This window comes from Allobosea sp. FW305-C-101 (assembly GCF_058783685.1).
Genome location: NZ_JBYSYT010000003.1, coordinates 1 through 115,343, shown reverse-complemented (window position 1 = coordinate 115,343; position 115,343 = coordinate 1). Strand labels below are relative to the sequence as shown.

Here is a 115,343-nt window from a genome sequence, read left to right as displayed (position 1 = left end):
TCGAGCCATTCCTTCTTGCCCCAGAGGATGCCGGAGCCGGTCGGCCCATAGGTCTTGTGGCCGGTGAAGGCGTAGAAATCGCAGCCCAGCGCCTGCACGTCGACCGGCAGGTGCACGGCGCCCTGGCTGCCGTCGACCACCAGCGGAATGCCGTAGGAGCGGCAGATCGTGGCGACCTCGGCGATCGGGATGATCGTGCCGATCGCGTTCGACATCTGGGTCAGCGACACCACCTTGGTGCGCGGCGAGATCAGCTTCTCGAATTCCTCGATGAGGAAATTGCCATCCTCGTCGATCGGCGCCCATTTGATCACGGCGCCATGGCGCTCGCGCCAGTAGTGCCAGGGCACGATGTTGGAATGGTGCTCCAGGATCGAGAGGATGATCTCGTCGCCTTCCTGGATCTGCAGATGGCGCCCGAGCGACGAAGCGACGGTGTTGAGCGCGCCGGTGGAGGAGCGCGTGAACACGATCTCCTCCAGATGCGCGGCGTTCAGGAAGCGGCGCGCGCTTTCGCGAGCCGCCTCATAGGCTTCCGTCGAAGCGTTGGCGAGATAGTGCAGGCCGCGATGGACATTGGCGTAATCCTCCCGCATCAGCCGCGTCATCGCCTCGATCACCGCTTCCGGCTTCTGGGCCGAGGCAGCGTTGTCGAGATAGACCAGCGGCTTGCCATAGACCTCCCGGCTCAGGATCGTGAAATCCTTGCGGATGGCCTGGACGTCATAGGGCTTCGCCAGCGCGTTCATCGGTTCAGGCCTTTCCGGGCGCGACTGGCGCCTTGTCGGCGACGAGTTCGCCGCCATGGCCCCAATCCTCGCGCTCGATCTCCTGGATCACGATATGGGTGTTCTGCGGGTTCTTGCCGAGCACCTTGACCAGCGTTTCCGTGAATTCCTTCACGATCTGCGCCTTCTGCTGGCGCGAGGCGCCCTTGGTGATCTGGAGATTGATGTAGGGCATCAGACGGTGCTCACCTCGGAAGCGGCCTCGCGGGCCTTCAGCCACGACTCGACCTCGCCGATCACGAGATCGCGCACATCCTCATCAGTGATGAACTCGACCGCCTCGCCGGCGAAAGCCTGCAGCACCAGCGCCTCGGCCTGCGGCCGCGGCAGCCCGCGCGCCATCAAATACAAGAGCTGGTCGCCATCGATCTGCGCGACCGTCGCGCCATGGCCGCAGACCACGTCGTCGGCGAAGATCTCCAACTCGGGCTTGTTGTACATGGTCGCGCCGTCGTTCAGGAGCAGCGCGTTACTCTTCATGCTGCCATCGGTCTTCTGCGCGTATTTCCGCACGATGACCTTGCCCTGGAACACGCCGGTGGCCTCGCCGCCCGCGATCGTCTTGAACAGCTCGCGGCTGGTGCCGTGCGGCACCTCGTGGTCGACGATCAGCGTGACGTCAGAATGCTGCGCCTTGTTGATCAGGTTGACGCCACGCAGGCCGACTTCGGTATGCTCGCCGGCATAGCGGACGAAATGTTGCTGGCGCACCGTGCCGGCATTGCAGATCAGCGCGAAGGAATCGAACTTCGCCTGCGCCCCGACCGTCGCGAGCAGACTCTGCACCTCGACCGTCGCCGCCTGCTGGCGGGTTACGATGCGGACATGCTGGATCTCGCTCTCGTCGCCGGTCTCGAAGACGATCGCGCCGTTGATCTGCTGCGCGGCCTTGCCTGCGGCTTCGCTGACCTCGACGATCGTGCCCTTGACGCCCTTGCCGGCAAGCACGACCGAGCGATGGAACACCGCACGCTCTTCCTCGCCCGAGGCGAGCGCAACGATCACGATGCGCTGCTCCAGCTCGACGCCCTCAGTGATCTCGACGAAGACGCCGTCGCGCATCAGCGCCGTGTTGAGCGCGAGGCCCATATCGTCATGGCCGACCGAAGGACCGGCGAGGATGCGAGTCAGGTCCTCGCGCGGCGAGACCAGCGCATCGGCGAGAGACTGCACCGAGACACCCTCCGGGATCGCGTCGAGCGTCGAGAGTTCCGGCGCGAAAACGCCGTCGACCAGCACGAGGCGCAGGCCGTCGAGCTTCAGCGCGGCCAAGCGAGCCTTGACCGCCGCCGTGACGGCAGAACCGCCAGCCAACGGGCGCGCCTCGCGCAGCAGCGTGCGCAGGTCGGTATAGCGCCAGGATTCGAGCCGGCGATGCGGCAGGCCCTTGGCCTCGAAGCCGACGAAGGCATCCTCGCGCAGCTTGCGCACGGCCGGGCCGCCCGGCAGCTCGGCCTTGCTGTCGGCATATTGCTGGACGAGCTGCTGTTCGGCAGCCGTCTTCAGCGGGGTGACGATGGCCATCAGGCGGCCTCCCCATAGGCCGCATAGCCCGACTTCTCGAGTTCCAGCGCCAGCTCCTTGCCGCCGGTCTTCACGATCTTGCCCTTCGACATGACGTGGACGGTATCCGGCACGATATGGTCGAGCAGGCGCTGATAGTGGGTGATGACGAGGAAGCCGCGGTTCTTGTCGCGGAGCGCGTTCACGCCCTCGGCGACGATGCGCAGCGCGTCGATGTCGAGGCCGGAATCGGTTTCGTCGAGGATGCACATGGACGGCGAAAGCAGAGCCATCTGAAGGATTTCCATGCGCTTCTTCTCACCGCCGGAGAAGCCGACATTGAGCGGACGGCGCAGCATGTCCTTGGCGATGCCGAGCTTGTCGGCGGCAGCATTGACCTGCTTGATGAAGTCCGGCGTCAGCAGTTCGTCCTGCCCGCGCGCCTTGCGCTGCGCGTTCATGGCGGCCTTCAGGAAGGTCATGGTGGCGACGCCGGGGATTTCCAGCGGATACTGGAAGGCGAGGAAGATGCCGGCGGCGGCACGGGCATCGGCCTCCATCTCCAGCACGTTCTCACCGTTGAGCAGGATCTCGCCGTCGAGGACCTCATAGTCCTCCTTGCCGGCGATGACGTAGGACAGCGTCGACTTGCCGGAGCCGTTCGGCCCCATGATGGCGGCGACCTCGCCATCGTTCACGGTGAGGTTCAGGCCGTTGAGGATCTGCTTGTCCTCGTCGGCGATCTTGACGACCAGATTGCGAATTTCGAGCATGTTCAAAGTTCCATTCTGCAAGAGATGGTCGGGTCAAGCCCGACCATGACGCGCTTGGTCTTGGCGTCATGCCCGGGCTTGACCCGGGCACCTCGGAAACGATCGGGCGTCAGCCCACGGAGCCTTCAAGGGAAATGGTGATCAGCTTCTGTGCCTCGACGGCGAATTCCATCGGGAGCTGCTGCAGCACCTCCTTGACGAAGCCGTTGACGATCAGCGCCACCGCCTCCTCTTCGGAGAGGCCGCGCTGCTGGCAGTAGAACATCTGGTCCTCGCCGATCTTCGACGTGGTCGCCTCATGCTCGAAGATCGCGGTCGCGGTCTTGGCCTCGATATAGGGGATGGTGTGTGCGCCGCACTGGTCGCCGATCAGCAGCGAGTCGCAATTGGTGAAGTTGCGCGCGCCGGTCGCCTTGCGATGGGCCGAGACGATGCCGCGATAGGTCGAGTCCGACTTGCCGGCCGCGATACCCTTGGCGATGATTTTCGAGGTCGTGTTCTTGCCGAGATGCAGCATCTTGGTGCCGCTATCGACCTGCTGCATGCCGTTCGACACCGCGATCGAGTAGAACTCGCCGCGCGAGCCGTCGCCGCGCAGGATGCAGGACGGGTATTTCCAGGTGATCGCCGAGCCGGTCTCGACCTGCGTCCACGAGATCTTCGAGTTCTTGCCACGGCAATCGCCACGCTTGGTCACGAAGTTGTAGATGCCGCCCTTGCCCTCGGCGTCGCCGGGGAACCAGTTCTGCACGGTCGAGTACTTGATCTCGGCATCGTCGAGCGCGATCAGCTCGACCACCGCGGCGTGGAGCTGGTTCTCGTCGCGCTTCGGCGCCGTGCAGCCTTCGAGATAGCTGACATAGGCGCCCTCGTCGGCGATGATCAGCGTGCGCTCGAACTGGCCGGTATTCTGCTCGTTGATGCGGAAATAGGTCGACAGTTCCATCGGGCAGCGCACGCCCTTGGGGATGTAGACGAAGGAGCCGTCGGTGAAGACCGCGCTGTTCAGCGTCGCGAAATAGTTGTCCGTCACCGGAACGACCGTCGCGAGATATTTCTTCACCAGCTCCGGGTGTTCCTGGATCGCTTCCGAGATCGAGCAGAAGATCACGCCGGCCTGTGCCAGCTCCTTCTTGAAGGTCGTGACCACCGAGACCGAGTCGAACACGGCATCGACCGCGACGCGGTTCTCCGGCGCGACGCCGGCCAGAATCTCCTGCTCACGCAGCGGGATACCGAGCTTCTTGTAGGTCTCGAGAATGGCCGGATCGACATCGTCGAGCGATTGCGGCGAGGCGCCCTTCTTCGGCGCCGCGTAATAATAGAGGTCCTGGTAGTCGATCGGCGGATAGTTCACACGCGACCAGGTCGGCTCGGTCATGGTCTTCCAGCGGCGGAAGGCGTCGAGGCGCCATTCCAGCATCCATTCCGGCTCATTCTTGCGCGCCGAGATATAGCGGACCGTGTCCTCGGTGAGGCCCTTGGCCGGTTTCTCGACCTCCAGCTCCGTGACGAAGCCGTATTTGTACTCGGTCACGTCGATCGACTTGACCTGATCGATGGTCTCCTGGACCGCTGCCATTTCTCAGTCTCCAGTGCGGGTTCAAGGCCCGCCGGTTTGGTCTTCGTGTTGCGGAACGCGTCAGGCGGCAGCCTTGGCGCTCCGATCGGCTTGCGCGGCCACGAGCTTTTCGTAGGCCGCGAGAAAGAGATCGATATCCGCCCCGGAGGTGGTCCATCCGAGCGAGGCCCGCAAGGCCCCTCCACTCATGGCGGGGTCTATTTTCATCGCATCGAGCACATGCGAGCGCTTGACCTTGCCGGACGAGCAGGCCGAACCGGACGACAACGCGGCACCGGCGAGGTCGAGCTTGATCAGCACGGTCTCGGCCTTGAGGCCCGGCGTCGCGAAGGCGCTGGTATTGGGCAGGCGCGGTGCGGCCTGAGCGAAGATCGCCGTCTCCGGCGAGAGCGCTGCAAGCCCCGCCTCCAGGCGGTCACGCAAATCGGAAAGTCGCCCGGCTTCATCAGCCAGAACCTTGCTGGCGATCTCAGCCGCCGCGCCGAAGCCGATGATTCCCGGCAGATTTTCGGTTCCGGCGCGCCAGCCACGCTCCTGCCCGCCGCCGCGCATCGGCTTGTCGGCGAGTTCGAGCGCTCCGGTACGGAAGACAATGGCCCCGATGCCCTTCGGCCCGCCGATCTTGTGGGCAGATAGCGTCAGCACATCAGCGCCGAGGGCCATGATGTCGATGGCGATCTTGCCGGCCGCCTGCACGGCGTCGCTATGCATAAGGCCGCCATGGCTATGGACGATGTCGGCCGCCTCGGCGATAGGCTGGATCACGCCAGTCTCGTTATTGGCGAGATGAATCGACACCAGCGCGCGAGCGCCTGGGTTGTCAGAGACGAAACGCGTCAGCCGTGCATCCAGCCAGACGATGTCGACCAAGCCGTTTGCATCGACCGGGATCGTCTCGACTGCGCCAACCGGGAAACGATGCCCGTCGCGTACGCAGGCATGTTCGGTCGCACTATGCAGGAGAAGCGTTGCGGGCGTCCGCACGCAGTCGCGCCCGCCATCGCAATCCATCAGGCCGGGCGAGAGCACCGCGACATTCGCTTCGGTGCCGCCGCTGGTGAAGACGACGTTCGAGGCCTTGGCGCCGACGAGCCTGGCAACCTGCTCGCGCGCCCGCTCCATGGCGGCCCGCGCGGCGCGTCCCTCACCATGGACGGAGGACGGATTGCCGGGCATCGTCAGCGCATGCGCGACCGCTTCCACCACCTCCGGCCGCACCGGGGTCGTGGCATTATGGTCGAGATAGGCGCGTCCCGCCGTCACGATCCTGCCTGCTCCATCCTCGTCATTGCCGGTCACTGATACGAAATGCTTGAAATCGCACCTGTGCGCCGTGCTATAGCCGCCCATCCGAACCGGCCGGAACGGTCGAAACGCGGTTCGCTCTTGCGATCCACCGTTTTGTTCTCGACTTGTTCACGGCTGTTAGAACTATTCTAAGCGCTCTTCATCTAGGGCGCGCATGGTGGCGCCGTCAAGGGTGGCCGGGTTTCGAGCAGGCATGCGCCCGCTTTCTGCCCGCCCGCGCCGGCACTGCCGCAAGAAGCGGTGAGACGATGCCAGAGGTTATCTTCAACGGGCCCGCAGGCCGGATCGAGGGTCGCTACCAGCCCGCCAAGAAGCGGGGTGCGCCGCTCGCGATCATCCTGCACCCGCACCCGCAATTCGGCGGGACGATGAACAACCAGATCGTCTACAACCTGTTCTACACGTTCGTGAACCGCGGCTTCTCGGCGTTGCGCTTCAATTTCCGCGGCGTCGGCCGCAGCCAGGGCCATTTCGACCACGGCGCGGGCGAACTCTCGGACGCGGCCGCCGCGCTCGACTGGATGCAGGCACTCAACCCCGAGGCCAAGAGCTGCTGGATTTCCGGCGTCTCCTTCGGCGCCTGGATCGGCATGCAGCTCCTGATGCGCCGCCCGGAGATCGAGGGCTTCCTCTCGATCGCGGCGATGGCCAACCGCTATGACTTCTCGTTCCTGGCGCCCTGCCCGTCCTCGGGCCTGTTCGTCCACGGCTCGGAGGATCGCGTCGCCCCGGTCAAGGAGGTGATGGCGGTGATCGAGAAGGTGAAGACCCAGAAGGGCATCCAGATCGAGCATACGGTCGTGGACGGCGCCAACCACTTCTTCGACGGCAAGGTCGATGTGCTGATGAGCCAGGTCGGCGCCTATCTCGACGCCAAGGTCGGCCCCGAAATCCTCAAGACCGAGCAGGAACAGGCCTGAGCCTTCGGCTCGACGCCATGACGGGCAGCGTCATCTTCGCTGCCCGCGCCTCCGCCATGATCCAGTCGCGGAACAGCCTGATCTTGCGCTCGCGCTGGCGCTCCGTCGGATAGACGATCCAATAGGCCCATTCGTCGGGCACAGCGTGCTCGACGGCGAAGACGAGCCGCCCGGCCGCGATGTCATAGGCGAAGAGCTCGGGCACGGCCATCGCCACGCCATGCCCGCGCATCGCCGCCTGCACACTCATCGCCTGCATCTCCAGCGACATCGAGCGCCCGCCCTGCCGGGGCATGTCGAGGCCGAGATCGGCGAACCAGTCCTTCCACGCTTCCTCATCCGCGCTCAGCAGCGGCGCCCGCAGCAGGTCGGCCGGCTCGCGCAATTGCAGTCGCTCGCGCAGCTCCGGCGAGCAGAGCGGCGCGTAGTGGCAATCGAACAGCTTCTCCGCCGTGACGCCCGGCCATGAGCCCGGTCCGTAGCGCACGGCGAGATCGACGGCCTCGGTGGTGAAGTCGACGAGATGCTGCGAGGTCCTGACCCTCACGGCGAATTGCGGGTTCTCGATCTGGAACTGCGCCAATCGTGGCGAGAGCCAGGTGATCGCCATCGTCTGGAGCGAAGAGATCGTCAGGGCCGTCTGGTTCTCCTCGCAGATGTCGCGGAACACCGTCCCGATATCGTTTAGCGCCTTGCCGACCGGCCCGGCGAGCCGCTGGCCGATCGGCGTCAGCACGACCTGACGCGGCTGGCGCACGAAGAGCGGCGCCCCGACACGGTCCTCCAGCAAACGGATCTGATAGCTGACGGCAGCCTGCGTCATGCCGAGCTCCTCGGCGGCGCGGGTAAAATTCTGGTGGCGCGCCGCAGCCTCGAAGACGCGGACCGCTGCGAGGGGCGGAAGCTTGGGTGGCGGCGGATGCGAGGGCATGCCGAAGCATAAGTCAGATTTATGGCAGGTGACAATCTTCCGCTTTGTGCTCGCGCGCCGTCTGGCCCAGATTCATCCTCACAAAGCAGGCGGTAGCGCCTGCGCCCCAGAGGATCACATCATGACCTGCGCTTCCCATGCGGGGCGGCTGGACACGTCCGGCAGCTCATCCCTTCTGCACGGCCTGTTCACCGCCTGTCAGCGCCATGCGGTCACCCTCCGCATGCAGCATCGTCTCGCGCTGCTGGACGATCGCGCGCTCTGCGATCTCGGCCTATCGCGCGATGTCGTGGAGCCGCCGCGCCCGCGCGACAATCCCGATCTGTGGCTCAACCGCCTTTCCGCGGGAGGTTGAGAGCGCCCTGGCCGCAAAAGCGATTTCCCCTTTTCGGCCCGATGCTCTAGACGACGGCGGAACGACATCCAGCAGATCGCAAGCCGCCATGACCACCTACAAGTCCGATTTCCTGCGCGTCCTCGACGAGCGCGGCCTCATCCATCAGGTCTCCGATGCGGAGGGCCTCGACGCTCTGTGCCGGCAGGGAACCCAGACGGCCTATGTCGGCTATGACGCGACGGCGACCTCGATCCATATCGGCAACCTGATCTCGTTGACGATGCTCTACTGGTTCCAGGAGACCGGCCACCGCCCGATCACGCTGATGGGCGGCGGCACCTCCATGGTCGGCGATCCCTCGTTCCGCGACGACCAGCGCAAGCTGCTCACGGTCGAGGAGATCGCGACCAATATCGAGAGCATCAAACGGGTCTTCGGCCGCATCCTGCGCTATGGCGACGGGCCGACCGACGCCATGATGGCCAACAATGCCGATTGGCTGCTGAAGCTGAACTATGTCGAGTTCCTGCGCGATGTCGGCCGGCATTTCTCGGTCAACCGCATGCTCTCCTTCGATTCGGTGAAGCTCAGGCTCGACCGCGAGCAGTCGCTGTCCTTCCTCGAATTCAACTACATGATCATGCAGGGCTACGACTTCACGGAGCTCAACCGGCGCCATGGCTGCCGCCTGCAGATGGGCGGCTCCGACCAGTGGGGCAACATCATCAACGGCGTCGACCTCTCGCACCGGATGGGCGGCCCGCAGCTCTACTGCCTGACGACGCCACTGCTGACGACCTCGTCGGGCGCCAAGATGGGCAAGACCGCCAATGGTGCGGTCTGGCTCAACGCCGACGTCTTCAGCCCCTATGATTTCTGGCAGTATTTCCGCAACACCGAGGACGCCGATGTCGGCCGCTTCCTCAAGGTGTTCACGCGCCTGCCGCTGGGCGAGATCGCCCGGCTCGCCGCGCTCGGCGGCGCCGAGCTGAACGAGGCGAAGAAGATCCTCGCAACCGAGATCACGGCGATCGTGCATGGCCGCGAGGCGGCCGAGGCCGCTGCCGAGACCGCGCGCAAGACGTTCGAGGAAGGCGGGCTTGCCGCCGACCTGCCGAGCGTCGCGATCGCGCGCGCCGAGATCGAGCCGGGCGTCGGCCTGCTCACCGCCTTCGTCAAGGCGGGGCTGGTGCCCTCGACCGGCGAGGCGCGTCGGCAGGTCAAGGCCGGTGGCCTGCGCGTCAACGACGTGGTCGTGACGGACGAGCGCGCCTCGCTCGGCCTCGGCGACCTCACCTCGGAAGGCGTGATCAAGCTCTCCTTCGGCAAGAAGAAGCACATCCTGCTGCGCCCGGAGTAAGGGCGCGGCAGCGACAGCGCTGCCGCTCTATAGGGCGCGTGTCTTCCCGCACGCGCTGCGGCATGCAATGCCGCTGCGCAGATGCGGGACCGTTCTCAGGAAAAGGCGCGATCTCGTCATACGGTCTCGTGTCTGCGGCGCACCGCTGCGCGCTGCACCGCGCACGGGATGACAGCGTGCTCCCAGGAACAGGTGTCTCAGCGCGGCTGCGCGGGCCGCGACTGCACCGGCTTCTGGGCCGGGGCGCCGCCGAGCGGATCGACGAAGCGGCGCAGTATGCCGGGCGCCAGCGCCGAAAGCGGGTTGATCGACATGGTCGGCGCGCTGGCAGCACCCGAAATCCGGAAATTCACCGCGAAGAGCCCGCCATACTGGCTGCCGCCGCCGAGCAGCGCACCGACCACCGGCACCTGCGCGAAGGCGTTGTTGAAGGCGTAGCCCGGCACGAAGGTGCCGCCGATATCGACGCGGTCGCGGCCATAATCGACATGGCCCTGCAGCGTGAAGCCGACCTGCTGGCCCCAGATCACCATGTCCGAGACGTCGAGCCGGCTGGCGGAGCGGGTGAACTCCGCCTTGAGCTTGGTGAAGGCGACCTCGGTTACGTCGATACGCTGCTCGGCCGCGCCGTCGCCTGTAAAGGCGCTCGCCGGTTGCGAACCGACCACGCGGCGTAGCGCCGGCTCGTCACGGACCATGAAGTTGCGGAACAACAGGTCGCCGCTCTGGTTCTCGCCCGGTCCGAGCGTCAGTAGCAGGTCGCCGCCATGGGCCCGGTTGTAGAGATCGAGGAAGCGCAGCAGCGAGCCGCCGTTCTCCGATTGGATGACGAGTTGCCCGCCCTCGCCCCGGCCGCCTTGCCGGGCGGAGACATCGGCCCGGCCGATCCGTCCCTGGAAATTGGCTGAGCGGATTTCGCCGCCACGCTTGGCGAATTTCAGCGTGCCGTTGGTGATCGCCTCGTTGTTGAAGCCGGTCAGGATCGGCACGTCGAGATCGACGTCGTAATCGCCACCCTTCCCACCGGACTTGTCGCCCTTGCCCGATGAACCCGGGCTTTGCAGGTCCTTGATGAAGGGGCGCAGGTCCGCGACCGCACCGCGCACCGTCAGCTTGACGATATTGCCGTCCCGCCTGGCATCGATCTTGAGGTTGTCGCCGGGCGAGAGGCGGAATTGCGAGAAGCTCGCGCTGTCCAGCCCGTTCTGCTTGTTCAGCTCGATACGCCCCTTGATCAGGGCCGAGCCGGCCTCGAGCGAGAAATCCTCGAGATCTGGCCCTTCGGGATCGGCCACATAGGCAAAGCTGATCTTGCCGGGCCGCCCAGCCGGTTTGCTCAGGCCGGGAAGAACGCCGTCAAGCGCGACCTTGGCAAGGTCGATCTCGACACGAGGCGGTTGCTCCGGGCCCTTGCCGAGAGGCTTGACCACCCTCACCGGCAATGTCCCGGAAATGCCGCTATCGGCGCCAAAGCCGCGACGCTGTCTTGCGGCCGCATCAAGCGCGAGCTGCAGGGTCGCCTCGCCCTGCCCCTTGCCGCTCTGCTTGAGCTCGACCTGCGCCTTGTCGCCGCCGACCCGCGCATCGCCGCGCAGCAGCAGGCCGGCGCGGTCGACATTGACGGCGAACATGCCGGCTTCGAGCTTTTCCGTGCCGAGAAGCGTGTCGGAGGCCACATTCGCCAGGTTGCCCGCGCCGGTCACGACGACTTCGTCCGGCTTCAGGTCGTCGGCGAGCGGCAGCGTGATGCCGACCTTGAGATCGCTCGTGCCCTTGATCGCGGCCGGGTCGATCCTGCCGGGGCTGAAATCCTTGAGTGACGGAAACGCGAATAGCGCCGCCAGCGCATCCATCGAGCCGAGCGAACGGAAGCCGATCCGGGCCTGTGCGCGGTGCGTGTGGTAGTCCGGCATGGCGAAGCTGCCTTCGCTCAGCTGGAGCTGGCGGCCGCCGCCGAGCTCCGCTGTCGCCTTGCCGATGGCGAGCTGGACGGTGCGCCCGCCGACACGCCCCGTCACGGTCGCATCGACCAGCGGCGGGAGGCCGGGATCGGGGAGATAGCGGACGCGGTCGGCATCGATCATCACGGAAAGTGCGGCATCGGGCATGCCTTCGCCCTTGACCAGGCGAGCATGGTCCTCGGGCGCCAGATCGAGATCGACGGAGAGCGATTTGAGGCGCCCCGCGGCAAGCTGCCGTCGCAACGTGCCGTGTACGTCCGGCGAGGTGAAGCTCGGCCAGATCGCGAGCAGCGCACGCGCATCGGAGTTCGTCGACTTGATCGCGAAGCGCTGGAGCGGCGAGCTGTTGACCCGCTGGACCATTGCCGACAGGTCGACGGAGGCCAGCGGCCCGCGCAGCGAGGCCGAATCGATGTTGACCGCATTGTTGGCCGGGTCGAGCTTCAGCGCGGCTTTCAAGCTGTCGATCTGGACCGGCGGATCGTTATCGATCCCGGCCAGCTGGCCGCTGGCATCGAGCGCGATGCGCCAGCCACCATTGTCCTCGCGCAACGAGCCCGTCGCCGTGAAACGCGTCGGGCCTGCCTTGATCTCGCCGCGGGTGATGTTGAGCTCGGAGAGGTCAGCGCCGCTCGCCAGTTCGAGTTCGGCCGAATCCACGGCGAAGGACGAGATCGGGGCGTCGGGAAAGCGCAGCGTGCCGGAGCGGACGCCGATCCGTGCGGTGATCGACTTCTTGCCGTCCGGGGATTGCCGCAACGTCGCGCGGCCCTGCAGCGGCAAGCCTTCGACCAGGACGCCACCTGTCCCGAAAGCGAGCGCGACCGCCTCGGCAGGCTCGAAGCGCAGGATATCGATATCGGCGCGCTGGGTGCCGTCGGCCTCGGTCGACATATCGACCGCCAGTTCCTTCCAGCGCTGTCCCGTTCGCCCCTTCATCGTCATCCGCGTGCCGCGCTCGGCGATGCGCGTCAGCTTGATCTCGACATCCTCCAGCCCGGCCTTCTGGCGCCCGTCGGGATCGACCAGCGAGAGCCGCGCGCCGTTCATGCCGGCTTCCTCGAGCGCGCCCAGAAAGCCGTCGCCGCGCGCCAACGTCGAGATCGCGCCCATGATGCCGGTGAAGGCGTTCCATTGCGCCGCGTCGGGCAGGGTCGGCTGCGGTGGCGTCTCGGCCGGCGCCGAATCGGCATTGACCATCAGCGCGCCGTCCTTGGTGACGCCGAGGCGGACGTTCACGCCGCGCAGATCGACCGAAACCAGCTTGATATCGCCACGCAGCAGCGCCATCGGCGCGTAGCCGAGGACCGCCTCGGGCGCCCGGATCACGGCGCCGCTGGCATGCTGGAACGAGACCTGCCGGACCCTGAGCTGCGAATGCCCATCGATGCGGCCGAGTTCGGCGGCGGCCGCGGTGACCTTCCAGTCCGGCCCGAGCCGCTCCTCGATGGCGGCGGTGATGCGGCCTTCCAGGCCGGAAAGCGGGACGATGCCCGTGACCAGAAGCGTCGCCGCCGCACCGGCCAGCACCAGCACGGCAACGGTGACCGCGACGCAGATCGTGACGAGGCCCGCCTTGGCGCGCCGCTTCACGATCTCGACATCGCAGGCCTCGTCCGCGGGCAACGCCTTCGCGTGCCCGGCTGCCGCAGCCTTTGCTTCCTGATCCGACAAGATCCGCGTGGTCCTTTTCTGCGCCTGCATCGGTTCGCATCAAGGTGCGGCCGATCGCCCCTTGCCGCAATCCCGGAAGGCAGCATGCATGTCGATGCGGTCAGGCGAAGCGATTCGGCAATCCGGAAACGGAAACGTCCGACGATTCGCCGGCCCTGCCGTGAGCCGGCTCGCCACGCCGGTCGCGGGCTCCATGCAGCGAGAAGGCGACGAAAGGAAGGCAGCGGCCATGGCTTTGCAGGAAGGCGACCCGGCACCCGGGTTCACATTGCCCCGCGATGGCGGCAGCGAGGTCAGCCTCTCGGCGCTGCGCGGCCGCAAGATCGTGCTCTATGCCTACCCGAAGGACAACACCCCGGCCTGCACCGAGGAGGCGATCGCTTTCAACCGACTGCGCCAGGAATTCGCGGCCTGCGGTACCGAAATCATCGGCGTTTCGCCGGATTCGGCCAAGAAGCACGGCAATTTCAAGAAGAAGTACGAGCTCGACTTCCCCTTGCTGGCCGATGAGACGCAGGCGCTGGCGAACGCCTATGGCATCTGGGTCGAGAAGAGCATGTATGGCCGCTCCTATATGGGCGTCGAGCGCTCGACCTTCCTGATCGATGCCAACGGGCGCCTTGCGAGGATCTGGCGCAAGGTGAAGGTTGCCGGCCATGCCGAGGAGGTTCTGGCGGCGGCGCAGGCGCTCTGACGCTTTCAAGCATTGCGCGGACGTTGCGCGCGCGGGGCGGGATTTGCGAAAGATTAACCCTAACAATGTCTGATGACGGTATCGGCAGCGTGATTACCGGTACTGCGTATGCATCATCAGTCCCAGACAGCCCCCGCCCTCTCGACCGTCGGCCTGGTCTCCCACAAGACCTATACGGTGCGCCGCTCCACCATTCTCGCAGGGCTCGCCTGGCTGGCCCTGAGTACGGCCTGCAGCGGCGGCGCCGGCTGGTACATCCTCAGCAGCGACGACCTCGCCGCGCGGATGATCGCCCGCGAGACGTCCCGCCAATATGCCTATGAGGACCGGATCTCGGCGCTGCGGGCCGATATCGACCGCTATGCCAGCCGCGCCTTGCTCGACCAGGACGGCGTCGAATCCCGCGTCGACGAGCTCGCCAGCCGCCAGGCAGAGCTCGAATCGCGCCAGTCTCTGGTCGCCGCCCTCACCGATACGTTGCAGTCCAGCGGCCTGATCCCGGCCACGAAGCTGCCTTTGCGCTCGCAGGTGATCAAGCCCGGCGAACCGATCCGCGCCTCCGGCGTGACCAGCTTTGCGCCGATCCTGCCGGGCAAGCCGACACCCGCACCCGATACGCCGCCACTGCGCGGCGCCGATGGCGGCGGCTGGCAGTCGGGCGAGGCGCCGGCCGAACCTCCAGCCAAGCGGGTCGATGCCGCGCTGATCAGGCTGGACGGCGCCATGACGCGCAGTTCCGATGCCCAGCTCGCGGCCCTCAAGGATATGGACGAGACTCTCGCGGCAACGCAGAAGCGCCTCCGCAGCGCGCTCTCCGAAACCGGGCTCGATGCCGAGAAGCTTTCCGCGCCGGCCGCCCCCACCGGCGGCATGGGCGGGCCTTTCGTGCCTGTGAAGCTCGACTCGTCGGCCGGACCATTCGAGGCGACGTTGAACGCGCTTCAGCCGCGCGTCGCCTCGGTGATGCGCCTGCGTGGTGTGATCGAGCAATTGCCCCTCGCCCGGCCGATGGCCGGCGACCACGACTTCACCTCGAACTATGGCTATCGCACCGATCCGTTCACGCGCGGCCTCGCCATGCATACCGGCGTCGATTTCAGGGCCGAGACCGGTTCCTCGATCCTGGCGACCGCGCCGGGCAAGGTCGTCATCGCCGAGTACAATGGCGGCTACGGCAACATGGTCGAGGTCGAGCATGCCAATGGGCTGACGACCCGCTACGCGCATATGTCGGCGATCTCGGTCACGGCCGGGCAGATGGTCAAGACCGGCACCGTGGTGGGCCGCGTCGGCTCGACAGGCCGCTCGACCGGCCCACATCTGCACTACGAGACCCGCATCAACGACGAGCCGGTCGACCCGACCCGTTTCCTGCGCGCCGGCGGCAAGCTCCTCGCCAACGCACTCTGAGAGAACTCCCCGAAACAAAAAGGCCGCGCTTCGAGCGCGGCCTTTTTGTTGACGATCCGACTTGGAGCCCGAAATCAGTCGATGTCGTCGACCTCGACCTCGGTGCCGTAGACGCGCTGTGCCAGCGACGCCTCCATGAAGGCGTCGAGATCGCCGTCAAGCACCTCGGACGGTGCCGTCGAGCTGACGCCCGTGCGCAGGTCCTTCACCAGCTGGTAGGGCTGCAGCACATAGGAGCGAATCTGGTGGCCCCAGCCGATATCGGTCTTGGAGGCCTGCTCGGCATTGGCCTTCTCTTCGCGCTTCTTCAGCTCGACCTCATAGAGGCGGGCGCGCAGCATGTCCCAGGCCTTGGCCCGGTTCTTGTGCTGGGAACGCTCCTGCTGGCAGGACACCGCGATGCCGGTCGGGATATGCGTGATGCGCACCGCCGAATCCGTCGTGTTGATGTGCTGTCCGCCTGCTCCCTGCGCGCGATAGGTGTCGATGCGGCAGTCCGACTCGTTGATGTCGATGACGATACGATCGTCGACGACGGGATAGACCCAGATCGAGGCGAAGGAGGTCTGCCGCCTGGCATTCGAATCGAAGGGCGAAATGCGCACCAGACGGTGCACGCCCGATTCGGTCTTCAGCCAGCCATAGGCATTATGGCCCTTGAACTGCAGCGTCGCCGACTTGATGCCGGCGGTATCGCCGTCCTGGTATTCGAGCGTCTCGACCTTGAACTTCCGCCGCTCGCCCCAGCGCCGGTACATGCGCAGCAGCATCTCGGCCCAGTCCTGGCTTTCGGTGCCGCCCGCGCCGGGATGGATCTCGACATAGGTGTCGAGCATGTCGGCCTCGCCGGAGAGCAAGGTCTCGACCTGGAGGCGCGCTGCCTCGTCCTGCACGGCCTTGATCGCCTGCTCGCCCTCGGTGACGGTGGCGTCATCGCCCTCCATCTCGCCGAGCTCGATCAGCGTCAGCGCGTCGTCGAGCTCGCGCTCGAGCTTGCCGATGCCCTCGATCTGGGTCTCCAGCGAGGTGCGCTCGCGCATCAGCTTCTGCGCGGCTTCGGCATCGTTCCAGAAATCGGGTCCCTCGGAGAGGGCGTTGAGTTCCGCTAGGCGGCGCTGGGCTTGATCCCAGTCAAAGATGCCTCCTCAGCAGTCCAATCGACTGCTTGGCGTTATCGAGCTGCGTCTGGATTTCGGGGCGCATGATTCCGTCTGGACGTCCTTGTGAGCAAAACGTGAGGGTTGAGATAGGGGCGAAAGGCTCGGCTGTAAACGCCGGAGGCGATATCGCCTCCCCATCGAGGCGGCCATGGATTGGCCAGCCTGAAAAAGGCAACGCCCGGAGTGACCTCCGGGCGCCGCGAAATCACCGGCTGTCGGCTCAGTAAAGCCCGCCGGTCCCGGAACCGACCGCCCTGCCGCCGCCACCGGGGCCTGCGCCGAGGGGCATGCTGCCGTCGCCGGCCGCGCCGATCACCGAATAGCTGTCCGGCGGCGCCGTGCCCGGCTTGAAGGCCTCGAGGATGCCGCCTTCGCCGCCGGCGCGCATGCCGCTCTTCGGGTCGACGCGGATCAGCTTGATACCAGCCGGAACGCGGAACGGCGTCGCCGGCTTCTCCTTCAGCGCGACGCTCATGAAGTCGCGGAAGATCGGCGCGGCGTACTGGCCGGCGGTCGCCGAGGTGCCCAACGACTTCGGCTTGTCGAAGCCCATATAGACGCCGACAGCAAGGTCCGGCGAGAAGCCGACGAACCAGACGTCCTTGGCGTCGTTGGTCGTGCCGGTCTTGCCGGCAAGCGGCTTGCCGACCGACTTGACCACCGTCGCGGTGCCGGCATTGACCACGCCTTCGAGGATCGAGACCATCTGGTAGGCGGTCAGCGGGTCGAGCACCTGCTCGCGGTTGTCGATCAGGCGCGGTTCCGACTGGTTCGCCCATTTCTCGGCGTTGCAGCCTTCGCAGACGCGCTGGTCATGCCGGAAGATCGTCGAGCCCGAGCGATCCTGGATGCGGTCGATCAGGGTCGGCCGGATACGCTTGCCGCCATTGACCAGCATCGAATAGGCCGCGGTCATGCGCATCACCGTCGTCTCGCCCGCGCCGAGCGACATCGACAGCACCGGCTGGAGATCGTCATAGATACCGAAGCGGCGCGAATACTCGGCGATCAGCGGCATGCCGACATCCTTGGCGAGCCGGACCGTCATCAGGTTCTTAGAGAACTGGATGCCGTAGCGCAGCGTGCGCGGGCCGGTCGACTTGCCGTCATAGTTCTCCGGCCGCCACATGCCGAGGCCCGGGCCCTGGTCTATCTCGATCGGGGCGTCGAGAACGATGCTCGACGGCGTGTAGCCGTTGTCGAGCGCGGTCGCGTAGACGAAGGGCTTGAACGAGGAGCCGGGCTGGCGCAGCGCCTGCGTCGCGCGGTTGAACTCCGACTGGTCATGGCTGAAGCCGCCGACCATGGCGAGCACGCGGCCCGAGAACGGGTCCATCGCGACGATGGCGCCATTGACCTCCGGCAGCTGGCGCAGGCGCGCGAAGCCGGGCCGGCTGTCCATCGGCTCGACATAGACGACGTCGCCGACCGAGACGGCCTGCGAGACGCGGGCGCGGCGGGTCCATTTGATGCCATCGGCGGCGAGCGTCAGGATCTGGCGCTCCTTGTTGAGATGGCCGGCATTGTCGCGCAGCGGGTGCAGGCCGAGCCTGGCGCTGTCGCCATTGACCTCCAGCACGACCGCGAGCCGCCATGGCGCGACATCGCCGAGCACCGGCAGTTCGCCGACGACGGTGCCCCATTCCTTGCCGCCGATATCGAGCTTCTGGATGGCGCCGCGCCAGCCGCGGGCCTCGTCGAAGCGCACGAGCCCATCGACCAGCGCCTTGCGCGCCATCAGCTGGGTCTTGGGATCGACGGTCGAGCGAACCGAGAGGCCGCCTTCAAGCAGCTTCTTCTCGCCGTAGCGATCCTGCAATTCGCGGCGAATCTCCTCGGCGAAATAACCGGCCGCGATCTGGTTCGGCGAGACCGTACGCGGGTTGACGCCGAGCGGCTGCTTCTTGGCGCTCTCGCCCGCCTCGCGCTTGACGTACCCGTTCTCGACCATGCGATCGATGACGTAGTTGCGACGCTCGATCGCGCGGTCGCGATTGCGGAAGGGATGAAGGTCGGTCGGCGCCTTCGGCAGGGCTGCAAGGTAGGCAGCTTCCTGCAGGTTCAGCTCATGCACTGACTTGCCGAAATAGTTCAGCGCCGCGGCGGCGATGCCGTAGCTGCCCTGCCCCGGCGCCGGCGCGCCGAGATAGATCTCGTTCAGGTACAGCTCGAGGATCTTGTCCTTCGAATAGGTCGATTCGAGCTTCAGCGCGACGAGCGCCTCGCGAATCTTGCGCTCGATCGACTGCTCGGGGCTCAGGAAGAAGTTCTTCGCGACCTGCTGGGTGATGGTCGAGGCGCCCTGCGGCCGGCGATTGGCGGCACGATTGCGGAAGTTCGAGATCGCGGCGCGGACGAGGCCTTCGGGATCGACGCCGACATGCTTGTAGAAGTTCTTGTCCTCGGCCGAGAGATAGGCATCGACAACAAGCTTCGGCACGGCCTGGATCGGCAGGTAGAGGCGCCGCTCGCGCGCATATTCGGCGATCAGGCTGCCGTCGCCCGCGTGGACGCGCGTCATCACCGGCGGCTCGTAGTTGCGGAGCTGAGCATAGTCCGGGAGGTCGCGCGAGTAGTGCCAGATCAATCCGCCCGCGATGGCGGCGCCGATCACGAAAGCGATCGCACCGGCGGCGAACAACCATCCGAAGATTCGCAGAATGAACCGCATCTCAGGCCCTGGACCCCGTAACTGCCATCGGCTGGCGCCAAATCAGGGCGCTTCGCAAATCATAGCTATAACATGACGGAGATGGCGGAACCGTGGCCTTGCAACCACATTCCGCATCATCTCACACCGTCCGGCGAGGCCGCGCTGACATCCCGTGCGCGCTGCGGCATGAAATGCCGCTGCGCAGACACGGGACCGCGTGACGCTTCGTGTTCCACCCTCCTCGCCGCCCGAAAAGGCGCCCCTTCCGGTTGACGGTCCCGTGTCTGCGCAGCGGCGCTATGCGCCGCAGCGCGCACGGGATGACAGCATGTCAGCACGTCCTAGTTCCGGCTTTCCGCCGCCTTGCCCACGGAGGCGCGCTCGCGGGCGAAATAATCGTCGATCGCAACTGATACGGCCGTCACGGCCTTGCCGCGCCATTCCGGCGAGTTCAGCAATTCGGCGTCCTTGGGGCTCGACATGTAGCCGAGCTCGATCAGCACGGAGGGCACGTCCGGCGCGCTCAGCACCCAGAAACGCGCGGAACGCAGCGGAATCTTGTGCATCTTGATCGAGCCGCCGAGCTTCTCGACGAGATTACGCGCGAAAACGCCGGTGAAGGTCCGCGTCTCGCGCCGGGCGAGGTCCATGAGGATGCCGGCGACGTCCTGCACCTCCTCGCTGGTCTCAAGGCCGGCGACGGCATCGGCCTCGTTCTCCTTGGCCGCGAGCCGAGCGGCCTCGGCGTCGGTCGCGCGCTCGGAGCGGGTATAGACGGTCGCGCCGCGAACCTCCTGCGCCTGGGTCAGCGAATCGGCGTGGATCGAGATGAACAGGTCGGCCTGCTCGCTGCGGCCGAGCTGAACGCGATCGCCGAGCGAGACGAAGCGGTCGTCATCGCGGGTCATGACGATGCGATAGCGGCCATTGGCTTCGAGCTGCTCCTTCAGCGCCTTGCCGAAAGCGAGGACGACGGCCTTCTCGGCGATGGAGGCGACCGTTGCTCCGGGGTCGATGCCGCCATGGCCGGGGTCGATGACGATGGTGCGGCGGGTTTCGCCAGCACTTTTGGCCGGTGCGGGAGCGGCAATGGCGGGCGCAGGCTTGAGCACCTTGCCGGCCTCGGCCAGGAAATCCGCCCGCGCCGTCTTCTTCAATTCGATCGTCAGCTCGCCGAAGCCGCCGCGCACCGTCTTCACCTCCGCCTTGGCGATGGTGGCGGGCTGGGCGAGGTCGATGATGATTCGGGCCTTGTCGGCTGTGAACAGGCCGAAACGATAGCCGCTGACGAAACCGGCACTGCGCTTGGCCGAGGCTTGAATCTGGAAATTGGTCGAGGGCAGTTCGACGATGACCCGGTCCGGAGCGGCCTGCACCCAGGCATCGACCGCAACAGACGAGGACAGCATCATCGTGAGGCGCACCGTCTCGCCGCTCTGCTCGATGCGGGCGTCGGTCGCGACCGGGTATTCGTTCTGCGATCGCGACTCGGCCTTCGGCTGCGCCCCTGCTGGCGTCAAGCCAGCCAGGGGGACGCTCGCCAGCAGGCAGGCGGCAGCCAGCGCGCACCGCAGCGCCCGGAAACGCCGCAGCGCATCACGACGGCTCCAATCGGCACGGCGGATGCACGAGAACAGTTGAAGAATCCCGGTATTTATTACGAGGGTTTAACCATAACGGGGCTGAAATCCTAACAGCCCGTTACCATCTCTTCCCGAGACCGTGAACCGCCCTGCCGGAGGCGGGGGGAGATGCGTCCGTCATGTGACTTGCAAATCACCATCACCTGTCTGTAATGGAACAGGTTGCTTGTCAGCCTGCCTGAGAGACACATCCGGATCGTGCGATCCGTCGGCGTCCGAAGCAGACTGGGCTGCCGCTCCTCACCGGAGTGGCGGCAACAAGACGACCGCAACGGATCGTCCGCAGACGGTTGGCATCGGGATTGCGTGTTTTCTGCGCCCTGCCCTGTCTTGCGAGCGTGCAAACGCGATGCGCCTGGCTGCCTGGCCGGAGCATCGCAGGTCAGGACAGATGACGGGGCATAAGACGCCGCTAGCACCATCGGTGAACCGTCCGAACCTGCGGAACCGCGCCGGGCTATGCGCCCGAGTGGCTGTTCCGAGCCGCCTTCCTGTCTCGACCGCTTCCTCCTCCCTCCTGCAACATGCCGGCTCACTCCGGCCTTTTCGCGGCGCCCCTGCCCGCGGCAGCGGATTCGCATCCGTAGCCGCGCGGCCCCGGTCGGCGGCCGCGCCAATGGAAATTTCTTATGGCCAACAAGATGCTTATCGATGCCACCCACCCGGAGGAGACCCGGGTCGTGGTGGTCCGCGGATCCCGCGTCGAAGAGTTTGATTTCGAATCCGCCAGCCGAAAGCCGCTCCGCGGCAATATCTACCTTGCCAAGGTGACCCGTGTGGAGCCCTCGCTCCAGGCGGCCTTCGTCGAGTATGGCGGCAACCGCCACGGCTTCCTCGCCTTCTCCGAGATCCATCCCGACTATTACCAGATCCCGGTTGCCGACCGGCAGGCGCTGCTCGAGGACGAGGCCCGCGCCGAGCGTGACGAAGAGCGCGACGAGGAGCGCCGAGAGAAGCGCGGCCGCCGCGATCGTGGCCGCCGCGGCGATCGCGACAACCGCGCCAAGAAGGCTGCCGCCGACGAGACCGTTTCGGCCGAGGTCGAGCAGAACGGCGAGGAGCGTGTCGAGACCGACGGCAAGGAAGCCGCGATGGTCAACGAGGGTGGCCCCGCCTTCGGTGAGTTCTTTGCGCCTGACGTCGCCGAATCGACCACCGAGGACTCCGCCCCGAACGCGGCTCCGCTGACCTTCGAGACCGTCGAGGCGAGCGTCTCGGTCGAGGAGACCGTTATCTCGGCTGAAGCGCCGGAGAGCGCCGAGAGCGAAGCTCGCAAGCCGTCCGAGGACGATGGCGATGACGAGAACGGCGACGAGGAGGCCGAGGAGGCTCCCGAGCAGCTCGGTGGCGGCGACGCCCTCGACGACATGCCGGAGCGCCGCCAGCGCAGCCATCGCCGCCAGTACAAGATCCAGGAGGTGATCAAGCGCCGCCAGATCATCCTGGTCCAGGTCGTCAAGGAAGAGCGCGGCAACAAGGGCGCGGCGCTCACCACCTATCTCTCGCTCGCCGGCCGCTATTCGGTGCTGATGCCGAACACCGGCAAGGGCGGCGGCATCTCGCGCAAGATCACCAATGCCGAGGACCGCAAGCGCCTCAAGGAAATCGCGACCGAGCTCGAGGTTCCCGAGGGGATGGGCCTGATCCTGCGCACGGCCGGTGCCTCGCGCACCAAGGTCGAGATCCGGCGCGACTACGAATATCTCATGCGCATGTGGGAAAGCGTGCGCGAGCTGACGCTCGCCTCGGTCGCGCCTGCGCTGGTCTATGAGGAGGGCAACCTCGTCAAGCGCTCGATCCGCGACCTCTACAACAAGGATATCGACGAGGTTCACGTCGCCGGCGAGAGCGCCTATCGCGAGGCCAAGGACTTCATGCGCATGCTCATGCCGAGCCATGCCAAGAGCGTGAAGCCCTATCGCGAGCAGACCCCGCTCTTCGCGAGCTTCGGCGTCGAGAGCCAGCTCGACGCGATGTTCTCGAACACGGTGACGCTGAAGTCCGGCGGCTATCTCGTCATCAACCAGACGGAAGCGCTGGTCGCGATCGACATCAACTCGGGCCGCTCGACCCGCGAACACAATATCGAGGACACCGCCCTCAAGACCAATCTCGAAGCGGCGGAGGAGATTTCCCGCCAGCTGCGCCTGCGTGACCTTGCCGGCCTCATCGTGATCGATTTCATCGACATGGAGGAGAACCGGAACAACCGCGCCGTCGAGAAGAAGCTGAAGGAGTGCCTGAAGGACGACCGCGCCCGCATCCAGGTCGGCCGCATCTCGGCCTTCGGCCTCTTGGAGATGTCGCGCCAGCGCATCCGCACCGGCGTGCTCGAATCGTCCTCGGTGCCCTGCCCGCACTGCGCCGGCGCCGGCATGATCCGCTCGACCCCGTCGGTCGCGCTGCAGATCCTGCGTGCGCTGGAAGAGACACTGATCAAGAGCGCCTCGCATAACCTCACCGTCCGCACCCGGCCGGAGGTCGCGCTCTACGTCCTCAACCAGAAGCGCGCGCATCTCGCCGATCTCGAGGCCCGCTTCGCCATCGCGATCACGATCTCGACCGACGCCAACCTGCTGGGCACGCGCTATTTCGAGGTCGAACGCGGCGAGTTCGTCGGCAATGAGGGCCGGGTCATCCCGACCAGCTTCAAGGCCGAGGCGATCGCTTCCGACGTTGACGACGAGGCGCTCGACGCCGCCGCGGAAGCGGCCGCCCTCGACGCCGAGACCGGCGGCAATGAGACGACCGCCGAAGAGGCACAAGGCCAGTCCGAGCGTGGCGAGGGCGAAAACGGCCGTCGCCGTCGTCGGCGTCGCCGCCGTCGGCGTGGTGGCGAGCGTGACGAGCAGGGCCAGCAGCTCGATGGCGCGCAGGGCGATGACGACGCCGAGGGCGACGAGGGCGAGGACGACGGCGATGAGGCCGTGACTCCGGCCGCTGCCGAGCCGGTCACTGAGGCTGTGGCCGAAATCGCTCCGGAGCTGGCAGCCGAGGAGCCTGCGGCCAAGCCGAAGCGCAGCCGCGCCCGCAAGCCGAAGGCCGAGGCCGCCAAGGAGACCGACGCCAAGGCCGAGATCGTCGCGACTGAGGCTGCTCCCGCCGAGGCCGAGAAGCCCAAGCGCAGCCGCTCGCGCAAGAAGGTCGTGCCGATCACCGAGGGCGGCGAGGCCGTCGCGGAAGCCGCTCCGGCTCCTGTCGAGGCGAAGGTCGAGGCTCCGGCTGCCGCAGCCCCGGCCGAGCCGGCTCCTGCGCCCGAGCCCACCCCGGTCAAGGCCCCGGCGGAGGAGCCTGTCGCGGTCGTGCTGACCGAGCCGGATCCGAACCGGCCCAAGCGCGGCGGCTGGTGGAACAGGCTCGCCGGCCGCTCCTGATCGCGCCATCCCAGCCCGATGAATGAAGAAGCCCGCTGCACCCCGCAGCGGGCTTTCTCTTTTCGCGGGCCGGCAAACCGGTCAGGATCACTGTCCGGAGAGCGTTCACCCAAGGCAGGAGCCGATGCCGCCGCCACGCAATCGCGAGCGCATGGTCATGATCGCGCTGGTCGCTATCAGCCTGCTCGGCCTCGCCTATCTCGCCTGGGATGCAATCGGTTGGTTCGGCGTGGGCATGCTCGGGCTGCTTGTCCTGTTCGTCGCGCTCAGGGTCGAGCTTGAGGGCGACCGTCCCGTCGGCACGCAAACGACGCCCACGCTCTACGCCAATCATTTCCACGCCGAGCGCGCGCAGAATCCCGCCGAACGTGCCGGCAGGCGTGCGGAGGTCGCATCCTTCACCGCCTCGGCGCGCCTGTTCGCCTATGCCGGCGCCCTGCTCGCCGTCATCGGCTTTGGATTGCTGTTTTTCGGGCCGGTGCGCTCCGACCCCACGGGGTTGTTGAATCTGCTGGGTAGCTTGATCTGGGACACCTTCCGTAAGGGCAAGCCATGGTGAGGCAGGCCAGACCGGATTGATCCGACGCCTTGCGGAGATCGTTTCGCCTCAGCCCGGAGTCGGCGCCAGCGGGGTCGGCGGCGGCACGGTCGATATCGCGGCGGCGGCATGGCTGTGCTGCGAGCCGCCCTCGCCGCCGCGCACCGTGACGGCGTTCGAGGCGAAGGGGACATGCGCGTCGTTCAGCGCCCTGTAGACGCGCTTCAGCGATTCGCGTTGCAGCATCGAGGACTGGTTCGGCTTGGCCGTGAACTTCAGCCGGATGACGATGGCGCTATCGGTGATGTCGGCGACGCCCTGCATCTTGAGTGGAGCGATGAAATGCGGCCCGTATTCGGGGTCCTCCATCAGCGCGATGCCGGTCTTCTTGATCGCCTTGCGCGCCTGCTCGATATCGGCGGCATGGTCGAGGCGGACGTTGAACTTGATGGTCGCCCAGTCACGGCTGGCATTGGTCAATGACTGGACCTGGCCGAAGGGCACGGTGTGGATCTGGCCGCTCTGGTGGCGCAATTGCATCGAGCGCAGCGAGATCTTCTCGACCGTGCCCTTGAGCCGGCCGGTATCGACATATTCGCCGACCCGGAAAGCGTCCTCCAGCATGAAGAACACGCCGGAGACGATATCGCGCACCAATGCTTGCGAGCCGAAGGAGAGAGCGAGACCGAGGATGCCGAAACCGGCAAGCAGCGGCCCGATATCGACGCCCAACCGCGACAGAACGATGAGGATGGTGAGGCCGAGCACGGTGCCCAGGACGACGCCGCGCAGCACCGGCAGCACCGTCGCCAGCCGGCTCGGTACACCTTCCTCGTGCGCAACGTCCTCGTCGCCAGGGCCGACGACGTGCCGCCGCGGCGTATAGGCTTCGAAGAAGGCATGCAGGAAGACGAGCGCCACCCAGCCGACGAAGGCGAAGATCGCGACACCGGCCGTCTGGCGCATCACGGCGGCGAACTGCGCCGAACTCACGCCGAGCAGCAATCCGGCCCAGAGGCGCGACAGGACGAAGAAGCCGGCCGCCCATAGCAAGCCGACAGCCGCCGCACGCAAGGCGGCGCTGCCGGCGCGCCGCATCGGGGTCGAACCATGTTCCTCCTCGTGCCGCATGGCATGGCAGCGCAGCAGGCTGGCAATGCCGACGGCGAGGATCGGAATCAGGACGATCGCCACCTGCGTCAGCGCAGCGGCCTCGGCCCAGCGCCCGCCATTCGACATCATCGCGGCGGCACTGCTGACCATCCATAACAGGACCGTCGTGCCGATGTAGAACCAGGCCGTTCCGGTCGCGAGCAGCCGCCGGATCGGGCCGGGTTCGGAGGAGCCTGACAGGACCAGCGCCTCCAGATCGTGCCGTCCGTCATGGAACCACCAGACCTTGAACAGCGTGATGAGGATTCCGGTGAGCGCGATCAGCCCCGTCACCGGCCGTGGGCCGGCGCTGACATGATGGGCGAGCAGGATGCTGGTCACGATCAACGGCGCAAGTAGCCCGTAGGCGACCAGCCTGCGGAAATGCACCTCCGCACGCGGCAGCGGCATGATCCGCCGGTCCGGCGCGTTTGGTGAGACGAGGAAGCGCCCCACGGCAATGTAGAGCGCGCCGATCGCCGCGCCATTGGCGCCCGTCGTCAGGGCGATATGGGCGAGATCGTGCTCCGGCAGCCAGGCGTTACGCGCGACCCTCGCGACGGCCAGGGCCAGCAGGACCGTCGCGACATCCTGGAGCAGTCCCCAGGACGAGGCGATGAGACGCGGCGTGAATTCCGGCCCCGCAGGCTGCATCTTGCGCGCGAACCAACGGGCGGAGGCGAGCCGGAAGGCGAAAGCGGCGACGAGCGCCAGGCCGATGATCCCCAGGATACGCCAGCCGGCGGACGCCCCTTCGCGGCCATTGAGGTTGCGCAGCCAGGCACGCCCCCAGTTGTCCGGCAGTTCGCTGATCGCGGGGATCGAGGTGCCGCCATACTCGACACCGTCGACGAAGCGGTCGACGAGCGCGTTGACCTCGGCCTGGAAGCCGTCCTCGTCCGCCATGGACGGAGCTGGGGCGGGTTGAGCGGCGGCGGGCTTGGCCTTGCCGGCAGGCTCCGCTGGCGCTGCAGCGACGGGCGCGGCCGGCGCACCACCGACCCTGATCTCGACCTGCCGTCCCGGTGTTGACAGGGCATCGACCATCTTGCGGATCGTCTCGGGCGTCTCGTCGCCGCGCAGGTTCAGAACGATCGGCGCCTGAGTTTCGGCACGCGCCGATCCCGCCAAGCCGAAGGCGTAGAGGAGAGCGGTTGAAACGAATGCCAAGATCAGGAATGTGGAAAGCGGCGCCGCAACGCGCCTTCCGCAAGCCCCGCCTGCTGTAACGACGTCCATGGCCTGCTTCCCCCTTGCTGGCGCAGAATGCGGAGCTTCCATGGTTTCTGGCAAGTGCGGCGCGGCCCGATACCTCAGCGCTTCTTCATCCAGGCGCCGATCCGCGTCACCGCCTCCTCGCATTCGCCGAGCGAGCCGGCGAAGGAGAGCCTGATCGTGCGCGCTCCCCGCGCCTCGTCGAAGTCGAGGCCGGGCGTGATCGCGACGCCGGCCTCCTCGAGCACGCTGCGGCAGAAAGCCATGGAATCGTTCGAGTACCGGCCGATGTCGAGATAGATGTAGAAGGCGCCGTCCACGGGCAGGAAATCGCCGAGCCCGATCTCCGGCAGGGCCTTGAGCAGAAAGGCGCGGTTTTCGGCATAGCCCGCCTTGATCGCCTCGCATTCCGCCGTCGCGTCGAAGGCCGCCTCGCCCGCCACCTGGCTGAGATAGGGCACGGAGATCGAGAAATTCTGCTGCAACCGCTCGATCGTGCGCACTAGCCGTTGCGGCACCACGAGCCAGCCGACGCGCCAGCCGGTCATGCAATAGTACTTGGAGAAGGAGTTGACGATGATCGCGTCGGGATCGGCGGCGAGCGCCGTCGTCGCCGGGGTCTCGTAGGTCAGGCCGTGATAGATCTCGTCGGAGATGTACCAGAGCCCGAGCCTGCGGCAGCAGGCAGCGACATCGGCAATGGCCTCCGGCGTCATCACCACGCCGGTCGGGTTGGCCGGGCTCATGGTCAGCACGCCGGCGAGCGGCTTCTCGCGATGGGCGCGCTCGATCAGGTCGGGCGTCAGCGCGAAACGGGTTTCGGGGCCGACCTCGATCGCCACTGGCTCCAGTCCGAGCGCGATCAAGATGTTGCGATAGGCCGGATAGCCCGGCGCCGTGATCGCGATCCGCGAACCCGGCTGGAAACAGGCGAGGAAGGCGAGGATGAAGCCGCCCGACGAGCCCGTGGTCACGACCACGCGCTCGGCCGCCACCTGGACGCCATAAGCATCCTGATAATGGCGGGCGATGCGATCCCTCAGCGAATCCGTGCCGAGCGCCTGCGTATATCCGATCCGGCCGTGCTCCAGCGCGCGGGCTGCGGCTGCGCGGATCGAGGCCGGCGTCGGCGCCGAGGGTTGGCCGACCTCCATATGCACGACCGAGCCGCCGCGGCGTTCGATGGCCGCCGCCTGGTTCATCACGTCCATGACGATGAAGGGCGCGACGCGCTCGGCTCGCTCGGCCAGAGCGGGCAAGGCGGCGGGCGCAATCAGGGGCTTCTGCATCGGCTTGTCCGGTTTCGCGAAGAGGCCTGCCCGCGTAGCCGAGCCTGTAACGGCCTGCAACCATCGGCCGCATCCGGTGGCAGAGCTGTGATTTGACCTCCGCACTCCGAACACCCACAAGCTCGCGGCTGGAAGCGCTGCTTCGGTCGCGGTTTACCCGCCCGGCGGTTTTGAAAAGGATGACGAGATGGCTTTCCCGACCCTCACCAGCCTGGCGCGTGCCTGCCTGCGGCCTGCCGCCGTCGCGCTGAGCCTCTGGCTCGCGGCCTCCGCCGCGCCGGCCATGGCGCAGGGCCAGCCGTTCTCGCCCGAGCAGCGCAAGGCGGTGACCGATCTGATCCGCGAGACGATCCTGAAGAACCCCGAGATCATCCAGGACGCCCTGATCGAGCTGGAGCGCCGCAACACCGTCGCTCAGGCCGATGCCCAGCGCAACGCGGTCGCGGCCGAGAAGGCCCGCATCACCGATCCGGCGACCTCGGTCATCATCGGCAACCCCGATGGCGACATCACCCTCGTCGAGTTCATGGATTACAATTGCGGCTACTGCAAAAGGGCGATGGAGGACGTGACCGCGCTCTCCAAGGCCGATCCGAAGCTGCGCGTCGTGCTCAAGGACTTCCCGATCCTCGGGCCTGATTCGGTCGAGGCCAGCCGCGTCGCCATCGCCGCCAAGAACCAGCTCCAGGGCCCGAAATATTTCGAGTTCCACAACAAGCTGATGGCCGTGAAGGGCAAGATCAACGCCGCCAAGGCGCTCGAGATCGCCAAGGAAGCCGGCGCCGATGTCGCGCAGCTGAAGAAGGACATGGAGGCGCCCGCCACCAAGGCCGCGATCGAGGACACCGTCGCGCTCGGCGACCGTCTCGGTCTCACCGGCACGCCCGCCTTCATCATCGGCGACGAAATCGTCTTCGGCGCGGTCGGCCAGGCCGCCCTCAAGGCAAAGATCGATTCGGTGCGCCGCTGCGGCAAGACCGACTGCGCCGGCTGAACGGCCGCCGCCAACTCACCTCGATGGGCCGGCAGGGTGCTTCAGGCTTCCCCTGCCGGCCTTCAACGTTTATGAGGGCGGCTCCTGCCGCCTGCGCGCGGTGCCGGAATCAACGCCTTCGATGGTCGCCGTCCACGTCCTGAACGGACCCAATCTCAACCTGCTCGGAACCCGCGAGCCCGGAACCTATGGCGCGGTCACGCTGGCCGGCGTCGAGGAGCGCCTGTGCCGCAAGGCTGAAGCCGCGGGCGTCGATCTCACCTTCCGCCAGACCAATTTCGAAGGCGAGCTCGTCACCTTCATCCAGCAGGCGGGCTTGGCCGGCGCCGGCGTCATCATCAACGCGGGCGCCTATACCCATACCTCGGTGGCTTTGCGCGACGCGATCAAGGGCGTCGATGCGCTGGCGATCGAGGTCCATATCTCCAACGTGCATGCGCGCGAGGAATTCCGGCACCATTCCTATATGGCGCCGGTCTGCGTGGGCGTGATCTGCGGCTTCGGCGTCGCGAGCTACGACCTGGCTTTCGACGCGATCGTGCCGCTGCTGGAAAAGCGGGCGGCGAAGGCCGCCTGAACCTGTTTGAACGGGAGCGCGGCTGAGATCGTCGCCTCCATCCGAATATCCGAAGAAGACGGTGATACCCGCCATGGCGACCAAGAGCCCGATCGACCCCGAACTTGTCCGCGAGCTCGCAGAGCTCCTGAACCAGACCGATCTCACCGAGATCGAGGTCGAGAAGGGCGATCTGCGCGTCCGCGTCGCCCGCAACATCTCGACGACCGTGCAGGTTCCCGCCGCCGCCCCGATGATGGCGATGCCGGCTCCGGTTGCCGCGGTTGCCGCTCCGGTCGAGGCCAAGCCGACCGCCGCCCATCCCGGCGCCGTGCCCTCCCCGATGGTCGGCACCGCCTATCGCCGCCCCTCGCCCGATGCCAAGCCCTTCGTCGAGATCGGCAGCGTCGTGAAGCAGGGTGAGCGCATCCTGCTCGTCGAGGCGATGAAGACCTTCAACGACATCGTCGCGCCCCGCGCCGGCAAGGTCACGGCCATCATGGTCGAGGACGGCCAGCCGGTTGAGTACGGCGAGCCGCTGCTGGTGATCGAGTGAGCGTGGCGCCGCGCGCCGCCGGGTCCGATTTGGGTTTCAAGATGTTCGACAAGATCCTGATCGCCAATCGTGGAGAGATCGCGCTGCGCGTGCTGCGCGCCGCGAAGGAGCTCGGCATCGCGACCGTCGCGGTGCATTCCACGGCCGACGCCAACGCCATGCATGTGCGCCTCGCCGATGAGAGCGTCTGCATCGGCCCGCCGCCGGCCCGCGAAAGCTATCTCAACATCCCCGCCCTGATCGCGGCTTGCGAGATCACAGGCGCCGATGCGGTCCATCCCGGCTACGGCTTCCTCTCCGAGAACGCCCGCTTCGCCGACATCCTGGACCGGCACAACATCACCTTCATCGGCCCCAAGGCCGAGCATATCCGCAGCATGGGCGACAAGATCGAGGCCAAGCGCACTGCCAAGCGCCTCGGCATCCCGTGCGTGCCCGGCTCTGAGGGCGGCGTCGCCGACGAGGCCGAGGCGCTGCGCATCATCCGCGAGATCGGCCTGCCCGTGATCATCAAGGCCGCCTCCGGCGGCGGCGGCAAAGGCATGAAGGTGGTTCGCAACGAGGACGAGATCGCGGTCCTGCTCGCCACATCCCGCAGCGAGGCCAAGGCCAATTTCGGCGATGACGCAGTCTATATCGAGAAGTACCTCGAGAAGCCGCGCCATATCGAGATCCAGGTGCTCGGCGACGGCCGCGGCAATGCCATCCATCTCGGCGAGCGCGACTGCTCGCTGCAGCGTCGCCACCAGAAGGTCTGGGAGGAAGGCCCCTCGCCCGCCCTCAACGCCGGCGAGCGCGACCGGATCGGCGAAATCTGCGCCAAGGCGATGCGCGAGCTGCAATATCGCGGCGCCGGCACGATCGAGTTCCTCTACGAGGATGGCGAGTTCTACTTCATCGAGATGAACACCCGCATCCAGGTCGAGCATCCCGTGACCGAGATGATCACCGGGATCGATCTGGTCAACGAGCAGATCCGCATCGCCGCGGGCGCGCCGCTCTCGCTCAAGCAGTCCGAAATCGTCATCGAGGGCCATGCCATCGAGTGCCGGGTCAATGCCGAGCATCACGCGACCTTCCGCCCCTCGCCCGGCAAGATCGCCTCGTTCCATACACCGGGCGGCCTCGGCGTTCGCGTCGATTCCGCAGCCTATCAGGGCTACACGATCCCGCCGCATTACGACTCGCTCGTCGGCAAGCTGATCGTCCATGGCCGCAACCGCGACGAATGCCTGATGCGCCTGCGCCGCTCGCTCGACGAGTTCGTCGTCGACGGCGTCGACACGACGCTGCCGCTGTTCCGCACGCTGGTGCGCAACCCGGACATTCTCAACGGCGACTATAACATCCACTGGCTCGAGAAATTCCTCGCCGCCGGCGGCATGGGCGAGCCGGAAGCCTGAGGCTTCGGCAGCTCCCGAAACGAAAAAGCCCCTCGCATCGCGAGGGGCTTTTTTCTGGCCTGCTGTTCGAAGCGAGCAGGTCAGCCTTAGATCGTCTCCAGCAGCCCCTTCATCAGTGCCTGACGCGGCGCGATCGAGGAGATCAGCCCGTATTCCTGCAGGGTATGCGCGCCGTCGCCATCGATACCGAGCCCGTCTAGGGTGGGCACGCCGAGCGCGGCCGTAAAATTGCCGTCCGATCCGCCGCCGGTCATCGGGCAATCCTGCAGGTCGAAGCCGACATCGGCCGCGACCTTGCGCGCCAGCTCGAACAAGGCGGCGACCTCCGCCGACTTCTCATAGGGCGGCCGGTTCATGCCGCCGGTGATGCGCAAGGCGACATCGGGATCATGCGGCTTCAGGCTGAGGATGCGGTTCTCCATCATCGTGCCATCGGCGAGCGTGGTAACGCGGCAATCGACGCTGAACCAGGCATGCTGCGGGATGACATTCGCCGCCGTGCCGCCACCGACCAGCGCGACGCTCGTGGTGATGCCGCGCGCATAGTCGGTCATGCTCTCGATCGCGAGAATCTGGTGCGCCGCCTCGCGGATGGCGCTGCGCCCATCGGCATGCTTCGAGCCGGCATGGGCCGGGCGGCCTTCCAGCCTGACATCGAAGCGGCCGACGCCCTTGCGGGCCGTGACGATCTTGCCGCCCTGCCGCGCCGGCTCGGTGACGAGCACGGCCTTCGATCCCTTGCCGATCTCCTCGATCAGTGCGCGGCTCGTCGGCGAGCCGATCTCCTCGTCGGGTGTGAACAGGAAGACCATCGGCCGCTTGGCCGAGCCTGCGGCCGCGACCTGCTTGAAGGCCTGCAGGGCAAGCCAGGCGCCGCCCTTCATGTCGTAGACGCCGGGGCCGTAAAGCCGGTCGCCCTCGATCCTGACAGGCAGCTCCTTGGAACTGGTGCCGACCGGATGCACGGTGTCGAGATGCGACATCACGGCGACGCCCGGCTGGCCGTTGTCGAGCCCGGCGCGCAGCATGACCATGTCGCCGAGCCCGTCGCGGCCGGGAATGCGCTCGACCGCGATCGGCAGCCCCGCGACCTCCTTCTGGACGAGGTCCATCATGCCATTGAGCCCGGCGGCATGGCTGGTGGGACTTTCGAGCGCAACCCAGACGGAGAGCGCGGCGGCGGCTTCTTGCTGATTCATGGCGCGATGTTCTCCGAAGAAGGCGGTGCCGTGCAAGGGAACCTGCATGTGCTCTGCGCAGAGCCGCCGCGCAACCGTCATTCAAGGCACGGACAAGCGGGCACGGACGGCGTCGGAAGCGAAGGATGACAACGTTTCTGTGAAGCGTTTCGCAGCGGCGGTGAATTCTGCTCTTGCCAAGCCGGATCGCATTGATTAGACCCCGGCTCACCAACGCGGCGCGGCACCAAGCGCCCTGTCGTTGGGGGATCGTCTAACGGTAGGACCCCAGACTCTGACTCTGGTTGTCTAGGTTCGAATCCTAGTCCCCCAGCCACTTTTCCCGAAGTAGCTGATTTTAAAGCGGTTCTTCTGCCCTCTCCGGGCCGGCAAAGCGATTTGCCCACTCGGTTGCTACAAAGGGCACCGCTTTGGCGCGTCATCTCCGCAATGTCGTCCAGCGCAATCGGATCTTCCATTTCCGCCGTGTGATCCCGCTTGAGCTGCGCTCGCGTTTCCGGCGCCGAGAGATCACCTGCTCGCTGAGAACCTCCTAATTGCACCTCGCCGGGATCAGGGCGCGGGAGTTATATCTGGCGGCAGAATCGCTCTTCGATGAAAGCCGCCGCGATCCCATGCTCTCGGACGACCAGCTCGCGGCCATCGTGCAGGACTTCTACGGCTACGTCCTCAACCAGGAGAACAAGCTGCGGCTCCGGCTCGGGCGCATCCCGGAAGAGGTCAGGGTCAAGCGCGCCGAGCACTTCCGGGGCGTTGCCCAACAAGCGCGGGCCGATCTCGGGGCCAATAAGTTTGGAAGCGTCGCCTTCATCAGCGAGGCCATCCTGCGCAAACATAAGCTCGCCGGCCAGCTCGACGAGACGGGGCGGAACCAGCTCTCGCAGGCCCTGATGCGTGGCGGCATCGAGCTCGCCGAGGCCGTCCGCGCGCGCTACGAGGGCGACTTCACCTTCGAGCCGCGCGACAAGCTCCTTGCTCGCAAGGTCGAGACCCTGTTCGCGCAGCCTGCCGCCGCCCAGCCTCAAGCACCTCCGCAACAGTGCCCAACCGCGCCTCCCGAGCCACCGAAAGACGCGGCGCAGGCGAAAGGCGGGGCGCTGTTCGCCGAGACAGCGGAGCGTTTCGTTGCCAAGCAGAAGCAACTGCGGCGCTGGGAAAAGCAGACGGCCGCGCAGAACGAGAAAAGCTACGAGCTCTTCGAGGCCATTTGCGGCAATAAGCCATTGCGCTCCTACACCCGCAGAGACGCCGCAGCCTTCAAGGACGTACTCGAGCGGCTACCGGCTGACTACGGCAAGGCCTCGCGATACGCGGGCAAGACGCCTGACGAGATCCTGGCCTTGGACACCGAGAGCGGCAGCAAGGGCGCGCGCCTCTCGATCAAGACCGTCAAGCGCCACCTCTCTGCATTGTCGGCGCTTTGGGACGAGTCGATTCCGCTCGGCGATGCCGCCGACAAGATCTTCTCTGGCTTCAAGTTCCCGCTGCAGCAGCGCGCGCAGGACCAGCGGCCGATGTGGACGCGCGCCGATCTAGCGCGGCTGTTCAAAACGCCGCTCTGGGCAGGCTGTAAGTCGGAAGGCCGGCGCAGCACGCCCGGTACCCAGATCATCCGAGACGAAAAGTTCTGGCTGCCGCTCATCGCCATTTTCTCCGGTGCGCGCCAGGAAGAGATCTGCCAACTCCATGCCGAGGACATCCGCGAGGAGGAAGGTGTCTGGGTGTTCGACATCAACGCCCGGGAGCCCCGAAAGCTGAAAAACCGCTCAGCCGTCCGGTTGGTGCCAATCCATGACGAGCTGATCCGTCTCGGCTTCCTGCGCTACGTCGATGAACAGCGGAATGCCGGCAATGCTCGCATCTTCCCAGGCCTACATGGCGGCGGGGCGGATGGTCGCCTCGGCCACGGGTTCTCGAAGTGGTTCACGCGCTATCGCAGCGACGTCGAGCTCTACGAAAAAGGGAAGGACTTTCACGCCTTCCGCCACAGCGCCACGACCTTCCTCCATCAGGGCGGTGTTTCCGATTCTATCGTCGACCGCCTCACCGGCCACACCACGCCTGGCGAAACGGCGCGCTACACGAAGAGCACGAACATAGCCCAGCTCAAGACCGCCATTGAAGCGATCGACGTGGGCGTGGATTTTTCGAGCCTCTATCGGGACTGAACGGGGGCCTGCGCAAACGCTCCAGGACTGGCGCGTGATCACCGTGCCGGATGCTGTGAAATGCCTGCATTCGGCTCGATATGCCCTATACCCCCTGCACCTGCATAGACCTGCCGTGCCTGCCTCCGGCAGTGCCCAGCACTGCCCAACCACACTCTCCGACAAGACAGCTGCCGCCGATAGCCCCTGCCACCGGTAACACCACCTACCAAGCACAGCTGCTATTGCACCTTGCCTTCAGCTCGAACAAGCAATCGCGGTTCAGCACTCCCCATAACCGACATAGGTCGGACAGGGAGTAGCCGGGACAAGAACTTCTCCCTTTGTCCGGTCGAGCCGGACCGGCGCTTTATAGCCAGACGTCCAGGCGTATCCGGCCGCGCGGCCGTCCCCAGATCGGCTCCCGCTGACGCAGCTCGCAGTGACCTTGATGTCGTGCAGCCCGTACGACCTACACAGTAAGGCTCTGGGGTTGAGTACGTGTCCTAAAGTTGCCACACCGAGTCGTCGGCAGATTCTATCGGGGGCGTGACGAAGTGAAGTGGATTACCGCCCAAGACCTTGAGCAATGGGCCGATCGCATTCCCGCACGCGTGACGTTTCCGGCGATGATCGCGGACCTGATCAGCGCCTCCGCCAGGGACATCAGCGACATACGTTTCCCCAGCGGTGACAAAGGGCAGGTGCGTGGCTTCGATGGTTGGCTCGAGGCCGCCGGCGCACCACCCCATGTGCCTGCGGGAAGGTCGATCTGGGAATTTGGCGTGAGCGACGGACCGGCGGCGAAGTTCAAGAAGGATTACGAGAAGCGCATCCGGGAGCTCTCAGCCGCGGATCGCGCAGACCTGACCTTCGTCTTCGCATCCCCGCGCACGTGGGACAACCCGCAGAACAAGTTGCCTGACTTCCTAGCCGAGTACCAAAAGAAAGGTGATTTTCGGTCGGTCCAGTACATTGATGGTGCCATGCTCGAGCGCTGGCTAGAGAGGTGCTGTGCCGTCGGAGCACGCCATGCCAGAGAGGTCCTCGGCCGCGTTCCCAAGACGGGAGCTCGTAGCACAGACGAGTTCTGGGACGAGTATGCTCGTCGCTACCAGCCCCAGATTACTGAGGACGTCGTCCTTTGCGCACGCAACACCCAAGCGAGCCAAGTCGTGACCCACCTTATGGGCAGGCCAGGTTCCCTTCTCTATCTCGCTGACGGACCTGACGAGGTGACCGCGTTTACTGTAGCCGCGATTCGCAAGGCGGCCCCACAAGATCGCGCCTTTCTCGAAGCGCGAACGCTTGTCGTCGAGACCGAAGACGCCGGTCGTCAACTCGCCGTTCCAGATAGGTTTGGCTTTGTGCTCGCCCCGACGGTAACCCAAGTCGCCGGGCACCTCGCAACTATCGGCCCCACGGTCGCAAGCCTCGGTTTTAACCGCCCGGGACGGAGCATAGCCCGCCTTTCCCGCCCCTCGACGCGGGAGATGGCGGAGGCTCTTAAGACAACGGGGCTTGACGAGAAAGAGGCCCGCCAGCTCGCCGCAAAATGTGGCCGGAGCCTTACGATCCTGGCTCGCCATGCCCCGGCTGCGGGCTACGAACCGCCGGCATGGGCGAGTGCTGGCCGGAAATTGCTTCCGGCGCTGCTCGCGGGCGGCTGGGATCCGCGCCACGACGGAGACAAGGCCATTCTCAGCGAGCTAGCTGGCTCTGGCGACTACTTCGCATACGAGGCAGAGCTACGCGGCTTTCTGCGGGCGCATGATTCACCCCTCGATCTGGAAGGAGGTGTCTGGAAGCTTCGTGCACCGGTCGACGCGTTCACACACCTATCCTATTTGCTCACCGGTCAGCACCTCGATCAACTCGGCGCCGCATGCATCAAGATCTTTTCAGCTCTTCCCCCCGAAGAGGATGACGAAAGCTTCGGCGCAGCAAAGCAGCTATACAGCCCGTTCCTTCGCGAGGGCATCGCCACAACCTTGCTGGTGATAGCAGCCCTGCACGCCGAGCTAGCGCTCGAGGTCGGCCGGGATCCTCAGCGCTTCGTCGAGACAACGATTGCGAACCTGCCGGGGCTGAGCAGCGATCCCCGCGTCATCCTCGCGATCGAGGATGAACTGCCGATCTTGATGGAGGCCGCCCCCGACCCTTTGCTCTCAGCCCTCGAGCTAATGCTTGAGGGCGAAGCGGATCAAGCCAAGGCCCTCTTCGTCGAGGTGAGCCGGTACGGATTTCCGCGCAGTAACCTCCCAAGCATAATGGCCGCGCTGGAGGTCGCAGCTTGGGACGCGAGCCTGCTACCGCGAGTTGCTCTCCTGCTCGCACGGCTAGCCGAGATCGACCCCGGCGGTCGCATCGGCAACCGTCCGGGAGCAAGTTTGCGAGACATCTTCGTCGCCTGGAATCCCGCTACAAATGCGCCGCTGACGACGCGCTTAGCGGTCCTCGACGCGCTCGTCGACGCTTGTCCACGTGCGGGATGGAATCTGCTCGCCGCGTTGCTCCCGAAGACGCACGATTCGAAGAGTCCCACTCAGCAGCCGCGCTTCCGGGACGCTGGGGCATCGGACCGTGAGAAGCTCACGCGCGGACTTGTGTCGATGACCTACGACGAGGTGACCGACCGCGTTTTGTCGATGCTACGAACAGATGTCGATCGCTGGCTCATGGTACTGGATTCGTTCGCCAACTTCTCTCCGGACCGGCGCGTGCAACTCCTCGACGCGCTCGATGACCTCGCCAAGAACCTCAACGGCGAGCCGCGCGTCGCGCTGCGCCGCAAGGCACGCTCGATTGCCGATCGGCACACCCGGTTCCGTAACGCGCCGTGGGCCCTACCCGACGGCGACCTCCAGCGGCTCACCCGAGTTGTGTCCGAACTCGAAACCAGCGATCCGATAGATCGTGCGCGTGCGCTATTTGATGAGTGGTCGCCCGGGCTCGCCGATAACTATAGGGAGGCCGAACATCTTATCGCTGAGAGACGGAGGGCCGCGGTGGCGGTGGTCGTAGCAGACGGCGGCGCCGATGCACTTCTGGCTCTCAGCCGGCTCGTGCGGACGCCGCAGTTGGTCGCTGAAACGGCGGCTCAAACTGTCGACGACACCGCGACGCTGTTCGAGGCTCTCGACAGGGCCGAAGTTAGCGGGGCCGACCGAGCTTTCGCGATCGCCCTCGCAGGGGCATTGCGGTGGAAGAGCGAGGTCGACTTCAATGCCTGGTTCCTGACTGAAGCCCTCGGCCGCAATTGGGACGACAAGCGCGTTGCGACACTCCTGCTGGGCTGGCCTGAGTTGCCGGAGACTTGGGCGCTCGTCGAAACTCTTAGCGAAGAGGCCCGAGCTGAGTTCTGGCGGCACAGAGAGCCAAGAAGGTTCGACGGCTCCAGTGAGGAGCTGCGTGTACTCGTCGGTCACTTTTTGACAGCTGGTCGCGCTGGGACGGCGCTTGCGGTGATTCACGGCCGCGAGGGTGAACTCGATTGGTCCTTGATTGCCACGATTCTCGGCATGCGGGTTGAGGAGATCAACAGGCGTGAGAGCGTCGGCGCCCTTGACGACTATTACATCGAGGAGCTGTTCAAGAAGCTCAGGGCGCGGACCGACATCCCGAAGGCGGATCTCGCGAATTGGGAATTTGCCTACTTCCCTATGCTCGAGATGAGCGAGCAGGACCTAAGCCTCTTCGAGCTGATGGCGAGCGATCCCGATTTCTTCATGGCACTGCTGACTAAGGTGTTTGTTGCGGACGACGTCGCGCCCGACACGGTCACGATCAGCGAGACCGACAGCAAACTTGCCACCTCGGCTTTCCGCATTCTCATTCGCTTTAACCGTGCTCCCGGTGAGAGCAATGGTGTCGTCGACGCCGAGGCGCTCCACCTTTGGGTCGACGGTATGATAGCGGCGGCTGAGCGAGAGAAACGCATGCGCGTTGTCTACAGCTACATCGGGCGGGCACTTGCGCACTCGAGCGATCGAGACGGCTGTTGGCCCCAGCGGCCGGTGGTCAACGTCATCGAGCGTCTGAAATCACCGGAACTACAAAGCGGCCTGAGGACCGAACGCTTCAACATGCGCGGCGTCTATACCAAGGCGGTTTTGGAGGGGGGCGAGCAGGAACGCGATCTCGCCAAGCAATATCGTGACTGGGCGTCCAAACTGCCCGGAGCTGCATTGCGTACCAAGGCAACGCTCGAGGAAATCGCAAAAGGATGGGACGCCCAAGCTTCAGAAGCGGACGCGTCTGCTGCCCGCGATCGGCTGCGATTCGAGTGATCGACAATGGAACCGAATTCGGCGAGCTGGCGGCCATGCCCTCGGAATTCAAGGGCTTCGAGCGCCAATTGGATGCAGCGCACGATGCATTGCCAAGCCGACGGTGGGCAAGTACAAGCGCTCACCAATTGAGTGGGAGCTTTATGAGATCGGGCAATCAAAAAAGGCGTCGACATCGCCGACTTTGTCGATCGATGCTAGACGCGTTCATGGCGGAGGGCCTTCACTCATTAGCCGTCTTCGAGCATCAGTCCGCCTGATCAGATCGTCGTTAATCAGACCAAGAAGACGGCTGTTGAAGCCGAGCCGCCTCAGGCGTGAGCCTTGTCGTTTCCGGCGCAGGATGTTTGCGACCGGCTCGAGCCGGCCGATCACATCGTCGACGAGCTTCGGTCCGACTTGCAGTCGGCATCACTCGATCATAGGTCAGTCCGAGAGATGATCAGAAGGCCGTTTCCACGAGATCCTTGGAAGCGCCGGCAATAAAGTCGCCTTGGGCGCCGCTTTCTCGATTGATCGAGGCTACCTGATCAGCCGTGAGCGACACAGTTTGATTTTTCCCGCCGAAAGCCAATCTCACCGCCACGTCGGAAGCGATGGGTAGCCACATCTCGGATTTGCTACTCTCTGCCAATTGGAGCCCCGCCCGAACGCCCGAAATCGGGTGGCTGCTGATGACAAACAAGGCGCCAGTTGGAGCGACCGCAACTTCGACGTTCGCCGCTCCGAGCAGAATGCGAACCAATGGAGAATCGGTCGATAGCGCTTTGACGGTCGCGTTCTGTTTAAGTCTCGCCAAGCCGTCCGGCGAGCGAAGTTCCGCCAAGGTGTCCTCATCTATTGCCGAGCCGCGCTCTCTGAGAGTCTCAATCGCTGTTTCCAGCCTTTCGTTCCAACCCTTCTTTCTCTCCAGCGCACCAATTGCAGCGGGCACGCGCCTCATTTGATGAAATAGAAACGCGTCCCAGACGGTCTTCTCAGCGGTTGTAACCAAAGGCGGCTGCCCCGACCGACCAGCCAGTAGAAGCTTATCGACGATGGGCTTTGTTTGGCCCTCGAGCACAGAATACACCCTTTCGAGCTCGGGATCGCGGTTACCTGCCGGATCGACCGAGCTGTAGCGATGGCGTTCCACATAGACGTCTTCGGGGTTCGCCGACCAAACCGAGCCGCCATCGACGCGCCGCACCCACAACTTGCCGGCGCGATCGACGAAATTCGCAAGAATGAAGCGGGGCACGTAGTGGTGCCTCTTGGGGATGCTCATCGCGCGCTTCGACCTCCGCGTTGTTCGATCTGCCCTAGAGACGACCAAAGTGACAAGGCCGAACCGGGAACTACGGACGACGACACTTGGCCGAGCGTGAGTCCGCATGGGGCCACTTCCATCAGATGGGAATCTGGCGAGGATGTCATTCCCACGTCTGGACGACATCGCCAGCCCCCTATGGGCTCCGGTCCGTGACGCTAGCCAGGCGGAAACAGGGAACAGCCGGACATCCGCCGAAGGGCATCGGTAAAAAAAGCGACTTGGGCGATCAAGTCGTAGGAGGGAGCATCCGGGTTGCCCCGACTCCCAGACGATCGAGCCGTCAATGGATGGTGCGGCCCGATCCGTCCGCGCCAGATTAGAAGACGCGTGTAAAGGCCGACCGCCTGACCCCGGCCTACCCGTAGCAGGGTTACGTGACCATCCAGCGGCTTGCCGACGGCATGGCTCCGAGGTTCGGAACCGGGATCGGTCAGTCGAGGCTTCGCCGCCGCCAGGCGAAGCCTTGCCTTCGGCAAGGGCAGCCCACCTCAAGCAATCACCAAGGTTGGGGGGCAAGAGGAATATCCAATCCTCTCCCTGGAGCAGGCAGGCCAATATAATCTGAAAGCCAATGGAAGCGGTGACTTACTAAATAGTCCCGAACCACGTCACCCCTGCCGCGGTTCATCAACGGCTCGGATCAGATCGGTCGCTCCTGAGGCAGCCACCACCCCCGCCATGACCGTGGCCGCTGGCGCGGATCCTCCGGCCAGGAGGACTGAAGGCGTTCGAGTTCTGCCTCCCGAATTTCATCGTGAAGAGGGTCGCGACCTTCCGGCCAATGCGCCATGATCACGGCGCGCTTCTGGTCACGTTCATCAAGCTCGCGGCGACGTTCATCATATTCGGCGAGTTCCCATCCCGTCGTCAGCGTCGACCAGGCCTGATCCCGGAAGGCCGAGAGGCACGCTAGGCGCTCGAGGCGCGCACGAGCCTGGGCACTGGCGCCAATCGTCTCGGAGATCCGGTAGCGCTGCGCGAGCGACAGCGCCTGGCCCGGGCGACGCAGAGCGGGCGGAACACCAAGCAGATCGACAAGCCGCCGCCTCCTGCCTTCATGGACGATTTCAAGAGTCGGATCGAGAGCACCGGCAAGGCCGCGGACGAGGCGCCAATGCCGGCTGGCCTGGCCTTTCGTGTCGGGATGTTCTGTCATGCGGATATGAACGGCACGGCGGTCGCGCCGCGTGCCGAAGCGCCGTTCGATGAACCCGTCGATCCAGTCTCGCATGGCATCCGCCCACAGTGGCGGAATGTGGCAGATGATCGCCGTCGTGAATCCATCGCGGTCGGTCTTGCGGTGCCGATAGATGGAATGCAGCCGCGCTTGCACACCGGCAAGACGCCGAAACTGTTGAGCCGCTTCATGGATGAGATCTGACGCCTCAACGGCCCCGTGCGCTTCGTCGCGACCTAGCAGATCGTGGCGCAGGACGATGAGCACGTTGAAGTGGACGCCAAAGAGTTGCGGAAGGGCGCTAGCGGCGTCGAACAGTGCCGCCGCCGTCTCCCGCGACCAATAGTCCGAGCTGTTCCCACCCCTCTTCGTCGTCCGTAGCTTGCGAAGACGCGCTCGGCGTTTCTGAGGCTGGCTTGCTGGCGCCTTGATCGCTGGAGCAGAGACGTTCGGCGCGTTGTTCAGGAGGTCAGCAAACTTGATCGTGTCGGCGACGAGCGATGCCGGCGTCACGATCGCAGTCGGAGCCCAGAAATCGATGGCGGCCTGCCAGAGCTGGTTTTCGGAGAGCCCGGCAGCGCATGCGCGCGCCCTCATGCCCTTGACGATGGCGGCCCGCTCCTCCGCCTTCATCCCACGGAAGATCGCGCTCATGAGCGAAGCTTGAGCACATCGCGACGATAGAGGTCGACGATGCCGGCATGGATGAACTCTCGCTTCTGGGCGGCTGTATCCTGCCAGGCGTCCAGCACGGCGATCGCGTCGCCGGCCCCGTTGTCGAGCTCGGCTTGCAGGAAGGCCGTGAGCCGATCGCAGAAATCCAGACCGAAGCGACGGCGAACGCCATCGGCCGTCACCGCACTGTTCTCGGTGGCGTCTTCGAGGAGCTTCACCAACTCTCTCACATGGCCGCCGGCAAGCTCGGCGATCAGATCAAGTGCTTCGGGTTCGGCCTGCATATGTTCTTGGGTGCAGATGTCGGCGAGATGTCCGACTGCCGTCGCCGGATTGATCAGGTCGAGTTGATGGTCGGAGCAGCGATCCCGGATCGTCAGCGGAATCTTGGCGATCTCGGTCGTCAGGAAGATGAAGACGTTCCGCCGCGGCCGTTCCAGAACCGTCAGAAGGCTCTCAAATCCTTTTCTGGGCAATCCGTGCGCTTCGTCAAACAGGAAGACACGGTGATCAGCCCCCATTGGGTTTGATCGCGACAACTCGACAAAGCTGGCAACCGCTGCGACGTCCAACGTTGGGGAGTTCAGCGAAACGCAGTTCAGCGGATTGCCGGCTGCGAAATCCTGGCAGGCACTACACCGCCAACACGGTGAGCGTGACGCAGGCCGATTCTCGCAGAGCAGCGCAGCCGCGTAGAGCCGTGCGAGGGTCGTTTTTCCGGTTCCCTTCGGCCCATGCATCACGACGCTACCGGCGGCTGGCTTGCCGAGTTGAGCCAAGCACCAGCTCACGGTCTTGGCCTGGCCGAGAACGGCTTCGAATGTCGTCGGCCTGTACTTCTCGGACAGTGTCAATTCAAGCTTCCCTTGCAAGCAGGCGATTGATTGATATGTATGGCTACAATCAATTAAGGCAATTACGATGCAGAAATTGCAGCAGCGGGCCGAGCGCATGGCGCGCTCCAATGCCAATCGGGCTGAGGTTTATCAATTCCTGCGCGAGCGTGGCCGGCCCCTGCTCATCGACGCGGCCGAAGACGGCCGTGTCCCTGCCGCCGCCGTCAGCAGCGCCCTGATCGACCTGTTTGGCAAATCGGCCATGACAGCGCCGATGATGCGCCAATTCTGCGGTCTCGCTTGCGCGGCGATCCTCTCGGAAGAGGGCTTCGATGTCGATCAGACCGGCGTTCGTGTGGCCAAGGACCCGCTGTTCTCGTTCGGAGCGACCTATCGCCGTCGTTTAGCAACCGCGACAGAGACGTCTTCTCTCATCACCCGGATCATCGACACGCTGAACGAAGTCGAGCTGCGCGAGGCCGAAGCGTTGATCCGGGCCCGTCTCCAGGCGCTCCACTGAAGCGCTGATAAACCCCACCATTACATAGAGGAGGTCAATCTTGAGGCCGAGATACAGGAGCGATTTTGACGCGGACGAGCATGTGAAGCCGGAATTCTGGCTCGCAAATGGCGAGCCTTCGACCGAGATGACCGGCAGCGGCGATCTTGCCATCTTCAAGATGCCCGGCAGCCTGCTCCGCAATGTGCTGAGCGAGGCCCGGCTTTGTGGAGAGGTCGACCTGGATTCGGATCAGCGCGCGATCTTCGCCATCTCGCAAGATGGCTTTTCGGTCTCGATGCGTCGGCGCTCGGTGTTCGCGCGTGCCCGCGTTCCGTTGGTCGACGCGGCAGCCATCATTCCCACGAGCGAGATCTCTTTTGAGTATCCGCTAGCTCTCGTCGACAGCTTGGTGGAGAACACGACCGTCATCGCCCAGCGCATCGAGACGCATACCCAGAGCTGGGGCGTCCGCGTGCTCCCCGGCCATGCCAACATCAGCCTTACGTTGAGTGAGCCCGATCCCGGCGACATCAAGCCGTGGCGCATTGCCGACCGCCGTCTTGTCGCCAAGGTCGATCCAAAAGTGCTTCGCGAGGCTTTGACCTTTGCCGCCTTGGGGGCGAACAAGGGCGGCGCCGGACAATTCTCCAGCGTTGAGATCAAGGACGGTGTCGCGCGGGGTTGCTCGCTCAATGCGATCGCTTGCGCGTCCGGCGAGGCTCTGGTCGGGGTTGATCTCTCGCTGGCGGCGAATGATGTCCCGCATGCCTGCCGGATCCTCAAGCGTATGAATCCGCAGGACACGCAGCTCTGGGAGGCCGGCGAGTTCCGGTTCATCACGAGCGGCAATCTCGAACTCGCAGTAATGATCCCGAAGGTCAGCCAACCTACGATTCCTGCCTCCCTTACATCACCGTTCGACGACGCGATCGAGCTGAAGCACGATCCGTTGCTGCTTGGCTTGGGGATCGCGGGGCCTCTCGGAGGTAGGGGGGTCAAGGTCGAGCTCGATTTCGAGCGTCAAGACGAGCGCATTCTGTGGAGGGCACAGAACGCACGCGGTCGATTCAGCCACGGCGCGCCCATCCTCTTGGTGGACGAGGCCGACGGGTTGTCCGGGCAGGATGGAGAGCGAGCTGGTGCTCGGCCGGAGTGCGTTCAGCCTTTAGCAGGACGCGTCGACCATCAAGCCATCGAGAGGGTACTGGCCGCCATGAAGTTCCCAGAGAAGGTGAAGCTCAAGGCCACCCGGAACATGCTGATGCTGGCAGGCGCCCATGAGGGGCTGCAGTTGCGCGCCGCGCTCTCGACCCTCGGGGGTGACGACGACGATATTTCGAACAATGAGTGAGACGAACCGATAGGTGAACTATTTCGAACTAAATATGAGGCTTATGCCGCTCTCCAAAATGAGCAATAATCGATCTATCTTTTTGAAAATAAAGACAAATTTATGAGTTTGATCCAAAGCATCAGCTTTTCCATCCGCCTGCCGGGAGACCGTCCGGCAGGCGGGCTGCTTCACGCAAGAGGAGCGCCTTTCCGGCGTCAGTGTCAATTTCCAAACGGCGTCCTTGAACCTCTGCCACACCGCAACAGGCAGGAGGCCTCATGGCGCCCGACGTTCTCGAACCGCTTCCGTTCGTTCCGCTGCTGCCGAAGGAACTGCTCCGCAGGCACCATGTCCATGAGCCCATGGACCACCGCTTCCGCTCGGCCGCGCGCCTGCTCCAGGCGATGTGGCGCGAGGATCGCGAGCTGCCGATCGGCCACTATCGGATCGACGGCAAGCGCAAGAAGCTCGGCTCGCGCATCAGCAACGTCGCCGCGCGTGCAGGCGCCAACTTCATGGCCCCGGCTATCACCGCGCTGGTGCGGCGCGAGTTGGCATATCGCGAGCCCGCCGCGATGATCGACGAGGCCCGGCTCTACGGCAATCTGCTGAGCTCGATGCCGCTGGCCTTCAACGTCTTCGGCCTGCTCAAGCTCGACCTCGCCTTCGCCTCGCGTGTCCTCGGCGAACTCTTTCCCGATTTGGCCGGCGCCCAGGTCCGGGCGGTGCTGTTCGAACACTCGCCCGGCCGCGGCAATCCGGCGCTCACCGGCGACCATTCCGCCTTCGACGTGTTCCTCCGCTACGAAAAGTCGAACGGAACCAGAGGCTTCGTCGCGATTGAGGTGAAGTATTCCGAGTCCTGCCAGGAGCCGGTCCCGGCGATCCGGCAGCGTTATGACGACCTGGCCGAGGTCTCCGGCCTGTTCATCGAGCCCCACAAGCCGGCGCTGAAGGCCAATCCCTACCAGCAGCTGTACCGAGAGCATCTGCTCGCGCAGGCGATGTTGATGCGCGGCGACACTGACGAGGGCAGGTTCATCGTCGTCGCGCCGCAGCTCAACACGTTGGTCGCGAGCGCTGTCGCCGGCTACCAAGCCGAACTCAAGCCGGCCGGCGAGGATCAGGTCGGCTTCGCCGGCATCACCCTGGAAGACACCATCGTCGCCCTCGCCATGGCCGGCGAGGAACAGTATGCGGCCAGATTGTATCGCCGGTATTGCGACTTCCAACTCGTCGACGGGGAACTCACGCTGTTCTGGGCGGGCGACGGCCCGATCGGGGCGGCCAGCGAACCCGCCGCCGTGACCACTGCCGGCCCGCTCAAGCTTCTGCCGGGAGGACGCGCATGAGCGCGCCCTTCATCATCCCACAGGCCGAGCGCGAGTGCCTGCTCGCCAACGGCCGGCTCAGCGCCGCAGGCGAAGAGCTCGATCCGCTCCCCGTCGTGAAGCTCTTCACGCCCGACGCTAACGCGACCTGGCTCCTGACAGAGCTCGATCCGGACGATCCAGGCATCGCCTTCGGCCTCTGCGATCTCGGCCTTGGCGAGCCAGAGCTGGGCTTCGTCTCACTGGCCGAGCTCGCTAGCGTCCGCGGACGCCTCGGCTTGCCGATCGAATGGGACGAACACTTCCGCCCGGATCGGCCGCTCTCCGCCTATGCCGCGGAAGCCCGCGCCCAGGGAAGGATCATCGTGTGAGCAACGACGCAGGCAACGAGACCGCTTGGCTCGACCGGGTTCGTGCCGGCGACTTCTCCGCCATGCCGGAGGCTTTCACCTGGGAAGCTTCCAGCGCCTTTGCCCATCTCCTGCACGGCTACGATGTGTCGTCGGCGCTCGGTCTCGGCGAGTTCGCCTTCTGGGCGAATGAGCGCGCCGACGAAGCCGCCATGGCAGGTTCGTGGCGGGGCACCGTCATCGAGCTCTGGCTCTGCCTGTTCTACGAGCATCGCCGCTTTCGGCATTTCGGCTTCGAGCCGGCCGGTGCCGACCGCGACCTGATCGCTCGCCTCTGGCAGCAACTTCGCGACCAGCTCCAAGTCATCGGCGACAAGGAGCGCATCACCATCCTGGTGCAGATCGCCGCCAGCGCTTCCAAGATGCGATAGGAACCACCATGCTCGGCAACATCATCGACCACCGCACCGACCGGCTCAATCCGCACGTCGATGCTGTGTTCGAGCCCTCCGTTCATGACGACCAGCGCAGCCGCGGCGAGCCCTTCTTCGATTGGGACGAGACGGCCAACAGCGGCGCCTACTTTGCCGTGACCTGGCAGTACGGCACTACCCTTCGTGAGGCCATCCTGCGGGCGGAACGAGACTGGCCGTTCCCGGTCACCGCCTACCTCTACGATTTCGGCTCGGCGCCGGCTGGGTAGGGTCTGAGCCCCGGCCGGGACCTGACCAGACGGTGCCGAGCCGCCCGTACAGGGATAACTCCTCTGTCTTCGACAAGCCGTTGAGGTCGTTGGGCCTCAGTTGGGGCTGCCAGCTTGATTTTTCAGAATCGTCCGCTTGGCCTTCTAGAATCGTATTATGGAAGCCCGCCGAGAATGGGACCAGCAAGGCGGCTCAGTTTCAAACCCAGGTGTCAATCGGGTGAAGAAGAGTCGCAGCTCAGCGCCCACGACATTTGACAGGTTGAAGGCAGCCCGCGACGTTTGGTTCACAGAATCTTGGGGGACGAAGAGGTGTCACGCTTTAATCCGCACCATCCGAGCGCCGAAGCGGTATTCGACGCGGCGCGGCAGTGGCGCGACCGATGCCTACTGAAAGACGGTTCGGTGTTCTCCGACGAGGCTCTTTGGACCACCGTCTATATCCAGGAACTGATCGAAAACTTCATCGCGCGGCCGGACGAGGGGGACGGCCCCTTTATGGATAAGCTGCGGGCTCAAATGGAACCGGCATCGCCAGAGGCCAAGAGGCTGATGGCCGAATTGTTGTGGGTGCTGAACCTGTTCCCGAGCAGCCTAAAGCCGCGCGCCAAGCGTAACCTGATCCTGCCGGCTTGGAGTTGGTCGGGAACAGCCTTGGATGAGAATGCGCCTCTCCTAACGGACACGGTTTTGAGCGGACTGGGCTCCGGCGGAACGGGATTTAACAATCACCGCTGGCGGGAGTTGCGCTTCCTGATCTACCTCGTAGAGCGGGCAAAGACCCTACCAGAGCTAGAACGGAGCCACATTTTCGAAGATCCGTGGAAGTTCAACGACTGGGTTGACGCCGTGCCTGACGACGGCAACCGACAGCTCAAGCTGATGCTTCCGCACCTGGTGTTTCCGGATACGTTCGAACGGATCGCCTCGGTCGGTGCTGTACGGGCAGTCCTTCGCCGCCTGGGTGGCGTCGACGGCCGCCGCTTTCAGTCGATGAGCAAGCGGGATCGCGACGAGGCCCTCCTGCAGATCCGCCAGGACAAGGAGGCGACCGCCGGCGAACCCATCGACTTCTACTGGGAACCGTTGAAATCCCAGTGGGCAGCGGATGAGGCGCGAGAATCCGAAGAAATCTCGCCGGTCGTCGCCGGCGCGGACGATGACGCGCCGCCGTTGAACCAGATACTTTACGGTCCGCCCGGCACCGGCAAGACATACCGGACCGTCGACCGGGCCGTGCGCATCGTCGATCCCGAGTTCCACGCCGACAATGCGGGAGAAAGGGCAGCGTTGAAGGCACGCTTCGACGAACTGGTCAAGCGAGGTGTGATCGCGCTGGTCACCTTTCACCAGAGCCTGAGCTACGAGGATTTCGTCGAAGGCCTGAAGGCAGACGTCGACGACCAAGGCCGCCTTCGTTACGTAGTCGAAGATGGGATCCTGAAGCGGCTCTGCGCGCCTTCGGCGAGGGGCGGTGGTTTCGAGCCCGGTCGCGTGTTCTCCGGCGACTACAGGGTTCTACGATCGACGCCGGAAATACTGTGGCTGCGAAAGCCCAACGGCTTAGAGCTGCCCCTACCTTGGGCGATGCTAAACGAGATCGCTGCGCTCATTCGGGACCAAAAAGCCACGCTGGACGACGTGCGGGCGGGCGCGCTCTTCGATAAGGTGCCGACGGTCCGGCTCGAGAAATTCATCGTCAACGGCTACAGGAACATACTTCCAGAGATAGTCGAGCAGCTCCTGGCTTCAACGCCCGTCGAAGCTGCCGGGTCGAGGACCAGAACGCCCCGCGTTCTGATCATCGATGAGATCAATCGCGGCAACGTCTCCCGGATCTTTGGCGAGCTCATCACGCTGATCGAGCCGGACAAGCGATTGGGCGAGCTGGAGCAGTTGACCGTGACGCTTCCCTATTCGAAACAGACCTTCGGCCTGCCGAACGACTTATACCTGATCGGCACAATGAACACCGCAGATCGGTCGCTGGCCTCTATGGACATCGCCCTTCGTCGACGCTTCGAATTCGAGGAGATCGAGCCTGATCCTTCGATCCTGGACGGTGTAGAGGTTGCCGGTGTCGACCTGGCGCAGCTGCTTGCCGGGCTGAACGCCCGCATCGAAATTTTGCTCGACCGGGACCATCGTTTGGGCCATGCCTATTTCAACGGTTTGGCCGGCGCGACGTCGCTCGCCCCGCTCGCGAGGGTGTTCCGCCAGAAGATCTTGCCGTTGCTGCAGGAGTACTTCTTCGACGACTGGAGCCGTATCGCCCTCGTGCTCAACGACCCTCGGAAGGCACCCGAGGACCGGATCGTGGTGGAGAAGGATCGCGACGCGGTGGGCCTGTTCGGCGACGAGTGGGCGGTACCTGACCGCAGCGCTTGGACCGTGAACTTGTCCGCGCTGGAGCGGCCGGGTGCATACGAAGGCATTCTACTGCTTTGACCCTCCTGATCGTCCGGGAGTTCGCCACCCTCACGACGGCGGTGGGGCCGTCGAGCCTGGATCGAGCCACGATCCTGCCGGTCGACTTTGCATGGCTCGCGGGCTTGACGGCCGCCGATGGGTCGCAGTCGCGCCTGGTTCGAATGGAGGGCCCCCGCACCCTTAAGGTCCAGAATCATGTCGGCGTTCTCCGTACGCCTAGCGGCCTGGACATCGAGATCCTTCCCAAGCTAAGCGATGACGCTAAGGACGCGCGCGCGCTCCGGCGACTACTCTTGCGAATGATCGCGGCCTCGCATGCGATCCCACCTCAAATCGCGGAAGTCGCCGATCTCGAAGTGCTCGACCACCCCTTCACGGAATGGATGGCGCTAACCTTCGTGCGATTGACCGCCGACCTCGTAAGGCGGGGTCTGAAGCGCGACTACCTGCGGGTGGAGGGGCGGGAACGATACATGCGCGGGCAGCTCGATCTGGCTTGCCAGTTGCGCGCGGGGCCGGCGGCGGGGCTCGACTTTCATGTCAAGCATGACGTTTTCAGTCTGGATCGGCCGGAGAACCGTCTAATCCGCGCGGCCGTGGACCTCGTCGTGCGCGGAACTCGTGTGTCATCGAGTTGGCGGCTCGGCCGGGAGTTAGCGATCCTTTTGGCCGAGATCCCGCCGAGCCGATCGATTCAAGCCGATTTCGACCAGTGGCGGGATGATCGGCTTATGGCTCATTACGCCCCGCTGCGGGGGCTCTGCGAGCTCATCCTGACTGGGCAGACTCCATTCGCGGTGAGCGGTGCCCAAGCGGCACAGTCCATGCTGTTTCCTATGGAGCGGTTGTTCGAGGATTTCGTCGCGCGCGCTATCCAGGCGCGCCTGCCTACCAACTATAAGCTTCGGCGAGCACCAAGGTCCCATGCGCTCTGCCGATACGGCGAGCGGTATTGGTTCGACCTCAGGCCGGATTTCGTTGTGCGTGCCGAGGGACGCGCCTGGGTCCTGGACGCGAAGTGGAAGCGGCTGAACCGCGACGCTACGGCGCGCTTTGGGTTGAGTCAGCCGGACCTTTATCAACTCAACGCCTATGGGCAGACCTATCTTGAAGGACGCGGTGATCTATTCCTGATCTATCCCCGAACTCGGGAGTTTCCGTTAATCGAAGGGGTGATTGCCATGAGCCCGGGTCTCAGGCTCCATGTCCTATCGGTGGATTTGGAGAGTGGTGAGATGGACTTAAGCGCGATGGGCGGCGTAGACGCATAACAATGAAGCCTGCTTCGGCGTCACCTGGCAACGCGGTAGCACCCTTCATGAGGCTGTCCTGGGTCTTTCTATAGTGGGGAATTCGCTCTTGGCGGGCGTACGCCGGTAACGTCTTGCGATGTTATCCAGCAAAATCGCCAATGCCGATACCGATCGGAATGGAGGGGTGCAGTTTGTCCTACCAGTATTCAGCACAAAATCATGATTGGGATCTGACGCTGCACGCAGCTGCCGAACTCATCAAGACGGGCGTCGTCATGGACAGGCGGCAGCGAACCGGCAATTTATCGATGGGCTTCTCCTTCTTCACCGGAGGTATGGTCCTTTCATTCGCGGAAATCGAAAGCTTTTCGGCTTCGGTGGCATTCTCGATGCAGTCGGATGAGCGTTTTCGCGGCTTCGACTTCCAGCGTTACCGTACCGCTCGGCGGTTCTGGGATAAGATGGAGCTGTTGATGACTGCCGCGGGCATCGAGATCAATAGGGGCAAGGGGCTATTTCAGCATATTGGACAGATGCAGGAATGGCGCAACTTGGTCACGCATGCTTCGCCCTACGAGATTGAGGTTACTGAAATAGAGAATACGATACAGGCTCCACGAAAACTGCACGACAAGGTTCGACATCTAGATTATGCGCGAATGGCCGATCCCGACAATGCAAAGAAGTTCTACAAGGCCGCTATTACGTACATCGACCTAGTAACAGAGCGAACTGGCCTCGATCCGCGCGCATCGGCTACCTACAAGATAATGGGATAATGGCGCATTTCGTTAAAATCCGCGATGGCCTGGCTCTGTTAGCTCCGTGATGCGATATCCGCGCGGGCGGCTCGGCGCTAACGGATCAGCTTAGAGGCGTCGTTCGCTTTTCAGGCGCAGCCACTCAGCCTCGATTAACCCCACACGTGAGAATGCAGCGCCGACATCCTGGGCGATCCTTTGCGCATGGCTCGGTTTCAGCTGCGCGACCCATTCAAGCTCTCCGGCCAACCCTGTGAAATAGGATCGGCCTCCATCAATCCTTGCTTCTACGGTGCCTCTGCCACTAGCAGCAAAGCGCCCTAGCCAGAACCGGTCACGCGGTTTGCCGTAGGCAAACAGTTCGACGTGGCCCCCTTCTGGAACTTCTACGACAGCGCCTCTGGCCTGTGGACTGCCATTCGCCAAAGCGAAAGTCCAAAACGGGAAATCATAGGTAATCCCCTCAGTGGCCGGCAATCGTACACTGTCGCAGATTGGCATAAGGCATACAGAATATTCGAAACCGCCGCCGACCGCTTTCCTCACTACGGTACCGAAGGTCAGATCACGACGCCCCGCATATTTCGTGCGGATATTGTAAAGTGCGGCGAGTCGTTTCTCGGCGTTTGTCGCGTCCGTACCCATCGCCGTATGCAGGGAGACCAACCAGTTCTTCTGTTTATCGCCCTTGAAATCTTCCTTTACGCTCTCGCGTCCGCCCTTTAGAAGGCCAACAGCGATCTGGCCAGGCTGTGCTGCCGGCCGGCCTTCCTTGGCATTCCACTCGAGTTTGATGTCTTTTGCATCGATCGCTTCTCGCGACATGCGTTCCGTCAGCTCTGAGGGGACTGCGTGGTCGGCCATCACCGCAAGCGCTTCTTCTGCCAACAGCTCGGGTAGCTGTTCGTAGGCATCATCTGCAGGAAGCAGCAGGCTCCGGTGCACTAGGAAAGCTCCGTCCAGATCTGCACCGAATTTGTCCAGAATTTTCTTCGCGCTGGTCCTGACCGCAGCCATGCCGTGGAGCGCCATCGACGGCAGGATGCCCTCGTGCATGGCGGCGAATTCCTGGATGATCCGCGCCGCGAGGTCTGTTTCTGCGACCTCAGCCATCTGGACCTGATCGGCGGGGCGGCCCACCGTTGGCTTCCCCAAAACTACAACGCGGGACGAGCCCGCGTTCAGTTTCGTCGGGGTAAGGGCGTCGATCTTCAGCTGGGCTTTCTCAAGATGTTCAAGGATCTGGCCGGTCACTTTGATAAGGTCCGGCGTTGTTGTGTAGATCGCGCAGAGACGCACGTGATGAGGAACAGTCGTCTGGCTTTGGGAAACCAGAGTGGATAGCAGCGGCAGTATGTTGCGCCCGCCCTCCTTGTAGAGATCCCAATCGAGTATGACGACATCTGCCCGCTCGCAAAGTCGGAAAATTTCTGACTCCGCGTCAGTGGTGAAGCCTTTCGGCGGCTCATACAGCGCGCAGACCATACGCTCGCGAGCGAAGCTCTCGACGAGTTGCTTTGGGTGATAGTGGGGTTTTTCCGGCTCGTCAGCCTCTTGGCCGCCCTCCGGCTTAGCAGATTTCCCTGCGGCGGCTCCCCGGTTGTCTCGGAACACGGTCATTTTATCAGGAAGGTCGGTGACAGGCGCGACTTTGCCGGGCAGCCCGACATAAATTTCGTCGTCCACGAACACTACGCTCTGCAGGTAACGGCGAGCCGATTCGAGGGCGAACTCGCGAATGGCTTTCACGCTGCAGTCTCCGTCATTTTGGCCCCGATCCGGAACGTGACCGTTTGATCCGGTTTGGCGTCCACTAGCGTTAGCGACATGCCTTCCGCCCCAAGCGCTTTTGCGGAAATGAAAAGACCAAGCCCACGGCCTCCGACTTTTCGGCTGAAGCCACGTTCGAATATCCTTCGGAAATCACGCTCTTCGACGGCTGGCCCATTGTTAGAAATGTAAATGCCATCCGCATCAGCATCGAAAGAGACTATCCGGGGCGCCGGAACCTCGTTTAGCCAATGTATAGCATTGTCCACGATGTTAATCACGGCTGGATAAAGAGTGGAAGGGTAGCATTCTACCGCACGTGCGAGGAATGCGTCCGAGACGATCAGCTCAACCTTGTGCCTATCGAGTCTAGCCGAGAAGAGATCATCTACGTAGTTTCGGATACTTTTGCCTTCGATAACTTGTGGAGTCCGATGCAGGCGCCGCTGGAGAGGGGTGAATAGATTGAGGTGGCCGTCCAGGTGCTCGAAGTTGGAGCGGATTGACTCGTACAGGGGTCTTAGCCCGTCGCTGCGGCGCGAGATCTGCCCCAATTCCTGGACGCTCCTTCGTACCCGTTTGATCGAGGCGGCGAATTCGTGGTTGATGATTGCAACCGCCAACCCCAACTGCACCATCTCGAAGTCCTCGTCGGCTTGCTCCTCTAGCGCCAGCATCCGTTCTTCCATCGCCTGCATGATCTGCGCAGGCTCCTCGCCATCGGAACTTCGGAGGTTTTCGGCAAGCGAAGCGAGCATGTCACGCGCGGCCATCAGGGCATCGCGGTGCCGGCTTTCGATTTCCGTAAGCCTCTCTTCCCAGCGGCGGCGCATCTCGTCCAACCTCTCGGGATCCATTGCTCGTAGATCCGTCCGGTTTAGATCGGCCTGGATCGAGCGGATGGTGTCGTCCAGCGCAATGCGCGCTTTTTCAGTAATATTGAATACGGTTTGCCGCGTGTCGGAAGCGGTTGCATTCGCCTGCCGTGACGCCTCTGCGAGGTCTCGCCGCCGCTCGGCCGCCAAGGATTTGATCCGCTCTTCGAGCCGCTTGCGCTGATCGACATATACACGGGCCTGCTCCGCAACAGCGCCTAGGGTGCGGCCGACCTCTTGCTCGAACGGCGCGAACACCGCTTCTTCGAGTCTAGCCCTCTCGACAACATACCCTTCCCAATCGCGTTGAATCTCTTTGCCCAGAGCAACGCCGGTCGGCCGCTTGCGTGTATATTTATCCCGGATCGCAGCTAGAGAGGTGATGGCTTCCTGCTCCGCGCGGATCAACGCGGCGGCAGCCTTGTCCTGATCAGCGATTCGCGAAGCGGCGTCCATTCTTGATCGCGTGAGTTGTCTTAACGCTCCGAGCTCGGAAGCAGGGAGCCCCGCTTCGACGTCTCCAGCGAACGCCGCCAGCCCTTCCGCAAACTTCTTCCGTTTCGCGGTGGACCGCTTAAACTGTCGTTCGAGTGCTTCTGACCGCTTTCGCATCTCGGCCTGAGTGGTCTCGAAAAGATCACTGTTGGTACCGTCCTTTCGAAAGAACTCAGCTACCAAGTACAGTAGAAGATTTATGACAATGTCGCGTAGTTGGCGGTACGCTTCGTTCTGTTGGAAACCTTCCCGGCCGGCCTTCTCCTGAAGTTCCGAATTCTCCGTTCGAGTGAGTAGAACTGCGCCGAACATTCGGCGAAATGAGAAAAAATAGTAAGCCGCACCCTTGTTGCGGCGTTTTTCAACGTCCAACCAATCAAAGGAATAGTCACCGTAGGGAAGGATCCTGATTCCGTCCCGATAGATGTACATGCCGCCAACGTGGTTGAGCTTCTCGTTGAGGGCAGTCCATTGCTCCGGTCCAAGACGGCTCTCGGATCCACGGCCCATCAGATAGCCGAAACTGATCGAGAATGGGCCACATAGTATCGGCCGTCCTCTGCTTCCGTTCCAAGGTATCGTGAGGTTGTCATACACGGTATCGTAAACGCGCAGCGATCCTGCAAACTGACCGTACTTGTCGATCTGACCCGTAAAGAGGTGGTCGGATTGCTCCAGCAGCTCGGCCCGCGTGACGAAGGTCGCCGGATCGAGGAGCTCGTCCCCGACCAAATCGCCTTGCCGCCAACGCTGGAAGGACGTCACAATCCGCGCTGGCTCGTCGCCTTTGAACACTTGGTCAGCGAATCCCAGCAGATGCTTGCGAAAGCCGTAATCTTGCTCGCGCTCCTCGGCCTCCAGTTCAAGGCTGATGACGGGGTTGCTGGGCGCAATTAGGAAGTGAGTTCCACAGGCCTGCCCCTCAAGGCTGAGGTGAACCGCTTCTCGCGCTTTCATATATCCGTAGATGCTGGCCAAGTCGGGTTGGAAGCCGTCAATCTCGTCTATGATGCGTTCAAAGTCAGCCTCGTCGTGGCTCGACGCGATGTGTTTTGCGCAATCGATGAGCTGGTTACGGAGCGAAGCGAGCAGCGCCCCGTCAGGAAGGCTTCCGTTAGGAACGATGGCAACCGGAATCTCGATCTCTTCAAGATTCAGGCCGGGTATTTCAAACAGGCCCCAGTGCACGAGCGCGGCTACGAGATCGTGCACGCCGTCGGCTCTTTTTGCCCTTGTCAGAATGAGGGTCTGTGCTCCGAGCAGCGCAATCGCCAGCCGTCCGATGCCCTTCTCGCCGGTAATTGGGCGCTTTGATTTACCTACAGGCCGATATGGAGGCTCCGCTCTCGTGGTCTTGCTCTCAGTGCCGAGCACCAGCCACTTGTTGACGAAATCGTCGTGAGTCATCCCTGCGCCGTCGTCGCGGATGATCAGAAAACCTCGCCCTTCGACACCGAAATCTTCGAAGAAATCCACGCTAACGTGGTCGGCATACGCATCGTGCGCATTTTTGAACAGCTCGCTGAGTGCGTTTTGGATCCCAGCGATCTGCTGCCGTCCGAGCATATCAACGGCGCGAGCGCGCGTCTGGATTTTAGCCATTTCGCACGCCGATGAGGTGCTCGCCGATCCGCCGCGCAAGCTCTGGAGGGACAGCGTTTCCGATCTGGCGGGCCACCGTCGCTAGAGCGGTAGCGTGAAAGGCGTACGTCTTCGGAAAGGTCTGAAGCGTCGCTCCTTCCCGCAGGGAGATCGCCCGGTCTTCGTCGGGATGGCCGAAACGCCCATTCGATAGACTGAGGAATTTAGTTGTGATGGTCGGAGCCGGCTTGTCCCACGACATGCGGCCGTATACATCCCTGAAGATCCTGTCCTTCTTCCTGTAGGCATCGATCTGCAAATCGGGCTCGCCTGACCATGCGCTACGGTCGCCACCGGACCGCGGTGTGAGCGATATTCTGCGGACATTCTTGTCAGACAACGCCATGGTGCTATGCAGGAAAGTCGTATCGTCGCGGTGGCCCGGCCCAATCGGAGCGAAGCCGTTCGCTTTCCCCAGAAAGTCGCTCACCTTAAACTGCGCGTCGGTCGTGGGTTCAGGTAGTCCCGTGACGGTCGACACTCGTGAGGCGATGAGCAGATAGCGCATCCGATTTTGTGGCACCCCGTAGTGGCTGGCATTGATCACGCCGTCCTTGCAGTTGTAGCCGGCCGCTTCAAGAAAGCAGATGAAATCCGCCAAGATCGTATGATCTTTGTTTCGGAAGAGACCTGGAACGTTCTCGACGACAACGAAACCTGGCCGGAAATGACGGATGAACTTCTGAAATTGCTTGAGAAGGAAGGCAGTTCTCGCGGACTTGGTTTTGTCAGTCCTGATCTTGCTCCAGAACTGGCAGGGACTGCAGCCACAAAAAACAAGATCCGGGTCGTCTGGGAGGATACCAAGCCTACGGCCTAGCTCCAGAGCTGAAAGGCGGGTGATATTATGTCGGATGTACTTCGCCTGTGGCACATTGGCCAAATACGTCGCCCTGCAGTCTACGGAATTGTCGATTCCTCCGAGGACTTTGATCCCCGCTTGCGTGAGGCCGAAGCTCATGCCCCCGGCGCCGCAGAAGAAATCAACCGCCTTCAATCGCCCAGTCGGTTGAATCATGACGCCGTCCGACACTGCCCCGAGAATATACGGCAATGCCGCTTAACGTGGTATTGCCATCATCGTTGCGGTATCGCAAGGCGGCCTATGGATGGGGCAGTGCCGGCTAGGTTACTTAGTTGAAGTATTAATGCCATTAAAGATAGTATAATTCTCGGCGATCGATAAGAGTTCGAGTGAATCGATGGCAGACATAGTCGATCAAGCTATCCGCTCGCGTATGATGTCGCGCATTAACAGTAAGAATACGAAACCTGAAATTGCGCTGCGTAAGTCGCTTCATCGAAGAGGGCTGCGGTATCGGCTGCACGTTGATACCTTGCCGGGCCGGCCGGATATCGTTCTGGGGCGGCGCCGCATTGCAATTTTCGTTCATGGCTGCTTCTGGCATCGGCACGACGGCTGTAGTCGAAGCAGCACGCCGGCTTCAAATTTGGATTTCTGGAGGGAAAAGTTTCAGCGCAATGTCGAGCGCGACCGTCAGACTCGGAATGCTCTGCACAAAGCGGGTTGGCGCGTCGCCGTGACTTGGGAATGCGGATTACGTCCGGCAGGCTTAGAGAACACGGTTTCGGAGCTCATCAAATGGATCGACAGTGGGTTTGGGGACTTCGAAAGCACTGCATTCCTTCGTCGGCCCTCGAAGCGTGCCGTCACTAGTCCTTGCTAGAGGCGCGTCGAAGGAGTGACTGAACGTGGGGCTTTGAGAAATCGATGCCTGGTTGCCGGCATGTCGACTTCGAGCGCGATCCGCTTCAATTCCCGCTTGGGGGCTGCGAACTTGCGCTGAGAGAGCCCGAATAGGATCGCCGGCCACGCGTTATGGCGCGCTGGACCGCAAGAGTCAGCACAGGCCAGACCGGGAACTTCAGGGTTTCTCCGGCCTTTCGACTTCATCCGGCGCAACAAGTTCGGTGTGGCTCACCCCAAGCGCCTGCGCTAGCTCATATAATGTGATTACCGTTGGGTTTCGTCGTCCACGTTCCAAGTCGCTGAGATACTGCTGACTGAAGCCGGAACGTTCCTCGACCTGTTCCTGCGTGAAGCCCTTGTCCCGCCGAAGCCGGGCGAAATTCCTGCCGACGAGCTTGCGCATATCCATGCCGCAAGCGGTGCCGATTTACATACTTTAAGTTTATCGACTATAATATGTAAACGGGTGAGGGGCTGCTCTCGCAACAACATTCCCGGAGACGTGAACCTCTGGGGAAGGGCTGGGGAAGTCGCTCGTTGGCGAGGTTTCGTCCGGGCTTGGCTGGGCGTCCGCTCGGCTGCCTTGGTCCTTCGGGACTTGAACAAGGCGAGGCAGACTGGCGTGAGCGACTGGTATTTCGAGAAGGACGGCGAGCGCGGCGGGCCGATCAGCGCCGATGAGCTCAAAGCGATGCTGGCGAGCGGAGCGATCAGCCTTGCCAATCTGGTCTGGACAGCAGCCTTCGGCAGTGAGTGGAAGCGGCTCGGCGATACCGAACTGGCCCCGCCTCAGCCCGTCCTCCCGCCGCCGTTGCCACCCAAGGAACCGCCGGCCCTCCCGCCCAAGCCCCAGCAGCCGGCATCCGAGCCGAACGACTTCCTCGACAGCGAGCTGACCAAGGCGCTGATCGGCAAGAAGCAGGACCACTATCTCGCAAAGTGGCTAGCGATCCAGGCAAAGGCTGGCGGCGATCCGGCCAAGGTCGCCACGACGAGTTCATGGAACTGGCCGGTACTGTTCCTGCCCTTTGGCTGGCTGCTGTACCGTCGCATGTACGTGCTCGGCGGCATCGTGCTGGCCGTCCAGCTTGCCTATGTGCTGCTGCCCGACAGCGTGCCGACCTCGGTCGCGCGGGCTTTCCTCTTCGCCACCTTCGGCCTGGGCATCGTGTTCGCGCTCTACGGCAACGCTTGGTATCTCGACGTTGTCCGAAAGCGCTGGGAAGCCCTGCGCCAGGAACCGGACCAGGCCGCTGCGCTGGCGAAGGCCAGGCAAGCCGGCGGCGTCAGTCTCGCCGCGCCGATCGTGGCGTTTGCCCTCGTCATCGCCGCGGCGGTCTTGCCGCATCTCAGTCTGCCCGGCTGGGGCGGCTCCGTCGCACTGGTCCGCGACGGCTACATGACTGGCTATTCCAGCACGACCATCGGCAAGGCCCTTGCCGCGAGCTTCGACCATGCCGAGTGGCAGGCCTTCACATCCGACAAGGGCGCGACGGTGGTGAAATTCACCGGCCGGATCAATGCGAGCCTGCACGCGAACGCGATCGAGCAGCTCATGCGGCCGGTCGACGAGGCCGCGACCGAGAACGACATCAATGCCCGCTATGGCAGCTACGACACGCTGCTGCCCTACTACCAGACCGCGATCGAGCATCTGAGGGCCCGCAACCGGCTTCAGCCGATTGCGGACAAGCATGGCTGTGCGCAATCGGCGACGCAGGCGTCTTGCGACGCGATCCGGGCGACCTTCACGCTCATGCGCGACGTGGTCCAGACCTGGGCCGAGGATGCCTACTGGCCGGTTGGCGAGCCGGTCGAGATCCAGTGGACCGTCAATCCGGACGGACGCAGCTTCAGCCTGGCCAGCATGAACAGCAATGGATGGAAGGGGAAACCGTTCAGCGACATCTTCGCCGTGCTCTACGACTGAGCGAGCCCCGCGCCAGCAACCCGCATCCCTTCGTCCAACCGCGAGGCTCGACTATGCGCCTGCCCCTCATCATCGCCGCCTGCCTTGCGGCTACCGCGGCCATCGACCAGGCGCCGCGCATCAAATGGAAGCCGCTGGACTTCCCGTCGACCACGAAGATGGAAGCCACCGTCCAGGGCGAGCAGGGTGACCTCGGCCCGTTCCGCATCTTTTACGAGTTCGCCAAGATGCAGAACTGGTCCTGCGCCTTCGACAATGCCGGCGGGCCGAGCTCCGGCCCTTCGACGCTGAGCTGCCGCGCGCCGAACAAGCCGGCCTGGGATTTCTACGTCGAACACTATCCCGACGAGAAGCGGCTGGTCTTCGTCGAGGGCAACTTCGCCGGCAAGCCGCGCACGGGTGAGCAGGTCGGCACCTTCCTCGCCTTCGCCTTCCAGAACATGAAGTGAGGCCCATGCGACCGTCTATCCCAACCGCCTTTGTTCGATCCGCCCTGATCGGCGTCGCCCTGGCTTGCCTCGGCAGCAGCCCGAGCACGGCCCAGGCACAGACCGCACCGCAACAAAGAGAGTTTTCGGCAACGGTCACCTCCTATTGGACGACGACCAGGACCGGCGCGCGGAAGGATCAGAAGATCTACGGCAGGTTCGCCTTGCACGCGGACGCCGGCAGGCTGCTCAACCAGATGAACTTCATCTGCCCGAAGAGCCGGCGCACCTACGCGCATCTCGCCATCTTTCTGGACGACATGATCGCGCTGGGCGCGCCTTACAAGCCGGCCCACGGCAAGATCGAGGGGCAGTTCGCTATCGACGGGCAGGCCGCGGTCACGCTTGCGGGCGAGTCGCTCGACACCGAGCTGTTCTTCGACAGGACGCCCGCGAACGTGAACGAGATCGATCAGGTTCTAAACGGCAAGCGCATTCAGTTCCGCATCGGGGAGACGAGGATCGTCTACGACACCAATGCGAAGTTCGAGGAGCTCATGCGCGAACTCCTCGCCGAGAGCGCAGGTGCTACCGGCTTCTTCGATACCGAGGCCATGCTCGCCGACTGCCGCAAATACCGGGGGGAGAGCGCTCGCTAGCCCCTGCCACGTTTGCTACAATCATTTGCTACAAAACCATCCTGTTTCGTTCACCCCGGCAGTCGTAACTGCTTGTTAAAATTGGTGCCGTGAAACTGGCTGAGGGTCCTAGTCCCCCAGCCACTTCTTGGTGGCCCGGCCAAATCAAATCCCGCTATTTACGAACAGATTTGGGCATGCGTTTCCGCGTGCTCCTGTCGGCTGCCGGTGCGCTCCGGTCACCCCGCCTTCATCGACGCACCTTGCAGGAACACCTCAAGGCAGAGTCGTGCGTGCCGGGCGCGGTCCTCGACCGTCAGCAGCCGGTCTCCCGGAAAGCGCTTGATCAAAACCGAGAAGATCATGTCCATCAGCATGCGGGCCAAGGCGTCTGCCGGAAAGCCGAGAAGCGCGCCTTTCATCTGCTGACTGGTGAGCCAGTCTTCGAGAAGGCGCCGCGCCGGCTCCGCTCCCTCCTGCTCGATCAGTTCGCCGATCTCGCTGAAGCGGTCGGAATCGGCCAAGACAAGCCTGATGAATGCCAGACGCTCGTGATTGTCGAGCTGGTCGATGTCGAGGCGGAAGATCGCGGCGAGCGCCTCCAATAGGGGCAGATCCTCGCCTTCGGGGCGCGGCAGGGCCAGCATCGAACGCCGGTGATCGGCCATCATTGCCCGGAACAGGTCCGTCTTCGCCGGGAACAGCTGATAGAGTGTGCGCTTGGAGACGCCGCAGCGCGCCGCCACCCCATCCATCGTCGTGCCGCCATAGCCGACATCGAGGAACAGCTCGCGGGCCGTGCGCACGATGCGCTGCCGTTCGGCCTCGTCCGAACGGGTCTTCGGCCGCCCGCGTGAACGGGCCTGCCTCCCTTCGATCTCGCTATTTTTATCGCTTGTCATCGTCGCGTCCGTCATCGCGCCGCATTCTTGGATTTGACAGGCAGAGAAATCAAGAGATAAGAAACTCATCAGTTTCCGAAAAGAGAGCCCGCATGCTGGCCGAGCGCGCCCCGTCGTCATCCCGTTACGCCTTGCCGGGCGCCCTCCTCCTCGCGATGGCTTTGGCGGCCTGCAATTCCGAGAAGGCGGCGGCGCCTCCGCCGCAGCCGCAACTCCAAGTGAGCGTCGTCTCGCTGCATCCGCAGCCGGTCGCGATCACGGCGGAGCTGCCTGGGCGCGTTTCGGCGAGCCTGATCGCCGAGATCAGGCCGCAGGTCAGCGGCATCATCAAGGCGCGGCTCTACCGCGAGGGCAGCGAGGTCAAGGCCGGCGACGTGCTCTACGAGATCGATCCGGCGCCCTATCAGGCAGCCCTCGACAGCGCGCTGGCCGCCCAGCACAAGGCGGAAGCCGCCGTCACCAACGCGCAGGTGCGGGCCGACCGCTACCGCGAGCTGCTCCAGCGCAATGCCGGCAGCAAGCAGGATGCCGACGACGCCGCTGCAACGCTCGGCCAGGCCCAGGCCGATGTCGCGGCCGCGAAGGCCAATGTCGAGGCGGCGCGCATCAACCTCGCCTATACGAAGGTCACGGCGCCGATCGACGGGCGCATCGACAAGTCGGCGCTGACGCAGGGCGCGCTCGTCACCGCCAACCAGGCGGCCATCCTGACGACGATTCGGAAGCTCGATCCGATCAATGTCGACGTCACCCAGTCGAGCACCAACCTGCTGAAATTCCGCAACGACATCGCCTCGGGCCGGCTGAAGTTCACCGGCCCCAATGTCGCGGTGAAGCTCAAGCTCGATACCGGCGACGCCTATGCGCAATCCGGCAAGCTCGAATTCGCCGAGGCCAATATCGACGAGACCACCGGCACCTTCACGGTCCGCGCCGAGTTCCCCAATCCGGAGCGGCTCCTGCTGCCCGGCATGTTCGTCCGCGCGGTGATCCAGGAAGGCATCGCCGAGAACAATTTCCTGCTGCCGCAGCGCGCGGTCGGCCGCAACACCAAGGGCGAGGCGACCGCGAAGTTCGTCTCGGCCGACGGCAAGGTCGAGGAGCGCGTGCTCGTAACCCGCCGCAATATCGGCAACAACTGGCTGGTCGATAGCGGCGTCAAGGATGGCGAGCGCATCATCGTCGAGGGCGGCCAGCTCGTGCGCCCCGGCCAGACCGTGACCGCGAACGAGGTCAGCGTCGATGAGGCCACCGGCGAGCTGAAATCAGCCAACCGCCGGGCTGAGCTCCCGGCGTCCGGCAACACGGCGGAGAACTGACGCCATGTCGCGCTTCTTCATCGAACGCCCGATCTTCGCCTGGGTCGTTGCCATCGTCATCATGCTGGCAGGGCTTCTGGCGCTGCGCACCTTGCCGATCTCGCAATATCCGCAGATCGCGCCGACGACCGTGCAGATCAGCGCCAATTATCCCGGCGCCGACGCGCAAACCGTCGAGAACTCGGTGACCAAGGTCATCGAGCAGGGCATGACTGGCCTCGACAACCTGCAATACATGACGGCGACCTCGACCTCGACCGGCAACGCCCAGATCACGCTGACCTTCAACAGCCAGGCCGATCCCGACGTCGCGCAGATGCAGGTGCAGAACAAGCTGCAGCTCGTGACGCGCCAGCTCCCGGCCGTGGTGCAGAGCACCGGCATCTCGGTCGCCAAGGCGTCCACCGGCTTCCTGATGGTCGTCGCCTTCGTCTCCAAGGACGGGCGGATGTCGACCACCGACCTCGCCGACTATGTCGACTCGACGCTGAACGACACGTTGAAGCGCGTCGAAGGCGTCGGCACGACCCAGCTCTTCGGCGCCGGCTACGCCATGCGCATCTGGCTCGACCCCGACAAGCTGCGGAAATACGCGCTGATGCCCGCCGACATCGCCGCGGCGATCGAGGCCCAGAACACTCAAGTGTCGGCCGGCCAGCTCGGCGGCCTGCCGCAGGTCAGAGGCCAGCAGCTCAACGCCACCGTGACGGCGCTCTCGCGGCTCCAGACGGTGCAGCAGTTCGAGAACATCATCCTCAAGAGCGGCTCGTCGGGCTCGATCGTGCGCCTGAACGACGTCGCCCGCGTCGAACTCGGCGCCAAGAGCTACGACACCGTCTCATTCTACAACGGCAAGCCGACGACCGGCCTCGCCGTCAGCCTCGCGACCGGCGCCAATGCGATCGACACCGCCAAGGCGGTGACCGCCACGATCGAGCGCCTGAAGCAGACGCTGCCGGAAGGCGTCGAGGTGACCTATCCCTACGACACCACGCCCTTCGTGACGCTCTCGATCGAGAAGGTCGTGCACACGCTGTTCGAGGCGATCATCCTCGTCTTCATCGTGATGTACGTCTTCCTGCAGAACCTGCGCGCGACCTTCATTCCGATGCTCGCCGTGCCGGTCGTGCTGCTCGGCACCTTCGGCGTGCTGGCGCTCGCCGGCTATTCGATCAACACGCTGACCATGTTCGCGATGGTGCTCGCCATCGGCCTGCTCGTCGACGACGCCATCGTCGTGGTCGAGAATGTCGAGCGCGTGATGCAGGAAGAGAAGCTCTCGCCAAAGGAAGCGACGATCAAGTCGATGGGCGAGATCACCGGCGCATTGGTCGGCATCGCCACCGTGCTCTCGGCTGTGTTCGTGCCGATGGCCTTCTTCGGCGGCTCGGTCGGCGTGATCTACCGCCAGTTCTCGGTGACGATCGTGACCGCGATGGCGCTCTCCGTCGTCGTCGCGCTGGTGCTGACGCCGGCGCTGTGCGCGACGCTGCTGAAGCCCGTCGGCGACCACGGCCCGCGCAAGGGCTTCTTCGGCTGGTTCAACCGCAATTTCGAGCGCACGACCAACGGGTATCGCTCCGGCGTCGCGGCGATGATCGCGCGGCCGATGCGCTTCCTGATGGTGTTCCTGCTGATCGGCGGCGGCATGGCCTGGCTCTTCGCCCGCATGCCCTCCTCCTTCCTGCCCGACGAGGACCAGGGCATCCTGCTGACCAGCGTGCAATTGCCCGTCGGCGCGACGCAGGACCGGACGCTGCGCGTGCTCGACCAGGTGCAGAAGCACTATCTCGATAACGAGAAGGATCTCGTCGAGGGCGTGCTGACCGTCGCGGGCTTCGGTTTCGGCGGCCAGGGCCAGACTGTCGGCCTCGCCTTCGTACGCCTGAAGCCCTTCGCCGAGCGCGTCGGCAAGCAGGCGACGGCGCAGGCCATCGCCGGCCGCGCCATGGGCGCCTTCCGCAGCATCAAGGACGGCACGGTCTACGCGCTGGCCCCGCCCGCGATCCAGGGCTTCGGCAACACGGCGGGATTCGACTTCTACCTGCAGGACATTGCCGGCGCCGGCCATACGCGCCTGATGGAGGTCCGCAACCAATTGCTGGGCCTCGCGGCGCAGAGCAAGCAGCTCACCGGCACGCGGCCGAATGGCCAGGAGGATACGCCTCAGTACGCCGTGGAGATCGACCAGGAGAAGGCGAGCGCGCTGACCCTGCCGCTGGCCGCGATCAACAACACGCTGTCGACCGCCTGGGGCTCGGCCTATGTCAACGACTTCATCGACCGCGGCCGGGTGAAATCGGTCTATGTCCAGGCCGATGCGCCCTTCCGCATGCAGCCCGGCGATATCGGGCGCTGGTATGTCCGCAACCAGGGCGGCGAGATGGTGCCGTTCACGGCCTTCTCCTCAGGGCGCTGGACCTACGGCTCACCACGGCTGGAGCGCTATAACGGCGCGTCGGCCGTCCAGATGCAGGGCGCGGCCGCGGCCGGCGTCAGCTCCGGCGCGGCGATGGAGGAAATCGACCGGCTGATGACGCAGTTGCCGACCGGGTTCGGCCATGAATGGACGGGCCTGTCCTTCCAGGAACGGCTCTCCGGCAGCCAGGCGGTGGCGCTCTACGCCATCTCGATGCTGGTCGTCTTCCTCTGCCTCGCGGCGCTCTACGAGAGCTGGGCGATCCCCTTCGCGGTCATGCTCTCGGTGCCGATCGGCATCTTCGGTGCCCTGCTCGCGGCGACGCTGTTCGGCCAGACCAACGACGTCTATTTCAAGGTCGGCCTGCTGACGACGATCGGCCTAGCCGCCAAGAACGCGATCCTGATCGTCGAGTTCGCGATCGAGCAGGAGGCCAAGGGCAAGGGTCTCGTCGAGGCAACGCTGGAAGCGGCGCGCCAGCGCCTGCGGCCGATCCTGATGACCTCGCTCGCCTTCGTGCTGGGCGTGACGCCGCTGGCGGTCGCGACCGGCGCGGGTTCGGGCAGCCAGAACTCGATCGGTATCGGCGTGATGGGCGGCATGATCGCCGCGACCGTGATCGGCGTGTTCTTCGTGCCGCTGCTCTATGTCGTGGTCGTGCGCCTCGTACGGCGCTGGCGCCGCTCGGAGCCAGCCGCCGCGACCGCCGCCGAGTGAATGACGGGGGCGCGGCCGGCGACGGCTGCGCCCTTCCGGCGAAGCTGTTAGACTGGGGTCATGACCGACTTCCCCGACATCATCCGCTCCCCCCTGTCGCAGACCTTCACCCATGACGGCGTCACCGTGCGGGTGGAGATCTACAAGATCGGCGGCACCGACGGCTGGACCCTCGAGCTGATCGACGAGGACGGCGGCTCGACCGTCTGGCAGGATTCCTTCGCCACCGATGCCGACGCCTTCGCCGAGTTCACCGATGGCGTCGAGCAGCTCGGCCTCGACCGGCTGATCGACCCGGACGACGACGACCTCGCCACCGTGCATTGAGCGGTCAGCGGCTTTCCATGCGCTATACCGACGAACTCGACGCGCTCCGTACCGCCCGTGATGCGCTCCGCCAACGGATTGCCGAGCGGCTGGCGCTGGAAGCGGGCGCACCGTGCGATGGCGCATCCATGGAAGCCTGGCTGACGGCCGCCGACGAAGCAATCGAGGCTTGGGAGAACGAAGGCGAAGAAGCGCAGGATTCCCGCGCCTTCCGCCCGATCGGGCCGCTTCAGGACCTGCTGACGGACCATGCCGCGCTCGTCGAGCGGATCGCCGAGACGCTCGACCGGCGCCTGTCCTAGAACCCACGGTTTTCTAGAGAACCACGCCGTCATCCCGGACGGAGCGAAGCGAAGATCCGGGATCCATCGTAGAGTGCGACGCCTTTCTATGGATCCCGGGGCAAGCCCGGGATGACGGCGCAGTTCCGAAGGAAAGCGGCAGACGTTACAGCACCCTCACGCCCTACACCGCAACCGGCAGCGTCACCGCGAAATGCGCGCCTCGCTCGCTCTCGACCAGCCTGATCGAGCCACCATGCGCCGTCAGCATCGCCTGCACGATGGCGAGCCCCATGCCGGTGCCGCCGCTGTCGCGCCGCGTCGTGAAGAAGCTGTCGAAGACTTGCGCCCGGTTGTTCGGCGATATCCCTGGCCCGTCATCGCGGATGTCGAAGCGGAGCGATCCGCTGTCCCGTGACACGTCGATCGCCAAGCGGGCAGCTCCGTGCTGAAGTGCATTATCCGCCAGATGCGTCAGCACGATCCGCAGGTTCTCCAGCGAGATCGCGACCGGGACTGCCAGATCGCCGGCGGCATCGATCGCAAGCCCTGAGGTAACGGACCGCAGCGCCTCGATCGCCTGCTCCACACTCGTTCGTCCGCCGGTCGGCGGCTCCTCGGCGCGGGCCAGCTCGCGCAGGCGATTAGTGATCACCGTCAGTCTCTTGGCATCGGCGGCAATGTTGTCGAGAAAACGTCGGCGCTCGGCATCGGTCATTGCTCGGCTATCGACATCGTCGCGCAGCAGTTCGGCTGCCCCTTCGATCGAGGTCAGCGGCGATTTCAGCTCATGCGAGACATGGGCCGCGAAGGTCGCGACGAAATCGGAGCGGTTGGCGAGAGCAGCGGCCATGTCGAGGAAGCTCTGCGAGAGCATCGCGAATTCGGCGGTGCCGTGATGCTCGAGCGGCCGCAGAGCGTTGCGGTCGCCCGTCCCGATCGCATCCGTCCGCGCGATCAGCTCCTTGACCGGCCGCGTGATCGTGCGGTGGAAGGCGAGCCCGATCAGCAGTGTCAGCACCGCGACGGAGAGGCCTGCCGCCGCAACCTTGCCCTTCTCCTCGTAGAGATGGCGAAAGACGTTGCTCGGCGTGCGCGAGGCGTAGAGCACGGCAGCGACGCGCCCGTCGCGCACGACAGGCATGGCCGTGAAGACCCGCACGCCGGTGCCGCGGCTCAGCGAGTAGATCGGCGGCGGCTCGTTCTTGGAGACCCGCAGGCGCAGCATCGCGGCGAAGCGCCCGTTCAGCGCCTGTGCCACCTCCTCGACATGGGCGAGCGACTGGCCGAGCTCGCCACGCCCGGCGATGACGACGCCCTGCGGATCGAGCAGGCGGAAACCGGCGAGCGTGACCTTCTGCGTCGCGACGAGAAGCGGTTCGAGCCGCGTGCCGGCAGCGCGATAGGCCTCGCTTGCCGGCGCTGCAGCGACCTGCGCATCGGGTCGGCGCGGCAGCAGCCGGTCCCGGGCCAGATCCAGCGACGGCAGCAGCGGCGCAAGCTCTTCGTTGCCATACCGCCCAGTCTCAGGGGGAACCTGCGCTCCCAGCATCGTCCCGGCCGGCAAATGGGCCTGCAGATCCTGCTGGATCGTCGCGGCCAGGGCCGCACTCTGGGCGATCAGCTCCGATTCCGCCTGATGCACGAGCTGGTTCTCGTAGATGCGGAAGAAGAACAGGCCGACGAAGGGCAGCGCCAGCACTGCCGTCAGCATCATGAACACCATCAGACTCAGGCTCGGCCGCCACTTGGCCTTGACCCGGACAGGCGCCGCGCCCTGCCCGCTCACGCCGCAGCCTCGCAGCGCCCCAGCCTGAAGCCAACGCCATGCACCGTCTCGATCGCGCTGTCGCAGCCGGCCTTGGCGAGCTTCGCACGGATGTTGCGGATATGGCTGTCGATCGTCCGGTCGGCGACATGGATCGCACCGCCATAGGCGTGGTCTAGGATCTGTTCGCGGCTGAAGACCTGGCGCGGCCTCGCGATCAGCGCCCGCAGGATCGCAAACTCGATCGCGGTCAGCGTCAGCTCCTGCGCGGCGAAGCGGACGGCATGGGCGCCCGTGTCGAGGTTGAGCGCTCCCCAGGACAGGACCGCCTCGGCCTCGCTCTCCCTCCGCTGCCCCTGCCGGACACGCTTGAGGATGACGTTGACGCGGGCGACCAGCTCGCGCGGACTGAACGGCTTTGTGACGTAGTCGTCGCCGCCCATTTCGAGCCCGAGCACCCGGTCGATCTCGTCGTCGCGTGCCGACAGGAACAGGATCGGCACCTCGGAGGAACGCCGGATCTGCCGGCAGACCTCCAACCCGTCCATTTCCGGCATGCCGATATCGAGGATGACCAGTTCCGCCGGCTGGCGCCGGAAGGCATCGAGCGCCTGCACGCCGTCGCGCGCCGTGGTCGTGGCCATCCCCGCCTTTTCGAGCGCGAAGCAGATCACGTCCCGGATATGGCTGTCGTCATCGACCACGAGAATGCGGGGCGCCATGCCGTCTGCCTCAGGAATTACCCGCCGACGCGGCCGGCTTCGCCGGGAACGGCGCCTCGGGAGTGTTAGCCAAATATCGCGACAACCGCCATCCGCGAAAGCTCCAGCCGCGCCAGTCGGCTTGCGACTGATGATGATAGGCAGCCAAGCGATCGCGCCGGGCGGCGATCCCATACGGAGATGCCCAGGACGAGTGCGCGGCGGCACTTCCCCTTGCGGCCACGATCCGCGGCGCATAGCGATCGATCGCCTGGATGGCGCTGGGGCCAAGGTCGAAGAGGTAGCCGATATCGAGCGACTTGCCCTCGCCGCGCATCTCGAAGGAGTGCCGGATATTGTAGTTGGCGATCACGACGGCGGTGTCGACGAAGCTGTAGCCATAGAGCGTCAGCGCCAGCGCCAGAGCATTCGCCGAGACGAGCCAGCCGACGCTCCGGCGCCTCACGATCTGCACGAGGATCAGCACGAGGCCGATCGCGACCAGCAGCATCCAGACGAAGGCGGCGAGCCTGAGCGAGGTCAGCGAATAGGCCGCGACATAGAGATCGAGCCGCAGCAGGGCCGACAGCACCAGCATGACGTTCTGCCCGACCCAGGCGAGAACCAGCGGCCTGACCAGCCTGTCGCGCGCCGCCGCCCCGTCTGGACGCACAGCGATCACCACGAAGGCTGCGGCAAGCAGCGCCGTCACGATCAGCGGATAGGCGCCGCGATGGGCGTAGGCCGCATGGCTCATGCCGGCTGGCAGGGCCGCACCACCCCACAGATAGACGATGTCCATCGCCGTCTGGATGGCGAAGAGCCCGTTGAACAGGATCAGCGAGCGGCGCACCGTGCGATCGCCGAGCAGCTCCTGCGGGCGGATCGGCGCCACGCTCGCGGCAGCCGCGCGGCGCTTGCGGCGCAATGAGCGCATGCGGACGAGCGGCCAGATCAGGCACAGGATCGCGGCCCAGAACATGGCGCGCCAGGAGAGGAGCTGCTCCAGCATCGCGATGGGATCGAGGCGGTTCAGCCAGCGTTCCAGCAGCGGATTGGCCGAGACGAACAGGGCGGCGAAGACGCCACAGAGGCCGAGCGGGATGACCCAACCCAGCGCGAGCGCGATGACGCCGTCCCCCTTCTTGCCGCGCAGCGAGGCGCGGCGTGCACGGACGAGATCGCCGAGCAGCTTGAAAGGGCCGGACAAGGGAAGACGCAGCGCGGCTCGCAGATGCTCCTGCCATGAGAGCGCCCTCGCCTCGCTCAGCATTCTCGCGAAGACGGCCGTCGCCGTCAGCGCGATCAGGATCGAGAGCGGGCCGACATCTTCGATGATCGGCAGCAGCCCGGCCCCGAGCAGCAGGAAGGCGCTCATGCGTCGTGTCGAACCGGCGCGCACCCGGTTGAGGCAAGCGGAAGCCGCGGCGAGCGCTAGCAGGAACAGCGCCAGCGAGAGCCCGATCGCGCGGTCGTAGAACAGAATCGGCGAGAGCGACGAGCGCGGCGGCACCCGTCAGCTGGAGGGCAAGCGATCCTGGCGGCCGCTTTCCGGGATGGAGGGCGGCGGGGCTTTCCGATGCATAGGCTGACATGGGCGCTCGTCTCGGCTGGCGACGCCTTCGCCTGCGGCCCGGGGCCGTATCGGGAAGGCGAGGATTTCGGCACAGGCGGGCTGCATCGCCGCTTCCAGCCACCAGCCGTCACGGATGAGCCGGCGCGGCAGTCTCGACGAGAAGGATGCTGGAGCGATGATGTCCGCCATGCGCCATCGATGCGCCGGCCGTTTGCAGCGGAGATCGCCGAGATCGGCAGAAACTCAGGATTTTCGTGCAGGTTCTGTGCAGGCCGCAGCAGCGGCCGCTAGTCCAGCCCCAGCATCCGCCGCGCCAGTCCAGGATCGCCCCCACCCGCGAAATCGTCGAAGGCGGTCTCCGTCACCCGGATGATATGGTCGGCGATGAAGCGGGCGCCCTCGCGCGCGCCGTCCTCCGGATGCTTCAGCGCGCATTCCCATTCGAGCACGGCCCAGCCGTCATAGTCGTACTGTGCGAGCTTCGAGAAGATCGCCTTGAAATCGACCTGCCCGTCACCGAGCGAGCGGAAGCGCCCGGCCCTCCCGATCCAGGGCGAGAAGCCGGAATAGACGCCCTGCCGGCCGTCAGGCCGGAACTCGGCATCCTTCACATGGAAGGCGCTGATGCGCTCGTGATAGATGTCGATGAAGGCGAGATAGTCGAGCTGCTGCAGCAGGAAATGCGAGGGATCGTAGTTGATCCGGCAGCGCCTGTGTCCGCCGAGCCGGTCGAGGAACAACTCGAAGGTCGCGCCGTCGAAGACATCCTCGCCGGGATGAATCTCGAAACCAACGTCGACGCCCTCCTCCTCATAGGCATCAAGGATCGGCCGCCAGCGTCGCGCCAGCTCTCCGAAAGCCTCCTCGACAAGGCCGGCCGGCCGCTGCGGCCAGGGATAGAGGAAGGGCCAGGCCAGCGCGCCGGTGAAGCTGACCGAGCCCGACAGCCCGAGCCGGCGCGATGCCTTGGCCGCCAGCTTCATCTGCTCGACAGCCCAGGCCTGTCGCTCCTTCGGCTTACCGCGAACCTCCACCGGCGCGAAGACGTCGAAAGCCGCGTCGTAAGCAGGATGAACAGCGACGAGCTGCCCTTGCAGATGGGTCGAAAGCTCGGTGATCGCGATGCCGGCCTCGCGCGCCACGCCGGTGATCTCGTCGCAATAGTCCTGCGAGGCTGCGGCCTTCTCCAGATCGAAGAAGCGCTGATCGCCACTGGGCAGCTGTACGCCGCGATAGCCGAGACCTGCAGCCCAGGCCGTGATGCCGGCCCAGCTGTCGAACGGCGCCTTGTCGCCGGCGAACTGGGCAAGAAAGATCGCGGGGCCCTGCATCGTTGCCGGCATCGGCTGTTCCTCCATCGTTGCGCGCAGCTTCACCCAGGGATCGGCCGGGCGTCCAGCTCGCGGCGCGACGATCTCCGCCTCGCCTTCAATTTAACTTCCGCCTGAATCAGGCTTAAGTTCGGTCTTGAACCGTTTCGAGGCCGTCCCCTAGCCTGCATCGCAACGGCCGCCACAAGGCCGAGCGGGAAACGACAGGAGGCTGCGATCGCCCTGCCCTGGCACAGGCTGAGCCCGGATGAGCTCGCGCTGCTCGAGGCCACCTTCTGGTCCGGCGGCGCCGCCCGCCATGCGCTCGCCGATAGCCTGCAGTTCTCGCGCAGCAAGACCAATGCGATCGCCGCAGGGCTGATCGAGGAAGGCCTGCTCGACGAGGCCGGCGTCCAGCATTCCACCGGCGGGCGCCGCCCCGAGACCCTCTGCGTCCATCGCCGCATCGGCGTGCTCGTCGGCATCGATATCGGCGCGACCAGCCTTGATATCGCGCTGCTCCGCCCGGATCTCGGCATCATCGCACGCCATGCACAGGAGGCAGATGTCCAGGCCGGCCCGGGCGCGATCATGGCCCGTCTTCGCGCCTTGCTGCCGGCGATGCTCGCCCAGAACGGCATCGCCCCCGACCGCGTGCTCGCCGTCGGCATCGGCGTGCCCGGCCCGGTCAATTTCGCCGCCGGCCAGCTCGTCAATCCGCCGCTGATGCCGGGCTGGGACAGCTATGCGATCCGCGAAGACCTGCGCGAGATCACCGATGCGCCGATCTTCGTCGATAACGACGTGAACCTGATGGCGCTCGGCGTGCTCTGGCGCCAGCGCAAGCAGATCGAGAATTTCCTCGTCATCAAGGTCGGCACCGGCATCGGCTGCGGCATCGTCTGTCATGGGGAGCTCTATCGCGGCTCCACCGGCTCGGCCGGCGATATCGGCCATATCTGCGCCGACCCCGAGGGCCCGCTCTGTCGCTGCGGCAATCGCGGCTGCGTCGAGGCGATGGCCGCCGCCCCCGCTATCGTCGCCATGGGACTGGAAGCCGCCCAATCCGGACGCAGCCCTGCCCTGGCCGGGCGCCTCGCCACCAAGGGACTGCTGGAGGCTGCCGATATCGGCGCCGCCAGCCGGGCCGGCGATGCCGAGGCCGACGCGATCGTGCGCCGCTCCGGCCGGCTGATCGGCCAGGTGCTGGCCGCGCTCGTCAATTTCTACAACCCGTCGCATATCTTCATCGGCGGCGGCGTCTCGGCGATCGGCCCGATGTTCCTCGCGGCGATCCGCCAGAGCGTGAATCAGCGCTCGCTCGCCCTCTCGACCCGCCATCTCGAGATCACCTCCGCCCCGCTCGGCCCCGAGACCGGGCTGATCGGCGCTGGCGTGCTCGCCATGCGCGAGGCGCTGCGCAGCGGAGGCCCGGCATGAGCGCGACCGTAGGCCTCGCCGTCGCCTTCGACGGCATCGTCAAGCGCTTCGGCCCGGTCGAGGTGCTGCATGGCGTCTCCTTCGACCTCGAACCCGGCAAGGTCTACGGGCTGCTCGGCGAGAACGGCGCCGGCAAGTCGACCCTGATTAAGATTCTCTCCGGCTACGAGCAGCCGAGCGAGGGCCGTGTCCTGATCGACGGCGAGCCGGCTGCCTTCGCCGGCTCACGCGCTGCCGAGGCCAAGGGCATCGTCCTGATCCACCAGGAATTCAATCTGGCCGAGGACCTGACTATCGCCGGCAACATCTTCCTTGGCCATGAGCGCCGCAAGGGCTGGCTGCTCGACGAGGACGCCATGCGCCGCGAAGCCGAGGCTGCGCTCGCCCAGGTCGGGCTGGCACGGGCGCCGGATACGCCGGTGCGGCGCCTGATCGTCGCCGAGAAGCAGCTCGTCGAGATCGCCAAGGCGCTTTCGCGAAAAGCCCGGCTGCTGATCATGGACGAGCCGACCGCGACGCTGACGCCCTCCGAGGCCGGCCGGCTCTTCGCCCTGATCGAGCGGATGCGGGCCGAGGGCATCACCGTCGTCTACATCTCGCACAAGCTCGACGAGGTCGAGCGCATCACCGACGAGGTCATCGTCATGCGCGACGGCCGTTTCGTCGGCCGCGCGCCGACCGCTTCGCTCACCCGCCACGCCATGGCGACGATGATGGTCGGACGCGAGATCGCTGACCTGTTCCCCGAGAAGATTGTCGCTGACCCCGCGTTGCCTCCGGCGCTCGCGGTCGAGGACTTCTCCGTGCCGGGCTGGGCCAGCGACATCTCGTTTGCGGTGCGGCCGGGTGAAATTATGGGCTTCGCCGGGCTGGTCGGCGCCGGACGCACCGAGCTTTTCGAGGGGATTCTGGGTCTAAGGCCGGCCAGTGGCACGATCCGGCGCGACGGCAAGCCAATTCAGCTCAACTCGCCGCGCGATGCCACCCGCCACGGGCTCGCCTATCTGAGCGAGGACCGCAAGGGCAAGGGCCTCCATATCGACTTCCCGCTGCGGCCGAACCTCACGCTGATGGCGCTCGAACGCTACGCCAAACCGCTGCTCGACCATGAGGCGGAGCAGCGCGCGCTCGAAACCGCCGTCGGCGAGTTCGGCATCCGGGCCGGCTCGCTGGGCATGAAGGCCGCCTCGCTCTCTGGCGGCAACCAGCAGAAGCTCGCGCTCGCCAGGGTGTTGCACCCGGCGCCGCGCGTGCTGGTGCTCGACGAGCCGACGCGCGGCGTCGATGTCGGCGCCAAGCGCGAGATCTATTTCCTGATCCAGAAGCTCGCGGCCCAAGGCCTCGCCCTGATCGTCATCTCCTCGGAGCTGATCGAACTGATCGGCCTCGCCCATCGCGTCGCGGTGATGCGCGGGGGCCGGATCGTCGCGACGGTCGACGGCGACGAGATGACCGAAGCGACGATGATCGCCCATGCCACAGGGACCCGCCATGTCGCAGCCTGAAGCCGTCCAGCGTGCCGAGGGCCGCGCCCGCGAGGCCACCGTCCCGCTCGGCGACCGCATCGCCGTCTTCGGACCCATCATCGGCCTCGTGCTGCTCTGCGCGGCCGGTGCTGCGCTCAACAGCGATTTCGCCACGCTCGACAATGCGCTGAACGTGCTCACCCGCACCGCCTTCATCGGCATCATCGCCGTCGGCATGTGCTTCGTCATCATCCTCGGCGGGATCGACCTCTCGGTCGGCTCGATGGCGGCGCTGATCGCCGGCTGCGTCATCCTCTTCATCAACTGGGCGGCCGGTGCCTTCGGCTCGCCGCTGCTGGCGGTGATCGGCGGGGCCGCGCTCGCGGTCGTGCTCGGCGGCGTCTTCGGCCTGCTGCACGGCATCCTGATCGCGAAGGGGCGGATCGAACCCTTCATCGTCACCTTAGGAACGCTCGGCATCTACCGGGCATACCTCACCTATTTCGCCGATGGCGGCGCGCTCACCCTCGACAACGCCTTGGCCGATTTCTACGCGCCGGTCTATTACGGCAGCGTCCTCAGTGTGCCGATCCCGGTCTGGGTCTTCCTGCTCGTCGCGCTTCTGGGCGCGCTCATCCTGAACCGCACGATCTTCGGCCGGCATGTCCAGGCGATCGGCTCCAACGAGACCGTGGCACGCTACGCCGCCGTCGATGTCGAGCGCGTCAAGATCCTCACCTATATGCTGCTCGGCCTCTGCGTCGGCGTCGCCACGCTACTCTATGTGCCGCGCTTGGCCTCGGCCTCGCCGACCACCGGCCTGCTCTGGGAGCTCGAAGCCATCGCCGCGGTCATCGTCGGCGGCGCGGCGCTGAAAGGTGGCCATGGCAGCATCACCGGCACGGTCATCGGCGCGATCCTGCTCTCGGTGATCAGCAACATCCTCAACCTGACGAGCCTGATCAGCGTCTATCTGAACGCCGCCGTGCAGGGCTTCGTCATCATCACCGTCGCGTTTTTGCAGAAAGGCCGCCGCTGAAGGTTGGCCATACAGGGAGAGAAGCGATGTCCATGCAGACCAGACGCAGCCTCATGCTTGCCACCGCCGCGGGCCTCGCCTTCGCGGCGACAAGTGCCGCCGCCGAGCCCGTCCATCTCGGCGTGTCCATCCCCGCCGCGACGCACAGCTTCATGGGCGGCATCAACTACTGGGCGAACCAGGCGAAGAAGGATCTCGAGGCCAAGCACAAGGACCTCAAGATCACCATCCGCACCGCCGCCAACGCGACCGAACAGGCCAACCAGCTCCAGGATCTGAGCACGGTCAGCAAGATCAACGCGCTCGTCGTCTTCCCCTTCGAATCGGCGGCGCTGACCCGGCCGGTCGCGAATGTGAAGGCCAAGGGCGCCTATGTGACGGTGGTCGATCGCGGCCTGACCGATACCTCGGCGCAGGATGCCTATGTCGCCGGCGACAACACCGCCTTCGGCAAGATTCCGGCCGAGTACATCGCCAAGACGCTCGGCGGCAAAGGCAATGTCGTGGCGCTCCGCGGCATCCCGACCACGCTCGACAACGAGCGCATGGATGCCTTCAACGGCGTGCTGAAGGGCCATCCGGACATCAAGCTGCTCGACGCCAAATACGCCAACTGGAACCGCGACGACGCCTACAAGGTCACGCAGGATTTCCTGACCCGCTTCAAGGAGATCGACGCCTTCTGGGCGGCCGATGACGACATGGCCTTCGGCGCCATCCGCGCCATCGACCAGGCCGGGCGCAAGGACATCAAGGTGATCTTCGGCGGCGCCGGCGCCAAGGACGTGGTCAAGGTCATCCTCGACAACAAGGACCCGCGCATTCAGGCCAATGTCAGCTACTCACCGAAATTCATCTATGAATCGATCAAGTTGACGGCGGAAGCTCGCCTGAAGGGCGAGAAGCTGCCGGCGACCACGATCATTCCCTCGGTGCTGATCGACAAGAGCAACGCCAAGGACTTCTACTACCCCGACTCGCCGTTCTAAGCGGACAGCACCCATCGGCCGCCGCTCCGGCGGCGGCCGCATCTCCGAGAGCATCAGGTCACGCGATGAACGACGAATACGCGCCAAGGCTGCGCTATGCCATGATCGGCGGCGGCCGCGATGCCTTCATCGGCGCCGTGCACCGCCATGCGATCGCGCTCGACGGGCAGGCGGAACTGGTCGCGGGCGCCTTGTCCTCGACACCGGAGCGTGCCCGCGCATCCGGCCGCGCTCTGGGCCTCGCCGATGCCCATAATCATGCAAGCTGGCAGGCTTTGCTCGAAGCCGAGCTCGCCCGCCCGGCGGCGGAGCGCGTCGACCTCGTCGTCATCGTCACGCCGACCGATACGCATTTCCCGATCGCGCAGGCTTTCGCGGAAGCCGGTTTCCATGTCGTCTGCGACAAGCCGCTGACCCATACCGGCGCGCAGGCCACGACGCTGGTCGAGACGGCCGCCAAGCGCGGCACCGTTTTCGGCGTGACCTACAACTACACCGGCTATCCGATGGTCCGGCAGGCGCGCGATATGGCGCGCTCCGGCGCGCTCGGGCGCATCCGCAAGGTCGTGGTCGAGTACAATCAAGGCTGGCTCGCCACAGCATTGGAGACGACCGGCAACAAGCAGGCGAGCTGGCGCACCGATCCGGCCCGCAGCGGCATCGCGGGGGCGCTCGGCGATATCGGCTCCCATGCAGAAAACCTCGTCTTGACCGTGACCGGGCTCGCAATCGAGGAACTGGTCTCCGATCTCGGCACGCTCGTGCCCGGCCGTGCGCTCGACGACGATGCCAGCATGCTGCTGCGCTTCAAGGGCGGCGCGCGCGGCGTCCTCGTCGCCTCGCAGATCAATGCCGGGCTGGAGAACGACCTGCGGCTGCGCGTCTCCGGGGAGAACGGCACGCTGGAATGGCGGCAGGAGGAGCCGAACCGGCTCGTCCATCACCGCCGCGAGGGCCCGACCGAGATCTTCACCCGCGCCTCGCCCTGGCTCTGCGAATCGGCCCGACGTGCCGGGCGCATTCCGGCGGGACATCCAGAGGGCTTCATCGAGGCCTTCGCCAATATCTATCGTGGCGTCTTCGCGGATATCCGCGCCCGCAAGGCCGGCACGACGGCCGATCCGCTCGACGCCGACTATCCGACGGTCGGCGATGGCGCGCGTGGCGTGCGCTTCATCGAATGCGCGGTGGCTTCCTCGGCGGAGCGGCGCTGGCTGCCCTTCTCAGGTTGAGCTCAGCGTCCGCCTGACGCTGTCGCGCCAGCCCGTGACCTTGCGCTTGCGCTCGCTGGCGGCCATGGCCGGCGAGAAGCGCCGTTCCAGGCGCCATAGATCGGCGAAGCGATCGGGCTCCGGCAGCAGGCCGGCATCGAGCCCGGCGAGATAGGCCGCGCCCAAAGCCGTCGTCTCCAGCACATTCGGCCGGTCGACCGGCAGGTCGAGGATGTCGGCGAGGCGCTGCATCGTCCAGTCGGAGGCGACCATGCCGCCATCGACCCGCAGGACTGATTGCTTCCCGGCGCCGGCGTCCGGCCAGTCTGCCCGCATCGCCTCGACGAGGTCGAGCGTCTGGTAGCAGACGCTTTCCAGCGCTGCTCGCGCGAATTCGCGCGGTCCCGAATTGCGGGTCAGGCCGAACATCGCGCCACGCGCATGGGCGTCCCAATGAGGCGAGCCCAAGCCCACGAAGGCCGGCACCAGATAGACGTCCTGCTCGGGATCGGCGGCCTCCGCCAGCTGCCCGGTCTCGCTCGCCTTCTCGATGATGCCGAGCCCGTCGCGCAGCCATTGCACCGCCGCGCCCGCGATGAAGATCGAGCCTTCCAGCGCATAGGTGCGCTTGCCGCCGAGCTGGTATGCGATCGTGCTGAGCAGGCGGTGCTTCGAGCGCACTGGCGTGTCGCCCGTGTTCAGCAGGGCGAAGCAGCCGGTGCCATAGGTCGATTTCACCATGCCGGGCGAGAAACAGGCCTGCCCGATCGTCGCCGCCTGCTGGTCCCCGGCCATGCCGCGCACCGGGATCGCCGCGCCGAACAGCTCCGGCGCCGTATCGCCGAAATGCGCGGCGCAGTCGCGCACCTGCGGCAGCAGTGCGGCCGGGATGCCGAACAGGTCGAGCAGGTCCGAATCCCAGACGCCGCGGCCGATATCGAACAGCATGGTCCGCGCGGCATTGGTCGCGTCGGTCGCATGCACCGCCCCGCCGGTCAGGCGCCAGAGCAGGAAACAGTCGATCGTGCCGAAGGCGAGTTCGCCAGCCTCGGCCCGTCGCCGGGCTCCGGGGACGTTGTCGAGCAGCCAGGCGATCTTGGTCGCGGAGAAATAGGGATCGATGCGCAGGCCCGTCCGCTCCGCGACAAGATCCTCATGGCCGGCCGCGACGAGATTCGCGCAGGCCTTTGCGGTGCGCCGGTCCTGCCAGACGATGGCGCGATGGATCGCCCTGCCCGTGCGGCGATCCCAGATCAGCGTCGTCTCGCGCTGGTTGGTGATGCCGATTCCGGCGATCTCCGCCGCACTCAGGCCGCCCTTGGCGATGGCCTCGCGTGCGGTCGCCAGCACGCTCTCCCAGATATCCTCGGGCTCATGCTCGACCCAGCCGGAGGCCGGAAAATGCTGCGGAAACTCGCGCTGGGCGCTGGCCACCACGCCGAGCGACGCATCGAACAGGATCGCCCGCGACGAGGTCGTGCCCTGGTCGATGGCGAGGATGTGTCTGGCGGCCATGTCGGTTCCCTGCCCGGTCTCATTGGTCGGCGGAGACTGGCCGATCAGCCGGTCCGGGCGCAAGCCGCGTCCCATGCGAATGTGCGGCAAGTCTTCCAGCCGGCAAGGTTCCGCTTGGCATGTCGCGCGCCCTGTAGTTAGCTCATCATGAAGCAGGGCCGCGCCGGGTCGCGGCCCCTGTCCGTGCCCCAGGCATCGGACAGGTTGAGAGGTTGAATCAGTGGCGGTCGAGGACCGGCAACAACGGGATGTCGCGCCTATTGCGCGACCGCAGAGACATGACGCCGATCCGCAACGGAACGGCGCGATCCCGGTTGGTGCGTCGTTCCAGAGCTTTGGACAGCCTGCCCCCCGCCCGCCGGGCGCGACCTATGCCGCGCTCGATCTCGGCACCAATAATTGCCGCCTGCTGATCGCCCGCCCGGCGCAGCATGGCTTTCGCGTCGTCGACGCCTTCTCCCGCATCGTGCGCCTTGGCGAGGGCCTGGGCGCGAGCAGCCGACTTGGCGATGCCGCGATGGACCGCGCCGTCGAGGCGCTGAAGATCTGCCGCGGCAAGATGGCGAATCGCGGCGTCACCCGCGCCCGCCTCGTCACCACCGAAGCCTGCCGCGCCGCCACCAACGGGCTCGACTTCATCCGCCGCGTCGCGGCGGAGGCGGAACTCGCGCTGGAGGTCATCGACCAGCGCACGGAAGCGGCGCTCGCCGTCTCCGGCTGTGCGGCGCTCGCCGATCCGGCGGCGGAAAGCGTCATCGTCTTCGATATCGGCGGCGGCTCGACCGAGATCGTCTGGCTCGGCGGCCGCAGCGAGGCGCGAGACCCTGCCGCCCGCATCCGCGAATGGGCCTCGCTGCCGATCGGCGTCGTCACGGTGGCCGAGCGCTATGGCGGCATCGAGGTCAGCCGCGAATTGTTCGAGAAGATGGTCGAGGATTGCACGCAGGCGCTCGCGCCCTTCGCCAAGAAGGCGGCGGGCGCCCGCGACGCCCGCAGCTTCCACCTGCTCGGCACCTCCGGCACGGTGACGACGGTCGCCGGCATCCATCTCGACCTGCCGCGCTATGACCGGCGCGAGGTCGACGGGCTGTGGATGCATCAGCGCGACATCCTCGCGGTGATCGACCGCCTGATCGAGATGGACTATGCCGCCCGAGCGGCGAATGCCTGCATCGGCCGCGAGCGCGCCGATCTGGTTCTGGCCGGTTGCGCGATCTTCGAGGCGATCCGCCGCGCGTTCCCGAGCGAGCGCGTCCGTATCGCCGATCGCGGCCTGCGCGAGGGCATCCTGCTGCGCATGATGCATGAGGACCGCGCCTGGTGGCGGCGGAAATAGGTTCGATACAATGAGCACCGGAAAATCGGGCGGCAACACCGGCGGCAAGCCAGCCGGCGCGCGCGACATGCGCGTCAAGGTCAAGAAGGCCGGCAAGCTCAAGCATTCCTCGCAGCTCTGGCTCGAGCGCCAGCTCAACGACCCCTATGTGAAGCGGGCCCGGGAGATGGGCTATCGCTCGCGCGCGGCGTTCAAGCTCGAGGAGATGGACGACCGCTACAAGTTCCTGAAATCCGGGCAGCGGCTGGTCGATCTCGGCTGTGCGCCGGGCGGCTGGTGCCAGATCGCGGCCAAACGCATCGGGCTTGAGCAAGGCAAGGGATACATCGTCGGCATCGACCTGCTGGCGGTCGACCCGATCCCCGGCGTCGACCTGATCCAGCTCGATTTCATGGCCGATGAGGCGCCTGCCCTGCTGACAGAGCGTCTCGGCGGCCGCGCCGACGGCGTGATGTCCGACATGGCCGCCAACACCACCGGCCACAAGAAGACCGACCATCTCAAGATCATCGCGCTCGCCGAGGCCGCGATCGAATTCGCTCATGACGTGCTGGCGCCGGGCGGATTCTTTCTCGCCAAGCTGTTCCAGGGTGGCGACAGCGCCGAGCTTCTCGCCACGCTGAAGCGCGACTTCACGCTCGTTCGCAACGTCAAGCCGGCGGCGAGCCGCGCCGATTCCTCCGAGCTTTACGTTCTCGCAACCGGTTATCGCCGGCAGCAGCGGCCGGAAGCCGACAACGCCTGACCGATAGCGGGGACGCCGTGGCGCCGCCTGTTCCACGCATGATCCCGGCGCTTCAAGCGATTCTCGACGCCGAGATCGCGCGGGGAAATTCCATCCTGAGCGTTGGCGACTGGCCGCCGGATTGCCGGCTTTCCGTCCAGCTCGCCCGCCCCTTCAGGAAGCGCTATCCCGCTCCGCCCGGCATCATCTACGCAGCGCTGAACGACCCGCATTACTGGAAGGCAGAATACCGCACGGTCGACGGCAGCGAGTGCCTCGTCTGCGGGTTCTAAGCCGCCGTCACTCTGGAAAGACATCGCGCGGCAGGTGGCGCGGGTCGTAGCTGCCCGGTGCGCTTCGGACCACGGAGGCCCAGATCCAGAAGCCGAGGCCGCCGACGCCGATGAGCGGTCCGATGACCTCGAAGAACCCGGCCCTCCCGCTCAAACCGATATAGAGCACCATCAATCCTGCACCGCCGAAGATCACGGCGGCGATGAGCGCGACCACGATCAGAAAGCGGTGGCGCCCTTCCGGGATGCCGCGCCGAAACGCGACATGACCGTGCCCGCCGGCGACGAGGCGACGGTGCAGGTCTTCGATGAAGGCAATAAAGACTGTATCGCGCTTCGGGTCGTCGACGCCCCAGGGGCTGCTGGAATGGACGAAGAGCGGCCGGCCGGAGGAAAATGTCAGTTCGGCCAGCGCTTCCCAGGGTGACCGCGGCCCGCCATTGACCGCCTGTAGCCGTACGCCGGTCAGCTTGCCGAAGGGGCGCAAGCCGGAGCGGCCATCGAGCTCGTAGGCGATGCCTTCGTCGCTGAGCGTCAGTTCGGTTTCGGCGAGTTTCAGCCGGGCCGCGCCGTCGCCGACGCAGAGCGTGTAGCGCGTCTCGTTCGAGGGCGCGGGCTCAGCCTGCATGCCCTGACCCTGCGGCAAGCCGCCCGGGCTGACAAGCTATTCGAGCGGCTTCTGATCGGCGATCGCCTCGGCCGTGACCTTGCGCGCGCTGACCGGGACATGGCCGGATACCTCGGCGCCGGCATCCGGCGCGAGCCGCATCATCCAGAACGCCGAGGATGCCGAGATCAGCCCGACGATCAGGAAGGCCGGCCAGAAATCGCCCGCGCCCAGCGCCTTGCCGCCATGGAGGAGGTTGGCGCTCTCCAGCGCGAAGGCACCGATCGTCACGCCCATGCTGAGCGAGAGCTGCTGGGCAACGCTCGACAGGCTGGTCGCGCTCGACATCTCGCGATTGGAGACATCGGCATAGCTCAGCGCGTTGATGCCGGTGAATTGCAGCGAGCGGAAGCAGCCGCCGACCAGCAGCACCGAGAGCATGATCGCGTGAGGCGTCGTCGGCGTGAACAGGCCGGAGGCGGCGAGGAAGGCCGCGCCGATCACGGCATTGGCGATCAGCACGCGGCGGAAGCCGAAGCGCGCCAGGATGGTTCGCGCCAGCGTCTTCATGATCAGCGCGCCGGCGGCCGAGACGAAGGTGATCAGGCCGGATTGCAAAGCATCGAGCCCGAAGCCGAGCTGCAGCATCAAGGGCAGCAGGAAGGGGATCGCGCCGATGCCGGTGCGGAAGATCGAGCCGCCGATCACGCCGATCCGGAAGGTCGGAATCCGGAAGAGCGCGAGGTTCAGCACCGGATAAGGCACGCGCCGGGCATGGAACCAGTATGCGACCAGAGCGGCGGCGCCCGCCAGGACACAGCCATAGGAGACGACCTGCGGCACGAGATGGCGCCCGCCTGTCGCCAGGCCCAGCATCAGGCTGGCGAAGCCGAAGGAGGAGAGCAGGAAGCCCTTGACGTCGAGCGGTGCGACATCCTCCTCGCGGATATCCTCGAAGAACAGGCTCGCGAGCACGATGCCGACCAGGCCGATCGGGATGTTGATGAAGAAGATCCAGCGCCAGTCGAAATAGGTGGTGATGAAGCCGCCGAGCGGCGGCCCGACGACGGGGCCGACCAGAGCGGGAATCGTCAGGTAGGCGAGCGCGCCGACGATCTCGGACTTGCTGACGCTGCGCAGGATGACAAGGCGCCCGACCGGCACCATCATCGCCCCGCCGATGCCCTGGATGAAGCGCGCGCCGACGAAGGCGCCGAGCGAGCTCGACACCGCGCAGAGGATCGAGCCGAGCATGAAGACGACGAGCGCCGAGCGGAAGATCGTGCGGGCACCGTAGCGGTCCGCCATCCAGCCGGAGATCGGGATGAAGACGGCGAGGCTGACGAGATAGGAGGTCAGCGCCAGCTTCAGCGCGATCGGATCTTCGCCGAGCGAGGCGGCGATCACCGGCAGCGAGGTCGCGATCACCGTCGAATCGGTGTTCTCCATGAACAGCGCACAGGCGACGATCAGGGGCAGGAGTTTGGAGCGCTGCAAGTCTTCGGACCTTGGGACTTTGGACCTTCCACGCCCGGTCAATTAGGCGCGTTTGAAATCATAAGCTCGGCTATTAATCCGATGCATTGGGAGTGACGAGCGCGAATTCGCGCTGCGGTGCCCGATTTGCCCGCTGCCGGCGCGCTTCCGCCATGCGCACGGGATATGGCCCGGCGACACGCACAACGCCGCCATGCATTGACGTCACTCCTTCGAGCCTCTCGCCAGCACCATCTCCATCGTGCCCGGTCGTGCCGGGCCGGCGCGAGGGGCGTGCGTCGTCAATCCCTGGAGAAGCGCCATGACTACCGTCTCATCCATTTTCACCGCCGCACACCATGCAGCGCCTGGACTGTCCGTTCTTGGGCTTGCTCTCGCGGCAGGATTGGCATGGGCGCCTGCGTCGGCCGCGGCCGCGGCCGCCTCCGGCGGCTGGCAGGCCAGCTGCCAGTTCAAGACCATTCCCAACAGCGGCGGCGAAGGCCTGCGCTATGACGCCTGCCTGCGTCTCGAGACCTGCCAGCGCATGGCCAATGCGGCCGGCCGGACCATTTTCGAGGCCGGCTGCTTCGGCGTGGCGCCGGATGCACCCGCCCAGCCCGCGGCCACGCGACCCATCCGATAGCCGCCGACGCAAGGAAACGGCGCCGCTAAGCACAGGCGCCGTTTCCGCACTGCAAAAGAATCCAGCCCGGCGCACTAGCGGACCCGCCGCGCCCATGCTAACGGGCCTCGTCAACTCGGCACTGGGCCTCTCGCCCTGCCACCTTGAAAAGCCGGCCTCGCCCGGCGGTCGGAGTTGACGATGACGCTTTCCCTCGACGGTCTGATTCGCGACGGTTTCACCTTCGACGACGTGCTGCTCGAGCCGGGCCCGTCCGAGGTCATGCCGGCGGATGTCGATATCCGCACGAAGCTCACCCGCACCATCTCGCTGAACCTGCCGATCATCGCCTCGGCGATGGACACGGTCACCGAGGCGCGCATGGCTATCGCGATGGCGCAGGCCGGCGGCCTCGGCGTCATCCATCGCAATCTCGAAGCCGACCAGCAGGCCGCTCAGGTCCGCCTCGTCAAGAAATTCGAATCGGGGATGATCGCCAACCCGATCACCATCCACCCGGATGAGACGCTGGCCGACGCGCTGGCGCTGATGAAGAACAACGGCATCTCCGGCATCCCGGTCGTCGAGCGCGGCCCGCAGGGCCATAACGGCAAGCTCGTCGGCATCCTGACCAATCGCGATGTCCGCTTCGCCCAGAACCCGGCACAGCCGGTTTCCGAGCTGATGACCAAGGAGCGCCTGATCACGGTGCGCGAGGGCGTCAACCCCGAGGAAGCGCGCCGCCTGCTCCACCAGTTCCGCATCGAGAAGCTGCTCGTCGTCGACGACCACTATCGCTGCATCGGCCTGATCACCGTCAAGGACATGGAGAAGCAGGTCGCCCACCCCAACGCCGCCAAGGACGTGCATGGCCGGCTGTTGGCCGCCGCCGCGACCACGACGGGCGACCAGGGTTTCGAGCGCTCGGAGATGCTGATCGATGCCGGCGTCGACCTCATCGTCGTCGACACCGCCCATGGCCATTCGGCCAAGGTGCTGGAGGCGGTCAGCCGGGTGAAGAAGCTCTCGAACTCGGTCCAGGTCATCGCCGGTAACATCGCCACCGCCGGCGGCGCCCAGGCCCTGATCGATGCCGGCGCCGACGCCATCAAGGTCGGCATCGGCCCGGGCTCGATCTGCACCACTCGCATCGTGGCGGGCGTCGGCGTGCCGCAGCTCACCGCGATCATGGATGCGGCCTCGGCCGGTGCGAAGGCCGGTGTGCCGGTCATCGCCGATGGCGGCATCAAGTATTCCGGCGACCTCGCCAAGGCGCTGGCGGCCGGCGCCTCCTGCGCCATGGTCGGCTCGCTGCTGGCCGGCACCGACGAGACGCCCGGCGAGACCTTCCTGTACCAGGGTCGCTCCTACAAGGCCTATCGCGGCATGGGCTCGGTCGGCGCGATGGCGCGCGGCTCGGCCGATCGCTACTTCCAGCAGGACATCAAGGATTCGCTGAAGCTGGTGCCTGAGGGCATCGAGGGCCAGGTCGCCTACAAGGGCCCGGTCTCGAACGTGCTGCACCAGCTCGCCGGGGGCCTGCGCGCCGCCATGGGCTATGTCGGCGGCAAGGACCTCGAGGACTACCGCAACAAGGCCCGCTTCATCCGCATCACCAGCGCGGGCCTGCGCGAGAGCCATGTCCATGACGTGACCATCGTGCGCGAGAGCCCGAACTACCCGACCCGCTCTTGAGTCATCGCGAGCATTGTGCAGCACTGGCCCGGCTCATCCGGGCCGGTGCGACACGAGGCGACGCGCAACCATGACTCTCAAGCTGATCTATCCGACGCTGGCGATGATCTTCTGGATCTTCGTCGTCGGCGTCATCCTGGCCCTGCGCCGCAAGGATGCCTTCAGCAGCGGCGCCGTCCGGCAAGACGAGGTGTCGGTCTCGACCGAGCGCTATCCGGTCCCGGCGCGGCTCGCGGCCGCGAACTTCACCAACCAGTTCGAATCCCCGGTGATCTTCTTCGCGGTCGTGATGGTCGCGATGGAGACCGGTGCCACCGGCTATGCCATGGCGCTGCTCGCCTGGCTTTATGTCGCCACCCGCGTCATCCACACCTTCATCCATCTCGGCCCCAACAAGCTGCCCCTGCGTGGCGCGGTCTACGGCATCGGCTTCATCGCACTGTTCTGCATGTGGCTGGGCGTCCTCGTCTCCGTGCTCTGAGCGGCTGAGCCCGGCCCTCGCTCCCGTTAAGCATTCCGGCCGTTTCCGGTGATCGCACGCCCGGAAGCGTTGAAGCTTAACGAAAAGTAAACTACACCCCGAATGGCGGCGGACGGTGGACAAGCGTAGTTTGGAGTGACGCGATGTTGCGTGTCCGTGAAGTCCCGGCGCGGGTTTTCGCCCGCGAGGGTGAGGTTGTGGCTGCCGCTTCCGGCAAAGCGAAGATCGTCCGGCGCAACCATAAGGGCCGCCTGCTGGCGCTGGCCGTGCTCGGGGCCGCGCTCGGCTCGGGCGGTATCGTGCTGACGGCGTCGCTGGTCCAGGCAGAGGACGATGCCGGCATCCATGCCTTCTTCGCTCAGGAAGCCGCCCGAAAGGCGGCACAGGCCGGCGTGCGGAATGCCGCCTATACGTCCACCGCTCCCACCCGCTACGCCCCGCAGGCCAATGCCTATGCGCCCGCTAATAACGGCTGGCGCCTGCCGCTCATGCAGGTGCAGCCGGACGGCCGTCTCGCGCATCCGCCGATCGAGCTCAACCCGTTCCGCACCGCCCCCAAGAAGCTCGCCGACCGGCAGCGCAGACCGGCCGGCACGACCAACGCCTCGCTCGACACGGTCACCGGCGCGGCGGACCGGGCCCAGACCTTCTGCGTACGCCTCTGCGACGGCTTCCATGCGCCGATCGGCTATCTCCGCGCGTCCGGGGACATCAAGGCCCATGAAGCGATCTGCAAGGCGATGAACCCCGGCGTTCCGGTCAAGGTCTTCAAGGCCGCGGCCGGCGTGACCGATATCGCCGACGCCGTCGCCGCCGACGGCAAGCGCTATGGCGCGCTCCCAATGGCCTTCAGCCATGCCAAGGCCTCCGATCCGGCCTGCCGGCCGGCGATCGTCCAGGCGGGCGAGCGACGCGTCTCCCTGCTGCGCGACATCACCTTGCGGCCGGGCGACAGCGTCGTGCTCGACGGCAAGGTCTCGACCTTCACCGGCAGCTCGAGCTGGCCCTACAACCGGCGCGACTTCCGCGATTTCCGTACGGCCTCGGAGCTCAGCAAGGCCCAGCGCAAGCAGATCGACGAGCAGGTCGGCATCTCCCGGATGGAGGCGCAGGCGCGCAGCGTCCGGCGCCAGATGCGGGTCCGCGAGGCACAGCTTCAGGACGACAGCATCATCAGCGACGCGATCCTGCGTGGCTCCGTCGATCCGACGATGCGCGAGCCGGTCCGGCTGATCCCGCTCTCCCTGCCGGCGCGCTGAACCGCTGCTTCGCCGGTCGCCCCAGGGACCGACCTGCCTTCTGTAGGCCAGCGGCGCGGTTTAGCGCCGTAGCTTCACCATTCCGCCATGACACGACTGACCTAAAGGCAAGGCGCCGAACCGCGACAGGTCGTCCCAGCCGAAAGGCGTACGACCCCGACCCGCCTGAAATCTCGCCGTGTTTCCAATGGAATGCCTCGCTTATTAGAATTCGTCAAAATAAGAAGAACTCTAGAATCCTTATAAGGCATTGATATCAAAGGATTACTTCATTGACGCTCCGCGGGCGTCGCTCTATCGCTCGCCTGTCGCGCTGATCGCGCTCATCGACGGAGCAGAAGAATGACCGCAAAGACCTATCTCCACGCCTTGGCGCTGTCTTCCTGCCTGCTAGCTGCCCCGGCCTTCGCGCAAGACGTCAACCTCTACACGACCCGCGAGCCGGCCCTGCTCAACCCGGTTCTGGAAGCCTTCACCAAGGATACCGGCATCAAGGTCAACGCCGTGTTCCTGAAGGACGGCCTGCAGGAGCGCATCCGCGCCGAGGGCGCCAACAGCCCGGCCGATGTCATGCTGATGGTCGATGTCGGCGAGATCAATGCCGCGGTCGAGGCCGGCATCACCCAGCCGATCAAGTCCGACCTCGTCGACAAGACCGTCCCGGCGCAGCTGCGTCCCGACAATAACTGGGTCACGCTGACCAAGCGCGCCCGCGTCGTGGTCGTCTCCAAGGACCGTATCAAGCAGGACGCGATCACCTATGAGGACCTCGCCGATCCCAAGTGGAAGGGCAAGTTCTGCATCCGTGCCGGCCAGCACCCCTACAACAACGCTTTCTTCGCGGCCTATCTCGCCCATCACGGCGCCGACAAGACCGAGACCTACCTGAAGGCGCTGCGCGCCAACGCCGCCCGCAAGCCCGGCGGCGGCGACCGCGACGTCGCCCGCGACATCCAGTCCGGCCTTTGCGACATCGCCATCATCAACACCTACTATATCGGCCTGATGAGCGAGGCGAAGAACGAGCAGAAGGGCTGGTTCGACGCGATCAAGCCGCTCAAGACCACCTTCGCCAATGGCGGCACCCATGTGAACGTCTCGGCCGCGGCGCTGGCCAAGAACGCCCCGAACAAGGCGAACGCCGTCAAGCTGGTCGAGTACATGCTCGGCGACAAGGCGCAGGCGCTCTACGCGAACGGCAATTTCGAGTTCCCGGTCAACGCGTCCGTGGCCGACTCGGCCGCCGTCAAGCTGCTCGGCACCGTCACGCCCGACAAGCTGCCGCTCTCGGAGGTCGCCAAGCAGCGCAAGGCCGCGGCGAACCTCGTCGACAAGGTCGGCTTCGACAATTGAGCCTGAGCCACCTGCTCAACTCTACGCGACGGTCGCCATTCACGTGGCGGCCGTCGAGCCGTTTTGCCTATGCCGCGATCGGCGGGGCGGCGCTCGTGCTGCTGCCGCTGCTCGCGCTGCTGGCCACGGCGATCTCCTCGCCGCAGGCCGTCGAGATCTGGCCGCACCTCGCCGCCAATGTCCTGCCGACGGCCCTCGTCCAGACCGGCCTCTTGCTTGCCGGCGTCGGCCTGGCCTGCGCCGTCATCGGCGTCGGCACGAGCTGGCTGGTGACACAGTACGATTTCCCCGGCCGGCGCTCGCTCGAATGGCTGCTGGTGCTGCCGCTGGCGCTGCCGACCTATCTCACGGCCTATATCTACGTCGAGTTCCTCGGCTTCCAGGGACCGCTCCAGAGCACCTTGCGCGCGGCCACCGGCTGGCGCTCGCTGCGCGATTACTGGTTTCCCGATCCGCGTAACCTGCCCGGCGCGATCGCGATCATGGCGATCGTCCTCTACCCTTACGTCTATCTCAGCACGCGCGCGCTCTTCGGCGTGCAGGGCGCCAGCATCGTCGAGGCCGCGCGCAATCTCGGCGCCGCTCCCGGCCGGCTGTTCTGGCGCATCGGGCTGCCGCTCGCGCGCCCGGCCCTCGCCGCCGGGCTTACCCTCGTCCTGCTGGAGACGTTGAACGATATCGGCGCGACGGAATATCTCGGCGTGCGCTCGCTGACGCTCTCGATCTACACGACCTGGGTCAATCGTGGCTCGCTGCCGGGCGCGGCCCAGATCGCTTGCGTCATGCTGCTGCTGGTCTTCGCACTGATCCTCATCGAGGTGAAGCTGCGCGGGCAGCGCCGCTTCGCCCTGCCCGTCCGCCAACCCCGCCCGGTCACGCGCCGGCCGCTGCATGGACGCGCCGCCGCGCTCGCCACACTGGCCTGCGCCCTGCCCGTGCTCTTCGGCGCCGCCCTGCCGATCGGCTATCTCCTCACCGAAATCTTGCAGCGGGGCCTGCTGGCGCAGTTCGACACGGCCCTGCTCCGGCTCCTCGGCAATGCGCTGCTACTGTCGGGACTGGCGTCGATCCTCGTGGTCGCCCTCGGCCTCGGCATCGCCACGGCGGCCCGCTCCGGCCGCGAAACCTGGCTGAAGCCCCTCGCCCGTATCGCCAGCCTCGGCTACGCCGTGCCGGGCACGGTGCTGGCGCTCGGCTTGCTGATCCCGATCGCAGCCTTTGACAACCTGCTGGCGAATGCCGCGTCCGCCCTGTTCGGACTCAAGCCCGGCCTGATCCTGATCGGCTCCGGCGCGGCTTTGATCATCGCCTATACCGTGCGCTTCCTCGCCATCGGGGTCTCAGGCGTCGAAAGCGGCCTGTCGCGCGTCTCGCCACGGATCGACGATGCCGCGCGTGCGCTCGGAGCCGGCAGCACGGAGGTCACGCGCCGCATTCACTGGCCGCTCGCCCGCCCGGCCATCGCCGCAGCGGCGCTGCTGGTCTTCGTCGATTGCCTCAAGGAACTGCCCGCGACGTTGCTGCTGCGCCCCCTCAATCTCGACACGCTCGCGACCGTCGTCTATGGCCATGCCTCGCGCGGCGTCTTCGAGGATGGAGCGCTGGCAGCATTGCTGATCATCCTCGCCGGCCTGTATCCGGCCTTCATCCTGGCGAAAACCGGCACAGATCGCGCGGGATAGCCGGCTGCCCAGCCTCGACAAGCCCCCGAGATCAGCCTAAACCCTCTGCCGCCAGGGGGCTGGCTGACTTTCGGCCGGTGCCGATTCGGAAGTCCATGACCAGACGCGCCGCGATTATCGCCTTCAGCCTCGTCGTCGCCATCGGCCTGCTCGGTTTGCAGTCCTGGGACGTCGCGCTCGGGCGCGTCCAGCGCAGCGCGATCAAGGCGATCGAAGAGCGGACCGGCTTCGTCGTCCAGGCGATCGAGCGGGCCGAATTCGCCCTGCTGCCTTTGCCCCGCATCAGTCTGTCCCAGGTCGCCTTCACCCAGCGCGACGGCGCGCTCGCCGGCGAGGCCGTGCGGGTCAAGGCGCATCTGCGCCTTCTGCCGCTTCTGGGCGGGCGGATCAGCTTCGACCGGGTGGACCTCATCGCGCCGCGGATCGATGTCGCCGTCCCCGCTGGAAGCGACGGCGTCACCGAATGGCTTGCCTCGCCTTTGGCTGAGCTCGAGCGACTGCAGAGCCAGAGCAAGATCGTCATCCGCTCGGGCTCGCTCTTCCTGCGGGCGAATGGCGCGATCCAGAGCGTCGTGCGCGACCTCGACCTCGTCATCGACGAACGCGGCCTGAACGAACCGCTCAACCTGTCGGGTTCGCTGAACTGGCGCGGCGTGCCGACCGAGGTGAACCTGCTCTGGCCGATGGTTGGCGGCAACGCCAAGGCGGCCCTGTCGGCGACCTCCTCCCTGCTGAAGCTGCGCTTCGAAGGCAGCCGCTCCGGCCCCGGCGAGCCTGTGATCAGCGGCCCGCTCGTGCTCTCCACGCCCTCGCTGCCGAAGCTTCTCGCCTGGTTCGGCGAGGAGTCGCGTCTGGGTTCGGCGCTCGGCGCCGTCGCCATCTCGTCCGATATCCAGGTGAAGGCGCGCGAGGTCTCGTTCAACAGCGCCATCGTCAATCTCGACGGCGAGCGCCTGGACGGCGCGATCAAGCTCGCGGAAACCGGCGGGCGCTTTGCGTTATCGGGGACGCTTGCCGGCGCGACGCTCGACCTCGGCCGCCTCGTCGATCGCCTGCCTGTGCCGGCCGTCAACGTGGCGGACACCACTCCCTTCGATCTCGATTCCTGGACCGCACGCGACATCGACCTGCGCATCTCGGTCGATGCCGCCCGCCTGAAGGGCGCCAAGCTCAGCGACGTCGCCACCTATCTTCTGATCAAGAAGGGGCGCTTCGAGACCGGCCTGCTCCGCGCCAGCGCTTATGGCGGCAGCGTCAAGAGCCGCTGGCTCGCGCTCGGCACGCCCAACGGCGTCGACGTCAAGATCCAGGCGGGCCTCGACAAGGTGAATATCGGCCAGGCCGCGTCCGACCTGCCGCAGCTCGCGCGCCTGAGCGGCACGGCGGGCCTGCAGATCGCTCTCGACGGCGTCGGCCGCACCTTCGACGAGTTGCTGGTCTCACTCACCGGACGCGTCAATCTCACGGCCCGGCAGGGCGAGATCGGCGGCGTCGCCTTCGCCGAACTACTCCGCCGTGCCGAGCGCAGCCCGGTCCAGGCGCTGCGCGACTGGCGGCAGGGCAAGACGCCGTTCGAAACCATTTCGGCCCATGCCGGGATCGCCGGCGGCATCCTCGCCCTGACTGAAGCGCAGATGACCGGCCAGAACTATCGCTTCAACCTCGCCGGCAGCGCCTTGTTGCGCAGCCGCAATCTCGACATGACCGCGCTGCTCGCCTCCGCCAACGGCGCCCTGAAGTTGCCCTTCGTGCTCAAGGGGCCTGTCGATGCGCCGGCCTTCGAGATCGAAACCGAGGCGTTTCTCAGCCCGGCCGGCGCGACACTGCTCACGCGCTGACTTAAGCCTAGCTTTCGCTATCCCCCGAAATCCGCTCTCATGCCGCCGGAGCTTGTTGCAGCAGCGGGAAGGATGCGGCGATGAAGATGTGGATCATGGGCGCGCTGGCGCTTGCAGGGTGGGTGACGGCAGGCATGGCCGAGGCGCAGGATCTGGCGGTCGAGAAGAAGGTCTTCGAGATCCCGAGCTTCACTACCCAGAGTGGCCGCGCGCTGAAGAATGTCCGCGTCGGCTGGGAGAGCTACGGCACGCTCAACGCCGACAAGTCCAATGCCATTCTGATCTGCCACTTTTTCTCGGGCAACTCGCACGCCGCCGGCAAATATGCGGCCAACGACCCGGCGCCGGGCTATTGGGACGCGATCATCGGCCCGGGCAAGGCGATCGACACCAACAAGTATTTCGTCCTGTCCTCGGACACGCTGGTGAATCTCAACACCGGCGACCCCAAGACCACCACGACCGGCCCTGCCTCGACCAATCCCGATACCGGCAAGCCCTATGGGCTCGACTTCCCCATCGTCACGGTCCGCGACTTCGTCGAGGTCCAGAAGGCGCTGGTCGAAAGCCTCGGCATCAAGAAGCTTGCGCTGGTCGCCGGCCCCTCGATGGGCTCGCTCCAGACCTTCGAATGGGCAGCGAGCCATCCCGAGATGGTCGCCAAGGCCATGCCGGTGATCGGTGCCGGCGAAGCGGATGCGATGCTGATCGCCTGGCTCGACGTCTGGGCCGCGCCCATCCTCGTCGATCCCAACTGGAACAATGGCGACTATTACGGGAAGGCCCCGCCGCTCGCCGGCCTCGCCAAGGCGCTGACGGCCGTGACGCTGCAGGCCAATCACCAGGACTGGGCCAACGCCACGTTCGGCCGCCGCCCGGCCAAGGAGGGCGATGATCCGGCCAAGGCGCTCGCCAACAAGTTCCAGGTGCAGAGCGTACTCGACAATGCCGGCATGGCCCGCGCCAAGCTCTCCGACGCCAACCACTTCCTCTATCTCGTCAAGGCGAACCAGCTCTTCGCCGCGGGCGGCACGTCGCTCACTGAGGGCATGGCGAAGATCAAGGCACCGATGCTGCTGATCACCCAGCCCAAGGACCTCGTCTTCACGCCCGATATGGTCGCGACGACGGTGAAGGCAGCGAAGGCGGCCGGGCGCGACATCACCCACACGACCATCGACGGCTCGCGCGGCCATCTCGACGGCGTGGTGTCGATGAAGCAGGCGGAAGGCGCGATCCGGGCATTCCTGGAGAAGTAATTCGTCGCGCGGCTCATCCACGCGACGCGCAGCGCGAAAGAGCCCGCCATGAAGCCGATATGGCCCGCCATCCTGCTGTCGAGTGCCCTGACCATCCAGAGCGCTCACGCCGCCTGCACGGAGCCGCAGGCCGGCTCGGACCGGGCTCCCGCCCTCTCGCCACCGCTGAGCCAGGTCGTGACCGGCTCAGGCCGCCTGCAATTTCATTCGGCGCCGGACGGCGCCTGTCCGATGAAGGGCGTCTTCATCATCCCGAAGGACGCGGTCATCGCCCATACGCAGACGCGGGATGGCTGGTCGTCGGTGATGTATCTCGATCTCCGGACGGGAAACGACGTCAGCGGCTGGGTCAGGTCGGCCAGATTGAAGACGATCGGGACCATGGGGCCGAAACGCTGATTGCTGCGCGCTGCGCCAAGAGCTGCGCGATGGGCCGGACGCGGACCTGGCCAATTGGTAATCCGCGCGAAAGTTGCTTCGCGATTGGCGATCAATCGATCTCTCTGGCAAGGCTATCAAAAGTAGCCGCCGCAGCAACTCCAGCAATCCCACCTACATAAAAGACCATATGGCTGCGCATAGCTTCTGCGCCGACCAGGTTGCCTTCCAACATGACATAAATCGTCATGACCCCGCTGACCGCTCCACCAAGCACCAGAGATGCTGTTCGGAGGAATGGGTTAGAGACGAACGCATGGATCATCGGAAGGATGATGACTGTCGTAGGGGCGGCAAGAGCGAGCGGAAGCCACCAAAGCGTCTTGAATGCGAATGCGAAAACCACAGCAACCGCCGGAAACTTAGCAGATAAGGCGATAAGCCCGGAAAGCCCTCCTATGAAGGTTGCGATCAAAACTGCAAAGAAAGCTGCCATTGTAGCGAGTTGGTCCGAAAACGGTTCTCTCAATATCGAGGCGGCGGCGCTGCAATTTCAATTGCAAGAGCTATTCATGCCTAACGCTGATCCCAAGGCATATCTACAGGGCGAAAGCAGCCTCCCAACCCGCCCCTACCCCACCTGCGCGGCAGCCTTGATCCCGTCGATCACGAACTGCACCGCCAGCGCTGCCAGGATCACGCCCAGCAGGCGCGTCAGCACGATATTGCCGGTTACGCCCAGAAGCTTCGCGATCGGCGTCGCCGTCAGGAACACGACGAGGCAGGACAGCACCACCAGCCCGCAGATCACCGCCAGCGTCGCCAGCAGCAGCGGGTCGCCATGGGCGCGCCCGGCGAGCAGGATCATCGCGGTCAGGGCGCCCGGCCCCGCCATCAACGGGATCGCCAGCGGGAAGGCCGCGACATTGCGGATATGATCCTGCGTGATCGCGGTCTCGGCCGTCTGCTGCTTGCGCTCGGTGCGGCGCTCGAACACCATCTCGAAAGCGATCCAGAACAGCAGCAGCCCACCCGCGATGCGGAAGGCCGGCAGCGAGACGCCGAGCGCCTTCAGCACGATGTCGCCCGCCACGGCGAAGAAGGCCATGATGCAGAAAGCGATGATCGAGGCGCGGATCGCGACCTGCTTGCGCTCGCCCTCCGACATCCCGCGCGTCAGCGACAGGAAGATCGGCGCGAGGCCCGGAGGATCGAGCGTCACCAGCATGGTGACGAGCGCGGCGGTAGCGAATTCGACGAACATGGCGCGACGATATGCTAGGTTGCTACAACGAGCCAGACGAGATGAGTGTCTTTGACGTGCAGGCCGAGACCAAAGCGTCAAACCGTGTGGAGTTTCGCGGCAATGAGAGCCGCTGGGAAGCGCTGTTCTATCTCGGCCTCGGTGGGGCGATCGTTGCCTATTTCGTGTCCAAAGGTGGATGGACGGCGATCATAGGCGGAGGCATTTTTGGCTTCTTGTTCCTTCTTCTCGCTTTTGGGAAAGCGTTTGGCGAACTCAATCGCTCGGTCCACCTGGCCTTCGATGAGGAGGGGCTTACAGCTCCCCAGGTTTTTGCGCGAAAGGTGCCGTGGAGCGCAATCCAGAGCTATTCCTTCGATCCGAATCTAGAGGTCCAGGCTGTCTTGGTCGATGTGGTTGAGCCTGTACGCTTTGAGCCTAAGGTCACCGATCCGCTGAAAAACTGGCTGGTCACTTGGTACGGCTTCAGCCTCCCGCTCGGTGGGATTGCGTGCAGCTATGAGGATATCGAAGACGCTTTTCGACGCTTCGCTCCCCAGGTTCGAAAGATTTAGCTCGCATCCCGGCGGACCGCGTCTCGCAATTTCCACACGCGACCGCAGGCGAAACATGGTGAGATTGTGAAATCGATGCGAAAGTGAATTAAAAAAAGTTCTCAATTACCTGCAGTATAATGGTTTTATTTTCTCTGGACAGATTCACCTTTTGCTGGCGCGAAAAGCCGGAATCGGCTAGCCAGAAGGCTGAAAAACCAGCAGGAATCGGGACATTTCCCCTTGAGCGACGATACCGACGACAAGCGCGACGGAGCCCCGGATCTCGGCGGCGACATCAAGCCGATCGCGATCACCGACGAGATGAAGAAGAGCTATCTCGATTACGCCATGAGCGTGATCGTGAGCCGCGCTCTGCCCGATGTCCGCGACGGCCTGAAGCCGGTCCACCGCCGCATCCTGTTCTCGATGCACGAAAACAAGAACGTGCCCGAGCGGCCCTATACCAAATGCGCCCGCATCGTCGGCGACACGATGGGTAAATACCATCCGCACGGCAATCTCGCGGTTTATGACGCGCTCGTGCGCATGGCGCAGGACTTCTCGCTGCGCCTGCCGCTGATCGATGGCCAGGGCAATTTCGGCTCGATGGACGGCGATTCCGCCGCCGCCGATCGTTACACCGAAGCGCGCCTCGACAAGGCGGCGATGCCCCTGCTCGAGGATCTCGACCTCGATACGGTCGATTTCCAGCCGAACTACGACGGCAAGGAGCATGAGCCGACGGTCCTGCCGGCGCGCTATCCGAACCTCCTCGTCAACGGTGCCGGCGGCATCGCGGTCGGCATGGCGACCAACATCCCGCCGCATAATCTCGGCGAGGTCATCGACGCCTGCGTCGCCTATATCGACGATCCCGAGCTCTCGATCGACGACCTGATCGAGATCGTCCCCGGTCCGGACTTCCCGACCGGCGCCTCGATCATGGGCCGCAGCGGCATCCATTCGGCCTATCACACCGGCCGCGGCTCGATCGTGATGCGCTCGAAGACGCATATCGAGGAGATGCGCAAGGAGCGCGAGGCGATCGTCGTCACCGAGATCCCCTATCAGGTGAACAAGGCGACGATGGTCGAGAAGATCGCCGATCTCGTGCGCGAGAAGCGCATCGAGGGCATCTCCGACCTGCGCGACGAATCCAGCCGCGAGGGCGTGCGCGTCGTCATCGAGATCAAGCGCGACGCCGTCGCCGATGTCGTGCTGAACCAGCTCTATCGCTTCACCCCGCTGCAGACCTCCTTCGGCGCCAACATGGTCGCGCTGAACGGCGGCCGCCCGGAAGTCCTGAACCTCAAGGACTTCATCTCGGCCTTCGTCGAGTTCCGTGAACTGGTCGTCTCGCGGCGCACGCGCTACCTGCTGAACAAGGCCCGCGAGCGCGCCCATGTACTCTGCGGCCTCGCCACCGCCGTCGCCAACATCGACGAAGTCATCCGACTGATCCGCACAGCGCCAACCCCGGCAGCCGCGCATGAATCGCTGATGGCGCGCGACTGGCCGGCCGAGGATATCGCGCCGCTGATCGCGCTGGTCGACGACCCGCGCCATCCGATGAACCCGGACGGCACCTACCGGCTCTCGGATGCGCAAGCCAAGGCGATCCTCGAATTGCGCCTGTCGCGCCTCACCGCCCTCGGCCGTGACGAGATCGGCGACGAGCTGGAGAAGCTCGCCAAGGAAATCGCGGATTATCTCGACATCCTGCGCTCGCGCGCCCGCATCCAGTCGATCGTCAAGGCCGAGCTCGCCGAAGTCAGGAATGCCTTCGCCACGCCGCGCCGCACCGAGATCCAGGACTGGGGCTCGGACCTCGACGACGAGGACCTGATCGCCCGCGAGGACATGGTCGTCACCGTCAGCCATGGCGGCTACATCAAGCGCGTGCCGCTCTCGACCTACCGGGCGCAGCGCCGCGGCGGCAAGGGCCGCTCCGGCATGGCGACCAAGGACGAGGATTTCGTCGCTCGCCTCTTCGTCGCCTCGACCCATACCCCAGTGCTGTTCTTCTCCTCGGAAGGCCAGGTCTACAAGGAGAAGGTCTGGCGGCTGCCGCTCTCGGCGCCGAACGCGCGCGGCAAGGCACTGGTCAACATGCTGCCGATCGAGGCCGGCGAGCGCATCACCACAATCATGCCGCTGCCGGAAGACGAGGCGAGCTGGGAGACGCTCGACGTGATGTTCGCGACCGCCTCGGGCGGGGTGCGCCGCAACAAGCTCTCCGACTTCGTCAACGTCAACCGCGCCGGCAAGATCGCGATGAAGCTCGACGAGGGCGACCATATCGTCGACGTGCAGATCTGCACGGAGAACGACGACGTGCTGCTGACTACGGCCGACGGCCAGTGCATCCGCTTCGCGGTGCCGGAAGTGCGCGTCTTCAAGGGCCGCGACTCGACTGGCGTGCGCGGCATCAACCTGGCCAAGGGCGACGAGGTCATCTCGCTCGCGATCCTGCATCATCTGGACGCTACGCCAGACGAGCGCGCCGCCTATCTCAAGCGCGCCGCGGCCGCCCGCAGGGCGCTGACCGGTGAGGCCGAGGACGGCGCTGAAGCCACGGCGGCGGTCGAGGCCGATGCCGAGGAGAGCGCCGGCGATATCGAGCTCGGGCTTGAGAAGTATACCGCCATGGGCGCGGCCGAGCAGTTCATCCTGACGGTCTCGGAGCGCGGCTACGGCAAGCGCACCTCGTCCTTCGAGTACCGGGTCACCGGGCGCGGCGGCAAGGGCATCGTCGCCATGGTCGTGAACGATCGCAACGGCAAGCTCGTCGCCTCCTTCCCGGCGTTGGATACGGACCAGCTCATGCTCGTCACCGATGGCGGCCAGCTCATCCGCGTGCCGGTCGATGCCGGCCCGAACAACCGCATCCGCATCGCCGGGCGCTCGACCCAGGGCGTGACGGTGTTCAACACCGACAAGGACGAGAAGGTCGTCTCCGTCGAGTGCATCAATGACGACGGCGAAGGCGGCGAGAACGGCGAGGCAGGCGACGAAGCCCCCGGCGCCGAGTCGACGGAAGGCTGATCGGTCAGCCTCTTGCGGCCATGGCTTCAGACATTGCTGAAGCCATGGTCGGGAGGTTCATGTGAAGTGGCATGAGTGCGCGTCATTCTCGGGCAGCGCGAAGCGCAGACCCGAGAATCTCTCGCCGGAAAAGGCGCCTCTCTGTCACGAGATGCTCGGGTCAAGCCCGAGCATGCCGAGCCGGCCGTCTAGTAGCCTTCGTTTGACAGAAACCCCGCCTCACGTTCCCATCCGGTCATGAAGGCTCGTTCCGTGCCCGTCCGCACCCCTGCGATCACGCCGGAGATCATGCTGCGCGCCTATGCCGCCGGCATCTTCCCGATGGCGGAGAGCGCCGATGACCCAGGCCTGTTCTGGGTGGAGCCGGAGCTGCGCGGCATCATCCCGCTGGATCGCTTCCATCTCTCGTCACGATTGGCCCGGACCGTGCGGTCGGACCGCTTCGAGATCAGGATCGACAGCGCCTTCGACGCCGTCATCAGCGCCTGCGCCGAAGCGAAGCCGGACCGGACCGAAACCTGGATCAACCGGCGCATCCGCGAGATCTTCGGCGAATTGTTCGCGCTGGGCTATGTCCATACGGTCGAATGCTGGCGTGAGAGCCGGCTGGTCGGCGGTCTTTACGGGCTCTCGCTGGGCGGCGCCTTTTTCGGCGAGAGCATGTTCCATCGTGAAACCGATGCCTCGAAGGTCGCGCTGGTCCATCTGGTGGCCCGGCTGAGGCATGGCGGCTACCGGCTGCTCGATACACAGTTCCAGACCGGCCATCTCGCCCAGTTCGGTACCCTCGAGATTCCGCGTGACGCCTATCGCCGGCTGCTCGAAGACGCCCTGCAGTGCCAGGGCGACTGGCACGCCTGGCCCATCTCGGCGCCAGTCAGCGGCCGCGACGTCCTGACCCAGCTCTGAAACAGCAAACGCCGCGGCGACGGCTCAGCCGCCGCCACCGGTCGGATCGCGGCCCTGGCCTGGGTTGGTCGGGAAGAAGCGCTGGCTCGGCCGTTGCGGCTGCACCGGCACGCCGCGCGGCGGCTCGACATCGATACGCCCGCCCGGCGGCGGCAGCCCGGGCTGCTGTCCGGGCAATGGCGGCTGATTGGGATCGCGCGGCGGGGTACGCGGACGACGCGGGTCGTCAGCGGGCGGCGCCTCCGGCTCCTTGGGATCGACGACGAGCTCGGTGCCGCCTTTGCAATCCGTCAGCCATGCATCGTAGATCGCATGCTCGACGCCGTGCAGGCCGGGGCTCGCCGCATACATCCAGCCGGTAAAGATGCGCCGGTACTCGTTCTTGACGGTGACCTCGTCGACTTCGACGAAAGCGTCGGTCTGCGGGGCCTCGGTCGGCGGACGCGTCCAGCAGACGCGCGGTGTCAATTGCAGCGCGCCGAACTGCACGGTCTCGTCGATCGCCACCTCGAAGGAGATGATGCGGCCGGTGATCTTGTCGAGGCCGGCGAAGACGGCCGTCGGATTGCGGATGCGGTCGGCCTGCGCCGGGCCCATCGCAGCGAGCAGCGCGGCCGCGCTCGTGGCGAGGCCGGCTAGGGTCGAAAGGCGGAACAGGAACGGCATGCGGGCGCGAATCTCTTCGACAGCGCGGAAGGACCGCGATGGCGCGCAGTAACACGGCAAAGGCAGCGGAAAAAGGGCGCTCTGCTTCGTCAACAGCTCATGCGCCCTTCGATATCGATGATCGCAGCCTGGACCCCTTCCTCGGCGCGGATCGCTTTCCCGAGCTCAGCGGCGCGCTTTCGCACTTCCGGCACCTGCAGTGCTTTTGCTGCGGCCGCCACGATATCCGGCGTCAACTGACGCGGCAGAGCTCTTGGGCCCGCTCCCAAAGCCGCAATCCGGTCAGCCCAAAATGGCTGATCGCCGAAAAATGGCCGGATAGCCATCGGCACCCCCGCCCGCAAGCTCGCTCCCGTCGTGCCTGCACCGCCATGGTGCAGCGCTCCGGCAACGTGCGGAAGCAGCTTATCGTGAGGCGCTGCATCGATCACCAGCATGTCATCGCAATGTTCCGGCAGGTCGAGTGCCCCACCACCACGGACGAAAATGCCGCGCATACCCGCCAGCCGCAGACCAGCGACGATTGCTTCGGCCAATTCCCGTGGCCGATCTCCCGGCATGCTCCCAAATCCGACATAGATCGGAGGTGTCCCGGCCGTGAGATAGGAAGCAAGCGCCGGCGACATCCCGATCTCAGGCTCATCGAGGAACCAGTAGCCGCAGACGTGCACACGCTTGGGATCCCAATCAGACGGAACCGGAATCACGTGGCGGCTATAGGCATAAAGCACGCCGATCGAGGGGTCTGGATAGCGGCTTTGCAGCCCCAGCCGCTCGCGTCGCCACCGCGCCAGCATCCGTCCGAACAGGAGGGCCGGAGCAGCGGCCATCAACATGTGGCTGGGCTTGTTCAACAGGCTTGGCAGCCTGATCGACAGAATGGGACTTGGGAAGGCAGATGTGGGCGTAAAGCCCGGCAAAGGCGAGGCAAGCAGGCTTCGTGCCCCCAATCTGGCGGCAATGGCCGGGCTCACGAGCGACTTGGGGTGATGCAGGATCAGACGAGGTCCGAACCCACGTAGAGCCTCCCATTCAGCATCCATCAACCGGGTCATCGCCGGCTTGATCTTGCCGAGCAACGCCAGGCCGGCAGAAAAACCGCGACCGGCGGCGACTGCGGCCTTCCCGGCGTCACTGTCGAGCAAGTCGAGCAACGTGCCCGGCAGCGGGGCAAAGGGAACTCTCAGGCGCGACGCCAGATCGGAAAACTGTTCGGGTGCGGCCAATTGGACATCGTGCCCGCGCGCAATCAGGCCACGCGCAAGGGCGACATAGGGCTGAACGTCGCCACGCGTACCGAATGTCTGGATGGCAACGCGCATCGGAGCGCTACGCCGGAAGCCTCAGCGGCCGGGCGTCCAGGCCTGGTAGTCGCCGGTCGCGGCCGGGCGCTCGCCCTCGGCGAGCGTCGAGCCCTGCGGGCGATAGGCCAGCGCGGTGCCGGTCCAGTTCTGCTGGTGCGGCTGCTGCCACTCGCGCGGCTGGTAGCTTTCCTCGGACGGCGCGACATCGACCGTGTGATGCAGCCAGCCGTTCCAGCCCGGCGGTACCTTGGAGGCTTCCGCGTCGCCCTTGTAGATCACCCAGCGCCGCTGGAAGCCGAGCGCCTTGTCCTTCACCCCACCCTTGGTGCGGTAATAGACATTGCCGAACTCGTCCTCGCCCACCCGCTCGCCGAAGCGCCAGGTATGGAAGCGGGTGCCGATCGTCTGGCCGTTCCACCAGGTGAAGATCTGCAGCAGCCAGTCCTTCATCGTCCTCAGTCCGTGCGCGCGATGCAAAACAATCGGGCGACTTATGGCCCCGGCACCGGCTACTGTCCAGCCCGCGGCAGGCCGACCGTGCTGAAACTGCGCGATGTTTCGCTCGCGTCGCAGCGTGTCAGGCTCATGACGGCGAGAACGTCGGGCTCGACGGCCCTGAGCTGGCGGGTCTGCTTGTCCCTGACCATGACATTGGTCGCGTTGACGAACCGGCCCGATGCGACCAGCGTCGCCAGAACCTCGATTGAGCGCGGGTCCAGCTCGTATCGCGGCTTTTTGGGGTCGGGCGAGCCGGCCATGAGCCGCGCGCTGGCGCTCAGCTCCATGACGACATGCGCCGTCGATCCGGAAACCGTCGCCTTCGTGAAGGTCAGCCCGTTCACGGGCATTCCCGGCGCCGAAATGCCGGTCTTGTTGATGGTGATGCGCGGAGCCTCGCGGCACCCCATCCTGCGTGACGCCCATTCTCCCGCAAAGGCTGGAGCCAGCGGCTCGCTGTCGGTGCAGCCGGCGAGCGCCAGAGGGAGCAGGCAGAAGGCATAGCGATGCATGGGCAGTCCCGGACGGATCACGCTTCAATCCGCGTAGCACGGCCAACCTAACGTCACTTTAAGTGGACCGCTCAATCTGCGCGTGTCTTGAGCGACTCGCCACGATTCGGCCGCGATTCGATCAGGCCCGCGATGACGGCATTCGCCGGGAAATCGCCCGAGATCAGCCACTTCCGGGCGGCTCTGAAAGCGACGCTCGCAGCAAGCCTCAAGCCGACCGGCTTCACCAATCGTCAACCATGAATAGCGGGGATTTTAAGGACTGCGCTTCGCCCGGCACTGTGGCAATCTTGCCGCGGCACATCCGATTCCCCGGTGATTTCCGAGGCTTAGCGGGCGCCTTGTAACTTATCCCCATAACCCACATATCCCTACCAGATGTCGTGTCCACAGGGATCACGGGGCACTATTCCTTGACGCCCGATGGGCATCTGCACTAGATTTTGACCATCGCATGACGGCCGGCGGCACCCCCTCTGGATGACTGCGAAACCCTAGTTTTCCAGTGTGTTCCGGGCCTGCCGCCGCATCCGCCATCGACAGCGGAAGCGAACGGATTTGCGCGGACATTTTGGGCGCGTCCGGGACCATCGGCGGGGCGACACCGCGGAGATCCCACAGGGCATCAAACCGAGTTGGGCTGACATCAGGAGCCGGTGATCAACCGGCCGCGCGTGGCTTGCAAGGCGAGCCCGCGGCAGATCAAGGGACGAAGATCATGCGCATCGAGCGCCGCTATACCACCGCCGGACAGTCGCCCTATGCCGCGATCCCGTTCCGATCGGCCGTCAGCGAGATCAAGAACCCGGACGGCTCCGTCGTCTTCCGGCTGGAAGGCATCGAGGTTCCCGAGACCTGGTCGCAGGTCGCCAGCGACGTGCTCGCGCAGAAGTATTTCCGCAAGGCCGGCGTGCCGGCGCGCCTGAAAAAGTTCGAGGAGAACGACGTTCCCTCCTTCCTCTGGCGTTCGGTCGCCGACGAGGCCGCTCTCGCCGAGCTGCCCGAAGGCGAACGCTACGGCTCCGAGATCTCGTCGAAGCAGGTCTTCGACCGCCTCGCCGGCTGCTGGACCTACTGGGGCTGGAAGGGCGGCTATTTCTCCTCCGAGGAGGATGCCGCGGCCTTCCATGACGAGCTCCGTTTCATGCTCGCGACCCAGCGCGTCGCGCCGAACTCGCCGCAATGGTTCAACACCGGCCTGCACTGGGCCTATGGCATCGACGGTCCCAGCCAGGGCCATTTCTACGTCGACTTCAAGACCGGCAAGCTGGTCAAGTCGAAGTCGAGCTACGAGCATCCGCAGCCGCATGCCTGCTTCATCCAGGGCGTGCAGGACGACCTCGTCAACGAGGGCGGCATCATGGACCTCTGGGTCCGTGAGGCCCGCCTGTTCAAATACGGCTCCGGCACCGGCTCGAACTTCTCGATGCTGCGCGGTGAAGGCGAGAAGCTCGCCGGCGGCGGCAAGTCCTCCGGCCTGATGTCCTTCCTCAAGATCGGCGACCGCGCCGCCGGCGCCATCAAGTCGGGCGGCACCACCCGCCGCGCCGCCAAGATGGTCGTGGTCGACGCCGACCATCCGGATATCGAGGCCTATATCGACTGGAAGGTGAAGGAGGAGCAGAAGGTCGCCGCTCTCGTCACCGGTTCCAAGACCGTCAAGAAGCACATGAAGGCCGTGCTCAAGGCCTGCGTGAACTGCGAGGGCGAAGGCGATAGCTGCTTCGACCCCGAGAAGAACCCGGCGCTCAAGCGCGAGGTGAAGCTCGCCCGCAAGGCGCTGGTGCCGGACAACTACATCAAGCGCGTCATCCAGTTCGCCAAGCAGGGCTACAAGGACATCTCCTTCGACACCTATGATACCGACTGGGATTCCGACGCCTATCTCACCGTCTCCGGCCAGAACTCGAACAATTCGGTCTCGCTGACCGACGATTTCCTGCGCGCCGTCGAGAACGACAACGACTGGAACCTGACCGGCCGCACCACCGGCAAGGTCGTCAAGACGCTGAAGGCCCGCGACCTCTGGGAGAAGATCGGCTACGCCGCCTGGGCCTCGGCCGATCCCGGCCTGCACTTCAACTCGACGATGAACGACTGGCACACCTGCCCGGCTTCCGGCCGGATCCGGGCGTCCAATCCGTGCTCCGAGTACATGTTCCTCGACGACACCGCCTGCAACCTGGCCTCGGCCAACCTGCTGCAGTTCTACGACACCGAGACCAAGGCCTTCGACGTCGCGGCCTATGAGCATCTCTGCCGGCTCTGGACCGTCGTGCTCGAAATCTCGGTCACGATGGCGCAGTTCCCGAGCCGCGAGATCGCCGAGCTATCCTACGAGTACCGCACGCTCGGCCTCGGCTACGCCAATATCGGCGGCCTGCTGATGACCATGGGCCTCGGCTACGACTCCGACGAGGGCCGCGCCCTCGCCGGTGCGCTGACCGCGATCATGACCGGCGTCGCCTATGCGACCTCGGCCGAGATGGCCGGCGAACTCGGCCCCTTCCCCGGCTACAAGAAGAACGCCAGCCACATGCTGCGCGTCATCCGCAACCACCGCACGGCGGCCCATGGCCTCGCCGACGGCTATGAGGGCCTGAGCGTCACCCCGGTGCCGCTCGACCACGCCACCCTCGCCCGCCTCGGCGGTTCGGCCGTGACCATGGCGGAGCGCTCGCGCATCGTCTGGGACGAGGCGCTGGAGCAGGGCAAGCGCTACGGCTACCGCAACGCCCAGGCGACCGTGATCGCGCCGACCGGCACGATCGGCCTCGTCATGGATTGCGACACCACCGGCATCGAGCCTGATTTCGCGCTGGTGAAGTTCAAGAAGCTCGCCGGCGGCGGCTACTTCAAGATCATCAACCGCGCTGTGCCGGATGCGCTGCGTGCGCTCGGCTACCGCGAGGCCGATATCGCCGAGATCGAGGCCTATGCCGTCGGCCATGGCTCGATGAAGCAGGCGCCGGGCGTCAATCCCTCGACCCTGCGTTCCAAGGGCTTCACCGACGAGAAGATCGAGGCGGTCGAGAAGGGGCTGAAGAGCGCCTTCGACATCAAGTTCGTCTTCAACAAGTGGACGCTGGGCGAGGATTTCCTCACCGGCACGCTCAAGGTCCCGGCCGAGAAGCTCAACGACATGTCGTTCGAGCTCCTGCCCTTCCTCGGTTTCACCAAGGCCGAGATCGAAGCCGCCAACGTCCATGTCTGCGGCGCGATGACCCTGGAAGGTGCCCCGCACCTGAAGACCGAGCATTACAACGTCTTCGATTGCGCCAATCCCTGCGGCCGCATCGGCAAGCGCTATCTCTCGGTCGAGAGCCATATCCGCATGATGGCGGCGGCGCAGCCCTTCATCTCGGGCGCGATCTCCAAGACCATCAACATGCCGAATGAGGCGACGGTCGAGGACTGCAAGAGCGCCTATATGCTCTCCTGGAAGCTGGCGCTGAAGGCGAACGCCCTCTACCGCGACGGCTCCAAGCTCTCGCAGCCGCTGAACTCGGCGCTGATCTCGGATGAGGACGACGACGCCGACGACGCGGTCGAGACGCTGGTCGCGGCGCCGATGGCGGCGCGTGCCACCCAGATCTCGGAGAAGATCGTCGAACGCATCGTCGAACGCATCGAGCGCAAGCGCGAGCGCGAGAAGATGCCGGATCGCCGCACGGGCTACATCCAGAAGGCCACGGTCGGCGGCCACAAGGTCTATGTCCATACCGGCGAGTATTCGGATGGGCGCCTCGGCGAGATCTTCATCGACATGCACAAGGAGGGCGCGGCCTTCCGGGCGATGATGAACAACTTCGCGATCGCGGTTTCGCTCGGCCTGCAATATGGCGTGCCGCTGGAGGAGTATGTCGAGGCCTTCACCTTCACCCGCTTCGAGCCCTCGGGCTTCGTTGCCGGCAACCAGTCGATCAAGAACGCGACCTCGATCCTCGACTACGTCTTCCGTGAACTGGCGATCTCCTATCTCGGCCGCCACGACCTCGCCCATGTCGATCCCAGCGAGATCGGCCATGACGTGATGGGCAGCGGTGTCGACCAGGACAAGGCGCCGGATGCGGCCCCGGTCGTATCGACCCCCCTCGCCTCGACCGGCTTCCGCCGCGGCAAGCCGATCAACCTGCTCGCCATCCAGGGCGGCGGCCAGGGAAGCCATGCGGCGAACGATGCGGTCGCCCGCTCGACCACCTCTGCCATCGGCCTCGCCACCGCAGGCGCGACCGCGCTGAAGGAGGAGCCCGAGGCCTATGGTGAGGCGGAAATGGCCAAGCTCGGCTTCGCGGCGCCGGCCGCCCAGCCGACCCAGTCCGAGCGCCGGGCCGAGGCGATCATGAAAGGCTATGTCGGCGACTCGTGCGGCGAATGCGGCAACTTCACGCTGGTCCGCAACGGCACCTGCCTGAAGTGCAACACCTGCGGTTCGACGACCGGCTGCTCGTAAACGACGACAAGCGTCTTGTTTGAAAATCGAGGCATAGTGTTGCCGCGATTGCAGGTCGAGTTCCGCAATTCGGATGGGCGCCCGACAATGTCGGGCGCCTTTCATTGTTGGGTTCCGTGAGATCATTGTCCGGCGTGCGGCGGGCGGATTGGTGGAATGCCTGACTCTGCTTAGAGCGCCATTGAAATTGATGGCACCCTACGCAATTTCAAGCACGACAACTGCGCTGAATGGTCAGGCCCTCGGGGGGCGTCGCACGAGATTTCGTATGCCGACCTTTTTCGAGCTCTCGCTAAGGACGATATCGAGGAGCTGATCGAAGAAATTCAGATCGCACAAGGGCTTCAGTTGGCCCCCCGCTCGATACGGCAATCACAGAAGTCGGCATTGAGCTAACGAAGACTATGCGGGCCTTTCATACTACGTGGGTGCCGACCTTGGGTGCTTGCGGTAAGGGGCAGTCATGCACCCATGATCGATGGCCGCCACCCTTCGCCAACCAACGAGAGGCGAATTTCATCTGAGACAACCGAGACTGGGCCGCAACAGTACCAATCCATGTAGTCGCCGCTATCGCGAATGTCTGCGATCAGCCCTCCTGCCGCTCGAAAAGAATAACCGACACTTTCGCCATTCTCGTGAAACCATTCGACATTGGCCAACGCGGACCACATCTCGCGGGCTACTTTGTCATCGCGAAGATCCAATGCGCGGCGAACCGCTTGCTCAAACCGTGCATATGAATCGATTGTTCTCTCAAATCCTACCATTTGACCCTCGCATGTCGGCGATCAAATCCCGGCTGCGGCATAACCAGGACCGGAACCCGCTTAGCAAAAGCCCCAAAACTGCTCAGATAAACCGAGCCGGCTCTGTCGCTGCTTATCGCGGGAGCGGACGCCTGTGGTCCTTAAGAAAGATGTCGACTCTAGATCCCCATGGTTTAGCGGAGTTTGGCGATACCGATGCCGTCGAGCTTTGCGCGATCCTTTATAGACTCTTCGCTGCGGGTCATTGCTTTCGCAATCGCCTTCAGGGCCATGCCCTTTCCAGCGAGCAATTTCAGTTTCTGAATCTCCTCAGAGGTCCAGGGTTGGCGGTGCCGTTCAAATCGCTCAGTCAAAATCCACTCCTGCAGCGCGCTCACCCTTAAGGATTGATCTATAGCAGCAATGCCATGAATTTGACCGACTTGTACCGAAGTCAACTACGGCTCGCGCCACAATCGGACATTGGGCGTGGGCTGTGAAGCGAAGGTCGGCTTCAACGCTCGAATGTATCAATCCGGCGAAGAAACCAACTAGCTCAGCCTGGCGGTACATGCCCAGCTTCTGAAGTATCGACCGGATCTGCGACCTGACGGTCTCCACAGATACCCCGCATGCCCTGTCGATATCGGCCACGCTCTGTCCCGATGTCAGGACGCGCGTGACGCGTGCCTCGCCCGGGGTGAGATCCAAGAGAGCATTTCAGAATCGAGGTCGCCGCTCCGGCCGTCGCCGCTGGCCTCTTGAACGGATCCCTTTCGCCATTGCCGCGCTAGCCATCGTTCGAAGAGTTCAGCTCGTCGGGCGTGACCGCTTCATCGCCACCGATGCCCGCGGCCTGCCGCAGCGCGTTGTTGATGCGATCCTGCCAGCCTGGTCCGCCACTTTGAAAATGGTCGAGCACGCTGCGATCGATTCGGAGCGAAACGAGTTCTTTCGCTCCGGGAACGCTTGGCCGATTGTCGGCAGGCGTCGGGGCTTTCGGCGCGGCGGGCTTGAACAGTGCCTAGGCCTTGTCCCGGGCGCTGGTGGGCCTGCGAGGTCTGTCGCTGTTCATGGAGCCTCTTTGTCGTTGGTCGCCGTGCCAGCCGGTGTCGCTCTATCAAGCAAGCGTCTCGGTCAGGCCTTGGCCTTTACACGCCGTGGGCTCTTGGCAACTGCTGCCTTGTCGACAGCAGTTGCAGCCTTCCGACCAAGACCCATCGACTTGGCCAAGGCCGAGCGCGCTTCGGCATAGTTGGGTGCCACCATCGGGTAATCGGAAGGCAGGCCCCATTTCGCTCGGTACTGGTCAGGCGTCATATCGTACTTGCTGCTGAGATGGCGCTTCAGCGATTTGAACGCCTTGCCGTCCTCGAGGCAGATGATCGCATCCGGGGTAACCGATTTCCTGATCGAAACGGCCGGGACAAGCGGCTGGGCAGCAGGCGCGGCAGCTTCAGCTCCCAAGCCAGCCAGTGCTGCATGAATCTTCGCGATAAGCTCGGGCAGATCGGCGCGGGTGACATTGTTATGTGCCACGTAGGCCGCAACGACCATCGCTGACAGATCAATAAGCTGGTTGTTGTCTTCAGACATTCGTACTTGTAATCCTAGGAGATGATCGGGATGGACGGTGACGCAGACGTTGCCCTCGCCGAGGTTGAAGGTGAGCTAGCCGCTACGCCGAGTGGCCCGCAACAATTTTCGGGCCGCCTCTGAATACATCATATCGAGCCAGAAGCCTGCAGCCCGTCGATCTTCCAATTGCCCGCGAAAGAAATGGCACTCCTCGATGCCACGAGCGTGCCCTGGACTGCACCAAGCGCTGGCGAAAGGGCGGTAAGGCCGACCATGCGTCGACATCCGGTCATCACCCAATTTGGCCGTCGTCAGCAGAGTTTGGGCCACCGCCGGACATTGGCGCCTTGCTCGAGAGCAGACGTTCGGCGGCATCTGGATTCTGCTGAGTGGCGGAACGCCCTAAGCATGAACACCCGCGTCGATCGCCTCCACATATTCAAGGACTGCCTCGGCGCGGCCCTCGGCAATGAGTTGCAGGGCCGATCGGCCCGAAAGGCCTGCTAGAGGTTCCGATCGAAACCAAGCGTAGGCTACATCTGCCGAGGCAAATCGAGGCTCGATGATGGAGAGGATCACCTGACCGGCTTCTTCCGGGCTGAGATTCTTAACGACGCTGCGGTGTCGAAATTTCTCAGTCATTTGCGACCCCGAGCACCCAGCGGAACTTCGACTAGGAAGGTGGCTTAGACGCTACCACACTCGCGAACCTATCCAAGTCGACCAATCGCTCATCGACGCTGGGCCGGAGATCGATTCCCTCCGGAATAGCGCCCGTTATGTGGCAGCGCTCGATATCTCAAAGCGGGAATCCGAATTAATGTAATCGAGAGAAATCTGAGGAAGATCGCAGAACGCCTTGATCGTGCAGACGAAAGCACCTGCGAAACTGGTGTTGCCTGCTATGCTAGTCGGGAAGCTTCGTGGGCTGATCGATCGGCGTCAGGTATCCGTGAAAGACTTCACGCCGCCTCCCGCGAGCGCGTTCGCGCAAGCGACTCGCTCAAAGCGGCAAAGCAGGTGCTCGAAGCGTATGGAGCCACCGAACAGGACGAAGCGCTATGTGCAGGGCTGAATTTCCCAAGATGGACCATTGCAGACATCAGGAAGGTCCGCACCAGGACAGTGCCGCCAAATCGGCAGCAATTCATCCGTAGCACCGTGGTCTGTGCCGGCCTGTCCATGTGGCGGACAACGACCTCATGCGGATTGCGTCCCGGAAGCATGTGGCCGACATGTGACCCATGATATCTGGGTTCTGGATTTGGACGATGTCGACCGACCTCTGCCGCCGGGCCCGTCCGCCCATCCGAGCAGCGCTAGGTTGAAGGTACTGCCGAGAATTCCAATCCGGACTGTCGGCGTCGCCCCTCGAGCATATCAGGGTAATCGGGCTAGCTATCTTGATCTTGCTGCGATCGGCCTGCAGTCGCAGCAAATCCTCGCCAACTGACATATCCTATCCTTCAGAGCGATGTTGCGCGGGTTCGCCGTCGAGGTCGCCGGAAGAGAGCGCGGGAACGAGGTTCGACGTCATCGCGGAAACCTCCCCGCGATCACCCGGTCATGCAGCATCATCCCAGCCGCCATCGCTGTGACGAACAGAAAGACGGGGGCGAGTCCCACCGACAGAGCCGAAACTGCCGGCCCCGGGCAGAAGCCGGCGAGCCCCCATCCGGCTCCGAACAGCGCCGCGCCGGTCAGCAGCCGCCCATCGATCTCCGTCTTCTCTGGCAGGTGGAAGTGGTCGTCGAGCACCGGGCGCCGCAGACGGCGTTGCAGCATGACGCCGGGCACCGCCACGGCGACGGCGCCGCCGAGCACGAAGGCCAGGCTCGGGTCCCAATGCCCGCTGGCGAGGTTGAGGAAGCCGATGACGCGCGCCGGATCGAGCATTCCGGAGAGCGACAGGCCAAAGCCGAAGAGCGCGCCAGACAGCAGCGCCACGACGATACGCAGGGGGGCGAGCCGGTTCACCGCAGCAACTCCATCAGCGTCGCCATCGCGATCCCTGCGAGGAGAAAGGTCACCGTCGCGGCGAAGGAACGTTTCGAAAAGCGGGCCAGGCCGAGGATGCCGTGGCCCGAGGTGCAGCCCGAGCCCATGCACGTGCCGATGCCGACGGCGAGCCCGGCCACCATGACCATGGGCAAGGAGGTGGCGATGGTGACGGCCGGGTAGCTTCCGAACGCCAGCATGTAGAGCGGCGGGCCGCTCAGGAGCCCGATGACGAAAGCCGCATTCAGCGGGATCTGCCCACCGCCGAGCAAGCGGCCGACGATGCCGCTGATGCCGGCGATCCGCCCATCGAACAGCAGCAGCGCGAGGGCCGAGAGGCCAAGCAACATGCCGCCGATCAGGGAAGGCCAATAGGCACTCATGGGTGCTGCCCCGGTTCGCAATAGATGGCGTAGAGGGCTTCGATCAGACGCGCGGCCTTCTCTTCGCTCAGGCGATAGAAGATTTGCTTAGCCTCGCGGCGCGTGGTGACGACGCCTGCATCTCGCAGCGCACCAAGCTGCTGCGACAGCGTAGGCTGACGGATGCCCAGCCGTTCCTCGAGCTCGCCGACGGCGTATTCGCCCTCCGCAAGGGCGCAAGCGAGCCTCAGACGGGCTGGATGCGACAATGTCTTGAGCAGGGCGGAGACCTCGCCGGCGCGCGCCTCCATCTCGGCCGGAGGCATGGCGTGGACCGTTTTGGCGTCCATCACCACGCGGCCCCCACGAGCGCATCGAGCGGGAATTTGAGATAGCGCCTGCCGTTGGCTTCGGGCTCCGGCAGCCGGCCGCCGCGGATATTAACCTGCAGCGCATGCAGGATCAGCTTCGGCATCGGCAGGGTGCGGTCGCGCGCCTCTCGCAACGCGACGAAGCGCTCCTCCGTCATGCCGGTCAGATGCGGGTTCGAGTGCTTCTGCTCGCCCACCGTGCTCTCCCATTTAGCGGCGCGCCCGCCGGACTCGTAGTCGTGCCCGGTGAATAGGCGCGTATCGTCCGGCAAGGCCAGGATCGCCTGGATCGACGCCCAGAGGTCCTTGGCGCTGCCGCCCGGGAAATCCGCCCGCGCTGTGCCGGAATCCGGCATGAAGATCGTGTCGTGCACGAACGCCGCATCGCCGATGACGTAAGTCACGGAGGCAAGGGTGTGGCCGGGCGAGAACATCACGCACCCGGTGAGCTCACCCACCTTGAAGCTGTCGCCCTCGGCGAAGAGCCGGTCCCATTGCGAGCCGTCGGTCGCCAGCTCCGGCCAGTTGTAGAGGCCCTGCCAGAGCTTCTGGACCTCCGTGACGCGCGCGCCGATAGCTGTCTGCGCGCCGGTCTTCTGCTTGAGATAATGAGCGGCCGAGAAGTGATCGGCGTGAGGATGGGTGTCGAGGATCCACTCGACTGTGAGCCCCTCGCGCGCCACATAGGCGAGGATCGCGTCGGCCTGATGCGTGGCGGTCGCCCCGGACTTCTCATCGAACTCATAGACCGGATCGATGATCGCGCAACGCCTCGTCTTCGGGTCGGCGACGACATACTGCATGCTGCCGGTGCGCGGCTCGTGGAAGCCCTTCACCAGCGGCGCCCGGGCCGCATTCCGGGCGAGCCACTGCACGGCACCCGAGAGATCGAAGCCGTGCGCGTGGCCGAAGGCCTCGACCTCGCCGGGCTTCATCCGCCCCGCCAGAACCTCGCCGAGCACATGCAGGGTCAGGGATCGCGTGCCGCTGCGACAATGGGCGTAGACCCGCCCCTTGGCCCCGCACACCGCCTCTTGAAACGAGCGGATATCGGCTTCGGTGATCGTCGCCGCCGTCACGGGGATGAAGCGATAGGCAAGGCCCGGCCGCTCCAGGGCTGCCTTCTCGGCAGCGTTGCCGGGCTGCCCCGGCTCCTCGCCATCGGGTCGGTTGTTGATAATCGTGGCGAAGCCGGCGGCCGCCAGCGCGGCAAGGGCCTCCTGGCGCGGCTGGCTGGCGACTGTTAGCCGGTCGTCGATATTCACGGCGGTCATAGTGAGCAACTCTCAGCAGGAAACATTATACAATAATGTATAATGTATATTGATAAGATGCAAGCCCACCTGTGGGTGATCCCGCTGATAGCGTTCCAACGCTTCGTCCGAAGCGGCGCACGGGCATCCGATCAGGCTGGACGTCGAAAGCTTCGAGTTCGGCGGAGCGGTCGGGCCAGGCGCGAGGACAAGCGCTATCGTTTATCCTTGCGTTAGGTTCACGGGCCTTAGCCGCTAGCCGTCGACTCGGATCACTCGAGGAAAACTGCGGCGTTGAA

General features: G+C 64.9%; 96 protein-coding genes and 1 tRNA gene (1 of these 97 running past the window's edge). 53 read left to right on the top strand and 44 right to left on the bottom strand.

The window, feature by feature from the left end:
- From AC3WMA_RS15140 to AC3WMA_RS15115, 6 genes are all read right to left on the bottom strand, one after another.
- Positions 1-749 carry the 5' portion of a cysteine desulfurase gene (locus AC3WMA_RS15140; RefSeq protein WP_492286203.1) on the bottom strand. It extends 490 nt beyond the left edge of the window, so 749 of the gene's 1,239 nt are visible here — the first part of the coding sequence; the start codon lies at positions 747-749; the stop codon falls past the left edge of the window.
- A gap of 4 nt (positions 750-753) precedes the next feature.
- Positions 754-963, bottom strand: coding sequence for a tautomerase family protein (locus tag AC3WMA_RS15135; protein WP_492286202.1), 210 nt, complete (start codon positions 961-963; stop codon positions 754-756).
- Positions 963-2,312 carry a Fe-S cluster assembly protein SufD gene (gene sufD, locus AC3WMA_RS15130; protein ID WP_492286201.1) on the bottom strand — a complete coding sequence of 450 codons (1,350 nt, stop codon included), beginning with the start codon at positions 2,310-2,312 and terminating at the stop codon, positions 963-965. The genes AC3WMA_RS15135 and sufD overlap by 1 nt, the downstream gene beginning before the upstream one ends.
- Entirely contained in the window at positions 2,312-3,064 is a 753-nt protein-coding gene (gene sufC / locus AC3WMA_RS15125; protein ID WP_291662560.1) for a Fe-S cluster assembly ATPase SufC, read from the bottom strand. The genes sufD and sufC overlap by 1 nt, the downstream gene beginning before the upstream one ends.
- 109 nt (positions 3,065-3,173) lie before the next feature.
- The gene (sufB, locus tag AC3WMA_RS15120; RefSeq protein WP_492286200.1) at positions 3,174-4,646 is read right to left on the bottom strand and encodes a Fe-S cluster assembly protein SufB; all 1,473 of its coding nucleotides are present in this window, start codon (positions 4,644-4,646) and stop codon (positions 3,174-3,176) included.
- A gap of 60 nt (positions 4,647-4,706) precedes the next feature.
- Positions 4,707-5,912, bottom strand: coding sequence for a cysteine desulfurase family protein (locus tag AC3WMA_RS15115; protein ID WP_492286612.1), 1,206 nt, complete (start codon positions 5,910-5,912; stop codon positions 4,707-4,709).
- A 290-nt stretch (positions 5,913-6,202) separates the two neighbouring features.
- On the opposite strand from AC3WMA_RS15115, the gene AC3WMA_RS15110 reads away from it, so the two are divergent.
- A complete protein-coding gene (locus AC3WMA_RS15110) occupies positions 6,203-6,874 on the top strand; it encodes an alpha/beta hydrolase (RefSeq protein ID WP_047577045.1) in 672 nt (223 codons plus the stop codon).
- Here AC3WMA_RS15110 and gcvA read toward each other — a convergent pair.
- The gene (gcvA, locus tag AC3WMA_RS15105) at positions 6,849-7,805 is read right to left on the bottom strand and encodes a transcriptional regulator GcvA (protein ID WP_492286199.1); all 957 of its coding nucleotides are present in this window, start codon (positions 7,803-7,805) and stop codon (positions 6,849-6,851) included. The genes AC3WMA_RS15110 and gcvA overlap by 26 nt on opposite strands.
- Between gcvA and AC3WMA_RS15100 the strand changes: the two genes are divergently transcribed.
- The gene (locus AC3WMA_RS15100; RefSeq protein ID WP_492286198.1) at positions 7,804-8,160 is read left to right on the top strand and encodes a hypothetical protein; all 357 of its coding nucleotides are present in this window, start codon (positions 7,804-7,806) and stop codon (positions 8,158-8,160) included. The two genes, gcvA and AC3WMA_RS15100, sit on opposite strands and share 2 nt — an antisense overlap.
- A gap of 88 nt (positions 8,161-8,248) precedes the next feature.
- On the top strand, positions 8,249-9,502 hold the full coding sequence (gene tyrS, locus AC3WMA_RS15095) for a tyrosine--tRNA ligase (protein WP_492286197.1): 1,254 nt from the start codon (positions 8,249-8,251) through the stop codon (positions 9,500-9,502).
- 197 nt (positions 9,503-9,699) lie between these two features.
- Here tyrS and AC3WMA_RS15090 read toward each other — a convergent pair whose 3' ends face one another.
- On the bottom strand, positions 9,700-13,137 hold the full coding sequence (locus AC3WMA_RS15090) for a hypothetical protein (protein ID WP_492286196.1): 3,438 nt from the start codon (positions 13,135-13,137) through the stop codon (positions 9,700-9,702).
- Between the two features lie 229 nt (positions 13,138-13,366).
- Between AC3WMA_RS15090 and AC3WMA_RS15085 the strand changes: the two genes are divergently transcribed.
- Both AC3WMA_RS15085 and AC3WMA_RS15080 read left to right on the top strand, forming a co-directional pair.
- The gene (locus AC3WMA_RS15085; protein ID WP_492286195.1) at positions 13,367-13,831 is read left to right on the top strand and encodes a peroxiredoxin; all 465 of its coding nucleotides are present in this window, start codon (positions 13,367-13,369) and stop codon (positions 13,829-13,831) included.
- A 108-nt stretch (positions 13,832-13,939) separates the two neighbouring features.
- Entirely contained in the window at positions 13,940-15,241 is a 1,302-nt protein-coding gene (locus AC3WMA_RS15080) for a M23 family metallopeptidase (protein ID WP_492286194.1), read from the top strand.
- Between the two features lie 74 nt (positions 15,242-15,315).
- On the opposite strand, the gene prfB is transcribed toward AC3WMA_RS15080, so the two are convergent.
- The 3 genes from prfB to AC3WMA_RS15065 all read right to left on the bottom strand — a co-directional run bounded on the left by prfB (position 15,316) and on the right by AC3WMA_RS15065 (position 20,574).
- Positions 15,316-16,444 (bottom strand): peptide chain release factor 2 gene (gene prfB, locus AC3WMA_RS15075; RefSeq protein ID WP_492286193.1). Its coding sequence is split into 2 segments (ribosomal slippage): positions 15,316-16,374 and positions 16,376-16,444, totalling 1,128 coding nucleotides; the frame shifts between segments, so codons are not numbered across the junction.
- Between the two features lie 177 nt (positions 16,445-16,621).
- Positions 16,622-19,072 (bottom strand): penicillin-binding protein 1A, encoded by a 2,451-nt coding sequence (locus tag AC3WMA_RS15070; RefSeq protein ID WP_492286192.1) that lies wholly within the window; start codon positions 19,070-19,072, stop codon positions 16,622-16,624.
- Positions 19,073-19,395: 323 nt separating this feature from the next.
- Complete coding sequence (locus AC3WMA_RS15065) at positions 19,396-20,574, bottom strand: N-acetylmuramoyl-L-alanine amidase (protein WP_492286191.1); 1,179 nt, start codon at positions 20,572-20,574, stop codon at positions 19,396-19,398.
- Positions 20,575-21,326: 752 nt separating this feature from the next.
- On the opposite strand from AC3WMA_RS15065, the gene AC3WMA_RS15060 reads away from it, so the two are divergent.
- Positions 21,327-24,071 carry an Rne/Rng family ribonuclease gene (locus AC3WMA_RS15060; protein WP_492286190.1) on the top strand — a complete coding sequence of 915 codons (2,745 nt, stop codon included), beginning with the start codon at positions 21,327-21,329 and terminating at the stop codon, positions 24,069-24,071.
- Between the two features lie 22 nt (positions 24,072-24,093).
- Positions 24,094-24,630 (top strand): hypothetical protein, encoded by a 537-nt coding sequence (locus AC3WMA_RS15055; protein WP_492286189.1) that lies wholly within the window; start codon positions 24,094-24,096, stop codon positions 24,628-24,630.
- A gap of 48 nt (positions 24,631-24,678) precedes the next feature.
- On the opposite strand, the gene AC3WMA_RS15050 is transcribed toward AC3WMA_RS15055, so the two are convergent.
- Positions 24,679-26,931 (bottom strand): mechanosensitive ion channel family protein, encoded by a 2,253-nt coding sequence (locus tag AC3WMA_RS15050; RefSeq protein ID WP_492286188.1) that lies wholly within the window; start codon positions 26,929-26,931, stop codon positions 24,679-24,681.
- A 143-nt stretch (positions 26,932-27,074) separates the two neighbouring features.
- Positions 27,075-28,265 (bottom strand): pyridoxal phosphate-dependent aminotransferase, encoded by a 1,191-nt coding sequence (locus AC3WMA_RS15045; RefSeq protein ID WP_492286187.1) that lies wholly within the window; start codon positions 28,263-28,265, stop codon positions 27,075-27,077.
- A 187-nt stretch (positions 28,266-28,452) separates the two neighbouring features.
- Here AC3WMA_RS15045 and AC3WMA_RS15040 point away from each other — a divergent pair, with 187 nt between their 5' ends.
- From AC3WMA_RS15040 to accC, 4 genes are all read left to right on the top strand, one after another.
- The gene (locus AC3WMA_RS15040; protein WP_492286186.1) at positions 28,453-29,259 is read left to right on the top strand and encodes a DsbA family protein; all 807 of its coding nucleotides are present in this window, start codon (positions 28,453-28,455) and stop codon (positions 29,257-29,259) included.
- A 121-nt stretch (positions 29,260-29,380) separates the two neighbouring features.
- Entirely contained in the window at positions 29,381-29,836 is a 456-nt protein-coding gene (aroQ, locus tag AC3WMA_RS15035; protein WP_492286185.1) for a type II 3-dehydroquinate dehydratase, read from the top strand.
- Between the two features lie 73 nt (positions 29,837-29,909).
- Positions 29,910-30,371, top strand: a complete 462-nt coding sequence (gene accB, locus AC3WMA_RS15030) for an acetyl-CoA carboxylase biotin carboxyl carrier protein (protein ID WP_492286184.1) — start codon at positions 29,910-29,912, stop codon at positions 30,369-30,371.
- Between the two features lie 41 nt (positions 30,372-30,412).
- Positions 30,413-31,774 carry an acetyl-CoA carboxylase biotin carboxylase subunit gene (accC, locus tag AC3WMA_RS15025; RefSeq protein WP_492286183.1) on the top strand — a complete coding sequence of 454 codons (1,362 nt, stop codon included), beginning with the start codon at positions 30,413-30,415 and terminating at the stop codon, positions 31,772-31,774.
- Between the two features lie 86 nt (positions 31,775-31,860).
- Here the strand turns inward: accC and AC3WMA_RS15020 are convergent, their stop codons facing one another.
- Entirely contained in the window at positions 31,861-32,973 is a 1,113-nt protein-coding gene (locus tag AC3WMA_RS15020; RefSeq protein WP_492286182.1) for a M20 family metallopeptidase, read from the bottom strand.
- A 242-nt stretch (positions 32,974-33,215) separates the two neighbouring features.
- Here AC3WMA_RS15020 and AC3WMA_RS15015 point away from each other — a divergent pair.
- From AC3WMA_RS15015 to AC3WMA_RS15000, 4 genes are all read left to right on the top strand, one after another.
- A tRNA-Gln gene (locus tag AC3WMA_RS15015) sits at positions 33,216-33,289 on the top strand.
- A 94-nt stretch (positions 33,290-33,383) separates the two neighbouring features.
- Entirely contained in the window at positions 33,384-33,509 is a 126-nt protein-coding gene (locus tag AC3WMA_RS15010; RefSeq protein ID WP_492286181.1) for a DUF6538 domain-containing protein, read from the top strand.
- The gene (locus tag AC3WMA_RS15005; RefSeq protein ID WP_492286180.1) at positions 33,510-35,141 is read left to right on the top strand and encodes a site-specific integrase; all 1,632 of its coding nucleotides are present in this window, start codon (positions 33,510-33,512) and stop codon (positions 35,139-35,141) included.
- Between the two features lie 536 nt (positions 35,142-35,677).
- The gene (locus tag AC3WMA_RS15000) at positions 35,678-39,409 is read left to right on the top strand and encodes a hypothetical protein (protein ID WP_492286179.1); all 3,732 of its coding nucleotides are present in this window, start codon (positions 35,678-35,680) and stop codon (positions 39,407-39,409) included.
- Between the two features lie 442 nt (positions 39,410-39,851).
- On the opposite strand, the gene AC3WMA_RS14995 is transcribed toward AC3WMA_RS15000, so the two are convergent.
- From AC3WMA_RS14995 to AC3WMA_RS14985, 3 genes are all read right to left on the bottom strand, one after another.
- Positions 39,852-40,676 carry a DUF4238 domain-containing protein gene (locus AC3WMA_RS14995; protein ID WP_492286178.1) on the bottom strand — a complete coding sequence of 275 codons (825 nt, stop codon included), beginning with the start codon at positions 40,674-40,676 and terminating at the stop codon, positions 39,852-39,854.
- A gap of 685 nt (positions 40,677-41,361) precedes the next feature.
- Complete coding sequence (locus AC3WMA_RS14990) at positions 41,362-42,552, bottom strand: hypothetical protein (RefSeq protein ID WP_492286177.1); 1,191 nt, start codon at positions 42,550-42,552, stop codon at positions 41,362-41,364.
- The gene (locus AC3WMA_RS14985; protein WP_492286176.1) at positions 42,549-43,526 is read right to left on the bottom strand and encodes a DNA polymerase III delta subunit-related protein; all 978 of its coding nucleotides are present in this window, start codon (positions 43,524-43,526) and stop codon (positions 42,549-42,551) included. Before AC3WMA_RS14985 ends, AC3WMA_RS14990 begins: the two co-directional genes overlap by 4 nt.
- Between AC3WMA_RS14985 and AC3WMA_RS14980 the strand changes: the two genes are divergently transcribed.
- From AC3WMA_RS14980 to AC3WMA_RS14940, 9 genes are all read left to right on the top strand, one after another.
- Entirely contained in the window at positions 43,525-43,929 is a 405-nt protein-coding gene (locus AC3WMA_RS14980) for a hypothetical protein (RefSeq protein WP_492286175.1), read from the top strand. The two genes, AC3WMA_RS14985 and AC3WMA_RS14980, sit on opposite strands and share 2 nt — an antisense overlap.
- 82 nt (positions 43,930-44,011) lie before the next feature.
- The gene (locus AC3WMA_RS14975; RefSeq protein ID WP_492286174.1) at positions 44,012-45,262 is read left to right on the top strand and encodes a hypothetical protein; all 1,251 of its coding nucleotides are present in this window, start codon (positions 44,012-44,014) and stop codon (positions 45,260-45,262) included.
- 260 nt (positions 45,263-45,522) lie between these two features.
- Positions 45,523-46,596 carry a PGN_0703 family putative restriction endonuclease gene (locus AC3WMA_RS14970; RefSeq protein ID WP_492286173.1) on the top strand — a complete coding sequence of 358 codons (1,074 nt, stop codon included), beginning with the start codon at positions 45,523-45,525 and terminating at the stop codon, positions 46,594-46,596.
- Positions 46,593-46,946 carry a DUF2958 domain-containing protein gene (locus tag AC3WMA_RS14965; protein ID WP_492286172.1) on the top strand — a complete coding sequence of 118 codons (354 nt, stop codon included), beginning with the start codon at positions 46,593-46,595 and terminating at the stop codon, positions 46,944-46,946. Before AC3WMA_RS14970 ends, AC3WMA_RS14965 begins: the two co-directional genes overlap by 4 nt.
- Positions 46,943-47,356 carry a hypothetical protein gene (locus AC3WMA_RS14960; RefSeq protein WP_492286171.1) on the top strand — a complete coding sequence of 138 codons (414 nt, stop codon included), beginning with the start codon at positions 46,943-46,945 and terminating at the stop codon, positions 47,354-47,356. The genes AC3WMA_RS14965 and AC3WMA_RS14960 overlap by 4 nt, the downstream gene beginning before the upstream one ends.
- Before the next feature lie 8 nt (positions 47,357-47,364).
- Positions 47,365-47,628 (top strand): hypothetical protein, encoded by a 264-nt coding sequence (locus AC3WMA_RS14955; RefSeq protein ID WP_492286170.1) that lies wholly within the window; start codon positions 47,365-47,367, stop codon positions 47,626-47,628.
- 312 nt (positions 47,629-47,940) lie between these two features.
- On the top strand, positions 47,941-50,076 hold the full coding sequence (locus AC3WMA_RS14950) for an McrB family protein (protein ID WP_492286169.1): 2,136 nt from the start codon (positions 47,941-47,943) through the stop codon (positions 50,074-50,076).
- Positions 50,073-51,329 (top strand): McrC family protein, encoded by a 1,257-nt coding sequence (locus AC3WMA_RS14945; protein ID WP_492286168.1) that lies wholly within the window; start codon positions 50,073-50,075, stop codon positions 51,327-51,329. The genes AC3WMA_RS14950 and AC3WMA_RS14945 overlap by 4 nt, the downstream gene beginning before the upstream one ends.
- 173 nt (positions 51,330-51,502) lie before the next feature.
- The gene (locus tag AC3WMA_RS14940; protein ID WP_492286167.1) at positions 51,503-52,090 is read left to right on the top strand and encodes a hypothetical protein; all 588 of its coding nucleotides are present in this window, start codon (positions 51,503-51,505) and stop codon (positions 52,088-52,090) included.
- Positions 52,091-52,180: 90 nt separating this feature from the next.
- Here the strand turns inward: AC3WMA_RS14940 and AC3WMA_RS14935 are convergent, their stop codons facing one another.
- From AC3WMA_RS14935 to AC3WMA_RS14925, 3 genes are read right to left on the bottom strand one after another with little or no spacing between them, the layout of a single operon-like run.
- Positions 52,181-53,821: a response regulator receiver domain gene (locus tag AC3WMA_RS14935; protein WP_492286166.1), complete on the bottom strand. Its 1,641-nt coding sequence runs from the start codon at positions 53,819-53,821 to the stop codon at positions 52,181-52,183.
- On the bottom strand, positions 53,818-56,814 hold the full coding sequence (locus AC3WMA_RS14930; protein ID WP_492286165.1) for an ATP-binding protein: 2,997 nt from the start codon (positions 56,812-56,814) through the stop codon (positions 53,818-53,820). Before AC3WMA_RS14930 ends, AC3WMA_RS14935 begins: the two co-directional genes overlap by 4 nt.
- Positions 56,807-57,871 (bottom strand): DNA cytosine methyltransferase, encoded by a 1,065-nt coding sequence (locus AC3WMA_RS14925; RefSeq protein ID WP_492286164.1) that lies wholly within the window; start codon positions 57,869-57,871, stop codon positions 56,807-56,809. The genes AC3WMA_RS14930 and AC3WMA_RS14925 overlap by 8 nt, the downstream gene beginning before the upstream one ends.
- Before the next feature lie 184 nt (positions 57,872-58,055).
- Between AC3WMA_RS14925 and AC3WMA_RS14920 the strand changes: the two genes are divergently transcribed.
- Entirely contained in the window at positions 58,056-58,541 is a 486-nt protein-coding gene (locus AC3WMA_RS14920) for a very short patch repair endonuclease (RefSeq protein WP_492286163.1), read from the top strand.
- 198 nt (positions 58,542-58,739) lie between these two features.
- Here the strand turns inward: AC3WMA_RS14920 and AC3WMA_RS14915 are convergent, their stop codons facing one another.
- Positions 58,740-58,973 carry a helix-turn-helix domain-containing protein gene (locus AC3WMA_RS14915; RefSeq protein ID WP_492286162.1) on the bottom strand — a complete coding sequence of 78 codons (234 nt, stop codon included), beginning with the start codon at positions 58,971-58,973 and terminating at the stop codon, positions 58,740-58,742.
- Positions 58,974-59,186: 213 nt separating this feature from the next.
- Here AC3WMA_RS14915 and AC3WMA_RS14910 point away from each other — a divergent pair, with 213 nt between their 5' ends.
- Genes AC3WMA_RS14910 through AC3WMA_RS14900 form a run of 3 tightly spaced genes read left to right on the top strand, consistent with a single transcriptional unit; the run spans position 59,187 to position 61,581 of the window.
- Positions 59,187-60,494: a GYF domain-containing protein gene (locus AC3WMA_RS14910; RefSeq protein ID WP_492286161.1), complete on the top strand. Its 1,308-nt coding sequence runs from the start codon at positions 59,187-59,189 to the stop codon at positions 60,492-60,494.
- Between the two features lie 53 nt (positions 60,495-60,547).
- Positions 60,548-60,943, top strand: a complete 396-nt coding sequence (locus AC3WMA_RS14905; protein WP_492286160.1) for a hypothetical protein — start codon at positions 60,548-60,550, stop codon at positions 60,941-60,943.
- 5 nt (positions 60,944-60,948) lie between these two features.
- The gene (locus tag AC3WMA_RS14900) at positions 60,949-61,581 is read left to right on the top strand and encodes a hypothetical protein (RefSeq protein ID WP_492286159.1); all 633 of its coding nucleotides are present in this window, start codon (positions 60,949-60,951) and stop codon (positions 61,579-61,581) included.
- 218 nt (positions 61,582-61,799) lie between these two features.
- Here AC3WMA_RS14900 and AC3WMA_RS14895 read toward each other — a convergent pair whose 3' ends face one another.
- A complete protein-coding gene (locus tag AC3WMA_RS14895; protein WP_492286158.1) occupies positions 61,800-62,477 on the bottom strand; it encodes a TetR/AcrR family transcriptional regulator in 678 nt (225 codons plus the stop codon).
- Between the two features lie 77 nt (positions 62,478-62,554).
- Here AC3WMA_RS14895 and AC3WMA_RS14890 point away from each other — a divergent pair, with 77 nt between their 5' ends.
- Genes AC3WMA_RS14890 through AC3WMA_RS14875 form a run of 4 tightly spaced genes read left to right on the top strand, consistent with a single transcriptional unit; the run spans position 62,555 to position 67,546 of the window.
- The gene (locus AC3WMA_RS14890) at positions 62,555-63,781 is read left to right on the top strand and encodes an efflux RND transporter periplasmic adaptor subunit (protein ID WP_492286157.1); all 1,227 of its coding nucleotides are present in this window, start codon (positions 62,555-62,557) and stop codon (positions 63,779-63,781) included.
- Between the two features lie 4 nt (positions 63,782-63,785).
- Positions 63,786-66,917 (top strand): efflux RND transporter permease subunit, encoded by a 3,132-nt coding sequence (locus AC3WMA_RS14885; RefSeq protein ID WP_492286156.1) that lies wholly within the window; start codon positions 63,786-63,788, stop codon positions 66,915-66,917.
- A 60-nt stretch (positions 66,918-66,977) separates the two neighbouring features.
- Positions 66,978-67,244 carry a hypothetical protein gene (locus AC3WMA_RS14880; protein WP_492286155.1) on the top strand — a complete coding sequence of 89 codons (267 nt, stop codon included), beginning with the start codon at positions 66,978-66,980 and terminating at the stop codon, positions 67,242-67,244.
- Between the two features lie 17 nt (positions 67,245-67,261).
- Positions 67,262-67,546: a hypothetical protein gene (locus AC3WMA_RS14875; RefSeq protein ID WP_492286154.1), complete on the top strand. Its 285-nt coding sequence runs from the start codon at positions 67,262-67,264 to the stop codon at positions 67,544-67,546.
- 163 nt (positions 67,547-67,709) lie between these two features.
- Here AC3WMA_RS14875 and AC3WMA_RS14870 read toward each other — a convergent pair whose 3' ends face one another.
- From AC3WMA_RS14870 to AC3WMA_RS14855, 4 genes are all read right to left on the bottom strand, one after another.
- Entirely contained in the window at positions 67,710-69,251 is a 1,542-nt protein-coding gene (locus tag AC3WMA_RS14870; protein ID WP_492286611.1) for a sensor histidine kinase, read from the bottom strand.
- Between the two features lie 59 nt (positions 69,252-69,310).
- On the bottom strand, positions 69,311-70,015 hold the full coding sequence (locus AC3WMA_RS14865) for a response regulator (RefSeq protein WP_492286153.1): 705 nt from the start codon (positions 70,013-70,015) through the stop codon (positions 69,311-69,313).
- Between the two features lie 10 nt (positions 70,016-70,025).
- Positions 70,026-71,507, bottom strand: a complete 1,482-nt coding sequence (locus tag AC3WMA_RS14860) for a DUF4153 domain-containing protein (RefSeq protein WP_492286152.1) — start codon at positions 71,505-71,507, stop codon at positions 70,026-70,028.
- Positions 71,508-71,857: 350 nt separating this feature from the next.
- Positions 71,858-72,913, bottom strand: coding sequence for a sugar phosphate isomerase/epimerase family protein (locus AC3WMA_RS14855; protein WP_492286151.1), 1,056 nt, complete (start codon positions 72,911-72,913; stop codon positions 71,858-71,860).
- A 438-nt stretch (positions 72,914-73,351) separates the two neighbouring features.
- Here AC3WMA_RS14855 and AC3WMA_RS14850 point away from each other — a divergent pair, with 438 nt between their 5' ends.
- The 5 genes from AC3WMA_RS14850 (at position 73,352) to AC3WMA_RS14830 (ending at position 79,046) form a co-directional block, all read left to right on the top strand.
- Positions 73,352-74,320 (top strand): ROK family protein, encoded by a 969-nt coding sequence (locus AC3WMA_RS14850; protein ID WP_492286150.1) that lies wholly within the window; start codon positions 73,352-73,354, stop codon positions 74,318-74,320.
- A complete protein-coding gene (locus tag AC3WMA_RS14845) occupies positions 74,317-75,825 on the top strand; it encodes a sugar ABC transporter ATP-binding protein (RefSeq protein ID WP_492286149.1) in 1,509 nt (502 codons plus the stop codon). The genes AC3WMA_RS14850 and AC3WMA_RS14845 overlap by 4 nt, the downstream gene beginning before the upstream one ends.
- Positions 75,812-76,825 (top strand): ABC transporter permease, encoded by a 1,014-nt coding sequence (locus AC3WMA_RS14840; protein WP_492286148.1) that lies wholly within the window; start codon positions 75,812-75,814, stop codon positions 76,823-76,825. The genes AC3WMA_RS14845 and AC3WMA_RS14840 overlap by 14 nt, the downstream gene beginning before the upstream one ends.
- 26 nt (positions 76,826-76,851) lie before the next feature.
- Positions 76,852-77,814, top strand: coding sequence for a substrate-binding domain-containing protein (locus AC3WMA_RS14835; protein ID WP_492286147.1), 963 nt, complete (start codon positions 76,852-76,854; stop codon positions 77,812-77,814).
- A 65-nt stretch (positions 77,815-77,879) separates the two neighbouring features.
- On the top strand, positions 77,880-79,046 hold the full coding sequence (locus AC3WMA_RS14830) for a Gfo/Idh/MocA family protein (RefSeq protein ID WP_492286146.1): 1,167 nt from the start codon (positions 77,880-77,882) through the stop codon (positions 79,044-79,046).
- On the opposite strand, the gene glpK is transcribed toward AC3WMA_RS14830, so the two are convergent.
- Entirely contained in the window at positions 79,038-80,540 is a 1,503-nt protein-coding gene (gene glpK, locus AC3WMA_RS14825) for a glycerol kinase GlpK (protein WP_492286145.1), read from the bottom strand. The genes AC3WMA_RS14830 and glpK overlap by 9 nt on opposite strands.
- Before the next feature lie 220 nt (positions 80,541-80,760).
- On the opposite strand from glpK, the gene AC3WMA_RS14820 reads away from it, so the two are divergent.
- From AC3WMA_RS14820 to AC3WMA_RS14810, 3 genes are read left to right on the top strand one after another with little or no spacing between them, the layout of a single operon-like run.
- Positions 80,761-81,876 carry a Ppx/GppA phosphatase family protein gene (locus tag AC3WMA_RS14820; RefSeq protein ID WP_492286144.1) on the top strand — a complete coding sequence of 372 codons (1,116 nt, stop codon included), beginning with the start codon at positions 80,761-80,763 and terminating at the stop codon, positions 81,874-81,876.
- A gap of 10 nt (positions 81,877-81,886) precedes the next feature.
- Positions 81,887-82,621 (top strand): RlmE family RNA methyltransferase, encoded by a 735-nt coding sequence (locus AC3WMA_RS14815; RefSeq protein WP_492286143.1) that lies wholly within the window; start codon positions 81,887-81,889, stop codon positions 82,619-82,621.
- A gap of 17 nt (positions 82,622-82,638) precedes the next feature.
- Positions 82,639-82,893 (top strand): hypothetical protein, encoded by a 255-nt coding sequence (locus tag AC3WMA_RS14810; protein WP_492286142.1) that lies wholly within the window; start codon positions 82,639-82,641, stop codon positions 82,891-82,893.
- Positions 82,894-82,900: 7 nt separating this feature from the next.
- Here the strand turns inward: AC3WMA_RS14810 and AC3WMA_RS14805 are convergent, their stop codons facing one another.
- Entirely contained in the window at positions 82,901-83,521 is a 621-nt protein-coding gene (locus AC3WMA_RS14805; protein WP_492286141.1) for a hypothetical protein, read from the bottom strand.
- Between the two features lie 36 nt (positions 83,522-83,557).
- The gene (locus tag AC3WMA_RS14800; RefSeq protein WP_492286140.1) at positions 83,558-84,997 is read right to left on the bottom strand and encodes a DHA2 family efflux MFS transporter permease subunit; all 1,440 of its coding nucleotides are present in this window, start codon (positions 84,995-84,997) and stop codon (positions 83,558-83,560) included.
- Between the two features lie 301 nt (positions 84,998-85,298).
- Between AC3WMA_RS14800 and AC3WMA_RS14795 the strand changes: the two genes are divergently transcribed.
- The 9 genes from AC3WMA_RS14795 (at position 85,299) to AC3WMA_RS14755 (ending at position 95,567) form a co-directional block, all read left to right on the top strand.
- Positions 85,299-85,622, top strand: coding sequence for a hypothetical protein (locus AC3WMA_RS14795; RefSeq protein WP_492286139.1), 324 nt, complete (start codon positions 85,299-85,301; stop codon positions 85,620-85,622).
- 180 nt (positions 85,623-85,802) lie between these two features.
- A complete protein-coding gene (gene guaB, locus AC3WMA_RS14790; RefSeq protein WP_492286138.1) occupies positions 85,803-87,296 on the top strand; it encodes an IMP dehydrogenase in 1,494 nt (497 codons plus the stop codon).
- A 70-nt stretch (positions 87,297-87,366) separates the two neighbouring features.
- Positions 87,367-87,777: an MAPEG family protein gene (locus AC3WMA_RS14785; protein WP_492286137.1), complete on the top strand. Its 411-nt coding sequence runs from the start codon at positions 87,367-87,369 to the stop codon at positions 87,775-87,777.
- Between the two features lie 143 nt (positions 87,778-87,920).
- Positions 87,921-89,036 carry a DUF2865 domain-containing protein gene (locus AC3WMA_RS14780; protein ID WP_492286136.1) on the top strand — a complete coding sequence of 372 codons (1,116 nt, stop codon included), beginning with the start codon at positions 87,921-87,923 and terminating at the stop codon, positions 89,034-89,036.
- 342 nt (positions 89,037-89,378) lie between these two features.
- Entirely contained in the window at positions 89,379-90,389 is a 1,011-nt protein-coding gene (locus AC3WMA_RS14775; RefSeq protein ID WP_492286135.1) for an extracellular solute-binding protein, read from the top strand.
- Positions 90,386-92,071: an ABC transporter permease gene (locus AC3WMA_RS14770; protein WP_492286134.1), complete on the top strand. Its 1,686-nt coding sequence runs from the start codon at positions 90,386-90,388 to the stop codon at positions 92,069-92,071. Before AC3WMA_RS14775 ends, AC3WMA_RS14770 begins: the two co-directional genes overlap by 4 nt.
- Before the next feature lie 95 nt (positions 92,072-92,166).
- Positions 92,167-93,909 (top strand): AsmA family protein, encoded by a 1,743-nt coding sequence (locus tag AC3WMA_RS14765; protein ID WP_492286133.1) that lies wholly within the window; start codon positions 92,167-92,169, stop codon positions 93,907-93,909.
- Between the two features lie 80 nt (positions 93,910-93,989).
- Positions 93,990-95,168 (top strand): E22 family MetX-like putative esterase, encoded by a 1,179-nt coding sequence (locus AC3WMA_RS14760; protein ID WP_492286132.1) that lies wholly within the window; start codon positions 93,990-93,992, stop codon positions 95,166-95,168.
- A 48-nt stretch (positions 95,169-95,216) separates the two neighbouring features.
- Entirely contained in the window at positions 95,217-95,567 is a 351-nt protein-coding gene (locus tag AC3WMA_RS14755; protein ID WP_492286131.1) for a hypothetical protein, read from the top strand.
- Positions 95,568-95,658: 91 nt separating this feature from the next.
- On the opposite strand, the gene AC3WMA_RS14750 is transcribed toward AC3WMA_RS14755, so the two are convergent.
- Together AC3WMA_RS14750 and AC3WMA_RS14745 are read right to left on the bottom strand one after the other, a co-directional pair.
- Positions 95,659-96,042, bottom strand: coding sequence for a hypothetical protein (locus AC3WMA_RS14750; RefSeq protein ID WP_492286130.1), 384 nt, complete (start codon positions 96,040-96,042; stop codon positions 95,659-95,661).
- Positions 96,043-96,177: 135 nt separating this feature from the next.
- Entirely contained in the window at positions 96,178-96,810 is a 633-nt protein-coding gene (locus AC3WMA_RS14745) for a MarC family protein (RefSeq protein ID WP_492286129.1), read from the bottom strand.
- A gap of 41 nt (positions 96,811-96,851) precedes the next feature.
- On the opposite strand from AC3WMA_RS14745, the gene AC3WMA_RS14740 reads away from it, so the two are divergent.
- From AC3WMA_RS14740 to aat, 3 genes are all read left to right on the top strand, one after another.
- Positions 96,852-97,364, top strand: coding sequence for a hypothetical protein (locus AC3WMA_RS14740; protein ID WP_492286128.1), 513 nt, complete (start codon positions 96,852-96,854; stop codon positions 97,362-97,364).
- 222 nt (positions 97,365-97,586) lie between these two features.
- Complete coding sequence (gyrA, locus tag AC3WMA_RS14735; RefSeq protein WP_492286127.1) at positions 97,587-100,391, top strand: DNA gyrase subunit A; 2,805 nt, start codon at positions 97,587-97,589, stop codon at positions 100,389-100,391.
- A 252-nt stretch (positions 100,392-100,643) separates the two neighbouring features.
- Complete coding sequence (gene aat, locus AC3WMA_RS14730; protein ID WP_492286126.1) at positions 100,644-101,300, top strand: leucyl/phenylalanyl-tRNA--protein transferase; 657 nt, start codon at positions 100,644-100,646, stop codon at positions 101,298-101,300.
- Positions 101,301-101,324: 24 nt separating this feature from the next.
- Here aat and AC3WMA_RS14725 read toward each other — a convergent pair whose 3' ends face one another.
- From AC3WMA_RS14725 to AC3WMA_RS14710, 4 genes are all read right to left on the bottom strand, one after another.
- Positions 101,325-101,966, bottom strand: coding sequence for a DUF2155 domain-containing protein (locus AC3WMA_RS14725; RefSeq protein WP_492286125.1), 642 nt, complete (start codon positions 101,964-101,966; stop codon positions 101,325-101,327).
- 89 nt (positions 101,967-102,055) lie between these two features.
- Positions 102,056-103,288: a glycosyltransferase gene (locus tag AC3WMA_RS14720; RefSeq protein WP_492286124.1), complete on the bottom strand. Its 1,233-nt coding sequence runs from the start codon at positions 103,286-103,288 to the stop codon at positions 102,056-102,058.
- A gap of 21 nt (positions 103,289-103,309) precedes the next feature.
- Positions 103,310-103,720, bottom strand: coding sequence for an NADH:ubiquinone oxidoreductase subunit NDUFA12 (locus AC3WMA_RS14715; RefSeq protein WP_492286123.1), 411 nt, complete (start codon positions 103,718-103,720; stop codon positions 103,310-103,312).
- Between the two features lie 59 nt (positions 103,721-103,779).
- Positions 103,780-104,280 (bottom strand): hypothetical protein, encoded by a 501-nt coding sequence (locus AC3WMA_RS14710; RefSeq protein WP_492286122.1) that lies wholly within the window; start codon positions 104,278-104,280, stop codon positions 103,780-103,782.
- Positions 104,281-104,998: 718 nt separating this feature from the next.
- Between AC3WMA_RS14710 and AC3WMA_RS14705 the strand changes: the two genes are divergently transcribed.
- Entirely contained in the window at positions 104,999-108,733 is a 3,735-nt protein-coding gene (locus AC3WMA_RS14705) for a vitamin B12-dependent ribonucleotide reductase (protein WP_492286121.1), read from the top strand.
- Between the two features lie 943 nt (positions 108,734-109,676).
- On the opposite strand, the gene AC3WMA_RS14700 is transcribed toward AC3WMA_RS14705, so the two are convergent.
- From AC3WMA_RS14700 to blh, 9 genes are all read right to left on the bottom strand, one after another.
- Entirely contained in the window at positions 109,677-109,940 is a 264-nt protein-coding gene (locus AC3WMA_RS14700; RefSeq protein WP_492286623.1) for a hypothetical protein, read from the bottom strand.
- Positions 109,849-110,193 carry a helix-turn-helix transcriptional regulator gene (locus AC3WMA_RS14695; protein WP_492286120.1) on the bottom strand — a complete coding sequence of 115 codons (345 nt, stop codon included), beginning with the start codon at positions 110,191-110,193 and terminating at the stop codon, positions 109,849-109,851. The genes AC3WMA_RS14700 and AC3WMA_RS14695 overlap by 92 nt, the downstream gene beginning before the upstream one ends.
- 79 nt (positions 110,194-110,272) lie before the next feature.
- Positions 110,273-110,503 (bottom strand): BrnA antitoxin family protein, encoded by a 231-nt coding sequence (locus AC3WMA_RS14690; RefSeq protein ID WP_492286610.1) that lies wholly within the window; start codon positions 110,501-110,503, stop codon positions 110,273-110,275.
- A 116-nt stretch (positions 110,504-110,619) separates the two neighbouring features.
- Positions 110,620-111,078, bottom strand: coding sequence for a Ros/MucR family transcriptional regulator (locus tag AC3WMA_RS14685; protein ID WP_492286119.1), 459 nt, complete (start codon positions 111,076-111,078; stop codon positions 110,620-110,622).
- A 384-nt stretch (positions 111,079-111,462) separates the two neighbouring features.
- Positions 111,463-111,702 (bottom strand): MbcA/ParS/Xre antitoxin family protein, encoded by a 240-nt coding sequence (locus AC3WMA_RS14680; protein WP_492286118.1) that lies wholly within the window; start codon positions 111,700-111,702, stop codon positions 111,463-111,465.
- Between the two features lie 891 nt (positions 111,703-112,593).
- The gene (locus AC3WMA_RS14675) at positions 112,594-113,037 is read right to left on the bottom strand and encodes a DUF6691 family protein (protein ID WP_492286117.1); all 444 of its coding nucleotides are present in this window, start codon (positions 113,035-113,037) and stop codon (positions 112,594-112,596) included.
- A complete protein-coding gene (locus tag AC3WMA_RS14670; RefSeq protein WP_492286116.1) occupies positions 113,034-113,441 on the bottom strand; it encodes a YeeE/YedE family protein in 408 nt (135 codons plus the stop codon). The genes AC3WMA_RS14675 and AC3WMA_RS14670 overlap by 4 nt, the downstream gene beginning before the upstream one ends.
- Positions 113,438-113,770 carry a sulfite-sensing transcriptional repressor BigR gene (gene bigR / locus AC3WMA_RS14665; protein ID WP_492286609.1) on the bottom strand — a complete coding sequence of 111 codons (333 nt, stop codon included), beginning with the start codon at positions 113,768-113,770 and terminating at the stop codon, positions 113,438-113,440. The genes AC3WMA_RS14670 and bigR overlap by 4 nt, the downstream gene beginning before the upstream one ends.
- Positions 113,770-115,065 (bottom strand): bifunctional sulfur transferase/dioxygenase Blh, encoded by a 1,296-nt coding sequence (gene blh / locus AC3WMA_RS14660; protein ID WP_492286115.1) that lies wholly within the window; start codon positions 115,063-115,065, stop codon positions 113,770-113,772. Before blh ends, bigR begins: the two co-directional genes overlap by 1 nt.
- Positions 115,066-115,343 lie beyond the last annotated feature (278 nt).

Bases quoted from the DNA above. Each gene is read 5' to 3' on its own strand.
- AC3WMA_RS14855 (WP_492286151.1), bottom strand. From the start codon at position 72,913: ATGCCGGCAACGATGCAGGGCCCCGCGATCTTTCTTGCCCAGTTCGCC.
- tyrS (WP_492286197.1), top strand. From the start codon at position 8,249: ATGACCACCTACAAGTCCGATTTCCTGCGCGTCCTCGACGAGCGCGGC.
- AC3WMA_RS14830 (WP_492286146.1), top strand. From the start codon at position 77,880: ATGAACGACGAATACGCGCCAAGGCTGCGCTATGCCATGATCGGCGGC.
- AC3WMA_RS14815 (WP_492286143.1), top strand. From the start codon at position 81,887: ATGAGCACCGGAAAATCGGGCGGCAACACCGGCGGCAAGCCAGCCGGC.
- AC3WMA_RS14780 (WP_492286136.1), top strand. From the start codon at position 87,921: ATGTTGCGTGTCCGTGAAGTCCCGGCGCGGGTTTTCGCCCGCGAGGGT.
- AC3WMA_RS14710 (WP_492286122.1), bottom strand. From the start codon at position 104,280: ATGCATCGCTATGCCTTCTGCCTGCTCCCTCTGGCGCTCGCCGGCTGC.
- aroQ (WP_492286185.1), top strand. From the start codon at position 29,381: ATGGTCGCCGTCCACGTCCTGAACGGACCCAATCTCAACCTGCTCGGA.
- bigR (WP_492286609.1), bottom strand. From the start codon at position 113,770: ATGGACGCCAAAACGGTCCACGCCATGCCTCCGGCCGAGATGGAGGCG.
- AC3WMA_RS14865 (WP_492286153.1), bottom strand. From the start codon at position 70,015: ATGGCGCCCCGCATTCTCGTGGTCGATGACGACAGCCATATCCGGGAC.
- AC3WMA_RS14680 (WP_492286118.1), bottom strand. From the start codon at position 111,702: ATGACTGAGAAATTTCGACACCGCAGCGTCGTTAAGAATCTCAGCCCG.
- AC3WMA_RS14925 (WP_492286164.1), bottom strand. From the start codon at position 57,871: ATGATTCAACCGACTGGGCGATTGAAGGCGGTTGATTTCTTCTGCGGC.
- AC3WMA_RS14905 (WP_492286160.1), top strand. From the start codon at position 60,548: ATGCGCCTGCCCCTCATCATCGCCGCCTGCCTTGCGGCTACCGCGGCC.
- AC3WMA_RS14900 (WP_492286159.1), top strand. From the start codon at position 60,949: ATGCGACCGTCTATCCCAACCGCCTTTGTTCGATCCGCCCTGATCGGC.
- AC3WMA_RS14995 (WP_492286178.1), bottom strand. From the start codon at position 40,676: ATGAGCATCCCCAAGAGGCACCACTACGTGCCCCGCTTCATTCTTGCG.
- AC3WMA_RS14965 (WP_492286172.1), top strand. From the start codon at position 46,593: ATGAGCGCGCCCTTCATCATCCCACAGGCCGAGCGCGAGTGCCTGCTC.
- AC3WMA_RS14715 (WP_492286123.1), bottom strand. From the start codon at position 103,720: ATGAAGGACTGGCTGCTGCAGATCTTCACCTGGTGGAACGGCCAGACG.
- AC3WMA_RS14795 (WP_492286139.1), top strand. From the start codon at position 85,299: ATGACTACCGTCTCATCCATTTTCACCGCCGCACACCATGCAGCGCCT.
- sufC (WP_291662560.1), bottom strand. From the start codon at position 3,064: ATGCTCGAAATTCGCAATCTGGTCGTCAAGATCGCCGACGAGGACAAG.
- accC (WP_492286183.1), top strand. From the start codon at position 30,413: ATGTTCGACAAGATCCTGATCGCCAATCGTGGAGAGATCGCGCTGCGC.
- AC3WMA_RS14835 (WP_492286147.1), top strand. From the start codon at position 76,852: ATGTCCATGCAGACCAGACGCAGCCTCATGCTTGCCACCGCCGCGGGC.
- AC3WMA_RS15040 (WP_492286186.1), top strand. From the start codon at position 28,453: ATGGCTTTCCCGACCCTCACCAGCCTGGCGCGTGCCTGCCTGCGGCCT.
- AC3WMA_RS15020 (WP_492286182.1), bottom strand. From the start codon at position 32,973: ATGAATCAGCAAGAAGCCGCCGCCGCGCTCTCCGTCTGGGTTGCGCTC.
- AC3WMA_RS14755 (WP_492286131.1), top strand. From the start codon at position 95,217: ATGAAGCCGATATGGCCCGCCATCCTGCTGTCGAGTGCCCTGACCATC.
- AC3WMA_RS14685 (WP_492286119.1), bottom strand. From the start codon at position 111,078: ATGTCTGAAGACAACAACCAGCTTATTGATCTGTCAGCGATGGTCGTT.
- AC3WMA_RS14920 (WP_492286163.1), top strand. From the start codon at position 58,056: ATGGCAGACATAGTCGATCAAGCTATCCGCTCGCGTATGATGTCGCGC.
- AC3WMA_RS14845 (WP_492286149.1), top strand. From the start codon at position 74,317: ATGAGCGCGACCGTAGGCCTCGCCGTCGCCTTCGACGGCATCGTCAAG.
- AC3WMA_RS15085 (WP_492286195.1), top strand. From the start codon at position 13,367: ATGGCTTTGCAGGAAGGCGACCCGGCACCCGGGTTCACATTGCCCCGC.
- AC3WMA_RS14970 (WP_492286173.1), top strand. From the start codon at position 45,523: ATGGCGCCCGACGTTCTCGAACCGCTTCCGTTCGTTCCGCTGCTGCCG.
- sufB (WP_492286200.1), bottom strand. From the start codon at position 4,646: ATGGCAGCGGTCCAGGAGACCATCGATCAGGTCAAGTCGATCGACGTG.
- AC3WMA_RS15080 (WP_492286194.1), top strand. From the start codon at position 13,940: ATGCATCATCAGTCCCAGACAGCCCCCGCCCTCTCGACCGTCGGCCTG.
- AC3WMA_RS15135 (WP_492286202.1), bottom strand. From the start codon at position 963: ATGCCCTACATCAATCTCCAGATCACCAAGGGCGCCTCGCGCCAGCAG.
- guaB (WP_492286138.1), top strand. From the start codon at position 85,803: ATGACGCTTTCCCTCGACGGTCTGATTCGCGACGGTTTCACCTTCGAC.
- AC3WMA_RS14875 (WP_492286154.1), top strand. From the start codon at position 67,262: ATGCGCTATACCGACGAACTCGACGCGCTCCGTACCGCCCGTGATGCG.
- AC3WMA_RS14840 (WP_492286148.1), top strand. From the start codon at position 75,812: ATGTCGCAGCCTGAAGCCGTCCAGCGTGCCGAGGGCCGCGCCCGCGAG.
- AC3WMA_RS14980 (WP_492286175.1), top strand. From the start codon at position 43,525: ATGGCGCGCTCCAATGCCAATCGGGCTGAGGTTTATCAATTCCTGCGC.
- AC3WMA_RS14785 (WP_492286137.1), top strand. From the start codon at position 87,367: ATGACTCTCAAGCTGATCTATCCGACGCTGGCGATGATCTTCTGGATC.
- AC3WMA_RS14985 (WP_492286176.1), bottom strand. From the start codon at position 43,526: ATGCGCTCGGCCCGCTGCTGCAATTTCTGCATCGTAATTGCCTTAATT.
- AC3WMA_RS14740 (WP_492286128.1), top strand. From the start codon at position 96,852: ATGAGTGTCTTTGACGTGCAGGCCGAGACCAAAGCGTCAAACCGTGTG.
- AC3WMA_RS14885 (WP_492286156.1), top strand. From the start codon at position 63,786: ATGTCGCGCTTCTTCATCGAACGCCCGATCTTCGCCTGGGTCGTTGCC.
- AC3WMA_RS14990 (WP_492286177.1), bottom strand. From the start codon at position 42,552: ATGAGCGCGATCTTCCGTGGGATGAAGGCGGAGGAGCGGGCCGCCATC.
- AC3WMA_RS14745 (WP_492286129.1), bottom strand. From the start codon at position 96,810: ATGTTCGTCGAATTCGCTACCGCCGCGCTCGTCACCATGCTGGTGACG.
- AC3WMA_RS14870 (WP_492286611.1), bottom strand. From the start codon at position 69,251: ATGGTGTTCATGATGCTGACGGCAGTGCTGGCGCTGCCCTTCGTCGGC.
- AC3WMA_RS14705 (WP_492286121.1), top strand. From the start codon at position 104,999: ATGCGCATCGAGCGCCGCTATACCACCGCCGGACAGTCGCCCTATGCC.
- AC3WMA_RS15100 (WP_492286198.1), top strand. From the start codon at position 7,804: ATGCCGAAGCATAAGTCAGATTTATGGCAGGTGACAATCTTCCGCTTT.
- AC3WMA_RS14720 (WP_492286124.1), bottom strand. From the start codon at position 103,288: ATGCGCGTTGCCATCCAGACATTCGGTACGCGTGGCGACGTTCAGCCC.
- AC3WMA_RS15045 (WP_492286187.1), bottom strand. From the start codon at position 28,265: ATGCAGAAGCCCCTGATTGCGCCCGCCGCCTTGCCCGCTCTGGCCGAG.
- AC3WMA_RS14880 (WP_492286155.1), top strand. From the start codon at position 66,978: ATGACCGACTTCCCCGACATCATCCGCTCCCCCCTGTCGCAGACCTTC.
- AC3WMA_RS14930 (WP_492286165.1), bottom strand. From the start codon at position 56,814: ATGGCTAAAATCCAGACGCGCGCTCGCGCCGTTGATATGCTCGGACGG.
- AC3WMA_RS14895 (WP_492286158.1), bottom strand. From the start codon at position 62,477: ATGACGGACGCGACGATGACAAGCGATAAAAATAGCGAGATCGAAGGG.
- AC3WMA_RS14955 (WP_492286170.1), top strand. From the start codon at position 47,365: ATGCTCGGCAACATCATCGACCACCGCACCGACCGGCTCAATCCGCAC.
- AC3WMA_RS15070 (WP_492286192.1), bottom strand. From the start codon at position 19,072: ATGCGGTTCATTCTGCGAATCTTCGGATGGTTGTTCGCCGCCGGTGCG.
- AC3WMA_RS14760 (WP_492286132.1), top strand. From the start codon at position 93,990: ATGAAGATGTGGATCATGGGCGCGCTGGCGCTTGCAGGGTGGGTGACG.
- blh (WP_492286115.1), bottom strand. From the start codon at position 115,065: ATGACCGCCGTGAATATCGACGACCGGCTAACAGTCGCCAGCCAGCCG.
- AC3WMA_RS14890 (WP_492286157.1), top strand. From the start codon at position 62,555: ATGCTGGCCGAGCGCGCCCCGTCGTCATCCCGTTACGCCTTGCCGGGC.
- AC3WMA_RS14765 (WP_492286133.1), top strand. From the start codon at position 92,167: ATGACCAGACGCGCCGCGATTATCGCCTTCAGCCTCGTCGTCGCCATC.
- sufD (WP_492286201.1), bottom strand. From the start codon at position 2,312: ATGGCCATCGTCACCCCGCTGAAGACGGCTGCCGAACAGCAGCTCGTC.
- gcvA (WP_492286199.1), bottom strand. From the start codon at position 7,805: ATGCCCTCGCATCCGCCGCCACCCAAGCTTCCGCCCCTCGCAGCGGTC.
- AC3WMA_RS14805 (WP_492286141.1), bottom strand. From the start codon at position 83,521: ATGCAGGCTGAGCCCGCGCCCTCGAACGAGACGCGCTACACGCTCTGC.
- AC3WMA_RS15060 (WP_492286190.1), top strand. From the start codon at position 21,327: ATGGCCAACAAGATGCTTATCGATGCCACCCACCCGGAGGAGACCCGG.
- AC3WMA_RS14750 (WP_492286130.1), bottom strand. From the start codon at position 96,042: ATGGCAGCTTTCTTTGCAGTTTTGATCGCAACCTTCATAGGAGGGCTT.
- AC3WMA_RS15110 (WP_047577045.1), top strand. From the start codon at position 6,203: ATGCCAGAGGTTATCTTCAACGGGCCCGCAGGCCGGATCGAGGGTCGC.
- AC3WMA_RS15055 (WP_492286189.1), top strand. From the start codon at position 24,094: ATGAAGAAGCCCGCTGCACCCCGCAGCGGGCTTTCTCTTTTCGCGGGC.
- AC3WMA_RS14775 (WP_492286135.1), top strand. From the start codon at position 89,379: ATGACCGCAAAGACCTATCTCCACGCCTTGGCGCTGTCTTCCTGCCTG.
- AC3WMA_RS14915 (WP_492286162.1), bottom strand. From the start codon at position 58,973: ATGGATATGCGCAAGCTCGTCGGCAGGAATTTCGCCCGGCTTCGGCGG.
- glpK (WP_492286145.1), bottom strand. From the start codon at position 80,540: ATGGCCGCCAGACACATCCTCGCCATCGACCAGGGCACGACCTCGTCG.
- AC3WMA_RS14725 (WP_492286125.1), bottom strand. From the start codon at position 101,966: ATGCCGTTCCTGTTCCGCCTTTCGACCCTAGCCGGCCTCGCCACGAGC.
- AC3WMA_RS14670 (WP_492286116.1), bottom strand. From the start codon at position 113,441: ATGAGTGCCTATTGGCCTTCCCTGATCGGCGGCATGTTGCTTGGCCTC.
- accB (WP_492286184.1), top strand. From the start codon at position 29,910: ATGGCGACCAAGAGCCCGATCGACCCCGAACTTGTCCGCGAGCTCGCA.